The sequence below is a fragment of the Snodgrassella sp. M0351 genome (genome assembly GCF_016100575.1).
Taxonomy (GTDB): Bacteria; Pseudomonadota; Gammaproteobacteria; order Burkholderiales; family Neisseriaceae; genus Snodgrassella; species Snodgrassella alvi.
Map to the genome: position 1 here is coordinate 1 of NZ_JACFSG010000003.1, position 107,576 is coordinate 107,576.

Annotated in this window: 94 protein-coding genes, 8 tRNA genes, 1 other RNA gene, 1 pseudogene and 1 riboswitch; of the genes and pseudogenes, 50 read left to right on the forward strand and 54 right to left on the reverse strand. The window is 40.9% G+C overall.

The genetic code is table 11. From position 1 onward, the window contains the following. Positions 1-210 precede the first annotated feature (210 nt). A complete protein-coding gene (locus H3V01_RS09430; protein ID WP_198186642.1) occupies positions 211-648 on the reverse strand; it encodes a MerR family transcriptional regulator in 438 nt (145 codons plus the stop codon). A gap of 134 nt (positions 649-782) precedes the next feature. On the opposite strand from H3V01_RS09430, the gene lepA reads away from it, so the two are divergent. The 4 genes from lepA (at position 783) to modD (ending at position 7,743) form a co-directional block, all read left to right on the forward strand. Further along, positions 783-2,579, forward strand: coding sequence for a translation elongation factor 4 (lepA, locus tag H3V01_RS09435; RefSeq protein ID WP_198186643.1), 1,797 nt, complete (start codon positions 783-785; stop codon positions 2,577-2,579). Between the two features lie 662 nt (positions 2,580-3,241). After that, positions 3,242-5,074, forward strand: coding sequence for an ABC transporter ATP-binding protein (locus H3V01_RS09440; protein WP_198186644.1), 1,833 nt, complete (start codon positions 3,242-3,244; stop codon positions 5,072-5,074). Beyond that, the gene (locus H3V01_RS09445; RefSeq protein WP_198186645.1) at positions 5,067-6,800 is read left to right on the forward strand and encodes an ABC transporter ATP-binding protein; all 1,734 of its coding nucleotides are present in this window, start codon (positions 5,067-5,069) and stop codon (positions 6,798-6,800) included. The genes H3V01_RS09440 and H3V01_RS09445 overlap by 8 nt, the downstream gene beginning before the upstream one ends. A gap of 97 nt (positions 6,801-6,897) precedes the next feature. Beyond that, positions 6,898-7,743 carry a ModD protein gene (gene modD, locus H3V01_RS09450; protein WP_198186646.1) on the forward strand — a complete coding sequence of 282 codons (846 nt, stop codon included), beginning with the start codon at positions 6,898-6,900 and terminating at the stop codon, positions 7,741-7,743. Positions 7,744-7,878: 135 nt separating this feature from the next. On the opposite strand, the gene trpE is transcribed toward modD, so the two are convergent. Further along, positions 7,879-9,354 (reverse strand): anthranilate synthase component I, encoded by a 1,476-nt coding sequence (trpE, locus tag H3V01_RS09455; RefSeq protein WP_078474534.1) that lies wholly within the window; start codon positions 9,352-9,354, stop codon positions 7,879-7,881. Positions 9,355-9,664: 310 nt separating this feature from the next. Beyond that, positions 9,665-10,714: a recombinase RecA gene (gene recA, locus H3V01_RS09460; protein WP_025329915.1), complete on the reverse strand. Its 1,050-nt coding sequence runs from the start codon at positions 10,712-10,714 to the stop codon at positions 9,665-9,667. Between the two features lie 430 nt (positions 10,715-11,144). Between recA and H3V01_RS09465 the strand changes: the two are divergent. From H3V01_RS09465 to H3V01_RS09475, 3 genes and pseudogenes are all read left to right on the forward strand, one after another. Then, positions 11,145-12,381: pseudogene (locus tag H3V01_RS09465) on the forward strand (DEAD/DEAH box helicase); the annotation flags it as partial. A gap of 295 nt (positions 12,382-12,676) precedes the next feature. Beyond that, an RNA gene (ffs, locus tag H3V01_RS09470) (signal recognition particle sRNA small type) lies at positions 12,677-12,774 on the forward strand. A gap of 118 nt (positions 12,775-12,892) precedes the next feature. Next, entirely contained in the window at positions 12,893-13,621 is a 729-nt protein-coding gene (locus H3V01_RS09475) for an SIMPL domain-containing protein (RefSeq protein WP_198186648.1), read from the forward strand. Between the two features lie 105 nt (positions 13,622-13,726). On the opposite strand, the gene H3V01_RS09480 is transcribed toward H3V01_RS09475, so the two are convergent. Continuing rightward, positions 13,727-13,801 (reverse strand) — tRNA-Glu (locus H3V01_RS09480). A 7-nt stretch (positions 13,802-13,808) separates the two neighbouring features. Beyond that, positions 13,809-13,885: transfer RNA gene (locus tag H3V01_RS09485), tRNA-Arg, on the reverse strand. Between the two features lie 237 nt (positions 13,886-14,122). Here H3V01_RS09485 and H3V01_RS09490 point away from each other — a divergent pair. Next, positions 14,123-15,541: a 3'-5' exonuclease gene (locus tag H3V01_RS09490; RefSeq protein ID WP_198186649.1), complete on the forward strand. Its 1,419-nt coding sequence runs from the start codon at positions 14,123-14,125 to the stop codon at positions 15,539-15,541. Between the two features lie 68 nt (positions 15,542-15,609). On the opposite strand, the gene H3V01_RS09495 is transcribed toward H3V01_RS09490, so the two are convergent. The 3 genes from H3V01_RS09495 to thiL all read right to left on the reverse strand — a co-directional run bounded on the left by H3V01_RS09495 (position 15,610) and on the right by thiL (position 17,790). Next, positions 15,610-16,161, reverse strand: a complete 552-nt coding sequence (locus tag H3V01_RS09495) for a ZapG family protein (RefSeq protein ID WP_198186650.1) — start codon at positions 16,159-16,161, stop codon at positions 15,610-15,612. 131 nt (positions 16,162-16,292) lie between these two features. After that, entirely contained in the window at positions 16,293-16,844 is a 552-nt protein-coding gene (locus H3V01_RS09500) for a phosphatidylglycerophosphatase A family protein (protein WP_370570131.1), read from the reverse strand. Next, positions 16,828-17,790, reverse strand: a complete 963-nt coding sequence (gene thiL, locus H3V01_RS09505) for a thiamine-phosphate kinase (protein ID WP_198186651.1) — start codon at positions 17,788-17,790, stop codon at positions 16,828-16,830. The genes H3V01_RS09500 and thiL overlap by 17 nt, the downstream gene beginning before the upstream one ends. 199 nt (positions 17,791-17,989) lie before the next feature. Between thiL and H3V01_RS09510 the strand changes: the two genes are divergently transcribed. The 3 genes from H3V01_RS09510 to H3V01_RS11180 are packed head-to-tail and all read left to right on the forward strand — an operon-like array spanning position 17,990 to position 19,395. Then, positions 17,990-18,355, forward strand: coding sequence for a hypothetical protein (locus H3V01_RS09510; RefSeq protein WP_198186652.1), 366 nt, complete (start codon positions 17,990-17,992; stop codon positions 18,353-18,355). Then, positions 18,339-18,965, forward strand: a complete 627-nt coding sequence (locus H3V01_RS11175; protein WP_198186653.1) for a pyridoxal phosphate-dependent decarboxylase family protein — start codon at positions 18,339-18,341, stop codon at positions 18,963-18,965. The genes H3V01_RS09510 and H3V01_RS11175 overlap by 17 nt, the downstream gene beginning before the upstream one ends. Before the next feature lie 46 nt (positions 18,966-19,011). Beyond that, a complete protein-coding gene (locus H3V01_RS11180; RefSeq protein ID WP_198186654.1) occupies positions 19,012-19,395 on the forward strand; it encodes a pyridoxal-dependent decarboxylase in 384 nt (127 codons plus the stop codon). A 242-nt stretch (positions 19,396-19,637) separates the two neighbouring features. Here H3V01_RS11180 and H3V01_RS09525 read toward each other — a convergent pair whose 3' ends face one another. Further along, on the reverse strand, positions 19,638-20,537 hold the full coding sequence (locus H3V01_RS09525; protein ID WP_084547970.1) for a LysR family transcriptional regulator: 900 nt from the start codon (positions 20,535-20,537) through the stop codon (positions 19,638-19,640). Positions 20,538-20,559: 22 nt separating this feature from the next. Further along, positions 20,560-20,883 (reverse strand): iron donor protein CyaY, encoded by a 324-nt coding sequence (cyaY, locus tag H3V01_RS09530; protein WP_078474527.1) that lies wholly within the window; start codon positions 20,881-20,883, stop codon positions 20,560-20,562. 132 nt (positions 20,884-21,015) lie between these two features. Between cyaY and lptM the strand changes: the two genes are divergently transcribed. The 3 genes from lptM (at position 21,016) to H3V01_RS09545 (ending at position 23,855) form a co-directional block, all read left to right on the forward strand. After that, positions 21,016-21,186, forward strand: coding sequence for an LPS translocon maturation chaperone LptM (gene lptM / locus H3V01_RS09535; RefSeq protein WP_078474526.1), 171 nt, complete (start codon positions 21,016-21,018; stop codon positions 21,184-21,186). Then, positions 21,179-22,405, forward strand: a complete 1,227-nt coding sequence (gene lysA / locus H3V01_RS09540) for a diaminopimelate decarboxylase (RefSeq protein WP_198186655.1) — start codon at positions 21,179-21,181, stop codon at positions 22,403-22,405. The genes lptM and lysA overlap by 8 nt, the downstream gene beginning before the upstream one ends. Positions 22,406-22,667: 262 nt before the next feature. Next, positions 22,668-23,855, forward strand: a complete 1,188-nt coding sequence (locus H3V01_RS09545; RefSeq protein ID WP_198186656.1) for an aminotransferase-like domain-containing protein — start codon at positions 22,668-22,670, stop codon at positions 23,853-23,855. A 305-nt stretch (positions 23,856-24,160) separates the two neighbouring features. On the opposite strand, the gene rpsJ is transcribed toward H3V01_RS09545, so the two are convergent. From rpsJ to dprA, 10 genes are all read right to left on the reverse strand, one after another. Continuing rightward, positions 24,161-24,472 carry a 30S ribosomal protein S10 gene (gene rpsJ / locus H3V01_RS09550; RefSeq protein WP_025329903.1) on the reverse strand — a complete coding sequence of 104 codons (312 nt, stop codon included), beginning with the start codon at positions 24,470-24,472 and terminating at the stop codon, positions 24,161-24,163. Positions 24,473-24,489: 17 nt separating this feature from the next. Further along, a complete protein-coding gene (tuf, locus tag H3V01_RS09555) occupies positions 24,490-25,680 on the reverse strand; it encodes an elongation factor Tu (protein ID WP_025329891.1) in 1,191 nt (396 codons plus the stop codon). Positions 25,681-25,721: 41 nt separating this feature from the next. Continuing rightward, positions 25,722-25,796 (reverse strand) — tRNA-Thr (locus tag H3V01_RS09560). Positions 25,797-25,818: 22 nt separating this feature from the next. Beyond that, positions 25,819-25,892, reverse strand: a tRNA-Gly gene (locus H3V01_RS09565). Positions 25,893-25,930: 38 nt separating this feature from the next. Continuing rightward, a tRNA-Tyr gene (locus tag H3V01_RS09570) sits at positions 25,931-26,014 on the reverse strand. Between the two features lie 113 nt (positions 26,015-26,127). Beyond that, positions 26,128-26,382 (reverse strand): YfhL family 4Fe-4S dicluster ferredoxin, encoded by a 255-nt coding sequence (locus tag H3V01_RS09575; protein WP_198186657.1) that lies wholly within the window; start codon positions 26,380-26,382, stop codon positions 26,128-26,130. A gap of 91 nt (positions 26,383-26,473) precedes the next feature. Next, positions 26,474-27,046, reverse strand: coding sequence for a 16S rRNA (guanine(966)-N(2))-methyltransferase RsmD (gene rsmD / locus H3V01_RS09580; protein WP_198186658.1), 573 nt, complete (start codon positions 27,044-27,046; stop codon positions 26,474-26,476). Between the two features lie 78 nt (positions 27,047-27,124). Beyond that, on the reverse strand, positions 27,125-29,419 hold the full coding sequence (topA, locus tag H3V01_RS09585) for a type I DNA topoisomerase (protein ID WP_198186659.1): 2,295 nt from the start codon (positions 29,417-29,419) through the stop codon (positions 27,125-27,127). A 141-nt stretch (positions 29,420-29,560) separates the two neighbouring features. Continuing rightward, positions 29,561-30,019: a DUF494 family protein gene (locus H3V01_RS09590; RefSeq protein ID WP_025329887.1), complete on the reverse strand. Its 459-nt coding sequence runs from the start codon at positions 30,017-30,019 to the stop codon at positions 29,561-29,563. An 11-nt stretch (positions 30,020-30,030) separates the two neighbouring features. After that, positions 30,031-31,209: a DNA-processing protein DprA gene (dprA, locus tag H3V01_RS09595; protein ID WP_198186660.1), complete on the reverse strand. Its 1,179-nt coding sequence runs from the start codon at positions 31,207-31,209 to the stop codon at positions 30,031-30,033. Between the two features lie 388 nt (positions 31,210-31,597). Here dprA and H3V01_RS09600 point away from each other — a divergent pair, with 388 nt between their 5' ends. After that, positions 31,598-32,383, forward strand: coding sequence for a DUF2071 domain-containing protein (locus tag H3V01_RS09600; protein WP_198186661.1), 786 nt, complete (start codon positions 31,598-31,600; stop codon positions 32,381-32,383). A 104-nt stretch (positions 32,384-32,487) separates the two neighbouring features. Here H3V01_RS09600 and ruvC read toward each other — a convergent pair whose 3' ends face one another. The 4 genes from ruvC to H3V01_RS09620 form a co-directional block, all read right to left on the reverse strand. Then, positions 32,488-33,039, reverse strand: a complete 552-nt coding sequence (gene ruvC, locus H3V01_RS09605) for a crossover junction endodeoxyribonuclease RuvC (RefSeq protein WP_198186662.1) — start codon at positions 33,037-33,039, stop codon at positions 32,488-32,490. 130 nt (positions 33,040-33,169) lie between these two features. Beyond that, positions 33,170-33,871 (reverse strand): N-acetylmuramate alpha-1-phosphate uridylyltransferase MurU, encoded by a 702-nt coding sequence (gene murU, locus H3V01_RS09610; RefSeq protein WP_198186663.1) that lies wholly within the window; start codon positions 33,869-33,871, stop codon positions 33,170-33,172. Positions 33,872-34,002: 131 nt separating this feature from the next. After that, on the reverse strand, positions 34,003-35,232 hold the full coding sequence (locus H3V01_RS09615; protein ID WP_198186705.1) for a PilT/PilU family type 4a pilus ATPase: 1,230 nt from the start codon (positions 35,230-35,232) through the stop codon (positions 34,003-34,005). A gap of 401 nt (positions 35,233-35,633) precedes the next feature. Further along, on the reverse strand, positions 35,634-36,677 hold the full coding sequence (locus H3V01_RS09620; RefSeq protein ID WP_084552601.1) for a type IV pilus twitching motility protein PilT: 1,044 nt from the start codon (positions 36,675-36,677) through the stop codon (positions 35,634-35,636). Positions 36,678-36,836: 159 nt separating this feature from the next. On the opposite strand from H3V01_RS09620, the gene H3V01_RS09625 reads away from it, so the two are divergent. Then, a complete protein-coding gene (locus tag H3V01_RS09625) occupies positions 36,837-37,556 on the forward strand; it encodes a YggS family pyridoxal phosphate-dependent enzyme (RefSeq protein ID WP_198186664.1) in 720 nt (239 codons plus the stop codon). 76 nt (positions 37,557-37,632) lie between these two features. Here H3V01_RS09625 and pdxY read toward each other — a convergent pair whose 3' ends face one another. Continuing rightward, on the reverse strand, positions 37,633-38,499 hold the full coding sequence (gene pdxY / locus H3V01_RS09630; RefSeq protein WP_198186665.1) for a pyridoxal kinase PdxY: 867 nt from the start codon (positions 38,497-38,499) through the stop codon (positions 37,633-37,635). A 645-nt stretch (positions 38,500-39,144) separates the two neighbouring features. Next, positions 39,145-40,878 carry a vWA domain-containing protein gene (locus tag H3V01_RS09635; protein WP_198186666.1) on the reverse strand — a complete coding sequence of 578 codons (1,734 nt, stop codon included), beginning with the start codon at positions 40,876-40,878 and terminating at the stop codon, positions 39,145-39,147. 310 nt (positions 40,879-41,188) lie between these two features. On the opposite strand from H3V01_RS09635, the gene proC reads away from it, so the two are divergent. The 3 genes from proC (at position 41,189) to dksA (ending at position 43,914) form a co-directional block, all read left to right on the forward strand. After that, entirely contained in the window at positions 41,189-41,986 is a 798-nt protein-coding gene (gene proC, locus H3V01_RS09640; RefSeq protein ID WP_084552597.1) for a pyrroline-5-carboxylate reductase, read from the forward strand. Between the two features lie 785 nt (positions 41,987-42,771). After that, positions 42,772-43,335, forward strand: coding sequence for a YggT family protein (locus H3V01_RS09645; protein ID WP_084552596.1), 564 nt, complete (start codon positions 42,772-42,774; stop codon positions 43,333-43,335). A gap of 162 nt (positions 43,336-43,497) precedes the next feature. After that, a complete protein-coding gene (gene dksA / locus H3V01_RS09650; protein WP_025329875.1) occupies positions 43,498-43,914 on the forward strand; it encodes an RNA polymerase-binding protein DksA in 417 nt (138 codons plus the stop codon). A gap of 217 nt (positions 43,915-44,131) precedes the next feature. Here the strand turns inward: dksA and rnhB are convergent, their stop codons facing one another. From rnhB to H3V01_RS09675, 5 genes are all read right to left on the reverse strand, one after another. Continuing rightward, positions 44,132-44,737 carry a ribonuclease HII gene (gene rnhB, locus H3V01_RS09655; RefSeq protein WP_100125693.1) on the reverse strand — a complete coding sequence of 202 codons (606 nt, stop codon included), beginning with the start codon at positions 44,735-44,737 and terminating at the stop codon, positions 44,132-44,134. Next, positions 44,734-45,906, reverse strand: a complete 1,173-nt coding sequence (gene lpxB / locus H3V01_RS09660; protein ID WP_198186667.1) for a lipid-A-disaccharide synthase — start codon at positions 45,904-45,906, stop codon at positions 44,734-44,736. Before lpxB ends, rnhB begins: the two co-directional genes overlap by 4 nt. A 131-nt stretch (positions 45,907-46,037) precedes the next feature. After that, a tRNA-His gene (locus tag H3V01_RS09665) sits at positions 46,038-46,113 on the reverse strand. 19 nt (positions 46,114-46,132) lie between these two features. Further along, positions 46,133-46,209: transfer RNA gene (locus H3V01_RS09670), tRNA-Arg, on the reverse strand. 38 nt (positions 46,210-46,247) lie between these two features. Continuing rightward, positions 46,248-46,325, reverse strand: a tRNA-Pro gene (locus H3V01_RS09675). A 212-nt stretch (positions 46,326-46,537) separates the two neighbouring features. On the opposite strand from H3V01_RS09675, the gene folD reads away from it, so the two are divergent. The 17 genes from folD to murA all read left to right on the forward strand — a co-directional run bounded on the left by folD (position 46,538) and on the right by murA (position 63,549). Next, positions 46,538-47,401 carry a bifunctional methylenetetrahydrofolate dehydrogenase/methenyltetrahydrofolate cyclohydrolase FolD gene (gene folD / locus H3V01_RS09680; protein WP_198186668.1) on the forward strand — a complete coding sequence of 288 codons (864 nt, stop codon included), beginning with the start codon at positions 46,538-46,540 and terminating at the stop codon, positions 47,399-47,401. A 72-nt stretch (positions 47,402-47,473) separates the two neighbouring features. Next, complete coding sequence (locus H3V01_RS09685) at positions 47,474-48,169, forward strand: hypothetical protein (RefSeq protein ID WP_198186669.1); 696 nt, start codon at positions 47,474-47,476, stop codon at positions 48,167-48,169. A 123-nt stretch (positions 48,170-48,292) separates the two neighbouring features. After that, the gene (gene gap / locus H3V01_RS09690) at positions 48,293-49,321 is read left to right on the forward strand and encodes a type I glyceraldehyde-3-phosphate dehydrogenase (RefSeq protein ID WP_037392193.1); all 1,029 of its coding nucleotides are present in this window, start codon (positions 48,293-48,295) and stop codon (positions 49,319-49,321) included. A gap of 203 nt (positions 49,322-49,524) precedes the next feature. Beyond that, on the forward strand, positions 49,525-51,285 hold the full coding sequence (locus H3V01_RS09695; RefSeq protein WP_198186670.1) for a M61 family metallopeptidase: 1,761 nt from the start codon (positions 49,525-49,527) through the stop codon (positions 51,283-51,285). A 43-nt stretch (positions 51,286-51,328) separates the two neighbouring features. Beyond that, on the forward strand, positions 51,329-51,865 hold the full coding sequence (locus H3V01_RS09700) for a dual specificity protein phosphatase family protein (RefSeq protein WP_198186671.1): 537 nt from the start codon (positions 51,329-51,331) through the stop codon (positions 51,863-51,865). Positions 51,866-51,967: 102 nt separating this feature from the next. Continuing rightward, the gene (locus H3V01_RS09705; protein ID WP_198186672.1) at positions 51,968-52,942 is read left to right on the forward strand and encodes a hypothetical protein; all 975 of its coding nucleotides are present in this window, start codon (positions 51,968-51,970) and stop codon (positions 52,940-52,942) included. After that, on the forward strand, positions 52,939-54,636 hold the full coding sequence (gene recJ / locus H3V01_RS09710; RefSeq protein ID WP_198186673.1) for a single-stranded-DNA-specific exonuclease RecJ: 1,698 nt from the start codon (positions 52,939-52,941) through the stop codon (positions 54,634-54,636). Before H3V01_RS09705 ends, recJ begins: the two co-directional genes overlap by 4 nt. A gap of 201 nt (positions 54,637-54,837) precedes the next feature. Then, complete coding sequence (gene pilB / locus H3V01_RS09715) at positions 54,838-56,517, forward strand: type IV-A pilus assembly ATPase PilB (protein ID WP_198186674.1); 1,680 nt, start codon at positions 54,838-54,840, stop codon at positions 56,515-56,517. 48 nt (positions 56,518-56,565) lie between these two features. Then, the gene (locus H3V01_RS09720; RefSeq protein WP_198186675.1) at positions 56,566-57,798 is read left to right on the forward strand and encodes a type II secretion system F family protein; all 1,233 of its coding nucleotides are present in this window, start codon (positions 56,566-56,568) and stop codon (positions 57,796-57,798) included. A 6-nt stretch (positions 57,799-57,804) separates the two neighbouring features. Continuing rightward, the gene (locus tag H3V01_RS09725) at positions 57,805-58,656 is read left to right on the forward strand and encodes a prepilin peptidase (protein ID WP_198186676.1); all 852 of its coding nucleotides are present in this window, start codon (positions 57,805-57,807) and stop codon (positions 58,654-58,656) included. After that, the gene (gene coaE / locus H3V01_RS09730; RefSeq protein WP_198186677.1) at positions 58,653-59,267 is read left to right on the forward strand and encodes a dephospho-CoA kinase; all 615 of its coding nucleotides are present in this window, start codon (positions 58,653-58,655) and stop codon (positions 59,265-59,267) included. The genes H3V01_RS09725 and coaE overlap by 4 nt, the downstream gene beginning before the upstream one ends. Positions 59,268-59,272: 5 nt before the next feature. After that, positions 59,273-60,025 carry a cell division protein ZapD gene (gene zapD / locus H3V01_RS09735; RefSeq protein ID WP_084563563.1) on the forward strand — a complete coding sequence of 251 codons (753 nt, stop codon included), beginning with the start codon at positions 59,273-59,275 and terminating at the stop codon, positions 60,023-60,025. Continuing rightward, positions 60,025-60,222, forward strand: coding sequence for a DNA gyrase inhibitor YacG (gene yacG / locus H3V01_RS09740; RefSeq protein ID WP_198186678.1), 198 nt, complete (start codon positions 60,025-60,027; stop codon positions 60,220-60,222). Before zapD ends, yacG begins: the two co-directional genes overlap by 1 nt. 46 nt (positions 60,223-60,268) lie before the next feature. Continuing rightward, positions 60,269-61,189 (forward strand): ABC transporter ATP-binding protein, encoded by a 921-nt coding sequence (locus H3V01_RS09745; protein ID WP_198186679.1) that lies wholly within the window; start codon positions 60,269-60,271, stop codon positions 61,187-61,189. Continuing rightward, positions 61,186-61,947, forward strand: a complete 762-nt coding sequence (locus tag H3V01_RS09750; protein ID WP_198186680.1) for an ABC transporter permease — start codon at positions 61,186-61,188, stop codon at positions 61,945-61,947. Before H3V01_RS09745 ends, H3V01_RS09750 begins: the two co-directional genes overlap by 4 nt. A 54-nt stretch (positions 61,948-62,001) precedes the next feature. Beyond that, positions 62,002-62,250 (forward strand): BolA family protein, encoded by a 249-nt coding sequence (locus H3V01_RS09755; protein ID WP_025329856.1) that lies wholly within the window; start codon positions 62,002-62,004, stop codon positions 62,248-62,250. Between the two features lie 39 nt (positions 62,251-62,289). Further along, positions 62,290-63,549: a UDP-N-acetylglucosamine 1-carboxyvinyltransferase gene (gene murA / locus H3V01_RS09760; RefSeq protein ID WP_198186681.1), complete on the forward strand. Its 1,260-nt coding sequence runs from the start codon at positions 62,290-62,292 to the stop codon at positions 63,547-63,549. Positions 63,550-63,925: 376 nt separating this feature from the next. Here the strand turns inward: murA and H3V01_RS09765 are convergent, their stop codons facing one another. Genes H3V01_RS09765 through cysT form a run of 3 tightly spaced genes read right to left on the reverse strand, consistent with a single transcriptional unit; the run spans position 63,926 to position 66,747 of the window. Next, on the reverse strand, positions 63,926-65,008 hold the full coding sequence (locus tag H3V01_RS09765) for a sulfate/molybdate ABC transporter ATP-binding protein (RefSeq protein ID WP_198186682.1): 1,083 nt from the start codon (positions 65,006-65,008) through the stop codon (positions 63,926-63,928). Between the two features lie 30 nt (positions 65,009-65,038). Next, the gene (gene cysW, locus H3V01_RS09770) at positions 65,039-65,911 is read right to left on the reverse strand and encodes a sulfate ABC transporter permease subunit CysW (protein ID WP_025329852.1); all 873 of its coding nucleotides are present in this window, start codon (positions 65,909-65,911) and stop codon (positions 65,039-65,041) included. Then, the gene (gene cysT, locus H3V01_RS09775) at positions 65,911-66,747 is read right to left on the reverse strand and encodes a sulfate ABC transporter permease subunit CysT (RefSeq protein ID WP_025329851.1); all 837 of its coding nucleotides are present in this window, start codon (positions 66,745-66,747) and stop codon (positions 65,911-65,913) included. The genes cysW and cysT overlap by 1 nt, the downstream gene beginning before the upstream one ends. 366 nt (positions 66,748-67,113) lie before the next feature. On the opposite strand from cysT, the gene ppc reads away from it, so the two are divergent. Next, complete coding sequence (gene ppc, locus H3V01_RS09780; protein ID WP_198186683.1) at positions 67,114-69,816, forward strand: phosphoenolpyruvate carboxylase; 2,703 nt, start codon at positions 67,114-67,116, stop codon at positions 69,814-69,816. 263 nt (positions 69,817-70,079) lie between these two features. Continuing rightward, positions 70,080-70,628: a nucleotide exchange factor GrpE gene (grpE, locus tag H3V01_RS09785; RefSeq protein WP_198186684.1), complete on the forward strand. Its 549-nt coding sequence runs from the start codon at positions 70,080-70,082 to the stop codon at positions 70,626-70,628. A 101-nt stretch (positions 70,629-70,729) separates the two neighbouring features. Here grpE and H3V01_RS09790 read toward each other — a convergent pair whose 3' ends face one another. From H3V01_RS09790 to H3V01_RS09825, 8 genes are all read right to left on the reverse strand, one after another. After that, positions 70,730-71,485 (reverse strand): ATP-binding cassette domain-containing protein, encoded by a 756-nt coding sequence (locus H3V01_RS09790; RefSeq protein ID WP_037476109.1) that lies wholly within the window; start codon positions 71,483-71,485, stop codon positions 70,730-70,732. A 4-nt stretch (positions 71,486-71,489) separates the two neighbouring features. Then, entirely contained in the window at positions 71,490-72,134 is a 645-nt protein-coding gene (locus H3V01_RS09795; RefSeq protein ID WP_037393149.1) for an amino acid ABC transporter permease, read from the reverse strand. A gap of 78 nt (positions 72,135-72,212) precedes the next feature. After that, the gene (locus H3V01_RS09800) at positions 72,213-73,013 is read right to left on the reverse strand and encodes an amino acid ABC transporter substrate-binding protein (protein ID WP_025329846.1); all 801 of its coding nucleotides are present in this window, start codon (positions 73,011-73,013) and stop codon (positions 72,213-72,215) included. A gap of 205 nt (positions 73,014-73,218) precedes the next feature. Next, positions 73,219-73,989, reverse strand: coding sequence for an ABC transporter ATP-binding protein (locus H3V01_RS09805; protein WP_198186685.1), 771 nt, complete (start codon positions 73,987-73,989; stop codon positions 73,219-73,221). 9 nt (positions 73,990-73,998) lie between these two features. Then, positions 73,999-75,000: a FecCD family ABC transporter permease gene (locus H3V01_RS09810; RefSeq protein WP_198186686.1), complete on the reverse strand. Its 1,002-nt coding sequence runs from the start codon at positions 74,998-75,000 to the stop codon at positions 73,999-74,001. Positions 75,001-75,002: 2 nt separating this feature from the next. Continuing rightward, complete coding sequence (locus H3V01_RS09815; protein WP_198186687.1) at positions 75,003-75,791, reverse strand: heme/hemin ABC transporter substrate-binding protein; 789 nt, start codon at positions 75,789-75,791, stop codon at positions 75,003-75,005. 100 nt (positions 75,792-75,891) lie between these two features. After that, complete coding sequence (locus tag H3V01_RS09820) at positions 75,892-76,932, reverse strand: ChuX/HutX family heme-like substrate-binding protein (RefSeq protein WP_100115621.1); 1,041 nt, start codon at positions 76,930-76,932, stop codon at positions 75,892-75,894. Positions 76,933-77,009: 77 nt separating this feature from the next. After that, positions 77,010-79,238: a TonB-dependent hemoglobin/transferrin/lactoferrin family receptor gene (locus H3V01_RS09825; protein WP_198186688.1), complete on the reverse strand. Its 2,229-nt coding sequence runs from the start codon at positions 79,236-79,238 to the stop codon at positions 77,010-77,012. A 621-nt stretch (positions 79,239-79,859) separates the two neighbouring features. Between H3V01_RS09825 and H3V01_RS09830 the strand changes: the two genes are divergently transcribed. Both H3V01_RS09830 and H3V01_RS09835 read left to right on the forward strand, forming a co-directional pair. Continuing rightward, a complete protein-coding gene (locus H3V01_RS09830) occupies positions 79,860-80,165 on the forward strand; it encodes a hypothetical protein (RefSeq protein ID WP_198186689.1) in 306 nt (101 codons plus the stop codon). A gap of 498 nt (positions 80,166-80,663) precedes the next feature. Further along, positions 80,664-82,391 (forward strand): M48 family metalloprotease, encoded by a 1,728-nt coding sequence (locus tag H3V01_RS09835; RefSeq protein ID WP_198186690.1) that lies wholly within the window; start codon positions 80,664-80,666, stop codon positions 82,389-82,391. A 1,155-nt stretch (positions 82,392-83,546) separates the two neighbouring features. Here the strand turns inward: H3V01_RS09835 and H3V01_RS09840 are convergent. Then, the gene (locus H3V01_RS09840; RefSeq protein ID WP_198186691.1) at positions 83,547-85,772 is read right to left on the reverse strand and encodes a S8 family peptidase; all 2,226 of its coding nucleotides are present in this window, start codon (positions 85,770-85,772) and stop codon (positions 83,547-83,549) included. Continuing rightward, on the reverse strand, positions 85,772-86,830 hold the full coding sequence (locus H3V01_RS09845) for an ATP-binding protein (RefSeq protein WP_198186692.1): 1,059 nt from the start codon (positions 86,828-86,830) through the stop codon (positions 85,772-85,774). The genes H3V01_RS09840 and H3V01_RS09845 overlap by 1 nt, the downstream gene beginning before the upstream one ends. 341 nt (positions 86,831-87,171) lie before the next feature. Then, positions 87,172-87,261, forward strand: a riboswitch (TPP riboswitch). A gap of 57 nt (positions 87,262-87,318) precedes the next feature. On the opposite strand from H3V01_RS09845, the gene tenA reads away from it, so the two are divergent. After that, positions 87,319-87,981 (forward strand): thiaminase II, encoded by a 663-nt coding sequence (gene tenA / locus H3V01_RS09850; RefSeq protein WP_198186693.1) that lies wholly within the window; start codon positions 87,319-87,321, stop codon positions 87,979-87,981. Positions 87,982-88,236: 255 nt separating this feature from the next. On the opposite strand, the gene H3V01_RS09855 is transcribed toward tenA, so the two are convergent. The 6 genes from H3V01_RS09855 to H3V01_RS09880 form a co-directional block, all read right to left on the reverse strand. After that, the gene (locus tag H3V01_RS09855) at positions 88,237-88,464 is read right to left on the reverse strand and encodes a SlyX family protein (protein ID WP_037393173.1); all 228 of its coding nucleotides are present in this window, start codon (positions 88,462-88,464) and stop codon (positions 88,237-88,239) included. A 120-nt stretch (positions 88,465-88,584) separates the two neighbouring features. Continuing rightward, entirely contained in the window at positions 88,585-88,740 is a 156-nt protein-coding gene (gene rpmG, locus H3V01_RS09860; RefSeq protein ID WP_025329834.1) for a 50S ribosomal protein L33, read from the reverse strand. A 26-nt stretch (positions 88,741-88,766) separates the two neighbouring features. Continuing rightward, positions 88,767-89,000: a 50S ribosomal protein L28 gene (gene rpmB, locus H3V01_RS09865; protein WP_002216391.1), complete on the reverse strand. Its 234-nt coding sequence runs from the start codon at positions 88,998-89,000 to the stop codon at positions 88,767-88,769. A 255-nt stretch (positions 89,001-89,255) separates the two neighbouring features. Continuing rightward, positions 89,256-90,755 (reverse strand): efflux transporter outer membrane subunit, encoded by a 1,500-nt coding sequence (locus tag H3V01_RS09870; protein ID WP_096766069.1) that lies wholly within the window; start codon positions 90,753-90,755, stop codon positions 89,256-89,258. Further along, positions 90,752-93,964 (reverse strand): efflux RND transporter permease subunit, encoded by a 3,213-nt coding sequence (locus H3V01_RS09875; RefSeq protein ID WP_198186694.1) that lies wholly within the window; start codon positions 93,962-93,964, stop codon positions 90,752-90,754. The genes H3V01_RS09870 and H3V01_RS09875 overlap by 4 nt, the downstream gene beginning before the upstream one ends. Before the next feature lie 12 nt (positions 93,965-93,976). Continuing rightward, a complete protein-coding gene (locus H3V01_RS09880) occupies positions 93,977-95,212 on the reverse strand; it encodes an efflux RND transporter periplasmic adaptor subunit (RefSeq protein ID WP_198186695.1) in 1,236 nt (411 codons plus the stop codon). Between the two features lie 311 nt (positions 95,213-95,523). On the opposite strand from H3V01_RS09880, the gene H3V01_RS09885 reads away from it, so the two are divergent. Continuing rightward, complete coding sequence (locus H3V01_RS09885) at positions 95,524-96,153, forward strand: TetR family transcriptional regulator (RefSeq protein ID WP_025329830.1); 630 nt, start codon at positions 95,524-95,526, stop codon at positions 96,151-96,153. Between the two features lie 101 nt (positions 96,154-96,254). On the opposite strand, the gene H3V01_RS09890 is transcribed toward H3V01_RS09885, so the two are convergent. Continuing rightward, on the reverse strand, positions 96,255-96,707 hold the full coding sequence (locus H3V01_RS09890; RefSeq protein WP_025329829.1) for a universal stress protein: 453 nt from the start codon (positions 96,705-96,707) through the stop codon (positions 96,255-96,257). A gap of 177 nt (positions 96,708-96,884) precedes the next feature. Here H3V01_RS09890 and H3V01_RS09895 point away from each other — a divergent pair, with 177 nt between their 5' ends. From H3V01_RS09895 to H3V01_RS09905, 3 genes are read left to right on the forward strand one after another with little or no spacing between them, the layout of a single operon-like run. Then, the gene (locus H3V01_RS09895; RefSeq protein WP_037476084.1) at positions 96,885-97,316 is read left to right on the forward strand and encodes an acyl-CoA thioesterase; all 432 of its coding nucleotides are present in this window, start codon (positions 96,885-96,887) and stop codon (positions 97,314-97,316) included. Then, positions 97,317-98,219 carry a tyrosine-type recombinase/integrase gene (locus tag H3V01_RS09900; RefSeq protein WP_198186696.1) on the forward strand — a complete coding sequence of 301 codons (903 nt, stop codon included), beginning with the start codon at positions 97,317-97,319 and terminating at the stop codon, positions 98,217-98,219. Positions 98,220-98,242: 23 nt separating this feature from the next. Next, positions 98,243-98,881 carry a LysE family transporter gene (locus H3V01_RS09905; RefSeq protein WP_198186697.1) on the forward strand — a complete coding sequence of 213 codons (639 nt, stop codon included), beginning with the start codon at positions 98,243-98,245 and terminating at the stop codon, positions 98,879-98,881. Positions 98,882-98,961: 80 nt separating this feature from the next. Here the strand turns inward: H3V01_RS09905 and H3V01_RS09910 are convergent, their stop codons facing one another. Together H3V01_RS09910 and H3V01_RS09915 are read right to left on the reverse strand one after the other, a co-directional pair. Then, positions 98,962-99,351, reverse strand: coding sequence for an aminotransferase class I/II-fold pyridoxal phosphate-dependent enzyme (locus H3V01_RS09910; protein ID WP_370570132.1), 390 nt, complete (start codon positions 99,349-99,351; stop codon positions 98,962-98,964). 238 nt (positions 99,352-99,589) lie between these two features. Then, the gene (locus H3V01_RS09915) at positions 99,590-100,951 is read right to left on the reverse strand and encodes an MFS transporter (RefSeq protein ID WP_198186699.1); all 1,362 of its coding nucleotides are present in this window, start codon (positions 100,949-100,951) and stop codon (positions 99,590-99,592) included. Between the two features lie 304 nt (positions 100,952-101,255). Here H3V01_RS09915 and H3V01_RS09920 point away from each other — a divergent pair, with 304 nt between their 5' ends. The 5 genes from H3V01_RS09920 to H3V01_RS09940 all read left to right on the forward strand — a co-directional run bounded on the left by H3V01_RS09920 (position 101,256) and on the right by H3V01_RS09940 (position 105,898). After that, the gene (locus tag H3V01_RS09920) at positions 101,256-101,939 is read left to right on the forward strand and encodes a winged helix-turn-helix domain-containing protein (RefSeq protein ID WP_198186700.1); all 684 of its coding nucleotides are present in this window, start codon (positions 101,256-101,258) and stop codon (positions 101,937-101,939) included. Positions 101,940-102,127: 188 nt separating this feature from the next. Continuing rightward, positions 102,128-102,670: a hypothetical protein gene (locus H3V01_RS09925; RefSeq protein ID WP_198186701.1), complete on the forward strand. Its 543-nt coding sequence runs from the start codon at positions 102,128-102,130 to the stop codon at positions 102,668-102,670. A gap of 296 nt (positions 102,671-102,966) precedes the next feature. Continuing rightward, a complete protein-coding gene (locus tag H3V01_RS09930) occupies positions 102,967-103,707 on the forward strand; it encodes a carbonic anhydrase (RefSeq protein ID WP_084552700.1) in 741 nt (246 codons plus the stop codon). Between the two features lie 529 nt (positions 103,708-104,236). Next, on the forward strand, positions 104,237-104,830 hold the full coding sequence (locus tag H3V01_RS09935; protein WP_198186702.1) for a DJ-1/PfpI family protein: 594 nt from the start codon (positions 104,237-104,239) through the stop codon (positions 104,828-104,830). Between the two features lie 36 nt (positions 104,831-104,866). After that, positions 104,867-105,898: an AI-2E family transporter gene (locus H3V01_RS09940; protein WP_198186703.1), complete on the forward strand. Its 1,032-nt coding sequence runs from the start codon at positions 104,867-104,869 to the stop codon at positions 105,896-105,898. Between the two features lie 51 nt (positions 105,899-105,949). On the opposite strand, the gene H3V01_RS09945 is transcribed toward H3V01_RS09940, so the two are convergent. Further along, on the reverse strand, positions 105,950-107,149 hold the full coding sequence (locus tag H3V01_RS09945; RefSeq protein ID WP_198186704.1) for an MFS transporter: 1,200 nt from the start codon (positions 107,147-107,149) through the stop codon (positions 105,950-105,952). Between the last annotated feature and the right edge of the window lie 427 nt (positions 107,150-107,576).

Sequence of the window (107,576 nt, forward strand, 5' to 3'; positions counted from 1 at the left end):
AAGAAGGCGAACTATACGCCTCCACAAATCCCCTGTCAACTCCTGCCTGCATTTATTTTTAACTTTCTTCTCATTCAACTGTTTTATCTGTGTTTATTTTTGGTGCCTTTGACTCAGTCTTTGCGGTTTTATTTGACTCCACTATCTGCCGATTGGGATGTTGACTTGTTTATACCCTCTATTCCTTCTACTTGTGACTAGATGACTGTACTATTTATCCGGGTCTTTTTTGAGTTTAGCATTTTCATAGTATTCTTTTTTAAATCTCAACAATGCTATTTGCTTTTTTAATGTTTCCATGGTTTCGAGCAGTTTTTGCTCTTGCTGGCTAATTATATTCAGCCGCTGATCCAGCGTTTTGTCTCCTTGCAAACAGAGCTCTACATAGTGTTGAACATCTTTTATAGACATATTGGCATTGCGTAAACACTCGATTAATTTTGCCCATTGTAAATCTGCATCTGAAAAAAATCTTTTGTCATGCTGATCTCTCTGTAAGAATGGGAATAGATTAAGGGAATCGTAATAGCGCAGAGTATGTGCTGATAATCCAAGAATTTGGGCCGCTTCGGTTACAGAATATTTAGGTTTGAGGCTTAACTGTCCATTATTGGCTATTGATAAAATACAATCCTGTAAATCCACCATTTTTCACCTCTTTAGTTTTATAAATCAACAAAATATAACAGTTAGTAAAGACGGGATATTAAGCTTGACTTCGAGTTACTCTAATTATTACATTTAATGTCTATTAAATGAATAAAATCTGAAAGAATGGGAATATGAACCTAAATAATATTAGAAATTTTTGTATTATTGCTCATATTGATCATGGTAAATCTACGCTGGCTGACAGGTTAATTGAAATGACAAAAACGGTCAGCGAAAGAGAAATGAAAGAGCAATTATTAGATAATATGGAGCTTGAAAGAGAGCGCGGTATTACTATTAAGCTCCAGACTGTGCGTATGTACTATCAAGCCGAAGATCAAGCTGAGTATGAACTTAATTTGATTGATACGCCCGGTCATACTGACTTTGCCTATGAAGTTTCCCGCAGTTTAGCCGCTTGTGAAGGGGCATTATTGGTGGTTGATGCCACACAGGGAGTGCAGGCTCAGACTATTGCTAATTTAAAATTAGCGCAGGAACAGAATTTAACGATTATTCCGGTTATCAATAAAATTGATATGCCAAATGCTGATGTAGAACGTGTTACCAAAGAGCTCGAAGAGCTGGATGGGATTAATCTGGACAATATTATATTGGCTTCGGCAAGAACAGGGGCCGGAGTCGATAATATTCTGAATGCTATTGTTAAAGAAATACCGGCACCTAGTGGTGAGCAGGATCGTCCTCTTCAGGCTTTAATTTTTGATTCGCATTACGATATGTATCGTGGTGTAGTTCTGCATGTCCGTATCTTCAATGGTTCGGTGACTACTGGTCAGAAAATTAAAATGATCAAAAGTGAACTGGAGTTTGAAGCATTACAGATTGGTGTATTTTTGCCTGAAATGAGGTCTGTTGAAACGCTTGTTGCGGGCGAGGTAGGCTATATTTCTACTAATATAAAGGTGGTGTCCAATGTGAAAGTTGGTGATACATTAATTGATATTAATGCACCAGACACTCCGCCTGTACCCGGATATAAAGATGTTAAACCCATGGTATATGCAGGCTTGTTTCCTATTAAAAATGAGGAACAGGAAAAGCTGCGCGATGCGATAGAAAAACTGGCTCTGAATGATTCGGCCTTTGTTTATCAACAGGAAAATTCTCTGGCACTTGGCAGTGGCTTTCGATGTGGCTTTTTAGGCATTTTGCACATGGAAATTATTCAGGAAAGACTAGAACGGGAGCATGGTATTGAAATTATTTCTACGTTTCCTAGTGTTGAGTACCGGGTAACGCTTACGAATGGCCAGGTAATAACGGTAAATAATCCGACATTGTTACCGAGTTTTGAAAAAATAGCTTCCATTGAAGAACCTTTTATCGAGTCAGCCATTATTATTCCTGTGGAAAATATTGGCGAAATTATGAATCTGTGCCAGGAAAAGCGAGGTATATTCGTTGATATGACCTACCTCAATAACAAAATGGCGGAACTATTTTTTAAACTGCCGATTTCTGAAATTGCCTATACTTTTTTCAATTCATTAAAATCCATCACGCATGGTTATGCTTCAGTTGATTACCGCGACAGATGTTATATTGCATCTGATCTAGTGAAAATGGATATCTGGCTGAATGATGAAATAGTAGATGCATTTTCATTTATTTTACCGCGCAGCAGTAGTTTTGAACGCGGTAAGCAAATAGCTCTGAAAATGAAGCACGTGATTCCGCGCAAGTTATATCCCATGCCAGTTCAGTCTGTGGTTGAAAACAGAGTTATTGCGCGTGAGGATATTCCGCCCTTACGCAAAAGCGTAACCGGAAAAGGATATTCCGGCTCTCTATCCAAAAAGAGAAAAATTGCTAAAAATATAAAAGATAATAAAGTCAGACAACGTAAGTTTGGCGGTGTAGATATTCCTCAAGCTGCATTCCATGCGGTGCTGGATATTAGCTGATAAGTATTTATCTCTGTCAATTTAAAGCTAAGAGGGTATGCTTTTTCTATACCCTCTTAATTTTTCTACAGCTATTAAAATAATACTTTGAGTATTAACTGTTTTAGCTTACATTTTTTGTACCTGAATTTCATTTAGATAGATATCCTTTTCAGGTAAAGGTTATATACGACAAAATTATCAATGGTTATATACCAGATAGATATAGCTTATAAAATAAGAACATCACTGGCAATCTGTTATCTTTATTAGGAATTATTGACAACTAAAAACAAAATAAATTGTCATGAATTAATCAAATAGAGTTCATTGAATATCGTAGTACAACTTTTAATATATCCTCTCGTTCCAGTTAGAAATCTATTTTCTAACGAGATCAAAATAAATTCTCATAATGCAATAAAAAACTCTGCTCGATAATTTAACTGAGTTAATTATTTAATCAACTGTTCGTCATTAAGATAGTTTTAAGAAGTAGAGCAATCTTTTCCATTGTGGTCACGCATCAGCTCAAAATCATGGCCCAGTGCAAAATTTGTTGCACTAAAGGCCTACTATTTTATTAACACACTCCATAATATTGTTTTTTTTATAAAAAGAATTGTTATTTTATACATTATAAATGATAATGATTATTATTACTTTAATAAGGTACTCATTTAATGAAACCGTGTAATAACAGTCCTGCTTCTCGACTTTGGCAACTCACCTTTAAAAATAAAATTTTAATTATTTTATCTTGTTTATTTTCAGTTTTAAGTGTTGCTACTGCTTTTATCCCTTTTATTTCGGTTTATTATATTGTTTACGAAATAATAATGAGTTTAGCCGATAAGCACGTATTAAATAACGGCCTTATTATTCATTATGGTTGGCTGGCTTTTATTGCGGCTGCATTGTCGCTATTTTTTAATTTCCTTGCACTCTGCTTCTCGCATATTGCTGCGTTTAAAACGCTTTACTATTTGAAATATAATTTCGTTCGGTATTTATCATATTTACCATTAGGATTTTATACTGAACATTCGAGTGGAGAGTTACGAAAAATCGTTGATGATGATATTGAAAAGATAGAAATTTTTATTGCTCATCAACTCCCTGATATGGTTGGTTCGTTTGCGACTCCGATTATCATTTTAATTATTTTAGCTGTTTTTGACTGGCGTTTAGGGTTGGCAACGCTGGTACCCATTATTTTGGCTTATATTGTTTTGATAAGCGGCTACCGTCGTAAAGATATTAAAAACCATATGCAGGAGTTTCAAAATCGACTCATTGATATGAGTAATGCTTCAGTTGAATATATTCGTGGTATTGCTGTTGTAAAAGCTTTCAATCAAACTTTTTTCTCATTTAAACGCTTTTATGAGTCAATCAAAGCGTATCAAGTATTTTGCCTTAAGTTTACTGATTGTTTTAAATATCATATGGCATTTTTTCTACTGATATTAAATAACATCTATCTTTTTATTCTCCCGGTAATAATTTTCTTACTCGGTTCTGTAGATAATTATGCAAATTTTATCTTAGCTTCTATTTTTTATTTAATTTTCTCACTGGCATTACCAGCGCCTTTTTTAAAACTGATGTATGTTTCTCAAGGCCTTCAAAAAGCAGTTAAAAGCGTTGAAAATATGGATAGTGTTTTAAACGTAAAACCTTTAGCTGAACCCGAATCTGGTTTAGAAGTAAATCGTTATGATATTGGTTTTAATGATGTCACTTTTGCCTACAATAAGATTCAGGGTAGTGAGGCGTCAGAGAATAATGCGCTAAGTCACATTTCGTTTACGGCAAAACAAGGAACAACTACTGCTCTGGTTGGGCTTTCCGGCAGTGGTAAAAGTACAGTCTCATTGCTTATTCCCCGCTTCTTTGATCCTGATGAAGGTTCGATAACGATTGGTGGTGTAGATATTAAGCAAATGAAAAGTGAGTATTTATTGTCGTTAGTGAGTTTTGTGTTTCAGGATGTTTTTCTCTTTAAACAAACTATTTTAGATAATATTAAAATCGGCAAACCCGATGCCCGGTTAGATGAAGTTATTGCCGCCTCTAAAGCTGCACAATGTCACGAATTTATTGAAAAGCTGCCAGACAGCTATCAGTCGGTAATAGGTACTAAAGGACTGCATCTTTCAGGCGGTGAAATGCAACGTTTAGCAATCGCCCGCGCATTATTAAAAAACTCACCTATTTTAATTCTTGATGAAGCCACTTCTTTTGCTGATCCTGAAAATGAATACAAAATTCAGCTTGCCTTGAAAGTTTTGATGCAGGGTAAAACCGTTATTATGATTGCTCATCGTTTATCAACAATAAAAGATGCAAATCAAATTGTGGTATTAGATAAAGGTCGAATTGTTGAAAAAGGAACGCATGAGCAGCTAATTGATAAGCATCATACCTATTACAAAATGTGGCAATACTATAAGCAAACATTAAATTGGCAAATGTATCAGTCTGGTCAAGATGATGAGGTGGCATATGTTTAAAAAATTATTGATGTTGTCTGATGCAGAGAATAAAAATCTTAATCAAGCTATTATCGCCTGTATCATCTCTAATTTGACATTAATGTTACCGTTTGTCATTTTATTACAGATAATTATCCTGCTAATTAAGCCATTAACTGACCAAATTCCTGTAAATATAAATTACTTATGGATTATGGCGGGAGCAGGCGTAGTTTCAGCCTTATTATTCTTATTTTGTTATAAAAGAGAATATGAAAAAACTTATGCTAATGCTGTTAGTCAGGCAGCCAATACCCGAATTGAAGTTGCTGAAAAAATCCGCAAACTACCGCTTAGTTTTTTCAACCGAAAAGATCTTTCTGAACTTACGGCTAATATTATGGGTGATTGTGCCGTTATTGAGAACATGCTTAGCCATGTGATACCCCAATTAATCGGTTATTCAATCAGCAGCCTGATAACTTGTTGTTTATTGGCATTTTATGATTGGCGGATGGCTGGTGCTATTTTTTGTACTCTGCCGATTTCTATTATTATTGTTGTTATTGGTAAAAGACTTGAACAAAAATTTGGTGAAAAACATGTTCAGGCTAAATTAATTGTTTCCGACGAAATTCAGGAATATCTGGATGGTATTAAAATTATCAAAGGTTACGGAATAAGTGGTAAAAAATTCCAACGCCTGGATAAAGCCCTTAAAAAAATGATGTGGGCATCAATTAAGTTTGAAGGAATAGGAGGAATTATTGTCACTTTGTCTACCATGACACTACAAGTCGGTTTAGGCATAGTGGTTTTACTCGGTGTTTCACTGATGGTTTCTGGCAGCTTAAATCCAATTACTTTTATTGCCTTTGTTATTATCAGTTCACGAATTTATAGCCCTCTGATTTCTATTTTGACATTATTACCCGAGCTGTTTTATATGCTTGTTTCCATCGATAGAATGAGAAGTTTACAATCTGAGTCTATTATGGAAGGAAAAGAAGATGTGACTTTTGCTAATCATACTATCAATATTGATCATGTTAATTTTTCCTACAATCAAATAAACGTTATTAATAATTTAAGCTGCACTATTCCAGAAGGAAAAATGACAGCATTAGTTGGACCATCAGGTAGTGGTAAAAGTACTTTATTGCAATTGATTGCACGCTTTTGGGATGTAAATTCGGGGAGGATTACCATTGGTAATCTCGATATTAAGCAAATTGACCCTGAAACCTTGATGCATTCAATGGCTTTTGTTTTCCAACAGGTGGTATTGTTTGATGATACGATTATGAACAATATTCGCATCGGAAGGCATAATGCATCTGATGAAGAAGTCAAACTTGCCGCTAAAATAGCCAGATGTGATGAACTAATTGCCCGATTACCTGATGGCTGGAATACCTTAATAGGTGAAAACGGCAGTAAATTATCGGGCGGTGAAAGGCAACGAATCTCAATTGCCAGAGCATTATTAAAAAATGCTCCTATTATTTTGCTTGATGAGGCTACCGCCTCATTGGATCCTGAAAATGAGATTTATATTCAGGAGGCAATCGCCAGTCTGGTCAAAGACAGGACTGTAATCGTTATTGCTCATCGTTTAAAAACGATTATTGGTGCGGATAATATTATTGTTCTGGATAAAGGCTCAATTGCGGAACAAGGTAATTACCAAGACTTGATGAACAATAATGGTTTATTTACTAAGCTTTATAGTTTTCAAAAACAAGCATTATCTGTTAATTATTGATTAATTATTTTTCTCATAATTATCGGTATATGTTATAGCGACATAACTGATAAGAAACAGGCGCAGGTTGCAGTCATTCATTTAACGGGGAAATACCATGTTTTATTTATCTGATGCTGAGCTGGATAAACTATTACTCGATGATATCGCTTATGGTGATTTAACCACCCGTGCTTTAGGTTTTGGCCGGCAGGCTGGAAAAATGACATTCTGTCGCCAGAAAGCTGGCAGGGTTAGTGGTGTGGCCATTGCAGCCAGGCTGTTGCAGAAGCTTGGGCTGGAAGTAGTGATACAAGAACAAGATGGTACTGATGTTAATACTGAAACCGTGCTGTTAACCGCTTTTGGTCAAGCTGAAAATCTGCATCAGGGCTGGAAGGTGGCACAGAATGTACTGGAATGGTGCAGTGGTGTAGCACAATATATGGCGCAAATGCTGGCAAGCGCACATGAGATTAATCCGCTGGTACAAATTTCCTGCACGCGTAAGAGTATTCCCGGTACGAAATCTCTGGCTATTGCGGCTGTAATAGATGGCGGAGGAATATTACATCGTGCCGGCACAGCTGAGTCTGTTTTGCTGTTTGCCAATCACCGCCATTTTTATGCACAGCCGGATGATTGGGCTGCTATGGTAACGCGTTTAAAGTATGCTGCGCCGGAAAAGAAAATTATTGTCGAAGCAGATAATATCGAAGAGGCTTTCGCAGCACTGGCAGCACAGGCAGATATTGTACAGCTGGATAAATTTACGCCGGAAGAATTTGCAATGGTGTTAGCAAAACAGCAAATATTAGCGCCAATGAGTTTATTGTCTGCTGCCGGTGGCGTTACTTTATTAAATATAGCGGAATATGTTCGTGCGGGAGCGCAATTACTGGTTACCTCTGCGCCCTATTATGCCCCGCCGGCAGATATTAAAGTGAAATTGAAACCTGTTTAATGCTGATTTGTGTTTTAAATGATTAGCTGATGGTTTACTGCATAGTATTGGCGACGACATTAACTATGGTTGATGGAATAGTTATAAACAATAGTGCATCAACCATAGTTAATTGTAAGTAACTAATTATCTGCTTTACTTATCCAGACCCTGCTGCACCATATGCGCCGCTCTGATTACTGCTCTGGCTTTATTTTGAGTTTCCTGCCATTCCAGCTCTTCATCTGAATCAAAGACGATACCGCCACCACTTTGTACATATAGTGTATTGTTTCTGACAACACCAGTACGAATAGCGATACATAAATCCATATCTCCGGAAAAACTCAAATAACCGGCTGCTCCGCCATAAACACCGCGTTTGTTTGGCTCCAGTTCTTCGATGATTTCCAGAGCACGCACTTTTGGTGCGCCTGAAAGCGTACCAGCCGGAAAGGTGGAAGCCAGTACATCCAGATTCGATGTTCCATCCTGTAATTCACCTTCAACATTGGATACCAGATGCATTACATGAGAATAGCGTTCGATAATCATTTTATCGGTAACTTTTACCTGACCGATTTTACTAATGCGTCCGACATCATTGCGTCCAAGATCAATTAACATGACATGCTCGGCCACTTCTTTGGGATCATTTATCAGATCCTGTGCCAGTGCCTGATCTTCGTCTGGTGTTCTGCCCCGAGGACGCGTTCCGGCAATAGGACGTACGGTAACGCTGCTTTGTTCACGTCTTACCAGAATTTCCGGAGAAGACCCCACCACATAGAAGTCGTCAAAATGATAATAAAATAAATAAGGGGAAGGATTTAAAGTACGCAGAGCACGGTACAGACTCAATGGATTATCGTAAAAAGGCATGCTCAGACGCTGACTGGGGACAACCTGCATACAATCGCCATTGAGAATGTACTCTTTCACCCGTTTAACATAATTTTTATATTGCTCTTCGCCAGTTTCTTCCACTGGCTCAGTTAATTCACTGCCAAGTGACAATGGCAACTGCACACTCTGACGCAGCGCGGTGCGTAACTCTTCTAAACGTGCTCTGGCCTGCTGATAACCATCTTTTTTACTGGTATCGGCATAAACAATCAGATAAATTTTGCCTGATAAATTATCCACAACCGCCAGCTCTAAGGAAAGCAGCAGAAAAATATCGGGCACGCCAATCGGATTAGGTTTGTCTGCCTGCTTCAGCCGGTGGGCTATCTGTTCAAAGTGATAAATGGTTTCATATCCGAAATAACCTACCAATCCGCCTGTAAATCTTGGCAGGTCAGGAATATCAGGAGTTTTATATCTGTTCTGAAATGTTTTAATGAATTCCAGCGGGTTACCCTGATGCGTTTCTATTAGCTGATTTTTCTGGTATACCCTTGTGTTTTGTCCGGATATTTTAATATAGGTATCACAGGGCAAACCGATAAAAGAATATCGACCAAAACGCTCACCATTTACTACCGACTCCAGCAAATAGCTGAATGGTTTATTTGCCAGTTTCAGATAAAGTGACAATGGTGTATCCATATCTGCCAGCACTTCCTGTACTAATGGAATATGAGTATAGCCGGCAGTCATTTGTTGCTGATATTCAGCTAAAGTGATCATGATTTATGCTTGGTGTTGTTTAAAAGGTGTGGTTTCTGATTGGAAATTTTTACAAATAGTACTATTTTCCCTTTCAACATCATAACTTAAATCCGCTTTAAAAGCATTTATCAGATGCATATCTGAAGTAATGGAATGGTCTCTGACTCTGCAACTCATTTCCGTATTATCAATGGTATTGCTTATTCCATAAGCAATTACCTTCTTTTTAACTATATACTATCCAGAATTTTCCAGTCGATTTTTAACTCATATAAGCTAATAAAAAAGCTGCTTAGTGTAGCTAAGCAGCTTTTTAAAACAGACCCGTTTAGTCTTCGGCAGGCATTTCACCATCAGTATCATCCAACTGCCCTTCGGTATTCTGAGCAGTGATACCTACTTTATTGCGAATTTTAAGATTAATTTCGTCGGCTATTTCCTGATTATCTTTCAACCATTGACGTACATTGTCTTTACCCTGACCTATTTTGCTGCCATTGTAGCTGTACCATGCACCTGATTTTTCAACAATGCCTAGCTTAACGCCGATATCAATCAACTCACCTTCCCAGCTGATACCTTCGCCATACAAAATATCGAACTCAGCCTGTTTAAATGGCGGAGCTACTTTGTTTTTGATTACTTTAACGCGTGTTTCATTACCAATGACATCATCACCTTTTTTAATCTGGCCGATTTTACGGATATCCAGACGTACAGATGAGTAGAATTTCAGTGCATTACCACCAGTAGTGGTTTCAGGATTACCAAACATGACACCGATTTTCATACGAATCTGATTAATGAAAATAACCAGAGTATTGGTTTTTTTGATGTTACCAGTGAGTTTACGCAAAGCCTGACTCATCAGACGGGCCTGCAAGCCGACATGACTGTCACCCATTTCGCCCTCAATTTCAGCCTTGGGTACCAGAGCTGCAACCGAGTCAACAACAACCATGTCCACCCCGCCACTGCGAACCAGCATGTCACAAATTTCCAGAGCCTGTTCACCGGTGTCAGGTTGTGATACCAGTAATTCTTCAACTTTTACCCCAAGTTTACGGGCGTAAATCGGATCAAAGGCATTCTCGGCATCGATAAATGCACATACACCACCATCTTTCTGACACTGTGCTATGGCTTCCAGACACAGCGTTGTTTTACCGGAAGATTCCGGTCCGTAGATTTCTACGATACGACCACGTGGTAAACCACCTACACCCAGAGCCAGATCCAGTCCGAGTGAACCGGTAGAGATTACTTCGAGATTTTCATCGGTATGGCTGCCATCCATTTTCATGATGGAACCTTTACCAAAATTCTTTTCTATCTGCGCCAGTGCCGCAGCCAAAGCCTTGCTTTTTTCATCTGACATATTGATATGCTCGCTTGTACTGTATGATTAACTTAATAAAGTTAATTATCTCATAAGCCTATGATTAGATGTTTAGCAAAAGCTTATTTATGCTATCTATTTGAATTATACGATTTTGTTATTTGTTACTGAGTAGTGGAATGCCCGTCTGCAAAAGGTTATACAAAGCTGTAATGACTTCATTCAAATGCTAATTTACGAATTTTTATTTAATTTTAGCCAGATAGCAGTCAGGTTTATAACGGGTTGATAAAGATGATACACTATTGGTTTACATTAGTGACTATTTTGTCACAATAACCATAACATCAATGATTACCATCTGCCGTTATGGTGCTTTTCTAAAAATAATGATATTTGAACAGTCATCTATTCTATCCAATTCGTAACAGTTGTATGTATTTGCAGACAACAACTGGAGGTTGTCAAAATGAATGCTTTTGCCAGCCTGGGTTTATCTCAGGAAATTGTTTCTGCGCTAACAGAACAGGGTTATCACGAACCTACACCTATACAGTATGCGGCTATTCCGAAAGCACTGGCAGGTATGGATCTACTTGCTGCCGCACAAACAGGCACAGGAAAAACTGCAGCCTTTATGCTGCCAAGTCTGGAAAGACTGAAACGCTATGCTAATACCAGTACATCTCCGGCAATGCATCCTGTGCGTATGCTGGTACTGACACCAACTCGTGAGCTGGCTGACCAGATTGATCAGAATGTACAGGGTTATCTGAAAAATCTTTCTTTACGCCAGACTGTGCTGTTTGGCGGGATGAATATGGAGATTCAGAAACAGGATTTACGTCAGGGCTGCGAGATTGTTATTGCCACAGTAGGACGTTTGCTTGACCACGTACAACAAAAAAATATCCAGCTAAACAAAGTGGAAATTGTGGTTCTGGATGAAGCAGACCGAATGCTCGATATGGGCTTTATTGACGATATCCGCAAAATCATGCAAATGCTGCCATCACAGCGTCAGACTTTACTGTTTTCAGCAACTTTTGCACCTGCCATTCAGCGGCTCGCTCAGGATTTTATGCATAATCCGGAAAAAATTCAGGTAGCGGCACAAAATACCACTTCTGCCAATGTGGAACAGCATATTATTGCACTGGATAACGGACGCAAGCGTTCACTTCTGCAGCGGCTGATCTGTGATCTGAACATGAATCAGGTAATTGTATTCTGTAATACTAAGCAAAGTGTTGATCAGGTTAATCGCGAATTGAACCGCCGCGGAATAAGTGCACAAGCCATTCATGGCGATAAATCCCAGCAAACACGTCTGGAAACACTGGCACAATTCAAGGAAGGCGGTTTGCGTGTTCTGGTGGCTACGGATGTAGCGGCACGCGGTCTGGATATTGCTGAACTTCCGTTTGTCATCAATTATGAGCTACCTTTGAATGCCGAAGATTATGTACATCGTATCGGGCGTACCGGTCGTGCCGGCGCTGAAGGGGTAGCTATTTCCCTGATGGATGAGCAGGAACAAAAGGTATTTAATGCAATAAAAGAATTAACTCAGAATAACCTGCAAATTGAACGCATTGAAGGCTTTGAACCGCGCTGGTGGGAACAGGCACCCGCTGAAAATAAAGCGTCACAGACTTCTTCGGTTAAAGTTGAGAGTGATAAAGCGCGTCAGCGCGAACGAGCAGCTAAAGCCAATCAGGCTAATGCAAATAATCAGACAGGCAGAACTCAGGATAGTAATGACGTAAGTGTCAGCTGTCAGCAAATTCCGGGACGTGCGCGCCGTTTCAGCCGTCATAATCATCCGCAATGCGCTCTGCTTCAACCGGATTATGGTGTACGTAAAACCAAAATCAGCCTTTAATTTTTGCGATTAATTATTTGAAATAGCTATTGTTTTAATAATAGCTATTTTTGTTTGTATTAAAATTAAGAAAATAGTTGGGAATTAGTCCAACTACCGGTATAATACCGCGCTGTGGCGGGTCTCCCCGCATGGTTATTTAGGACAACGGGTCAGGTGCGGAAGCAAGCAGCCCATCTTAAAGCGACCAGTGCCGGGGGTTTGGCTCGCCACCCTTATTTCTAAATTCTCTGTATATTCCTCATCTTTTCCCATTATTATCAAATAATTATTGTATTTAATCTGTCACCTTGCTAATCTGCTTTAATTATATTGTGACAAAGGTTTGTACAATGAACCGCCGCTTTATTTCATATATCATCATAGTATTACTATCTGTATATTCAACAAGTAGCAGTCTGGCAGAAGAAATAAAATTAAATTATGGTGTAGTGGAGCTGAGTGCACAGGCGTCGCAAACCGTTACCCGGGATGAAATGGTGCTGGTATTGAAGATTCAGCAACAGGGAGCGGACAGACAACAGATCAGCAATAAAGTTACCAGTCAACTGAATCAGATTCTGGCTAATGCACACCGGCATGCTGATTTTAATACCACACAATTAACGCGTGCGGTTGAGCCAAGATTTGATTATCAAAAAGATAAACGCATCGATAATGGCTGGCAGGACAGTGCTCTGATACAGATTACAAGTACAAATTTAGCGGCTTTAAATCAGTTCGCTGCTACAGTACAGCGTCTGGCAATCATTGAAGCTATAAATTATCAGGTTGCGGATACAACACTGAAAAACTATGAAACAAAATTAATCCGACTGGCCATTGCCCGTTTTCAGGAGCGTGCAACACAAATTACTCATGAACTAGGCGGTCATGGATACAAAATAGTGAATATAAATTTAGGCAATAGCCAGCCTACCCAGAATTATGCAGCCTATGCTCAACCTATGATGCTAAGCCGTACAGCCGGCTCTGCTCCGGTTCAGGATATTGCAGCCGGTGAAACTTGCCTCACATTAAACATTAATGGAAAAATTCAGATAACCGGACTACCTGAATAAAAAACCAGTCACTCTTACTTAAATTAGTTTAATAAATTTATGAATTCTGAACAGAAATCTGGATAAAATAAAAGCCAGCTTAAAAAGCTGGCTTTTATTATTAACTGGCACGCCCACGGGGAATCGAACCCCGGTTACCGCCGTGAAAGGGCGATGTCCTAACCGCTAGACGATGGGCGCGGAAACTTGGTGCACCCGGAGCGATTCGAACGCCCGACCCTCTGGTTCGTAGCCAGATACTCTATCCAACTGAGCTACGGGTGCGAGAAAGATGTGCAGTATAGGTAACATCGGCATTACTGTCAAGACCAGTCATAATTAAAAAATAGCAATATTAAGCAATATACTGTTTTATCGACAGATAAATTCATATTTAAATTCTGGAGACCTGTATAGATAGTGTTTATATAAATTCATTAAACTTCTTAGTATAAAGGCATTATTCCATAACCTGCATTTTAGTATAAAATGACTATTTTTTAAGCGTTAATTATTTGCGTCATGAGTATTGTTACCAACGATGACGCCGCTGCATTTGCCGAGCTGGCAGCGGTTTTTTGTACGCTGCCTCTGCCTGTTGCCATAGTCGATCTTGAAACCACCGGTGGCCATTTCGCTAAGGATCGGATTACTGAAATCGCTATTTTACGTTTTCATCAGGGTTGTATCAGCCGACATCAATGGCTGGTTAATCCGCAGCAACCCATCAGCGATTTTATTACTAAGTTAACAGGTATCAGTAACGAAATGGTGCAGAATGCACCGAGCTTTACCGACATTGCAGGTGAGCTTCTACCTTTACTGCGCGGGCACCTTCTGGTCGCACATAATAGTCGCTTTGATTACACTTTTTTGCGTCATGCTTTTGCACGCAATAATATTAATTTTGCAGCACCAACACTTGATACAGTCCCCTTTTCACGCAAATTATACCCGCAGCATTTCAAACATAATCTGGATGCCATTATTGCGCGTTTCGAAATTGATCTGAACGCAGCCGACCGCCATCGTGCCATGGGTGACGTTCTTGCTTTAACTGAGTTTTTACAGCGCAGCTTGCGTGAGCATGATAATGCCCTTTGGCAGTCTCAGTGGCGGGCAATGATTAAACCGGGTTATTTCCCTGCATGGCTTAAACCTGAATTACGTCAGCAATTATATGCCCTGCCAGACAGCTCCGGGCTTCTGTTACAACATTCTCCGAATCAGCCTGAATCTTTAATGATAGTGGAACGGGCTTTTACCGATATATGTATACAATTTCAGCGCCAAAATACACAAAGCTACTGGAAAAATACTACAGAAATTAATTTTATTCCCGCAGTCAGCTCTTTGCATGCATTATGGCTATATGGTTACTATCAGTTACACCCACAAACACAGACACATTTATCCAAATCTTCCTCACCTGCTAACTGGTATACGGTTTCTTTTGTAGCCAATCAGCGCGGACAATTACAGGCAAGAATTATTCGACTACAGGAAGAAATATTGCGACATCCGCCTTACGGATTATTTGCTCATCCGCGTGCAGCAAAACGTGCATTATCTGACTGGGCACACCGCTATGATCTGTGCCCAGCGGTACTGGATATTCTGCCGCAAAGCATCAGCACTCATGAGCCTTGTCCGAAACAGGCTGCTCATTTATGTGATGGTCACTGCCGTAAAGAAACAGCTATGGCTGACCAAAATGACAAAGTTATGCAATATGCGCCATTGTTACCGGTTTGTGACTGGGGAAAATGGCATCAGATACGTGTTACTGAAACAGATGCCGTAACTGATACGAATGTGACGATTGAGGCTCAGGCAGGCTGTATCCGGCTGGATGATCAGCACTGGTATTTTCATCCTCTTTTACCTAAACTACTTAAACAGAGATTGAAAAAACCGGAAAATATCGAATTTATACGCTAATTAAAATAAAAATCAGGCTGTAGCAAAAATTTTGCTACAGCCTGATTTTTTAATGCATTAAACCCTAATCAGGATTTACTCTGTTGTAGATCAACTGATTTTTCTGTTGACCCACCGTCACGTGTAGTATTTTTGCTTTTAGGATGTGTCAGCTGCTCGTGGCTATGTATCACGTTAGGACCGATACGATCAGGTACCTGATCCGGCATGCCGTTAATTGGGATAACGGCCGCTTGCATCACATCAGTATAAGGCAAGGTCGAATCCGCATCTGTGTGCGGATTTTTATTTTCTGAACTGGTCATAAATGCCAAAGTGACACTTTTATTAGCACGTTTCTGTAGTAGTTCCTGCAAAGTATTTTTTTCCATCAATTGCTTTGCATCAATATTGAGTTGTTGCAATACTTTTTCATAGCAGCGATTTAACTCATCTACAGCACTGGCAGTATGAATAAAATGCTGGTCTACCTGCTGACGATAACTGTCAAAGCTGGCTTTAACTGACTGATATTGCTGATTCTGACTACTGCGCCGCAATAACAGCCACATCAGCCCCATACCAAGCACCAAACCGATTATGGCAGCAATTAATACATACAACCAAATCTGACCACTCATGCTGTTTTCCTTTTCCTGTTGAATATCATATCTGACATCAGCCCCATGCAGATTACTTTATCATTATGGTTAGCATAGCATAACGCATTCCAGATTATTATTGATTAAAGATTTAACTGTTTTATGCAATTTTATCTGAATATATTCAAGATTGAATCATAAGATGATATACAGTATCCGGCCAGTAATAACACCAGTAAACTAAAAATTGCTGCAATCAAATCATCCAGCATAATACCGAAACCGCCGTGTACCCGGGCGTCAAACCAACGAATAGGCCATGGTTTTACAGCATCGAAGAAACGGAAAATAACAAAAGCAGCCAGCCACCATATCCATCCTGCCGGAATACAAAATAAAATCAGCATCATAGCAGCAATTTCATCCCAGACTATGCCCCCATAATCCTGCCGTCGCAATGCTTGTTCAGTATAATCACAAATAAATATACCAACCAGAAACAGCAACAAAGCAAAAATGATATTCAGCCATAGAGGTAATCCCAGCATAAGCCATAATGCGGCCAATGGAATGGCTGGTAGCGTCCCGAATGTACCGGGTGCTTTCGGCGCTAATCCTGTACCAAAACCAAAACCCAGCCAGCATACCGGATGCCGGCACAACCAGCCCCAGGTAGGTGTTACCGGTGCTGTAGTCAAATCTTGTTCAGCCAAAATGGTCAAATCCTTGTTTAGATAAGCTGATAATATTGCCCGCATTATCTTTTAACTGCAATAGTCCTGATGCAGTAATAGCACCAATCCGTGTTACCGGTGTAACAGTAATCTGAGCTGCGGTTAAAATTGCTTCACGTTGTACAGGAGATGCAGTAAATACCAGTTCATAATCATCACCTCCGGCCAGCATCCATTGCCTTAATTGCTGCTCATCATCAGATATCTGCCGTAAAATCTGTAAGCCGGGAATAGCATCGACATTCAACTGTGCACCCACCTTACTCGCAGCCAGAATATGTCCGATATCCTGAGCCAGACCATCAGAAATATCCTGCGCAGCATGCGCAAGGGAGAGCAGCTGTCTTCCTAGTGCAACCCGCGGTTCCGGACGCAGACGTTTCTGTTCACACGTCTTATATACATCTGCGGGTAATTTTACTTTTCCCCAGTGCATATCCAATGCAGCGGCAGCCAGCCCCAACTGACCGGATACCCAGATATCATCACCGATTTTTGCGGCATCACGCCGCAAAGCCTGTCCTCTAGGTGTTTCACCAATAATATTAACATTAAATATCCAGTTACCTTTAGTGGTATCACCACCAATCAGTGTTACCCCAAAACGCGCAGCAAGAGCAAACAAAGCATCACAAAACGCTGTTAACCATTCCTTATTTAGCTCAGGCAGTGCCACACTAAGCAATGCCCAGCGCGGACTGGCTCCCATAGCAGCCATATCCGACAAATTAACAGCCAGTATTTTATGCGCCAGATCTCCCGGGGCAACATCCGGAAAAAAATGTGTTCCGCCTATCAGCATATCAGTACTGAAATGCAGATCATAGCCACTACGAGGTCTTATAATAGCGGCATCATCCCCAATACCCAGAATAAGTTGCTCATCCTGCTGCTGACGATATAAATATTGACGAATAAAATCAAATTCATTCACGATAGACAGACTTTAGAATACAAATCAGATTCAGATTTTAAGATGTCTGCCTGAATCTTTCCAGAAAAGTCTATTACCATAACCAGGCAGATTTATATTGCCTTATCTAAAGATATCATTGCTTAGATTTAAAATAAATTTCTCCAATAATTAAAAAGTTATACAATCAATTCAAGATAAATCCATACAATAAATATATATGAATAAAATATTAAACAACGATTTAACTGCCATCCATGAATTATTAGAAAATACTTTTCATCAATCTATCGACTTTCTAAACAACCTCGACAGTATGCCAACATGTTGCCAATTAACTCAGCAACAGCAAAATAGTTTGCCGCAACTAAATCTACCCGAACAAGGTAATGGCGGATTAGCGGCCTTAAATCAATTTAATACTCAGTTTAAAGAGTTTATTGTTGCTTCAGGAGGTCCCAGATATTGGGGGTATGTAACCGGAGGCAGTACACCGGCTGCAATAATAGGCGATATTCTGGGCCACTATTTACGATCAGAATACTCAGGCTATCAGCGGCGAGGGGAATGTGTCTGCACGTATTGAAATTCACACAACTGATTTATTACTGGATTTATTCAATCTGCCAAGGGAATTTACCGGCGGATTTGTCACCGGCACGACCATGGCAAATTTTTCTGCGCTGGCTGTGGCCAGACAATGGTATGGCACTCAGTTTAAACAGGATATTGCTGCTGATGGTTTAATAAATCTGTCACTGCCAGTTATATCGGCTACCCCTCATTCATCAGTATTAAAATCATTGGCTATGCTTGGTTTAGGCAGAAATAACTTAATTACCATTCCTACTCTTTCAAATCAGCGTGAAGCCATTAACGTAGCCGAATTAAAACTGTTTATTGAAGATCGTTTCAAACATCAGCCATTTATTCTGGTTTTAAATGCGGGTACAGCCAATACAGCTGATTTTGATGCTATTGCGGAAATTATGGAGTTGAAGCATAGCTATAACTGTTGGATACATATTGATGCCGCCTTTGGAGCATTTGCCGCCTGCTCTTCACACTATCCGCATTTACTCAATGGTTGGGAAATGGCTGACAGCATTGCCATAGATTGCCATAAATGGTTAAACGTACCTTATGAAAATGCCTGCTTTTTTATACGGAAAAGAGTATTTCAGCTTACAGTTTAACCAGTTTAAAAACAGCAGTGCTCCTTATCTGGAAAATTTTAACTTTATGAATATTTTGCCGGAAAATTCCAGAAGACTAAAAGCATTACCAGTATTGTTCAGCCTGTTAGCCTATGGCAGAGAAGGGTATCGGTATATTGTGGATAATTCTATTGAGCTGGCTCAAGAATTTGGTAACTATATACGTAAAAGCAGCCATTTTGAATTATTGGCTGAAGTACGTTTAAATATTGTCTGCTTTAAAGTTACTGCTGCATGCGATACCGCTGAATTTCTGCAAAGATTAAATAAAACCGGCCTTGTATTTATGACACCAACCACTTTTAATCATGAAAAAGGTATACGTGCAGCATTTGTAAACTGGCGTACTACCAGTGAAGATATTAAGTTAGTATGTTCATTAATTGAAAACATTATCAATAGTAAATAATCTATACAGAGATAAATATTTTTTCCTAGGACAAAAACCATACATAATTCGTTTTTAATCCCATTTAACCTATAAAAATGTTTATCTCTTTTAGAAGTTATACATATTATTGGTTAAGCGTTTATCAGTCTTCTATTTTTGTTTAAATACTTATTTTGAATAAAAATTCACTTATTATTTATTGCTTTGTAATTTTTTCGGCTAGCTATCTAATTTAAAGGGATACTTCGTTCTTAACTGCTTTAAGGCAACAGACCGCTTAACTCTCCCAGAAACCAGTTTACCCGTGGATCAGGCGTAGGGCGGGTAACAGCAAAATGATTTACTATATTAGTCGCCTGCTGTGCCAGTAATGGCACCAGTTCACCTGAACGAACATAAGGCTCAGCCATGTCTTGTGACAAAAAACCAAGATGGCTGCCTGCGAGAATAAACAACAATGTTGCCCGCTCTTTATCTGCAGTAGCCGTAGTTACTCCGGCAGAAAAGCCGGCATTAGCCGGAAAATCAGCATAGGTACGTTTTACCCAGTGATATTCTTCAGCAAGCTGATTTAACGTTAAATCCTTAACTTTTGCAGCCGGATGTTCTGCATGACAATAAACATGCTCACGCTGCTCGAAAACTATCTGATATTGCAAATTTTTCAGCAGGCTATAGTAATAGCCGATACCAAAATCCATCTGATTATTGGCAATAGCGGTTTCGATATCATGTGGCGCACAAATATCAATAGTCAGACGCAGCTCCGGATAATGCTGATAGGCACTGGCAATGACCTGATTAAAAATACGCTGAAAATCAGGTGGTAAATACTCAACTAAGCCAATTCGCAACTTACCGGAAAGCACAGAACGATGCCATTTAATATTCTGTACTTCCCGATGAAACTCAGATGTTGCCTGTAAAAGTAATGTACAAGCTTCATATAATTGATGTCCGGCTTTAGTCAGCCCGAAACCGGAACGACCGCGCCGGCATAATATCACGCCCAGACTTTCTTCCAGATGCGCCAAATGCATACTGATTGCCGATTGTGACATATTCAGCCGTTTCTGTGCAGCAGTCACACCCTGACATTCAACAATGGCCACAAATGCCTGTAAAGCCTTCAAATCATGTTTAATCAAGGTATGCAACATCACTATTTCCCCATATCAGAAATCAGCTCAAAACCGGAATAGATACGTCATCATCACAGGCGGCAGACAGCACCTGATTTAAAACCGCAAAAAATTCACTGCCATCCCGTGCTGAAAGCCATTGACCGTTCTTGCAGGCAAAATGATAACCGCCACTTTTTGCCGCTATCCATAATTCCTGAGTGGCAGCATGCCGGTTTACAATAATCTGCTCACCGCTTTCTGCTTCAATTGTGAGTACATTTCCGCCAGCTTCACAATCGAGATCCCAACCGCCCTCATCTATTTTTTCCTCAATATAGCCAAACAAATCATCACTATATTGCAAAAATTCACTTTCGGTCATCTTACTTACCATACCCCTGCATTTTATTACATTCACACTGTTATCTTGCCATATAATATGTTTAAATCCTAGTTTTATCCGTTCTGGCAGTACAGCTGTTCACTGCCAGCTTAACTACAATAGGTCAGATTAATGTTTCGTTTCTTCTTTTTAACTGTAATTGCAACCAGTTGTTTAGCGGCCTGTGGTTATAAGGGTGATCTTTATTTGCCAAAAGAGGGAGATAAAGCTAAATACGGACCTGTACAAACCGGACTGACTATTGATCCGATTGATCAGAAAAATTTACCTAAACATGACTAATTCCCTGAAATGTGAACAAGTACCCTACTCTGTACTGGCTGCACAGTATGGTACACCATTATATGTTTATAGCCAGAAAGCAATGACAGATGCTTTTAATCTTTATCAGCAGGCTTTTGCCGATTTAAAACCTTTAATATGTTACGCAGTCAAAGCCAATGGAAATTTATCTATTCTGCGCTATTTTGCCAGTCTGGGCTGCGGTTTTGATATCGTTTCAGGCGGGGAATTAGAACGGGTGTTACTGGCTGGCGGAGCTGCCGATAAGGTCATCTTTTCCGGCGTGGGCAAAAGCAGTACTGAAATTGAATTTGCCCTGAAAAACAATATTCGCTGTTTTAATGTTGAATCACTGGCTGAGCTGGAACGTATTAATAGTATTGCCCAGCGTCTGAATAAAATTGCTCCGGTATCATTGCGTATTAATCCTGATGTTGATGCTCATACCCATCCGTATATTTCTACTGGGTTAAAAGCCAATAAATTCGGAATTGCCAGTCAGGATGCATTAGCAGCATATCAGCTTGCTGCTACGTTACCTCACTTAAAAATTACAGGAATTGACTGCCATATCGGCTCACAACTAACTGATTTATCACCTTTAATCGAAGCATTACAACGATTATTGGTACTAGTAGACAAACTAGACGAACTGGGAATCCGGATAGAGCATATTGATTTGGGTGGTGGCATAGGTATTGTTTATCAAAACGAAAATGTGCCTGATCTGAATGCTTATGCAGCAGCAGTCAGCAAATTGTTATCCGGGCGTAACCTGCCATTAATACTGGAACCCGGGCGCAGTCTGATTGGTAATACCGGCGGTTTGCTCACTACAGTTGAATACATTAAACAAGGTGAAGAAAAGAACTTTGTGATTGTAGATGCGGCCATGAATGATCTGATGCGGCCTTCACTATATCACGCCTATCACAATATTATTAACGCTAGTCCGACAACAGCAGATAAATTTGTTGCTGATGTCGTCGGACCAATTTGCGAAACCGGAGATTTTCTGGCTAAAGATCGAACCATTGCAGCTAAAGCAGGTGATTTACTGTTAATACAAAGTGCGGGAGCATATGCTTCCAGTATGGCAAGCAACTATAACACTCGCTGTCGTGCCGCTGAGGTATTGGTTAATGGTACAGAACATCATCTGATTCGAGAGCGAGAAACAATTGACAGTCTGTTGGCCACCGAAACAGCATGCTTATGAATAATCCATACTTATTATAATAATGAAGTACAAGTATAGCGTCATCTGCCAGTATTTTTGCACAGACGCTATGCTAATTTTATGTTACTCGCTGAAAAAGCTTTTCAGATATTGAATATTCTCCGGCTGATATTACTACTTTATAAGTACGATAAAAAAATTCGTTGCATTATCCAAACTTAAATTAAAAAATAATTTTAAAATCAAATAAGATAAATATATTTTAACAATTAAGCAGATATCATCTAAAAAGGTCAGATTTATGTCCTGGAAATTTTCCCGACGTGCGCAAAATTTAAAAAGCTCAACCATCAGAGAAATCCTTAAAGTCACCGAACAGGCAGATGTTATTTCATTTGCTGGCGGCTTACCGGCACCAGATACATTTCCATTATCAGAAATCAAAGATGCAGCAAATGCCCTACTGGAGAACCAGGATATTTATGGTGCACTACAATATGGACCAAGTGAAGGCTATACACTTTTACGGCAATGGATAGCTAATTATTTATCAGAACGTGATCATGTATCTGTCAGTAGTGATGAAGTTCTGATAGTAACTGGTTCACAGCAGGCATTGGATTTAATCGGGAAAACACTAATTGATACTAACGATACAGTATTGGTAGAAACTCCGACTTATCTTGGGGCATTACAATCCTTTAATCAATACAATCCCGAATATGTAGCTATTGCCAGTGATAATGAAGGCTTAATTCCTGAAACTATTGATAATGAACTAGCAAGCTCTGCAAAATTTCTATATAGCATTCCAAACTTTCAAAACCCTACCGGACGTCGGTTACCATTACACCGGCGACAGGCTTTAGCCGCAAAAGCAAAACAGAATAATTTATTGCTGATTGAAGATGATCCTTATGGCGATTTGGATTATCAGGGTCAGCGTTTGCCTGCTTTATATACACTGGCACCAGAAAACACTGTTTATTTAGGTTCTTTTTCCAAAATTTTAGCGCCGGGACTCCGCTTAGGATATTTGGTTGCGAATAAGCAATTCATCAGTAAACTGCTTCCGCTAAAACAGGCTTCGGATTTACATACCCCTAGCCTGACTCAGTACATTGCTTATCAGGTTCTTAGTAAAAATAATTTTCTCAATCATCATATTCCGAAAATCCGCCAGCTCTATAATGCCCGCTGCCAGTATATGTTGCAATCATTAGCACAGTATATGCCTAAAGAAGTTAGCTGGAATCAACCTGAAGGAGGTATGTTTATCTGGGTTGAATTACCTGAATATATTAATGCTACTGAATTACTCAAAGAAACCATTGCTCAAAAAATAGTTTTTGCTCCCGGTGAAACTTTCTATGTACACGGTGAAAAAAATAATTGTTTAAGGCTGGCTTTTGTAACTGTTTCAGAAGAAAAAATCGATACAGGGATAAAAAAAATGGCAGATATAATTAAACATCACATTCAACAGTAACAATTGCTGTGAAATATTAGCAAACTGCATTAATCTGTTTTTCCCATCACAGCCAATACCCAGTATGGTATTGTTTTTTTAGGGCTTAAACTATTAACTAAATACTCTTCACACCAATTCAAGCTGGCTAATAAATTCCGCATTAATGGAAAAATCATTAACCGCAAAATATTTACCTCACCTGTCACAGCACAGATTTTGCCTAAAGTTCTGGATTGGTTATTCTAACCTGTTCAATTAGCCGAATTAAGAATAAATAAAAAACGGACTGGATAATATCCAGTCCGTTTTAGTAATTCAATTAATTATTGAACTTTAATTTCAACATCAACACCAGCTGGCAAGTCCAGTTTCATCAATGCATCAGTGGTTTTGTCAGTCCAGTCGATAATGTCCATCAGACGCAGATGAGTACGAATTTCCAACTGTTCACGTGAAGTTTTATTCACGTGAGGAGAACGCAGCAGATTAAAACGTTCGATTTTGGTTGGCAAAGGAATCGGACCTTTTACCACAGCGCCAGTACGTTTGGCAGTGTCTACGATTTCCTGTGCAGAACGATCAATTAGAGCGTAGTCATAAGCTTTCAGACGAATACGGATTTTCTGGTTTTTCATATCTATATTCTTCCTGATTAAGCGATAACTTTAGCAACCACACCGGCACCAACTGTTCGGCCACCTTCACGAATCGCAAAGCGTAAGCCTTCTTCCATCGCAATCGGATGAATCAGTTCTACGTCTATCGTTACATTCTCTCCCGGCATTACCATTTCCACACCTTCTGCCAGGCTTACTGCGCCAGTTACGTCTGTTGTACGGAAATAGAACTGCGGACGGTAGTTCGCAAAGAACGGTGTATGACGACCACCTTCTTCTTTGCTCAGTACGTATACTTCTGCTTTGAATTTGGTGTGCGGAGTGATGCTGCCCGGTTTTGCCAGTACCTGACCACGTTCTACTTCTTCACGTTTGGTACCACGCAGCAATACACCTACGTTATCACCTGCCTGACCCTGATCCAGCAATTTGCGGAACATTTCAACGCCAGTACATGTGGTTTTCTGGGTGTCTTTCAAACCAACGATTTCAATTTCGTCACCTACATTGATTACACCGCGTTCTACACGACCGGTAACCACAGTACCACGACCTGAAATTGAGAATACGTCTTCAATCGGCAACAGGAATGGTTTGTCTACTGCACGTTCCGGTGTAGGAATGTAGCTATCCAGCGCATCTGCCAAAGCCATAATTGAAGCTTCACCGATGTCTGACTGGTCACCTTCCAGCGCTTTCAGAGCTGAACCTTTAATCAAAGGAACATCATCACCCGGGAATTCGTAGCTTGACAACAGGTCACGAATTTCCATTTCTACCAGTTCCAGCAACTCTTCGTCGTCTACCATGTCACATTTGTTCATGTAAACGATAATGTAAGGTACACCTACCTGACGGGCTAACAGGATGTGCTCACGGGTTTGTGGCATCGGACCGTCAGCTGCAGAAACCACCAGAATCGCGCCGTCCATCTGGGCAGCACCGGTAATCATGTTTTTCACGTAGTCAGCGTGTCCCGGGCAGTCAACGTGTGCATAGTGACGTTCTGCGGTTTCGTATTCTACGTGTGATGTATTAATAGTAATACCACGGGCTTTTTCTTCCGGGGCATTGTCAATCTGATCATAAGCTTTGGCTGCACCACCAAATTTCTGGGACAGAATGGTACACATTGCAGCAGTCAAAGTGGTTTTACCATGGTCAACGTGACCAATGGTGCCAACGTTTACGTGCGGTTTGCTCCGCTCGAATTTTTCTTTAGCCATGGCTACTTCCTATCTAAAGATGATTAGGTTTATCAATTCTATGGTGCCCATGGACAGAATTGAACTGTCGGCCTCTCCCTTACCAAGGGAGTGCTCTACCCCTGAGCTACATGGGCGTACGGTAGGTATTTACTTATCTGGAGCGGGTGAAGGGAATCGAACCCTCACCGTAAGCTTGGAAGGCTTCTGCTCTACCATTGAGCTACACCCGCATACTCACTTAAAAAAATTACAAGTAAGACTGGAATTTTGGTGGAGGGAGAAGGATTCGAACCTTCGAAGCTTTCGCAACAGATTTACAGTCTGCCCCCTTTGGCCGCTCGGGAATCCCTCCAAAAGAGAACGGCATGATAATGTTCATTTGCCACTTCGTCAAGTCTATTCAGCATTTTTTTTTGCTTAAAATAGTAATCAACTGTTTCAAATACATTTCATGCTTGGAAAAATTTACTCTTTTTCCGCCATTAGCTGCTGATATTTTGCTTCCAGCTCTTCTTCGCTTTCCGGATGTTCTTCATCAATAATGATACAGTCTACCGGGCAAACCTGCTGACATTGCGGCTCATCATAATGGCCGACACACTGTGTACAGTGCTCAGGGGTAATTTCATAAATTTCATCACCCTGATAAATAGCGTTGTTCGGGCACTCAGGCTCACATACATCGCAGTTAATGCACTCATCTGTTATCAAGAGTGACATGTTTTTCCTTTATCGTTAAATTTAACTCTAAACCGTTGGGCGCGGATTATAGCACTATTTTGTTTTCTCTCCTGCAATCCGGTCTTTCTCTCTACTCAGTATTAATTTTATGATAAGTTAATAATTCAAAACGACTTATACCTGACTTTCCTTGTTTAAGTACCTCCCAGCCAGCTGGAAGTGCAGGTAATGTGTTACTTTCCATGTATACGCGCGCATTCGGAAGCAAATGTAATGAAAGAGCATCCAGCAATTCATGCCATTGCTGCCAGACATACGGCGGATCGAGAAATACTATGTTAAATTGCTGGTGATTATTTATGAGAAAACTGTGTGCTTCTGTACAGATAAGCTCTATCTGCCCAAAATTCAATTGTTGCACATTACTTTTTATTGCCGCAGCAACCTGACGATTTTTTTCTATCATAGTAACTTTGGCAGCATTTCGTGATGCAGCCTCCAGCCCCATTACCCCGCTACCGGCAAAAAGATCCAGAACTGCCATTCCGGTTAAATCCTGTCCCAGCCAGTTAAACAATCGTTCACGCACGCTATCTGCAGTCGGACGCAGTCCTTCGGCTGCCGGAAATGTTAATTTACGTCCGCGATGAGTACCGCCAATAATGCGTACCTGATTGCGATGCCGATGCTGTACTTTTGCCACGTATACTCACTCCGATAAAAAAAGACTTTCAGGCATTCTGAAAGTCTTGATACATTTAATTTCTTAAAGCAGCCTGATTTATTCTTTTGGTGCAGGCGGCTCAATCTGCTCCGTATAACTGCACTCTTTTTGCGGACACACTTTTTCAGTTCCGCGCCGCTTAGTTGTTTTGATGGTCATTATTGGCCAGCCACACTGCGGACAGCTTTCTTTAACCGGCGGATTCCAGACAGCATAATCACAGTCCGGATAAGTATTACAACTGTAAAATAATTTACCATAACGGCTTTTACGCTCAATCAGACTGCCTTTATGACATTTAGGGCACTCAATACCCGTGTCTTTTGGCTTTTCAAGCGGTTCAATATATTTACATTTAGGATAATTGGCACAACCAATAAATTTACCGTAACGTCCGCGTTTATATACTAGTTGTCCTTCACACTTCGGGCAAACTCGTCCTTCTACAACTGTCGGTTCTTCTGCTGCCTTTGCTGCTTCCTCGGCTGTTTCATTAACATTGCGGGTGTAGTCACATTCTGGATAACCGCTGCATGCAATAAAACGCCCGCGCTTACCAAATTTAATTTGTAATTGATGAGTACCGCATTTAGGACAGATTTCATCCAGATTTTCGGCAGTTAATTCTGCGCGGGGTATATCTTCCTTAGCTTTGATTTCTTTATCAAAGCCTTTCCAGAACTGCTGCATTACGGGTTTCCATTCCCGCTTACCGCCGGCAATGTCATCCAGCTGATTTTCCAGTCTGGCAGTAAAGTTATAATCCACATACTGACCGAAATGTTCAGTCAGAAATTTATTAACCACTTCACCGGTATCAGTGGGCATAAAACGTTTCTGTTCCAGAGTAACATATTCCCGCTCTTTTAGTGTGGAAATAATACTGGCATAGGTTGATGGGCGACCAATACCATACTCTTCCAGTGCTTTAACCAGACTGGCTTCAGAATAACGCGGTGGCGGCTGGGTAAAATGTTGCTCGCCAAAAATCCTGTCAACCGGCAAAATGTCACCCTCATGAAGTTCCGGCAATTTTTTGGCATTCTCATCTTCTTCGCTGTCGTCCACACCCTCTTCATAGACACTGAGGAAACCGGCAAAAGTTTGTACCTGACCGGTTACTCTGAAGATACCTTTACCCACAACAATATCAACACTGGTAGTATCAAAGCGTGCAGGTGCCATCTGACAGGCCACTGCCCGCTGCCATATCATCTGATACAGGCGAAACTGGTCGGCAGTCAGAAATGGTTTTACTGCTTCCGGCGTACGATACACTGAGGTAGGACGAATAGCCTCATGCGCTTCCTGTGCATTTTTAGATTTGGTTTTGTATATTTTGGGCGATGAAGGTAAAAATTCATTACCGATTTTGTTGTCAATATAATGACGTATTTCTGTTACAGCTTCATCTGAGAGACTAACCGAATCGGTACGCATATACGTAATCAGACCCACAGCTCCTTGTCCGACATCCACACCTTCATATAACTGCTGTGCGGTGCGCATGGTACGATCAGTTGTCATACTCAGCTTACGTACTGCTTCCTGCTGCATAGTCGAGGTGGTAAATGGAGCTGCAGGATTACGGCTGCGCTTTTTCTTTTCTACGTTAGATACATGTGCTGGTTGACCGGCCAAAGCTGAAACGATATCTTGCTGACGTTCTTCATCAGAAATGTCAAATTGTTCCAGCTTCTGCCCCTGCCAATGGGTTAGTTTAGCGGTAAATTTAGTACGTGCTTTATGGCTGTCAAGGTGTACAGTCCAGTATTCCTGTGCAGTAAACTCGCGGATTTCCTCTTCTCGTTCACAAATCATGCGTAATGCCGGGCTTTGTACTCTGCCAGCAGATAAACCACGACGAATTTTTTTCCACAATAAAGGTGACAGATTAAAACCTACCAGATAGTCCAGTGCCCGTCTTGTCTGCTGCGCATCTACCAGCGTTTGTGACAGTTCACGCGGATGGGCTACTGCATCCAGTACAGCTTTTTTGGTCACTTCATGAAACACTACCCGCTTTGGCTGCAAGTTTTTCAGACCACGTTTGGATTTCAGTATTTCCTGCAAATGCCATGAGATGGCTTCACCTTCCCTATCCGGGTCGGTAGCCAGATACAATGCATCAGCCTCTTTAGCTGCAGCCACAATTGCATCGAGATGTTTGGCATTACGACTTACTAACTGGTATTTCATAGCAAAGTCATTTTCTGGATCCACTGCACCGCTTTTGGGAACCAGATCACGCACGTGACCGTAGGAAGCGAGAATTTCAAAATCGCTACCTAAATATTTCTTCAGCGTTTTCGCTTTAGATGGAGATTCAACAATCAACAGGTTTTTTGCCATTAGTTCAGGCTCACATTCGTAATTTAAATATTTGTGATATGTTGTTAGTCTGGATTATTCTAATAAATACATTTGAACAATGCAAAAAGCTTTCAGACACGCTGACTGAAAGCTTTCATGCAACTGTATCGCTTCAGTAACTTACTGCATTACGGCTTCACCATTGAGCGCAGCCATTAATTCATCACCTATCAGAACCGGTAATTCTGAGCGGTGTGCCCATAACACCAGTAAAGCTAATACTTTAGCATGATCCACCGTAATATCTTCGTAAGGTAAGTTCATCAGGGCATTGAGTACAAATTCACGCTGCTCCGGATTAAGAGCACCATTTTGCTCCAGAAAATGTACTAATCCACGCACTTCAAGCGGAAGCGCATCGAGCTCTTCATTATTATAAATGCGTGATCCTGTGCTATTGCGTAACTTTTCTGCCGGAATTAATGGTTCAAAACGCAAATCATCCAGACAGGATAAAGCGTCGCCGATTTCTTCATCATTAAAACCGACTTCTTCCAACAATACGCCTAAGTCTTTACGTGGTGGAAATGCATCAACGTCTTGAAAGTGCTCAATCAAAAACGCTATTACATCAATCATTTGCTTTCCTCTCAAGATTTAATGCGTTGATAACAACCGCCTGGCAGCGTGGTAATCCAGCCACCAAGCTCCAATGTCACGAGATGAGCATACACATCTGTAGCAGCCATGCCAAGTGCTGTAACTAACATATCCGGATGCATTATGCCGTAACCCAGTCCATCCAGCACCTGCTGCTCCATCCGGTTAAGTATACAATCTGATGAATGAACTGATAATAAATCTTCTGAACTATCAGTATTTGTAGATGATTTACTTATATCATCAGTTTGCAGATGAGGACGATTGCTATATGATTGCAAATCTTTTTTTTGCAAGAGGCGTGGACATTCCTGCAAAATATCTTCCAGATTTTCTACTAATTTGGCACCCTGTTTGATTAATGCGTGACAGCCTTTACTTAAAGGGTTATCAATAGAACCCGGTATCGCCATAACTTCCCGCCCCATTTCGCCAGCCAATCTTGCAGTAATCAATGAGCCCGATTCAGTTGCGGCTTCAACTACCAGCGTACCCTGACTAAGTGCAGCAATCAAGCGGTTACGTCGCGGAAAATTTCCGGGCGAAGGACGAGTACCCAAGGGAAATTCAGAAATAATACAGCCATGAGCAGCAATTTGTGTGGCTAAATTTTTGTTGCGTGCCGGATATACTCTGTCAATACCTGTACCCCAAACTGCCACTGTTGTACCCATTGCCTGCAAAGCACCCTGATGTGCTGCTGTATCTGCGCCGCTAGCCATGCCTGAAATAATTGTTACACCTTTCCGTGCTAGTGCGGCTGCAAAATCATGAGTAATGCGCATAGCTTGTGGTGTGGCATGCCGACTGCCAACAATTGATAAAGCGGGTTGATGCAAACACTTGCTATCACCACGAACAAACAATAATGGAGGCGGTGTTAAACCCTTGGTTAGCATTGCCGGAAAATCATTATCTGCCAGTAGTAATAAACGTGCATCAGTATGCGCTCGCTCCCATTCTATAGCTGCTTCAGTTGCCTGTTTTGCTACATCACTATGCCAATACTTACTGACTTGCCGTTGACAAAAAGGCGATATTTCAGCAGCCGATGCACTAAGAGCATTTTGTGCGGAACCAAAATATTTAATTATGCGAAGAAAAGTTTCAGCCCCCACAAACGGAGTTAATGCCAATTCAATCCAAGCTAGGCGTTCTTGCGTATCCATATTATATTTTTAATATTTATTACATTTGATTATGACATTATTATTAAAAATAAACAATTTTTGTTTTTTATTATTAATTTATTCACATAATATTTAAATTAAATAATTTTACAATTATGACAAACATATTAAATAGATAATTCCCCGTTTACCATAAGCTAATTAATTAACTTTTAAAAATATAATTTTATCTAATATTCTTTATATATAAAAAATTAATTTATGATATGAAATTATTATTTTTTTATAATGTAAATATTTAAAATAAATTTAATAATTTATATTAATTTATGTTTACTTTTGTAAATTTAATATATATACTTAATTTAGGAAAATTTATGACTCCTAATACTGGTTAGATTTCCAGATAAGAATTAAAGGTATTGATATGCTAACGCCTCTTAAATTTAAAGATTTTCTGCATCCGCGTCCGACTCCATCAGGCATAGATGTAGACTGTAAATTAAAACATTTTGCTATTATTACTTACGCGATTGATGCAGAGAGATTTGCAGGATTATTTCCATCACGTTTTCAGCTGGATAGTGTCATAATTAATGGTGAGCAAAAAGGCTTGTTATCAGTAGTACCTTTTATGGATGTTGATTTCACTTCAGCCGTTTATCCGTTCCCTGTTTTTACCATGGGGCAAACCAACTATAGAATTTATATTATAGATACCACTACTGGTGAACGCTGTGTCTGGTTTTTGGGCACAACTCTGGATTCCTGGACGATTATGGTACCCCGGAATGTATGGAAATTACCCTGGCATCGGGGCAAAATAAGTTTCAATTGTCACTTTGACCCACTTTCCAAATGTTACCAGCACTATGAAATGCATACAGAGTCTGACTGGGCACCTGCACAGGTACAATTAAGCCAGCAGCCAGACCAACAATTTCATTTTCAGGGGTTTCCTGATAATGAAACTGCATTGGTATATCTGACTCATCCACTGGCCGGCTTCTACTACCGGCGTAATGGCAAATTGGGAACTTACCGTGTTTGGCATGATCGACTGGACGTAAAGCCGGCAAAACTTGAGTCAGCACAATTTGGCCTGTTAAGTAGAATGAATTTAGTTAATCAGGATGAACAGCAGCATCCCTACAGCGTTTTACTTCAGCCTATCAACGAATTTACCATCTATTTACCACCGACAGCGTTATAGGTTTTATCAACAAAAATTATAATTTACTAATTGTATTGTTCTGCACATAGAAAATAGAAATAAGTACTTTGACAAATAGCAGAATATCGTCTGGCAGACAGAATTCAACGAAAACGACCAGATTTGATGGTTAGCCCCTGTTGAATTCTTGAAGCCAGACTATAATTTCGTAAAGCATGAGTTAGTGCTACCGCTAAAGCATCCGCAGCATCAGCCTGAGGCGTACCCGACAACGACAGCATTTGCACCACCATATGCTGCACCTGCTCTTTAGCAGCTTTCCCCTTACCTACCACAGCCTGTTTGACCTGTAATGCAGTATATTCGAATACAGGCAGTTCTCCCAGGGTTAATGCTGCCAATACGGCTCCGCGAGCCTGTCCCAGCACCAGTGTTGCAGCAGGATTAACATTGACAAAAACCTGTTCTACAGCAGTTTGCGTTGGCTGATAGGTTGTAATCACCTCACGTAAATTTTGAACGATTATGCGGATACGCTCAGCTAATGTGGCACCTGAAGTCGTTTTAATACAACCGGAAGCCACATAAATATGCTGGCTACCGATGACATCAATCACTCCAAAGCCGGTAACTCGGCTGCCAGGATCAACGCCCAGAATTCGAATATGAGTTTGCTCTGTCGGCTGTTTTTGCATGCTTTACTACTTAATCACTGAAAAACAATTATTTATGCTGAAAGGTTGTGACACTATCTTATAAAACGGATATTCGCTCTGCCAGTTGAGTAAAATATGTTACCGTATATTAATCATACCTGTTAGTGATTCATGATATTTTTTCAACAAGCCATTGATTTGCTTGTTTCAATCGCTCTACTGTACCTACATCCAGCCAATAGCCGTCATAATACTCTCCGCTCACCAGCCCGGTTTGCATAGCTGTACGCAACAAAGGTGCCAGTTTAGCCCGGGTATATCTTGGTATCTCATTAAAAAGAGCAGGATGATAGACACCTACACCACTGAAAGTAAATGCCGGGTTTTCTGGCTGCCGTTCAACAACATCTCCTTGGTCCGTCAGACTAAAATCACCCTCCGGATGATGTACCGGATTATTAACCAGCCATAGATGTGCCAGCTTACCTGTTTGCTGTAACTTTTTACTAATCTTTAACGCCTGTGCAAAATCAATATCAGTTAAAACATCTCCGTTTATGACCAGAAAAGGGGCATGCCCCAATAAAGGTAAGGCCGTGGCAATCCCTCCGGCTGTTTCCAACCCACCCTCAGCTTCCGCAGAATAACGGATATTCACGCCATAAGTACGCCCTGAACCTAGAGTATCTTCGATTTGCTGTCCAAGCCAGGCATGATTAATAACAATATCAGTAAATCCGGCTGCCTTTAACCGCCGTAAATGATGGACAATTAAAGGTATACTACCAACATTCAGCAATGGTTTTGGACAAGTATCTGTCAGTGGACGCATACGCTCACCGCGTCCGGCAGCAAGAATCATGGCTTTCATGGTGATTGATTATTCCGTAGTAAATACAGTTAAAATTACAGGCTGATAGATCAAGCCGATAATATAACAGGCAAAGCATATAGCTTTGCCTGATTATTCGAAATCATAGCTGATTAATAAATTTAATCAGTTTAAATCAGATTCAATTCTGCCCCGGTATCAAAGATTGCCGCACCCTTTTCACCCTGTTCATACAGATTAATACGTAAACGTAAGTCATTGGGTGAATCAGACTGACGCAAGGCTTCGTCAAAATCAATAATACCATCAGCATACAACTGAAACAGACACTGATCAAAAGTTTGCATGCCATCATTACCCGCTTTAGCCATCAGTTCTTTTATCTGCATTAATTCGCCTTTGTAGATATAGTCCTGAACAGTAGCGGTATTAATAAGCAAGTCAATCACAGCACGACGGCCTTTTCCATCTTTTTTCGAAGCCAGGCGCTGGCCAATAATACATACCAGATTCAGTGCCAAATCCATCAATACTTGTTTATGCTGCTCTTCCGGGTAAAAGTTCAGAATACGTTCAATAGCCTGATTTGCACTGCTGGCATGCAGAGTAAAAAAGCATAAGTGGCCGGTTTGAGCCAGCTTTAATGCATACTCCATGCTTTCATCACTGCGCACCTCCCCCACACAGACTACATCAGGAGCCTCACGCAGTGCACTTTGCATAGCATTATCCCAGCTCAGCGTATCTACGCCTACCTCGCGATGAGTAATAATGCTTTTCTTAGGTTTATGAACATATTCAATCGGATCTTCAATAGTCAGAATATGGCCGGCAGAATTAGCATTGCGATAATCCAGCATAGCAGCCATAGTAGTGGATTTACCGCTACCGGTAGGACCGGCAAGAATAATCAGCCCGCGTTTTTTCATTACCAGCTCGTCTAGCACCGGTGGGAGAAAAAGGCTTTCAGTAGTTGGAATATCGGTGGTAATCCGGCGCAGTACCATGCCTACCCGACCTTGTTCATGATAGGCATTTACCCTGAAGCGCACGCCATTTTTAGCAATAATGGAATAGTTCAGATCCAGTTCTTGGATAAACCGCTGACGTTGCGCCATGGTCATGGTTGACATAGCAATTTTGGCAGTTTCATCAGCAGTTAAAGGCTTAGTAGGCGCCGGTGTGATCTTACCATCAATTTTCCATGATGGCGGGAATCCTGGACTGATAAAGATATCAGCAGCATTTAAACGCACAGCTTCCACAGCCATTTTTTCCAGTACCGGATGAAGGTGGATAGTTTCCCGTTCCAGAGTAAGGGAAGCATGAGAACTGGCAGAAGCTGCTGCACTAATATCTGGTGTATGTGAATCTGTCATTGTACTTGTAGGTTTTGTCATTGTATTGATTTCAGAAGTAACGGAAGTCTTTGCAGGAATACGTTCTGCAACCGGTACAGATACAGCTTTTTCAGTTTGTGATACCGCTGTAATAGCAGATTTTGTCATATTTCCGGCAGTTGCTGTTATAGCTTTTGTATTCGGCGCTGATATTTGGTTTGCTGTCGTTACCGTAACCTCTTTTGCAACAGCATTAGACTGCAAAACCGGTTGTTCTGTTGTCACTGTGGATGTATTGGCAGCTGTACCGGAAGCAGAAGTATCGGCAGCCCCGGTTGCTGCAGGATGTTGATAATGATTAACCATATCTGCAAGCAAATCAGATAAAGCGGACGACTCCTCAGCAGAACCTTTCAACGTACCCATATCAATACACTTTCCTATATAAAAACAACAAACAATTAGCCTACCATCTGATCCGGACTTACTGCTTTGGCACGTGCAACATCTATACTAATACGGTTTTCACGCACTAATTGCTGTAAACACTGATCGAGTGTCTGCATTCCGAATTTCTGACCAGTTTGTAAAGTAGAGTTGATCTGAGCAATTTTGTTTTCTCGAATCAGGTTACGTACTGCCGGATTACTGATCATAATTTCATGTGCTGCCACACGGCCGTTACCATCTTTGGTTTTAAGCAGAGTCTGAGAAATCACTGCCTGCAAACTTTCTGACAGCATAGAACGAACCATTTCTTTTTCGCCTGCAGGGAATACATCCACAATACGGTCAACGGTTTTAGCAGCACCTGTGGTATGCAAAGTACCAAACACCAAGTGACCTGTTTCGGCAGCAGTTAAGGCCAAACCAATCGTTTCAGGGTCACGCATTTCGCCTACCAGAATCACATCCGGATCTTCACGCAGTGCCGAACGCAGGGCATTGGCGAAACTATGAGTATGCTGATGCAGTTCACGCTGGTTTACCAACGATTTTTTACTTTGATGTACAAACTCAATCGGGTCTTCAATTGTTAGAATATGACCGGCATCATTATTATTGATGTAGTCGATCATTGCTGCCAGTGTAGTTGACTTACCGGAACCAGTAGGACCGGTTACCAGTACCAGCCCGCGCGGCAGTTCTGCAATTTTCTGAAAAATTGCCGGAGCCCTCAGTTCTTCAAGTGTAAGAACTTTACTCGGAATAGTACGCATAACGGCTGCAGGACCGCGTTCAGTATTAAAGGCATTCACACGGAACCGCGATACATTGGGCAATTCGAACGAAAAGTCAGTTTCTAGGTTTTGCTGATATTCCTTGCGCTGATAATCGTTCATGATAGAAGCAATCATTTTGCCTACTTCTTCTGCACTCAGTTCAGGCAGATTGATACGGCGGATATCACCATTAACGCGTATCATGGGAGGCAGACCAGCACTCAGATGCAAGTCGGAAGCTTTATTTTTAACGCCGAAGGCCAATAAATCGGTTATCTGCATATTTACTCCATTATGCTTGCCTGCATGATACAGGCACAAAATATGGTTCTTATTTTAATCAAGTTGTCGTATCTTTAAAATGAAAATATTTGTCACTATGTCAAAATTTTTACAAATATACTTAGATTTAATCAGAAAAATTGAAAAACACCATTAATTATGAAAAATACAGACATCTTAATTCAACACTGGCAACAGGTACTGGCAAACATAAATGATGTCTGTCGGCAAACTGCGGCACCACAGCCGGTACAGCTGATTGCTGTCAGTAAAACCTTTCCTGCCAATGATATCATTACTTTATATGAGGCTGGTCAGCGTGATTTTGGTGAAAACTATATTCAGGAATTCAGCGAAAAAACCAGTCAGCTCGCTGAGCTGGATGTTGTCTGGCACATGATAGGGCATATTCAGTCAAATAAAAGCCGAATTGTGGCAGAACGGGCACACTGGGTACACACTATTGATCGTGAAAAAATTGCCCGGCGGCTGCATGAGCAGCGTCCTGAATATTTACCGCCCCTCAATGTCTGTATTGAGGTGAATATTTCAGCAGAAAGCAATAAACATGGTATTAGCCCAAATAAAAGCGAATTACTGACACTGGCTAATATGATCAGCGAATTACCGCGTCTTAAACTGCGCGGACTTATGTGTGTAGCCAAGGCCGGTAGCACAGACACTGAATTACAACAACAGTTCCATCAGATGCAAAACCTGTTACAGTACTTGCACCAGGCCGGTTTTGCTGTTGATGTATTATCAATGGGTATGAGCGCGGATTTAAGTATTGCTATAGCTTGCGGAGCTACTCATGTACGGGTAGGCAGTGCAATTTTCGGGCAGCGCAACTACACTCAGACAGAAAATAATCCTTAGAAATAAAATTATGCCGGTAAGGATTTCTTACCGGCAGCACAAAAGCTATCATCATTATGATAAATATATAAATCAATCAGGCTATTTTCTCAGCCTGAAAGCGATGTGCAGGATGAGCAATTTCTTCCTGAGCAGCAACCACCTGCAACTCATACTGCCGGCGTTTCAGAGTTTCCAGCATAACGCCGTATACTGCAGCAGTAGTATGCTCAAATGACTCCAGCAAGGTCTTACCGGACAGATAGTCAGCCAGAAAAATACCACTGGTCATATCTCCCACACCTACCGGCTGCCGTTCACCAAAATCTACCAATGGCCGGTGAATATGCCATGCTTCCTCAGCAGTGACCAGCAGCATTTCAAAACGGTCTGTCTGATAGCCGGCACGGCTCAAATGTTTCACCAGAACCACTCGCGGACCTTTATTGCATAAAGCACGGCAGGCTGCAACTGCTTCCTCAACGTTATGAATACGTTGTTTGTTGTTCAATTCTTCCAGCTCAAACAGATTCGGCGCAATCATATTACTCAGCGGCAAAGCCACATCACACAAAAATTCAGCTACGCCACCTGCCACAATACAGCCTTTTTCCGGATGTCCCATTACCGGATCACAGAAATAAATGGCTTGCGGATTAGCCTGTTTCACTTTTCTGACAATATCAGTAATCGCATTGCCTTGTTCAGCTGAACCCATATAACCACTTAGTACAGCATCACAATTTTTTAATTCATCAATTGCAGCAATACCGTCTGCAATATCCAGTAAATGTGCAGCCGGCATTACCATACCTTTCCATTGCTTGTACTGAGTATGGTTAGAAAACTGTACTGTATTTAATGGCCAGACATTGACACCTAACCGACGGATAGGAAAAACAGTAGCACTGTTACCTGCATGACCAAATACCACGTGAGACTGAATTGAAAGTATATTTTTCATAATAATGCCATTTACAATCCGGTGAGTGTTTACCCAGCGGATTTCATAAAAACCTGATAATCAGCTAAACATGCTAAACGAAAGTGATTATACTTAGATTATATTGGTTCGGATAAATCATTACTTATATCTACATCCCAGCCCGGAATCTTGCTTTTCATACCTGTATACACACTAATTACGACATAATTTGTCCGGATTTATCTCAAGTATTGCAAAAACAATACGATATAAAATTTATTTACATAATACTCAGATATTCATCTAACAGCCAAACCTTGTATTTTATTTTTCTTAATATTTATTGGTTTTATACATTCAGAATACATACTGCATATCATGACCTGAATAATACAGATTCTGATTGCAGAATATAAACCAGACAAGAGTTGAATTGAATTAAACTAAAAACCATTATTTTTATTACTGAAATAAATTACAACCTTTAAATTACTTCAAGGGCATAAATGTTTGTATCTACCAAATCTGATAATTGTAGTGAGTAAATAAGACTAATTCATAAGCAATAAAAAACGAAAAAGCCAGCTTTAAAAAACTGGCTTTTTTGGTTATTAAACTATCCGGTTCAATAACTCTGTTTATTTTCTATTAGAAATAGAATTTAATATGCTACTGAATCATACCTTAGTTGTTTTTATCTTCCAAAGCAGCTGCCTTTCTGACTAATTTTACAAATTCAGCGCGGTAGCCCTGCTTGTCCTCACCTTTGGCATTATTTGCCCAGCTTGCTATCTGCTGATAAGATGTTTTAGACAGTTCAGGATTATTACGCAATTTTTGTCCGTATGCAGCCACAGCGGCCATAAACCGTGTTTCTACTCCGGCGCTAGCAAAAGAACTGGCCAGAGCTTTCTTTTCTATAGGCAGCGAAACTAATTCACTTTTTTGACCACGTGGTGCTTTCCAGCGTAATTTAAGAAAAGCAATTTCATTATTGTTTGCATTTATAGCTGGTGCTGATTTTTTGTTCTGATAACGTAAAGGATCAATACTTGGTTTACCACCGGCCAGCGTCAGTTCATATAAAACCGTCAGCTTTTTCCCCGCACCAATATCACCCGCATCAACTTTATCATTATTAAAATCTTCCTGCTTTAACTGCCGTTTTTCATAACCAATCTGGCGATACTCGAGTACCTGAGCCGGGTTAAATTCGATCTGGGCTTTGACATCTTTAGCTACCGTAACCAAAGTGGCACTCATCTCCTCCTGCAATACCTTTTGTGCTTCTTCGAGACTATCAATATAGCTGTAATTACCATTACCTGCATCGGCAATCTGAACCATCATTGCATCATTGAAATTATTAGTACCAAAACCAAGTGTAGATAACGTTATACCCTTTTCTTTTTCTCTGCTGACAAATGCTTTCAGCTCTTCTGTGCTATTAATACCAACATTAAAATCACCGTCAGTAGCCAGCAATATCCTGTTGATTCCACCGTTTACTTTGCCCCGCTCTGCCATCTTGTAAGCCAGTTGCAGCCCTTCTCCGCCAGCAGTACTGCCTCCGGCTTCAAATTTATCAATAGCAGCCAGAATTTTGGCTTTATTACTACCAGAGGTGGGTTCCAGTGCCACTCCGGCACTTCCGGCATAAGCAACAATAGAAACCTTATCTTGCGGACGCAGTTTATTTACCAGTAATTTTAATGACTCTTTAAGCAAATCCAGTCTGTCTTCACCATACATCGAACCGGATGTATCTACCAGAAAAACAAGATTCGACGGGGGTAATTGATTAAAATTGACATCATTTGCCTTAATATTAACTCTTAACAGAACCTTATCTGTGTTCCATGGACTGGGTGCAAGCTCATAACCGGCAGAAAAAGGAGAACCTGTTATTGACGTTAATTTCTCATTCGAAGTACTTGGAAAATAATTAATAAATTCTTCTACTCTCACTGCATCAGGATGCGGCATCCGGCCATGTGCAATAAACCGTCGGCTATTTGCATAACTGGCTGTATCCATATCCAGACTGAATGTACTAACAGGTTCAGTAACTACCTGTTTTACCGGGTTATCAGAATAATTTTTATATTGCGCAGTATCCGGCTGCTGAGTTTCAAATACAGCCCTTGAGCCTGGACTCTGATAGTCTGCCCCCCTGAATCCTATTCTGGAATTATATTCCACGTTGGACGAAGATGGTTTACTCTTAAGTGCCAGGTCGGCACCAGAATACGAAGTCTCATATCCCGCTGACATTTTTTCATAGTGACCATCTGATTGATTGCTGGTGCTATCCGTACTACTGGTGCTAGCCGTATTACAAGCACTCAATAGGCTGGTTAATAACACCAAGACTAAACCATAAGAAGCCTTACGACCTATTGCTTTTATTTTTAACATAAATATTCTTTATTTATCAGATAAAAATACATTATTAACATAACAGTCAAATTAACACCAGTAATTTTATTTGTTTCTTTTCAGCTTTAAAATCAATAAAATCAGTAGAATAAGATATTAATTAATTAATATTTAGCTGCTGAATCTGAAGATGCAATCCATATTGACTTTATCCATTACACATTGAACCTATAATTAAGCTAATATTGAATATAAAAGTCTTTACAAACCAATATTGTTTAAATTTATTCAATTAAGACAATATTATCGATTAAGTTAATTATTTTTAATAAAAACTGAGGAAAATCTTATGAACGTATATTTTCTTGGCGGTGGCAATATGGCAACAGCTATCGTAGCCGGTATGACTCAGCAAGGCGGTTATGAGATTGAAGTAATTGACCGTAATCAGAATAAACGACAATATCTAAGCGAACGATATCAGGTACGTACTAGTGCTAAATTAACTGAACTGGCAGCCACAGATATCCTGGTACTGGCAGTTAAACCGCAAGATATGCAGCAGGCTACTACCGGTATCCGGCTTAACGGTGCGCTTGTATTAAGCATAGCAGCAGGCTTAACAATAAGTACTTTAAGTCAATTTCTGGGTAATCACCAGCGTATTATCCGTATTATGCCCAATACCCCCTGCCAGATTGGTCAAGGAATCTCCGGTATGTATGCACCGACAGGCATAAGTAAAGCAGACAAAACCATAGCAGAAAATATCATGCGCACAACAGGCGAAGTAGTATGGCTGGAAGAAGAAAGTGGCATTAATCGTATCGCTGGTATTAGTGGCAGTGGTCCGGCCTATGTCTTCTATTTTCTTAATGCCCTGCAACAGGCTGCCATACAACAGGGTTTCAGCCCTGAAGAGGCTCACCGTTTAACACTTGATACATTCAAAGGTGCTGTAAATCTGGCAGAACAGTCTGGCACCGAATTTGCTCAACTACAAAAAAATGTAACATCTAAAGGTGGCACCACATTTGCTGCGACTTCAGTTTTTGACCAGCATCAGCTGACACAGGTTGTAATTGACGGTGTTGCTGCCAGTGTTGCGCGAGCAGAAGAAATGCAGCAACAACTTGCACCTTTTTAAAAGTTATTATTTTGATATAGAGTCACATTAATTAGATTATTTTGACCTAATTATAAAAAACTTCAGGCGTTTTTATGAAGTACATTAAAGAGTATATTTTTAACATATTCACTTATAATGTACTTCATTTATTGATATTTTATCTTGTTTATATTAAGTATTTAAAAATACTTCAATGTTAATCGACTAATCCAAATCTATATTTCTGGCTTTTACTTAACAATGATCTGTTTTACATATTTAATTTATTGGTTTTGATTAATTAGTAAAATTAAAATACTTTCTCTCTACGCAATTATTGGCACTGTATTAATCATCGATAAAAATACATCAAATATATTAATTAGCAAAACAAATGTACTCTTGTGAAGGGTACAAAATGAATAAAATAACAATACATGATTTGATTATTAAATATAGTTAAAGTAAACCAATATTTACTCGGTGTGCAGAGGAAAAATTTTAATAGCTGCTACAGATATACTTTAACAGTCAAAGCAAAATTCAAAACCAAGAAAAGCTGCTCATATCATAGCACTGCAATTCAGATTAGATTTTTAGACTATGAATTCTGCCCACAATCAATGGATTGTATTATTACAGCGGTAAACCCGACTTTAAATAAAAAAATCATATTTATCAAATATCATTATTTATCTCTTATATTGTATACAATATAATCTTAAGTCAGAATTTGTTTGTTCAAATTTTTCCATAATATAATCCGCCCGAATCTTTTTCTATAAAAAGAGAGTTCAATATCCGTCGGACATTAAAGGCAATATGTGATTAGTAAAACATTATTTTTATTAGCCAGTGCACTGAGTATTATATGCTGGGCCCGGCTTCTGTTACAGTGGGCTAAATTACCTTTTCTGCATCCTCTGGCTCAGTTTTGTGTACGCAGTACCAATTGGCTGGTACGCCCTCTGCGTAAAATTATACCGCCATTGTACCAATGGGATATTGCCTGCATTCTGGCTACTGTCATTATTTATTACCTGGCATGTACGCTAAATCTGTTTATCAGCCTTAGATGGGTATTACCGGATATTCGCACTATTGCAGCCAGTCTGGCTCTTTGCATTCTGTTTTCCCTGAAAGCACTGTGCTATGTATTATTCATCGGGCTGGTAATAAGAATGTTTTTAAGTCTGAGCAAACCTTATTCAATATTGCTATTTACCTTGCAACGTATCTATGCGCCGTTAACCCGTCCGTTTACCTTTATGCGTATTGGTAAATATGATTTTTCTGCGACAATTATTCTGCTTGTGCTCTGGCTTTGTCTCGAATGGTGGCTGCCGCAGGCAAGCAGTAAGATTTCATACTGGCTGATATTCGGATAATGTTGTCGAATGCAAAATTATTAATAAATTATAAAAACATGCTATTATGCCCGAACTTTTTTAACAGCCTGAAATCCAGTATCTGTTATTTTCAAATCCAGATTAAGCTGTCAGTTCCTGAGCTAATTGCTTAATCGAGCTATGCAAAAGAAAGACTGTACAATGGCCAAACTCACAGAACAAGACATCCAGGCCTGGAATGGCCCTGAAGAAGAATACATGAATGAAGAACACCAAGCTTTCTTCCGTGATTTGCTGTTAAAACTCCAGGATGAGCTGATTCATAATGCCAACAATACGGCCGGACATTTACAGGAGCAGGCTACTACGCCTGATCCTGCAGATCGCGCAACACTGGAAGAAGAATATGCATTAGAACTGCGCACCCGTGACCGTGAACGTAAGTTATTAAGTAAAATTCAGGCTTCATTGCGTCAACTAGACGAAGGCGATTATGGCTTTTGTCAGGATACCGGCGAACCTATCGGTCTGAAACGGCTACTCGCTCGCCCTACTGCAACTTTGTCGGTAGAAGCGCAGGAACGGCGTGAACGAATTAAAAAACAGTTTGTTGATTAATTTATCTGTTATGGATTAAAAACGCTTTCCTGCCGGAAAGCGTTTTTGCATTATTGCTACATATCATCATTGCGATAATGCATGTCTCACCGCTGATTTGCTTAAATATTAACTGCTGTTAATTATTTGAAATTAATTCAATAGAAATCATAAAATGTTGATATAACAGCGATGTACAGGTTAAGCATAAAAAGTACAATCCCGCGGTTGAATAGCCTCAGAGACAGTATTTTCCCTGCGCCAGCAAAGCTTTCACAGGTGCAAAATCCTGCCGATGCTGTGGCAGTACACCAAACTGCTGCAATGCAGCAAGATGTGCGGCTGTACCATAGCCTTTATGACGGGCAAAACCATACTGCGGATAACATTTATCCAGCTCATACATCTCTGCATCACGTGCCGTTTTGGCCAGAATAGAGGCGGCAGAAATAGCGGCTATTTTGAGATCGCCTTTAACTACTGCTTCTGCCGGCAACGTCATATCAGCAGGTATGCGATTGCCATCTATCCACACTTTAGCCGGCTGAATATGTAAACCGGCTACAGCACGAGCCATGGCACGCATAGTTGCAAACAGAATATTAAACTGGTGTATTTCTGCCACGTCTGCTGCAGCTACAGACCATGCAGTTGCCTGCTGCTTAATTAATATTGCCAGCTCATCACGCTTTTTCTCGGACAATTTTTTTGAATCAGTAAGACCGGGTAAATCATAATCTGCCGGTAAAATAACAGCTGCTGCATATACACTGCCAACTAACGGACCACGACCGGCTTCGTCTACACCGGCATGGCTGGGTAAAACCATCAGCTCTGTATTCATATTTGCCCCGTTGCATGCTGCAATACCGCCTTTGCAGACAGTTCATCAGTATTCAAACGCAGCTGCTGATGTAGTGCTGAAAAGTCTGCCTGCAAATCCTGTACTTCCTGTGGCGATTCGTACCAGTGAATCACAGCCTCTGCCAGTTTTTGTGGCGTTGCATTACTTTGCAGTAATTCAGGTACCACACCTCTGTCTAACAGAATATTAGGCAAACCAACATACGGCACTTTAATTTTATGTTTGACATATGCATAGGTTAAAGGTGAGATTTTATAGCTGATTACCATCGGGCATTGGCATAAAGCCACTTCGAGCGTGGCCGTACCGCTGGTAACCAGTGCAACATCGGCTGCCTGACAGGCCATTTCTGCATGTGCAGACATTAAACGTATCGGCAGTTTTTGCCACACCGGCTGAGCCAGAATATCCTGCATACGCTGCCGTGTTGCCGCCGTAGCCAGTGGTAGTAAAAACTGAGCCTGAGGATAACGCTGGTGAATAATTTCAGCAGCCTGTAAAAAAATCGGTGCCATGAAATCAATTTCACTGACCCGGCTGCCCGGCATTAAAACAAACACTGGAGCCTGTTCAGACAGTTTCAGCTGCTGTCTTTTCGCCTTTCTGTCAATAACCAGTGGCAAAGTCTGAGCAAGAGGATGCCCGACAAAACGTGCCCGTCCGCCTGCCTGCCGGTATAGTTCCGGTTCCATCGGAAACAGGCATAATACCTCGTCCACCTGTTTAACAATCTTTTTTACCCGTTTACGCCGCCATGCCCAGACAGACGGACTGACATAATGTACGGTAGCAATACCGGCCTGTTTTAAACTTTCGGCAACACCCAGATTGAAATCCGGTGCATCAATACCGACAAATACCTGTGGTCTGATTTGTTTCAGTGAACGAATCAGGCCGCGACGAATGGCCAAAATTTCCGGTAATTTTTTGACAACTTCAACAAAACCGCGTACTGCCAGTTTTTCCTGATCATAGAGACTTTGTATTCCGGCTGCCAGCATCCGCGGTCCGCCAATACCAACGAACTGTACCCACGGATATCGTGTACGAATCGCATTCATCAAATGGGCACCCAGTAAATCACCAGATGCTTCGCCGGCACACAAGGCTATGGTTAAAATGGGAAGTTCAGTTGCAGCTTTATTCATAGCAGGATAGCAGTTTTATAAGCAACTATTATAGTAAGACGTAATAGATAGCAAGTTTAGCAGGCGATAGTGTATTCCCGAAGGGTACCATAAAAATTAAAAGCCCAAGCAAACGGCTTGGGCTTTTATATTGGGGTGGCTGATGGGGCTCGAACCCACGACAACTGGAATCACAATCCAGGGCTCTACCAACTGAGCTACAGCCACCATAAAACTTTTCAAACTTTGGTGCGCCCGACAGGAATCGAACCTGTAACCCCCGGCTTAGAAGGCCGGTGCTCTATCCGGTTGAGCTACGGGCGCGTACTCTCAAATCTATCCGGACAAGGATTCGGTCGATATGGTCGGGGTGGTGGGATTCGAACTCACGACCCTCTGCTCCCAAAGCAGATGCGCTAACCAGACTGCGCTACACCCCGACGAGAGAGGCGAACTATACAGCCATGAAAAACTATCGTCAAGAGGTAAAGTAAATTTTTTTGCCATATTTTTGAAATATGGCTGATTTATATGAATGGCTATATACAAAAGCAGATGAAACCGCTTAAAAAAAATGCGACAATGCTATTCTTGTAAATATTAGCTGATAGTTACCTGGCATCAGCATAATCTTTTTCTCTGGAATTTTCTCATGACCGCTCAACTCATTGAAGGTAAAAAAATTTCTCAACAAATCCTGCAAGAATTAACCATTCGTGTACAGCAGCGTCTGGATAATCAGCTACGCCGCCCCTGTCTGGCTGTGGTTCTGGTTGGTGAAGATCCGGCCAGTACAGTATATGTACGCAATAAAAAGCGTGCCTGTGAAACCATTGGTTTTGAATCCCGCAGTTACGAGCTGCCTGTACATACCACAGAAGCCGAATTACTGGCCTTGATTGACGAAATGAATGCAGATAATGGTATAGACGGGATTCTGGTGCAATTACCACTGCCTGCACATATTGACAGTCAGCAGGTACTGGAACGGATTGTGCCTCATAAAGATGTAGATGGTTTTCATCCGTATAATGTTGGCCGGTTGGCGGTAAAAATGCCATTAATGCGTCCGTGTACACCTAAAGGGGTAATGACATTACTGGATGCCTATCAGGTACCAATCACCGGTAAAAAAGCTGTTGTAGTAGGTGCTTCAAATATTGTCGGCCGACCGCAGGCGTTAGAATTACTTCTGGCACGTGCGACAGTCACAATCTGTCATAGCGCCACCCGAAATCTGGCACAGGAAGTTGCTGCTGCTGATATTGTGGTTGTAGGCGTCGGCATTCCGAACTTTGTTAAAGGTGAATGGATTAAACCCGGGGCTGTAGTAATAGATGTGGGAATTAACCGTCTGGAAAACGGACAGTTATGCGGGGATGTAGAGTTTGATGCAGCCAGAGAACGTGCATCTATGATTACACCGGTACCGGGCGGAGTAGGCCCTATGACCATAGCTACCTTAATGGAAAACACATTGAAAGCAGCAGAAATTCACGATACAAAACAATCGTGACGTTATCGGCAAAGCTATATTGTGTATTGATTACACAATAATATCAGCCATCATACAAAACAACAAACATGTTTGCTTGGTAAAATAGACATATCAGTCTTCTGGTCTGTACTTGATTATGATGCGATAGAATGGCTGCCGGTTAAAACAGCTATCCTTATTTACAACCCTAATTGTGGTATTAACCTGATGTATCAATTTTTTCTGGACGCCTGTGCTGCTCTGCGCCTGCGCTTTTATCCCAAAACACATTATCGTTACAATCCATTAATCTTCGTTACCGTTTTACTTGCGCTTGGTCTGATGAATATGGCCAATATGTCACAGATTCTGGGACGGCAAACCGGTATAACTATCTTTGTCATTGTGTTAACAGTGGTGCGCTGGAGTGTTCTGAGCATGGCAATGGAGATCATTCTGGGCTATTACAATAAGCAGCCAGGACGCTGGTATGGTTATGTACTGGCCACTGAGGTGCTAATCCTGCCTACACTGGCCACACTATACTGGCCACAGGTATTAGCCGCTCCGGGGTCTTTATGGCTGCTATGGACATTGGTAGTACAGATCTTTGGATTTGTCCGCATCAGTCAACAAAATATATTTAAAGTATTTTTGGGATATATTATCTATTTCTTAATTACCTGTCTGGCCGGAGGCATACTGCTGTTGTTATTCAGCGCCATGGGCTGGGTGGATATTAACAGCATGTCAGATGCATTTCAGCAAATGCTGAAAGCACAGTCAGCTGGAACAGGTATGCGCTGATACAGATGTGGAAACAGACTGGTTCAGCTATAATACATAATGTTTTTGGTACGGTTTAAACCATTTCGCTCTGTACATCCCAAATTTGCCTGATTGGTTTTGTTGATTTAAAAAGGAATAAGCATGACGTTAAAAGTTGCCATTAATGGTTATGGCCGTATTGGCCGCCAGGTATTGCGTGCAATCTATGACTATAACTTGAGCAACCAGTTGGAAATTGTTGCGGTAAATGCCAGCGGTTCACTGGAAACCAGTGCACACCTGACAAAATTTGATACAGTTCATGGCCGTTTTGCCGCAGATGTTTCATCTGATAATGATGCTTTAATTATTAATGGCGACCGCATCCGTTTTTTTTCTACCCGTAACCCGGCAGAATTACCCTGGGGTGAACTGGGTATCGATCTGGTGCTGGAATGTACCGGTGCTTTTACTACCAAAGAAAAAGCCAGCATTCATTTACAAAGTGGTGCTAAAAAAGTTCTGATTTCCGCACCTGGCGGTGCCGATGTGGATGCTACCGTGGTATACGGAGTTAATCATCAGGTATTAACACCGGAAATGACAGTAATATCCAATGGTTCTTGCACAACCAACTGTCTGGCACCGGTGGCAAAAGCCATTAACGACGAACTGGGAATGGTAAAAGGCTTAATGACAACCATTCATTCATTTACCAATGATCAGGTACTGACTGATGTTCGCCATAAAGATTTACGCCGTGCCCGCAGTGCTGTTGAAAATCTGATTCCGACCAAAACCGGAGCAGCCAAGGCTGTAGGACTGGTATTACCGGAATTACAGGGTAAGTTTGATGGCTTTGCAGTACGTGTTCCCACAATTAATGTTTCACTGGTTGATTTAACGTTTGAAGCCGCCCGTAACACCAGTGTCGAAGAAGTTAATGCCATAGTTAAAGCAGCCAGTGAAGGTAGTATGAAACATATTCTGGGCTACAATACTCTGCCATTGGTTTCCACCGATTTTAATCATACAACTCAGGCTTCCATATTTGACAGTACATTAACTAAAGTTACCAATGGTAATATGGTAAAAGTACTGGCGTGGTACGACAATGAATGGGGCTTTAGCTGCCAGATGCTGAATACTGCACGTGCTATGTTTGGCATGGAAGTTACTCCACTCGCTTAACCCGTTTTACCAGCAGAAGTACAGGCTGTCTGAATCCGCTTATACAGGCTTCAGACAGCCTGAACCTATTGTGGCAAACAGAATCAGTACCTGTTTGCCATACAAACACCAGAACAAATTCAACCAAGTTAATATTAATCTTGGCAATTTTTCTCTGACAGACAACGCTGATATTTCTTTTCCGCTTCATTGAGGCACAAATTATGCTTAACTATCATTTGCAACCCCATTCTCTGACTCAGCATCTGTGGCAAGTACGCCTTAGTTTTACACAACTGGATAATCAGAATTTCAGTCTGAGTTTACCCAGCTGGGTACCCGGTAGTTATATGATTCGTGATTTTGCCCGTCATATTGTCACCTTATCAGCCAGTTGCAACAATACACCGGCATCAGCTGAACAGATAAATAAAAATACCTGGGCTTGCAACGGACAGGCAGGTAACTGGGAGATCACTTATCTGGTATATGCTTTCGATACTTCTGTGCGCGGCTCTTTTTTAAATACTGAACGAGGTTTCTTTGACGGTGCCTGTCTTTTTTTACGGCATAATCAGCGTGAACAGGAGAACTGCCAGTTAATCATTACCGGCCTGCCTGAAAACTGGGATATTGCCACTACCATGCCGCAAACATCACAGTCCCATGTTTATCAGGTAAATAATTACCGCTCTTTAATTGATTATCCGGTGGAAATGGGCTATTTGCTGCGTCTGCCATTTAGTGCAGGCGGCATTGAACATGAAATTGTTATCAGCGGCCATTTCTCATCTTTTGATCAGCAGCGTCTGGTAGATGATGTAAGCAAAATATGTGCCAGTGAAATTGCTATGTTTGCCGCACCGGCACCGTTTGAACGCTACAGCTTTTTACTTTTTGTCGGAAATGGCATTTATGGCGGACTGGAACATAAATCCTCCTCTGCCCTCATGGCCGACCGGCATGATCTGCCGCAAAAAGATGGAAAAAATACCGAGGCTTATATTACATTACTCGGTTTGTTCAGCCATGAATATTTTCATGCATGGAACGTAAAATCTATTATTCCTTCTGCATTTTTAAACAGCAAACTGGATGATGAAGTTTATACAAAGCTGTTGTGGGCTTTTGAAGGTATCACTTCCTATTATGATGACTGGTTTCTGGTACGCAGCGGTGTGATTACACCAGAACAGTATCTGCAATTACTGGCCAAAACCATTACCCGTGTACAACAGGGTGCCGGCCGTTTAAAGCAAAGTCTGGCAGATTCCAGCTTTACTGCATGGACAAAATATTACAAACAGAATGAAAACAGTGCCAACAGTATTGTCAGCTATTACCAGAAAGGCGCACTGGCAGCTCTGTGTCTGGATCACTATATCCGCCGGTATACCGGCCAGCAAAAAAATCTGGATGATATTATGCGTGCTCTGTATCAGGACTGGCGTCAGCGGGGTATGGGGCTAGCGGAAAATGAATGGCTGAAAATAGCCCAGCAAGCTACCGGAATAGACTTAACTCAGGTTTATCAGCAATACATTATGACCACAGCAGACTTGCCTTTGACAGAACAATTACAGCAGGCTGGTGTACAGCTCTACTGGGCTGCCTTGCCTCGCCAGCATGGTGGTGCATATATTGAGCATTATTCTGTTGCCGAACAGCCCGATGCAGATCTGGGTGCCCGTGTTCAGCCAGCCTCATTCGGTGTCAGCCTGCAACAAGTATTTAATCAAGGTAGTGCCGAGAATGCAGGTATGAGTGCCGGTGACCAGCTGATTGCTATTAATGATGAAATTATTACCGATTTTAATAAGCAATGGACACGTATTCATGTTGGTGAAACAGTACGGATACATTTCATCCGTGACGGTTTACTGCGACAGACTACTTTACTGGCACAGGCAGCATTAGCTGATACTGCGTTGCTGAGTATTGATAATGCATTGCTATTACAGCGTTGGTTACAGCCACAGCCTTAAATTCATCCGCATACTTTTACCGTTATCTTTCTCTGGTTTTAGAATGACAAGAATAGCAAACATTTTTTTATGGTGCTGCGTGTGTTTCATTATCAGCAGTTGTCAGTCTTATGCTAATTCTAATCAGTTACCCGGCAATTTTTATAAAGTATCTGATGATGTATACCGATCTGAACAACCCTCTTTAAAAGAGGCTGAACAGCTTAATAAAATAGGGATTAAAACAATAATTAACTTGCGTTCATGGCATAGTGATCAGGACAAAATTGCTAATACGGACATGTCTGAAATCCGGATTGATATGCGGGCTGAGAATATAACCGATGAAAAAATCATTCAAATTCTTAAAGCTATTAAAAACTCGCCTAAACCAGTATTAATTCATTGCTGGCATGGCAGTGATCGCACAGGAGTAGTTATTGCGATGTATCGGTTAATTTTTCAGAATTGGACTAAAAAACAGGCTATCAAAGAATTGATGAAGCCGGAATTGAATCATCATTACAAGATTTATCCAAACATACAAAGATATATCCAAGATGTTGATGTTGAAAAAATTCGTCAGGCTGTATTCGAATAACTCCGTGATGTAATGAATGAAAAATATAGTATCAAATTAACAATCTGATTTGATAAAAACTCAAAGTGATATTGATTTTTATACTGGGAATATTGTGTATTCATGTCTGCCGATTTAAGTATAACTCTCGTTCTGCCGGGTTTATTATGGCCTCATCAGGAAGCTGCGGTACCTGACTTACAGCTACCGGCACTGAATACCCTGCGGCAATGGAGCAAATATACATTACAAACCATAAACAGAAGTCAGTTATACCGGCAATATCTGTGGGAAGGTTCATGGGTTCAACAGGCTCAGCAGCAATTAAACCTAAACCCGGAATATTGCGGCTTTATTGTCACACCTATAAACCAGACAGCCGGCATGCATCAGCTTCAGTATCTTGACGGAAATGCTCTTGGTCTGAATCCAGAAGAGGCAAAATCTTTCTGTGAAGTATTGAGTACATGGTTACAGCCAGATGGCTGGCGGTTTTTTCCGGTCAGACCGGATTTATGGCTAGTTACCACGCCACAGGTACTTGATTTTACCCTGTCATCTTTACTTGATTTGTCAGGCTGCATAGACGGCACCGCCAAACCTTCGGGTAAAGATGCAACTCTGATTCTGCAACAGCAAACTGAGCTGCAAATGTTGCTGCATCAGCATCCACTTAATCAGGAACGCAGCACACGCGGTCTGCCCACGATTAACGGTTTATGGTTTGAAAAAGACCTTATTGGCACAGCAAAGCACGACACACTACTTTATACCAATAGTTCGTGGGCATTGCATGCGCATGAATTACCGCTAAATTACGCAGCATTAATGGATACTCTATCAGATTCAGGCCAGCAGGAAATTGTATTGTTTAATGATAGTTTATGCTTACCAGTAAATCAGGGTGATGTTTATACCTATGCACAAATAATGCATCAATGGGAACAAGACTGGTGGCAACCTTTGCTGTCAGGATTAAAAAACCGACATATCCGCCAGCTGAATATCCGATGTGAAACCGGATTGCTTCAGATTCGCAAGCCCAGATTTCGTTTGTTCCGGCCTAAAACCCAACCTTTTACCGGATTGAATTTATGAAGCCGGCACATATTATTACCCGTTCGGTAGATACTGATGCTCTGCAAACTCTGCTTGCTCAGGGTGTTGATCCTCTGCTGGCCAAACTGTATGCAACACGAGCAGTTAAAAACAAAAGTGAAACTGAATACAATTTGTCTGCGCTGTTACCGTTTCAGAATTTGAAAAATATTCAGGCCGCCAGTGAGCGACTGGCTCAGGCAATCGAACGGCAGGAAAAAATTCTGATTGTTGCCGATTATGATGCAGACGGAGCCACAGCATGTGCCTTAGGGATACGCGGATTACAGGCAATGGGAGCGCAAACCGATTTTTTCGTCCCCAACCGCTTTGAACATGGTTATGGCTTAACTGAACAGATTGCTGAGCTTGCAGCTCAGGCAGGTACGAACCTGCTGCTTACCGTGGATAATGGTATTGCCAGTGTAGCCGGCGTACAACGCGCACAACAGCTAGGCATGGACGTCCTGATTACTGACCACCATCTGCCGGGTGAACAACTGCCTGAATGTATTATTGTTAATCCTAATCAACCAGGTGATCAATTTCCCAGTAAAGCATTGGCTGGTGTGGGTGTGATGTTCTATGTACTAATGGCTTTGCGTTACCATCTGCGCCAGCAAAACCGGTTTAGTAAACATCCGGAACCCAATCTTGCTCAATGGCTTGATCTGGTGGCACTGGGCACCATCGCCGATGTGGTACCTCTTGATCAGAATAATCGCCTGCTGGTAACTCAGGGGCTCAGACGAATTAAAGCTGATAAAATGCAAGCAGGAATACGCGCCTTGTTTGCAGTGGCCAAACGCAACCCGCAACAGGCACATGCATTTGATCTGGGTTTTGCTATCGGACCCCGTCTGAATGCTGCCGGCAGACTGGATGATATGAGTCTGGGTATAGCCTGTCTGTTGAGCGATGATATGGAAAGTGCAACCGATCTGGCTGAACAACTGAATGATCTGAACCATGAACGTCGTCAGATTCAGCGCAGCATGCAGGATGAAGCTAATCTGCAACTGGCCGGCTTCAATACAGAAAACAGCTATAGCATCGTTGCTTATCATGATAACTGGCATCAGGGAGTAACCGGAATTTTAGCAGGCCGGTTACGCGAAACCTTTCATCGACCTAGTATTGTTTTTGCTCAGGCAGAAGATGGTACATTACGCGGCTCCGGCCGGTCTATTATCGGTTTACATCTGCGTGATGCACTGGATATGGTCAGTAAACGCCGGCCGGATATTATCCAGAAGTTTGGCGGACATGCTATGGCTGCAGGCTTAAGTATTTCCGAAATACATCTGGCAGCTTTCCAAAATGAATTTGAGGCAGTCTGCAGGCAACTCATCCGGCCGGCAGATTTAAACTATACGTACCAGACTGATGGTTCATTAGACAATCAATATCTGAACTTAGCCACAGCGCAGCAATTGGCGGCTCTGGTATGGGGCCAGAATTTTCCTGAACCCCGTTTTTGCGATGAATTTAAAGTAATCAGACAACAAATAGTGGGTACCGGCCATATTAAAGCAGTGTTACACAAGAACAACTGTGAATATGAAGTTATGTTTTTCCGCTGTACAGCCATCTTACCGGAACATATTCGCGTGGTTTACCGGCTAATTGCCAACCAGTGGCACCAGCAAATGGAATTACAGTTATATGCAGATTACTGGGAAATTTGTAATTAAACCGATATATAGGCTGTTTAAATACACAAATTCACTTATAATTAGCACAATTAAACATTAACATGAATTTACTCTGGTCTTTTATCTGATACAGGTTAGAAAAAAGTGCGCTGTATGCAGTAATATTTCAGCCAAACCTGAACAGGTACAGTATTTACTAGAATGTAAACTCAGAAGTTATGGAGACGGGAATTAATTTGTATGAGTCTTGGACTGATCAGGGTTTTATATAAGCACCAGATTATTGACGCAGAAAAAGCAGAAAAACTGCGTCAGGAACTGGAACAGAAACGTCCGGTTATACCGGCACTACTACAATCTGGAGCCATCAGTGCTGATAAACTGGCCAGCTTTCTGTCCGGTGTATTCGGTATTCCTTACCTGAATCTGGAGCCATATAATCAAAGTCTGGTACCGCTGGATTTAATTAATCTGAAAATTATGCAGCAATACATTTGCGTGCCGCTATTCAAGCGCGGTAATCGACTGTTTTTGGCTGTATCTGATCCTACATCAATTCAGCATTACCAGAAAATTGCCACAGATGCCGGCTGCGTACTGAATCTGGTTATAGTCCGCGATAGTCAGTTACGCCAATTACTGGAAAATCTTGGTCAGGAATCCACCAACCTTCTGGAAGATATGGATTCAATTGGTGACTCCAGTGCTGTAGAAAATAACGCCATGTCTGCAGATGACGAAGATGGCGAAAATGGACCAATTGCAAAATTTGTTTTTAAAATACTAGGTGATGCATTAAACAGCGGCGCATCAGATATCCATTTTGAATTTTATGAAGAAATGGCACGAGTACGCTTTCGCGTTGACGGACAGTTGCGTGAAGTGGTACGTATGCCACTGAATATTCGCGGCCAGATCGCTTCACGTATTAAAGTAATGGCCAAACTGGACATTTCAGAAAAACGTATTCCTCAGGACGGACGTATTCAGGTTCAGTTCCGTAAAGGTGCCAAGCCGATTGATTTCCGTGTCAGCACACTGCCCACTCTGTTCGGGGAAAAAATTGTAATGCGTATCCTGAATTCGGATGCGGCTACTCTGAATATTGAACAACTTGGTTTTGAGCCATTTCAGAAAGAATTACTGCTTGAGGCCATCCACCGGCCATACGGTATGGTGCTGGTTACCGGCCCTACTGGTTCCGGTAAAACCGTATCACTGTATACCTGCCTTAATATTCTTAATACCGACAGTGTTAACATTTCCACTGCTGAAGACCCTGCGGAAATTAACCTGCCTGGTATTAATCAGGTAAATGTTAATGATAAACAAGGACTGACATTTGCTGCTGCGTTAAAATCATTTCTGCGCCAGGATCCGGATATCATTATGGTGGGGGAAATCCGTGATTTGGAAACCGCAGATATTGCCATTAAAGCTGCACAAACCGGCCATATGGTATTTTCAACTTTGCATACCAATAATGCCCCGGCTACATTATCCCGTATGCTGAATATGGGCGTTGCTCCGTTTAATATTGCCAGCTCAGTAAATCTGATTATGGCACAGCGTCTGGTGCGGCGTTTATGTACCTGCAAGGCACCGGCAGAGCGTCCGCCTGAATTTGCACTGAAAAAAGCAGGTTTTTCAGATGAAGATCTCGCCAAAGAATGGACATTTTACCGGCCGGTCGGCTGTGAAAGGTGTAAGGGCAAAGGCTATAAAGGACGTGCCGGCGTATATGAAGTTATGCCGGTCAGTGATGAAATGCAACGTATTATCATGAATAATGGTAATGAAGTAGATATCAGCACTCAGGCGCTCAAGGAAGGTCTGGTCGATTTACGCCATGCCGGTTTACTGAAAGTGATGGAAGGCATTACGTCTCTGGACGAGATTCTTGCAAGCACTAATGATTAAAACTGATTGTTCGCCTATACAATTAAGTCAATACTGTGAGAGAACACTATGAATAAACCCGTAGCAGTATCCAAAACCAAATCTTCCGGTACCAGTTTCAGTTTTGAAGGCAAAAACCTTAAAACTGAACAGATTGTACGCGGAGAAGTTGTCGCAAAAGACGAGGCTGATGCACGCGCCAAGCTAACCCGGCGTCAAATTCGTGTAATACAGATTGCCAAGGTCAAAAAACAGCGCCAAAAGAAAATCAGTCAGGCAGATATTACCGTCTTTACCCGACAATTATCCACCATGATGAAATCTGGTCTGCCTATGATGCAGGCTTTCGATATTGCAGCCAAAGGGCATTCTAACCCGGCAATGACCCAGCTACTGTTGCAAATCCGCTCTGATGTTGAGCAAGGTACATCTCTGGCAGAGTCTTTTTCTAAACATCCGAAATATTTCGATCATTTTTACTGTAATCTGGTGCATGCGGGTGAAGCCGGTGGTGTACTAGAGGCTATTCTTGACAAGCTGTCGGTATATAAAGAAAAAACTCAGGGTATCAAGAAAAAAGTTAAAAGTGCCTTGACTTACCCAGCTGTGGTAGTAGTCGTAGCAATCGCACTGGTAATCGTCATGATGATGTTCGTATTACCTTCATTTGGTAAAGTTTACGAAAGTATGGGCGTACCACTACCTGGTTTGACTCAGTTCATGATGAATATTTCTGATTTCTTTGTACATTACGGCATATTTGTCATCATTGCACTGATAGGTGGTGTAATTGGCTTATTTAAATGGTATCAGAACTCAGATGATCTGAAAAAACGTTTTGATTATATGCTGTTAAAAATGCCTATTTTCGGCCAAATCGTTCGTAAAGCCACCATTGCACGCTGGTCTCGTACAACAGCAACTCTATTTGCAGCAGGCGTACCATTGGTAGAAGTTCTTGATTCAGTTGCCGGAGCCTCCGGTAATATTCGCTATGAAGAAGCTACTCAGGAAATCCGTGCTAAAGTTAATCAGGGTATTTCTCTTACCTCAGCTATGCAGGCAACTGAGTTATTTCCGAACATGGTGATGCAAATGGCTTCAATCGGTGAAGAATCAGGTTCTTTGGATGACATGCTCAATAAGGCCGCAGAATTCTATGAAGAAGATGTAGATACTGCCGTTGCACAGCTGTCTTCATTGATGGAACCGATTATTATGGTTGTACTCGGTGGTATTGTCGGGATAATTCTGGTTGCCATGTATTTACCGCTATTTAATATCGGTAATGCCGTAGGTTAATACCTGATGTTAACTGATACTCTGTTTTTTAGCGTCATTGCATTAATATCGGGATGTGCTGTTGGCAGTTTTCTGAATGTAGTGATCTATCGTTTACCCATTATGATGGAACGAAGCTGGCAGGCAGAAGCACGAATGGCATTGCAACTGCCTGCAGAACACACCAGTCGCTTTAATCTCTGTGTTCCGCATTCAGCCTGCCCGCACTGTCAACATAAAATCCGCTGGTGGCAGAATATACCTCTTGTCAGTTATATACTGCTCCGCGGACGCTGTGCTTCATGTTCAGCATCCATCAGCCCGCGCTATTTTTGTGTAGAATTATTAACCGGTATTGCATTTGCTGCAGTAGTCTGGCGTTATGATGTCACACCTGTTGCTGCGGGCGGTCTGATACTGACTGCAGCATTGATTGCACTGACCTTTATAGATGCCGAAACCCAGCTGTTACCTGACCAAATCACCCTACCTCTACTCTGGCTGGGTTTACTGTTTAACTGGTATTGTGAATTTGTTCCCTTAGCTTCTGCTGTCTGGGGTGCTGCATTAGGCTATCTGAGCTTGTGGTCACTTTTCTGGTTATTCAAACTACTAACCGGTAAAGATGGTATGGGTTATGGTGATTTTAAACTACTGGCTGCCCTTGGTGCGTGGATGGGTGCTTCTGCATTGCCTTTAATTGTATTTATGGCAGCAATTGTCGGTATTATTGCTTCACTTATTCTCAGAGTTGCCCGCAGCCAGCCTATGGCTTTTGGTCCGGCACTGGCCATTGCAGGCTGGATTGTGTGGATGATAAACAGTCAGATTAATCAGTTGATTCACTGGTGGCTGCGTCTTTCCGGGTTTAGTACATGACGTTCTGGATAGGTCTGTCCGGTGGCATAGGTAGTGGAAAATCTGCCGTAGCAAGCTGTTTTACTGCTCTGGGCATACCAGTACTGAATGCAGATGAAATCGCACACCAGCTTACTGCTCCTGGCGGTCTGGCGTTACCTGAAATCCGCAGACAGTGCGGGAATAATCTATTTCTTACTGACGGCAGTCTGGATCGGCCAAAACTGCGTAATTGGGTGTTTACCGATTCACAGAATCGTATTCTGCTGGAAAATATTCTCCATCCGTTAATTCTGCAAAGTCTTCAGCAAGCAAAACAGCAAATCGTTTTGAATCAGCATTATGGAATTATTGAAATTCCTTTACTGGCAGAAAAACCAGAATTTCAACAACTGGTACAACGTATACTCATTATCGAAGCACCGGTTAACATATGTATTCAAAGAGTTCGGCAACGCAGTAATCTGGACGAATCAACAATCCGTGCTATCATGGCGCAGCAAGCTGACAGTAATAGCCGGAAAGCCATTGCCGATGACATTATTATCAACGATGGCAACTGGCAGGAACTTAACCGGAAAGTTATCCAGCTGCATCATTTCTATCAAGCTCTAACACCAGCCAAGTTATGACAGATATTATCCATTTCGAACATCCTTTGTCTGAGCGCGTCCGTAATTTCCTGCGCATAGCACATCTGTTCAAACACTTCCATGAAGTAGTGATACGCAGTGAAATCTGGGCACATCATTGTGCATTATTCTCACTATTCGAAATCATGGAAGCAGCAGCACGTGCCGAATTGAAACTGGATATTCTGCAAGAACTGGAACGACAAAAAAGTCTGGCCAGACAACGTGGTGAAGAAGGTAAACATGTCTTGGTAGATATACAAACTGCAATTACAAATCTGCAAAGCGTTCAGCAAAAATTCGGACAGCATTTGCGCGAAAATGAATGGCTGATGGCAATTAAACAGCGAATGTTCGTACCCGGCGGTACCAGCCCGTATGATTTGCCTTCCTATTATTACTGGCAACAAAAAAAACCGGCAGAACGTGAATTACAGTTACGTCAGTGGATCCAAAGTCTGTTACCTACTTATGAAGCCATCAAACTGCTACTGGAAATTCTGCGTCAAAACAGTCTGTCTGTAGACTGTCTGGCAACAAGCGGAAGTTATCAGCACAACAGCCTTGGACAGAACATTCATCTACTGGGTATTAATGTTTCCCAAAATGCCACTGCACTGCCAGAAGTATCTGCTAATAAATATTTTACCCATATTCGCTTTTTACAGGCTTCACAACAACAGGCACGTGGCCAGGTTTTAAACACTGATATACCATTTACTCTGGTAATGTGCAGCTTTGATCCGGTAATCAAATAATGACTGAAAAAATCACCACTGTAATTTGCCCGATATGCGGGAAAAATGTTGACTGGACTCCGTCCAGTCGCTTTCGTCCGTTCTGTTCAAAGCGTTGCAAAATGATTGATCTGGGAGCATGGGCTAGTGAAAATTATAATCTGCCAGCCGATGAAGATCAGCCGCTAAGTGAAGAAATAACACCATCAAAGCATTGATAAACAGCGGCAAATATCACTTATAACCTCACAAATATTCAATTTTATGACTTCCCCTGCTCTTTGTATTAAACAAGCAGTAAAAACCTATGCTAATGGTTTTACTGCTTTAAAAGGTGTCAGCTTTAGTGTCCAGCCCGGTGAATTTTTTGGTTTACTCGGTCCTAACGGTGCCGGCAAAACTACTCTCATTTCCGCAATGGCCGGACTAAGCCGCCTGACTTCCGGACAAATCAGCATTTGTGGTCATGATGTACAACTGGAAGCAAACACTACCCGTAAACTTCTGGGTGTCGTTCCGCAGGAACTGGTTTTCGATCCTTTTTTTAACGTACGTGAAGCACTGAAGTTTCAGTCCGGCTATTTTGGTCTGCGCAATAACGATGACTGGATAGATGAAATTATCGCCGGTCTCGGACTGACAGATAAAGCCGACACGAACACACGTAATCTGTCTGGCGGGATGAAACGCCGCGTTATGGTTGCTCTGGCTTTAGTACACCGGCCGCCTGTTATCGTACTGGACGAACCCACAGCCGGAGTAGACGTAGAATTACGTCAGAATCTGTGGCAGTTTATTACTCGGCTGAATACAGACGGCCATACCATTATTCTTACCACGCACTATCTGGAAGAAGCACAATCATTATGCAATCGCATCGCCATGCTGAAACATGGCGAAATTGTCGCACTGGACAGCACACGCAACTTGCTGGATACCGAAACAGAATTACGGCTGGCATTAACTACAGACCAAACATTACCGGATAATTTACGTCATTATCTGATTAAAGAAGATGATAATAACCATTATCTGCTTAAACTCGCTGACTACAACCAGCTAACAGCCTTATTACAAATTCTGCAGACTCAGAGAATTAACGTTATCAATCTGAATATTCTGGAAAACGATCTGGAAAACGTCTTTCTGCGCCTGACCAGTGACCATGAGAAAGGCACAAAATGAATACAATTGGTTGCTACACCCTTTTTAAAAAAGAAGTATTGCGATTCTGGAAAGTAGGTTTTCAAACTTTATCTGCTCCTATCCTCACCGCACTATTGTATCAGCTGATATTTGCTCATGTAATGCAGGGGCGTCCTGATATATTACCGGGAGTCAGTTACAATGTATTTCTGATACCGGGCCTGGCTATGATGTCTATGCTGCAAAATGCTTTTGCCAACTCATCTTCAAGTCTGATTCAATCACGGATTACCGGTAATCTGATATTTATTCTGTTACCGCCATTGGGTACCATTGCTTTTTTTTGCGCTTATGTCGGTGCTTCCATCCTGCGCGGACTGATGGTAGGTATTGGAGTCATAGCAGTAACGGCTTTTTTCGGATTAACCATACCACATCATATCGGCTGGATCATAACATTCGCACTGCTCGGATGTGCCATTATGGGTATGTTTGGCTTACTTGCCGGCATTGTTGCAGAAAAATTTGATCAGCTGGCCGCTTTTCAGAACTTTCTTATCATGCCTTTAACATTTCTGTCCGGTGTATTCTATTCTATCAACAGTCTGCCTGAATTCTGGCGCTCACTCAGCCATTTCAATCCGGTTTTTTATATGATTGACGGCTTCCGTTTTGGTTTTTTCGGTCAGAGTGATGCCTCTCCCTGGCTTGCACTAACGGTAGTCGGCAGCTTTGCCGTCGTCCTGTGTATTCTTGTCTGCGGCATCCTGAAATCAGGCTGGAAATTACGCAATTAGACACAGCAAAACGCTATAATAGCCGCCTTATTAATAACTATTCCGGAGCACGTTATGTTAACACCAGAAGAAGTTAAAACCATGATTGCAAACCTTCTGCCTTGTGAATATCTTGAGGTTGAAGGCGATGGTCACCATTTCTTTGCCCGGATTGTATCCAGTGCCTTTAACGGAAAAAATCGTCTGGCACGCCATCGTATGATTAAAGACGGGCTGGCGCAGCAGATTGCCAGTAATGAATTACATGCATTATCCATTACCACTGCCGCCACTCCTGACGAATGGGCTGTCAAACAGCATTAATCCGGCAAACAGACACTATTGCCATAATTGAGAATCCATATGGAAAAATTAAAAATCCGTGCTAACGGCGCATTACACGGTGAAATTGTTATTTCCGGCGCTAAAAATGCCGCTTTACCTTTGTTATGTGCCTCCTTACTGACTCGTGATACCCTGCATCTGACCAATGTGCCCATGCTGCGTGATGTTAAAACCACCCAAAAACTGTTACAGGGCATGGGAGCACGTGTACTTACCGATAATATTCAGGAATTTGAAATAAACTGTAACAGTATCAATAATACCTGTGCACCATACGATCTGGTTAAAACCATGCGTGCATCTATTCTGGTACTGGGTCCCACACTGGCACACTTTGGTGAGGCTCAGGTCAGCCTACCCGGAGGCTGTGCCATCGGATCGAGACCGGTAGACCAGCACCTCAAAGGGCTTGAAGCCATGGGGGCAGAAATCAGTATTGAGCATGGTTATGTCAAAGCCCGGGCAAAACGTCTGCAAGGTGCACATATTGTTATGGATATGGTTACCGTAACCGGCACAGAAAATCTGTTAATGGCTGCAACACTGGCAAACGGAACGACTATTCTGGAAAATGCTGCCATGGAACCGGAAGTTACCGATCTTGCCGATTGCCTGGTTAAAATGGGTGCCAATATTCAGGGAATAGGTACACCGACTCTTACTATTACCGGTGTAGAAAAATTGCATGGATGCAGTCACCGTGTCGTTCCCGACCGCATAGAAGCCGGAACTTTTTTGTGTGCAGTGGCTATGACCGGCGGCAAAGTCATTCTTAAACATGCTGCACCTAAAACCATGCAAGCTGTTCTGGAAAAACTGAGTGAAGCCGGCGCAATTATTGAAGCCGGTGACGACTGGATCAGCATCGACATGCAACAGCGTCCTAAAGCTATCGATATCCGCACCCTGCCCTATCCGGCATTTCCTACCGATATGCAGGCACAGTTTATGGTAATGAATAGTATTGCCAGCGGTAACAGTAAAGTAGTGGAAACTATTTTTGAAAACCGTTTTATGCATGTCCCCGAACTCAATCGTATGGGTGCCCGGATATCAGCTGAAGGTAATACTGCAATTGTGGAAGGTGTGGAACAATTATCCGGTACAACTGTTATGGCTACCGATTTACGTGCTTCTGCCAGTCTGGTACTTGCCGGTCTGGTGGCCAGTGGTGAAACTACTGTTGAACGTATTTATCATCTTGATCGCGGCTATGAAAATATAGAACAGAAGCTAGGCGGAGTGGGCGCTATCATTGAACGCATCAGTGACCACTAACATCAATAAATTACAAGGGCTGTCTGTATATTTATTTAGATAGCCCTTTATATATCATCAACATGATAAAATAAATAATCAGCATATGATTATTTATAAAATATCCAAATATATCAAAATTGATAAGAAATAATTATCAACGGATTTGTTTATGCACTTTTTTGAATATCTTTTTTTGGGTAAATTACTCTTACTCTAAAATAATTTATTAAATAAATCAAAATCTTAAATTTTATTTACTGTGATTGAAAATATCTAAATTAATATTTTTTAAGAGAATTAAAAATATGCCGATAAAATCATAAAACTAACTCGTAAAATATTATTTTTCAAAATTAATTATTCATTTAAATGAATTGCATATTTACTCGTACGATCAAATCACGTAATCCACCATCTCCGGCAATCTGAACATAGTTAACCGCTGAGGTCTGAACCATACTGTCTGAGCCGGCTGTAATGACAGCGTACGAAACTCGGCCGGCGACAGCCATACCTGTATACGCTGATTATTATCCACCCGGCGCAACCATAACCTTATTTGTGCACCGATAGCATGTATTTCCTCTACGCATGCACTGGCAATTACATTATCCTGAATATGAGTTAATACCTGTATTTCCTGAGGCCGGATATAAACAGCTACATTCTGACGGGCTTTTTCTCCTGTGGTAATAGGTTCATGATAATGCCCCAGACACAATTGCCCGTGTTCAATACAGGCATCTTCAAATACATTAACCTCACCCAGAAACTCAGTAACAAATACATTTTCAGGATTATCATACAAAGATGAGGCAGCTCCGCTTTGCTCAACTTTTCCCTGATTCATCACCACTATCTGGTCGGCCATTTCCAGCGCCTCTTCCTGATCATGTGTAACCAGTACACTGGTAATCCCAAGCTGATGATGAATTTCCAGCAGCCACTGGCGTAATTCCTTGCGCACCTTAGCATCCAGTGCACCAAACGGCTCATCCAGCAGCAGCAGCTTTGGTCTGGTAGCCAGAGCACGTGCCAGAGCAATACGCTGGCGCTGACCTCCGGATAGTTGCTGCGGATATACTTTAGCCAGCCAGTCAAGCTGCACCAGTTGTAATAATTCATGCACCCGGGCAGCTATTTCTGCTTTATTCGGGCGAATGCGTTTAGGCAGTACCTGTAAACCAAAAGCCACATTATCAAATACGGTCATATGCCTGAATAAGGCATAGTGCTGAAACATAAATCCGACCCGGCGCTCACGCACATGCAGATTACTGACCTCATCATCAGCAAAAAACAGCTCACCTGAATCTGCGCGTTCCAGCCCGGCAATGATGCGTAACAAGGTGGTTTTTCCACAACCGGACGGACCAAGCAATGCCGTCAGTGAACCGGTTGGTACCTGCAGATTAATATTCTGCAAGGCATGATAATCACCATAATATTTATTTAATTGTTTAATACGAATACTCATAATCGCTACCCAGCACGGTACTTTACTTATTCAGTCGCTTACTGCAATCTGCTCGCGCCGTGCATCTTTGAACAAACGTGTCTGCCGCCAGTCGAGATATTTCTGTAATACCAGCGTGCATAAAGCCAGCAAGGCCAGTAAACTGGAAACAGCAAATGCCCCTACCATGTTGTATTCGTTATACATCATCTCTACCAGTAAAGGCATTGTATTGGTTTCACCGCGGATATGGCCTGAAACCATGCTGACAGCCCCGAATTCACCCATTGCACGGGCATTAGTCAGAATAATGCCGTAAACCAGAGCCCATTTCAGATTGGGTAATGTGACACGCCAGAACATTTGCCAGCCACTGGCACCCAGTATCAGTGCAGCCTGTTCTTCACTACTTCCCTGAGCCTGCATTAAAGGGATGAGCTCACGCGCCACAAAAGGGAAGGTAACAAACAGAGTCGCCAGCACCATACCCGGTACTGCAAAAATAATCTGTATTCCATGTGTTTCCATCCAGCCACCGAACCAGCTGTTACTACCGAAGAGTAAAACAAACATCAGACCCGCCACGACCGGTGAGACTGCAAATGGCAGATCCAGCAAGGTTGTCCATAACTGTTTACCACGAAATGAAAAATGGGTTAACAACCAGGCCATTGCCACACCCAGTATCACATTCACCGGCACAACAATAACAGTAATCAGCAAGGACAAACGAATAGCTGAGAGTGCCTCTTCATCAGTCAAAGCAGCCAGATACAATTGCCAACCCTTTGCCAGCGCAAAACTGAATACCGATAACAGCGGCAAAAGTAACAGCAAACCCAGACACAGCAGCGTTATGCTTATCAGCAAGTAGCGCAGCCAGCGCGGTTCGGTAAGCAACTCATTGGTTTTAACTGTGCTCATCAGTATCGTCCCTGCATACGCCGGCTCAGACGCCATTGCCATAAATTCAGCATAAACAAAATGGTAAAGGAAATTATTAGCATAAATAATGCGACTGCTGCCGCTGCAGGCAAATCAAACAATTCAAATTTACTGACAATAATCAGCGGCAGAATTTCTGATTTAAATGGCACATTACCGGCAATAAAAATTACGGAACCGTATTCTCCGGTAGCGCGTGCAAAAGCCATACCTGCCCCCATTACCAGTGCCGGTAAAACTTCCGGCAGCAGCACCCTGAATACAATGGTTAATCTGGAAGCACCCAGAATAGCCGCAGCTTCTTCATATTCTCCTGATAATTCTGCCAGCACCGGCTGTACTGCGCGTACGACGAATGGCAGGCTTACCAGCAACAATGCCAGCCAGATACCTGCCGGTGTAAATGCTATCTGCAAGCCAAATCGGGTTAATAACGCACCTATCCACCCTGTAGGTGCATATAAGGTAGCCAAAGCCACCCCTGTTACTGCAGTAGGTAAAGCAAACGGCAAATCCACCAATGCATTAACCAGATCCTTACCCCAGAAGTGGTAACGTACCAATACCCATGCCACCAAAGTTCCCAGCAGCACACTGGCCAGCATTGCCAGTAAAGACATTTTCAAAGTCAGCCATACCGCAGCAAGTGTCCTTGGTTCAGAAATGACTTGTATAAAACCATGCCAGCCCAGATCAGTAACAGTCCATACCAGCATCGTAAATGGCAACAGCACCAGTACTGACAGCGATAACACACTTATGCCGAGACTAAGCGAAAAACCGGGCAGTACAGATGGCTGTTTTAAAAACAGCATAACCTTCTCTCCCACAGACCTGGCAGGCACAAACAATACCGGTAGCTGTATCAGACACACCGGCACACATTGGAAGCATCCTGTTCGGGCTATGTTCCAAGCGCAAAATACCAACCACAACAAGAAAATGAATTAACAAGTCAAAAAAAACAGAATGTAAAAATAAATTCAATCATTCCGTTAAATCAGAATCAGCCAACAATATAAAAGGCTGTTTGGGTGATTGAGAAAGAATATATTTTTGTAACCTAAGAAGCTGAGGTTATAACTCTTATCAAATCAGTAGTATTGCCCGTACCATCACCACGTAATATCATGGACGCAGGTTATTCAACATAAACACAAGTCTGCAAAAGCGAGAACACAATGCCAACATCACTTCTGGACGAGCGTAAAGATGCGCCCCTGTCGGCAGATATCAAATTCCTGACTGAAGCACTATTTAACGTCCTGCAAAATGAAACCACAGCTACTGTACAAACTGTATTGCGCCAGCTCCTCAGTGGTAATCAGCCACAAACCATCATTCAACAGGTGGTGCCTACCCTGGATTTACAACAACAGCAAGATTTGATTCGTGCATGCAGCCTGTTTGCACAAGTACTGAATATTGCCGAAGATGCCCACCATGAACGGCGGCGACAGGCATATGAAAATGACAGACAGCATCCCGGACGCACCAGTTTTACTCATGTTATCAACCAAATTCAGCAACAGCAGATTAGTGCTGCGCAACTGGAACAGATTTTGCAGCAAACCAGTATCAGTGCAGTGCTAACCGCTCATCCGACTGAAGTACAGCGCCAGTGCATTCTGTGCTTTCAGCGTCATATCCGCACTATTCTCAGTGAATATGACCATTCTGATCATCACTATAATGAACAGCTAAAGCAACAGGCTGAAGCTATTCTGCTGGCTTTATGGCAGACTGATGAAACGCGCCATTTCAAAATCAGCGTAAGTGATGAAATTTATAATAGCGTTACTTATTTTCCATTGAGTTTTTTTAAAGCGGTACCAGCCCTTTACCGCAAACTGCAACAGCAGCTCACCAGCGCGTATCCGCAAATAACTCTTCCTGATGTACTCAGTATCGGTGGCTGGGTTGGCGGAGATCGTGACGGTAATCCGTATGTTAATGCAGATACTTTACAGGAAGCTTTCATCTTTCAGGGTGATACTTTGTTAAAGCATTATCATCAATGTCTGGATGAGCTGCACCAGCTGCTGCCGCTTTCTTCTCGCCGTGTTCAGATTGACAGCAGCGTGTATCATATGGCCGAGCAGTCACCGGATACCGCAACGGCTCATAGCGAAGAACCATACCGCCGTGCTCTTACCTATATACAGGCACGCCTGAATGCTACCTCCCGGCAACTGAATATTGCTCCACACAACCAGCATCATGGTCTGCCTCCATATAAACAACCAGAGGAACTTTTGCAGGAGCTTAATAATATAGCCAGTTCTTTACAACAAAATGGCAGTGCCCTGCTCACACAGGGCAAACTGGCTGACCTGATTCGTTCTGTTTCCCTGTTCGGTTTTCATCTGATGTCCATCGACTTGCGTCAGCATGCAGCCAAACATGCCGAAGTTGTAACCGAACTGTTTACACATGCCGGACTTGAAACGTTTGAGACATTAAGTGAAGCAGCCAAACAGCGCGTGCTGTTACGTGAATTAAGCACCCAGCGTCCGCTATACAGCCCTTATATTCAGTATAGTCCGCACACCATGCGTGAGCTGGCTATATTCCAGACTGCGGCGAATATTAAAAATAACTATGGTGAAACCGCTATCAATCAATGCATTATTTCTAACGCTGAAACCGTTAGCGATATATTGGTGGTAGCGTTATTGCTGAAAGAAACTGGTTTACTGAGCATCAGTAATGAGAAACCGACCAGCCGGATTAATATTGTTCCTCTGTTTGAGACCATTGATGCCTTGCATAATTGCATCAGTATTATGGATAAATTATTTAATCTGCCCTGGTATCGTGCTTTTTTGCGTAGTCGTGATAACCTGCAGGAAATTATGCTGGGCTACTCCGACAGTAATAAAGATGGTGGTTATGTAACCAGCCAGTGGTCACTTTATCAGGCTGAGTCGAGACTGGTACAACTGTTTGGTCAGCACCATATCCGTCTGCGACTGTTTCATGGCCGTGGTGGCAGTGTCGGTCGCGGTGGCGGACCTTCATTCGATGCAATCATGGCACAGCCGGCTGGCAGCGTAGCCGGACAAATACGCATTACTGAACAAGGAGAAGTTATTACCGCCAAATATGCTGATCCGACCAATGCAGAACGTAATCTTGAAGCACTCATTGCTGCTACGCTTGAAGCTACCGTTTTACCCATGCATAACAGTGAGCCTGACAGCGAACTGATGAATGCATTGTCTGCCAGCGCATTCACACATTACCGGCAATTAATTACCTTTCCGGGCTTTATTGATTATTTTCTGCAAACCAGCCCGATTCAGGAAATTGCGAGCCTGAATATTGGCAGCCGCCCTGCCAGCCGGAAAACACTGGCTAAAATTCAGGACTTACGCGCCATACCATGGGTATTCTCATGGACCCAGAACCGCCTGATGCTGCCGGCCTGGTATGGCTTCGGTAGTGCAGTAGCAGAACTGATTGAACAGGACAGTACCAATCTGCAACTCTTACAGCAGCAGGTTAATAACAGTCCGTTTTTTCAAACCATGCTTTCCAACATGGATCAGGTCATGGCCAAAGCCGATCTTACTATTGCTGAGGCTTATGTAGATCTTGCCAGTGATCAGCAAGCTGCCAGAACCATTTACACCATGCTTTCTGAAGAGTTTGAGCGCAGCCGGCAGGCTTTGCTTAATATTTTACAACGTCAGCATTACCTGAGTGATAACCGCACTCTGGCACGTTCTCTGGCCTTGCGTATTCCCTATTTGAATGCACTGAACTGGTTGCAGATACATCTGCTACAACAACTGCGTCAGCAGCCGGATAATAGTGAGATACTCCAGCTCATCCATCTGACAATTAATGGTATTGCACAAGGGTTGCGTAATACCGGCTAGATATCATCCTGTTTTGCGGACAGTATTTCCATTCTGTCCGCTCATCACCAGTACATATAACTTGAATTTTCCAATGAAATATTTACTTTTATATCCAAAATAAAACACTTGGATATTGATATATAAATATATTTAATTTTTAGAAAAATCAATGTATTAAAATTAATAAATAAAAGTAATTACAAATCTGTTACAGTCGCTTGAAATCGATATACAACGACCCAATTTAATCATATAACTTACCCTTTTGCAGAGGAAAAAATATGCAACCGGAAAACAATACCGAAAACGAAACACAGGTTAACGATAATACCGAAACCACAGAACCAATCGTTGCTCCTGAAGCTACCATAGAAGAGTTACAGGAACGTATTAGCGAACTTGAAGGACAACTCAAAGACGAACAGTTACGTTCACTCGCCAATGAACAAAATCTGCGCAGACGTCATCAGGATGAACTGGAAAGCGCACACAAATTTGCCGGACAGAAATTTGCCAGTGCTATGCTACCAGTTAAAGATTATCTGGAAATGGCTCTGCAAGATCAAAGCGGTAACTTTGATGCACTGAAAATGGGCGTACAAATGACGCTGACCGAATTACAAAAAGCTTTCGATCAGTCTCATATTAAAGAGATCGATCCTAAAGCCGGCGACAAACTTGATCCGCACCGTCATCAGGCCTTGCAAAGTGTAGAAAGTGAGCAAGAACCCAATACAGTAGTTTCGGTAATGAAAAAAGGTTATACCCTGTCCGACCGTGTATTACGCCCTGCTATGGTAACCGTAGCTAAAGCTGCTGATACAGAATAAACTGTATTTTCTAAAAGCCGTTAGACATACTGTTGTTCTGACGGCTTTGTATATATAACGATTTTATATTTATTCAATAAATTAACATCTATAAAATATTTTTACTTCAGCATTGAGCTCAAAAACGCCTGTGTTCGTGTATGCTGAGGATTAGCAAAAAAGCTGCTGGCTTCACCAGCCTCAACAATCACACCTTTATCCATAAACAGCACCTTATCAGCCACCTCACGCGCAAAGCCCATTTCATGAGTGACCACAACCATAGTCATTCTGTCTTCAGCCAGCTGCTGCATCGTTTTCAATACTTCGCCGGTTAATTCAGGATCAAGCGCTGAAGTAGGTTCATCAAACAGCATAATTTGCGGCTGCATAGCCAGTGCACGGGCAATAGCAACCCGCTGTTTTTGTCCGCCGGATAATTGAGACGGAAAATAATCCTGTTTATTAGCCAGACCAACCTTGCGCAACAACTCCTGTGCCAGCGGAACAATCTCATCACGCTTCATTTTTTTCACAGTTATTGGTGCTTCAATGATATTTTGTAATACGGTCATGTGCGGAAACAGGTTGAACTGCTGAAAAACCATACCCATCCGAGTACAGATTTTTTTTATCAGGCCTTCAGATACATAATGGGCACGATTGTGGATATTGTTCTGTACCAGAAAATCATTTTCAATGGCGATACTCCCCGCATCTATCTTTTCCAGATAATTCAGACAACGCAATAATGTAGATTTGCCTGAACCGGAAGAACCGATAATGGCAACTACTTCTGAGCGTGCTACCTGAATATCGACGCCTTTGAGTACTTCAGTATTACCAAAAGCCTTATAAATACCGCGGGCATCTATCATTAAATCAGTCGTCGTAGCGTGCATAGCGTTTCTCCATTTTCTGGAAGCCCCAGGTCAGAATCAGGGTCATAATCAGGTAGAATGCAGCCGCCACAAAAAACGGCATCAGATTAAATTCACGCTGTACCAGCTGATAAGTTACCCGCATCACATCCTGTAATGCCAGCACATATACCAACGATGTATCTTTAACCAGCGTAATCGTTTCATTGCTTAACGGCGGCAGAATTTTTTTCCACATTTGTGGTAAAACAATACGACGCATAGTTTGGCCGTAGCTCATCCCTAATGTCTTTGCTGCTTCATACTGTCCCTTACCTACCCCCTGAATACCGGCACGGAAAATCTCTGCAAAATAAGCAGCATAGTTAAGCACAAACGCTACTACCGCTGTAGTATATGCCGGCAGTAAAATATTAACTGCCGGTAAAGCAAAGTAAATAAAGAAAATCTGTAGCATCAAAGGTGTGCCGCGCATCACCCAGATATAAAAATTAACAATATAATCCAGCGCCCTGATTCCGGAAAGGCGCAATAATGCCAATACCAACCCTAACGGAATAGACAGTAATAGAGTAATGGCAAACAGGCTCAGAGTAATTTTTGCTCCTGTCCAGAGTTCAGGCAGCATATTTAACACATAATTCATGTGTATTCCTTAAAACAACAATAACGCTGCCTGAATAAATTCTATTCAGGCAGCGTTGATTCCAAAGTAAAACAACATTTATTTAATGATGTCTTTACCGAACCATTTTGTAGCAATTTTAGCAGATGTACCGTCTGCTTTCATACTATCCAGAGCCCCTTGAATTTTTTGCTCCAGAGCCTGATCATCTTTACGGAAAGCAACAGCATATTGTTCCGTACCAAAATTATCACCTAATACTTTATATTCATTAGGTTTTTTTGAAACATAATAGCGACCGACTACTTCATCTACAACCAGTGCATCTACACGTTTGGCGGACACATCCATTAATGCTGTCACATTATCTGCATATTTCTTCAATTCTTTGAATGATTTGGCTGTATTCTGATCAGCTTCTACTGCATCAACAGCACTACTGCCATCTTGAACCGCCACAATTTTACCATTCAGATCAGCTTTAGTATTAATTCCGCTATCGGGACGGACAACAATAATCTGATGATTGTCCATATACGGTTTGGATAATAATAATTGCTGCTGCCGCTGTGGAGTAATGGTTAATCCGTTCCACAGCATATCAACACGTTTACTGTTAAGTTCCGATTCTTTAGCACTCCAGTCAATTGGCTTAAGCTCAACATTCAGACCAGCACGCTTGGCTGCTTCACGAGCCATATCAATATCGAAACCAACCAACTCATTTTTTTCATTACGAAAGCCCATAGGCGGAAAGCTGTCATCTAGCCCCATTACTACCTTTTGACCTGTACTCTCACCGGAGCTGGAAGCAGTACCTGAGGCAGATTCACCACCACAGGCAGCTAACGCCACCGCAACCACAGAACCAAATAAAAAATTACGTATGGCGTTTTGCATATATAAAGTTCCTGATTTAAAGGTATTAGATAATTGTGTCATACACACTATACCGGAATTTATTAACACTTTCATCTGCCGGCAATCAGGTATTTACTGCAAATACCAGAACAAATAGCAGACAAATACTAAGTTATTATTGGTCATTTTATCTCTGATTCAGCATGAACCGTGCTGATACTAACCATGAAGATTCACTGCGATATTATGCGGCAGCCGAATACAACGCATGATGGTTCATACGAAAAAACAGTTTACCATCCTCTTCAATACGCCGGATGGGCCATTGATATACTTCACTCAGCAAAGCAGATTGCATAACATCCTGGGGTGTTCCTGAAGCAACTATCTGCCCTTCATTCATTAATACAATAAAATCAGAATGATTTGCTGCCATAGTTAAATCATGCAGTACCATAACAACAGAAAAATCAGCGTGATGCTCACGCAGATAATGCATCAGCTGGTGCTGATGACGAATATCCAGATGATTACATGGTTCATCAAGCAGTAGTAATGGCGCATTCTGAAGCAGCGCACGTACCACATTAGCACGCTGCTGTTCACCTCCGGATAAACTGCCTATGCGTTGCTGTGCCAGTGAGCATAAGTCGAAAACATCAAGTAACTGCTGGAGCTTTGCGGCGGGTGCTCGGGCTTTCTTAAACCAACCGCTCTGAGGAGAGCAGCCAAGCTGTACATACTCAACTACCGTAAGCGGCAAATTATATTGTCCGTGCTGTCCCACCCATGCAATCTGCCGGCGCTTTAAACTATTGTCAACCGGTTCTCCAAATAATTTGACACCGGCACCATGCAGGCCTAACAGTGCACGCAGTAAGGTTGACTTACCGGCACCATTCGGCCCGATAATACTGATATGCTGATTGGCCGGTAAATCAAGTTGTGGTACCGATAAAATACAACGGCCACGTGGTTGTACATGTACATTGCGAATGGTAAATAAATTTTCCATATCCAGATCCTAGCGACGCAATGGCTGTAAAAACAACCACAGGAAAAATGGTCCGCCAAGTAAAGAAATTACGATACCTACAGGTAAATCAACCGGATAACTCAGCCAGCGCGATACACTGTCTACCAGCAGTAAAAATATTGCCCCCAGCCAAGCAGATAACAGAATAATTTTACGCCGGCTACCACCACGATTACGGGCAACCACATTCGGTACCATCATACCCAGAAAACCAATAATACCGGCCATTGATACTGCTGCTCCGGTTAACAGAGCAGAGCCTATCACTGCCCATATCCGGGTACTCCCGACAGCAACACCCATACTAATGGCTGTTTCTTCTCCCAGCATCAGAATATCCAGTCGCCTGCCCACTGCCACCAGAACACACAACCCCAGCAGCATTACTACCAGCGCATACCATGGCGAAGTAAAACCGGACTCAGCCAGACTACCAGCCAGCCAGCTAGTTGCACTGCGTAAAACCATATCATCCGACATAAACAGAATCATGCTTACCAATGCACCACAAAAGGCACTGATAACAAAACCCATCACCAGTAGCCCCAATGTTCCTCCGCCTAGTAGACGATGTACCGTCAGAATCAGAACACATACCAGCAAAGCCCCCAGAAACGCAGCCATTGGTACTGTTACTGCACCCCAGCCACCTGCCAGAACGGCAATAACCCCCAATGCGGCACCACCAGAAGTACCTATCAGGCTCGGATCCGCCAGCGGATTATCAAATAATGCCTGCAATGCAGCACCGGAAGCGGCCAGTGCAGCACCCACTATCAGCGCGACCAGCACTCGCGGCAGCCGGATACCTAGTGTTATCTCATCCATGGATTGCGGCCATTGCCAGCCACCCATACCCAGTCCCAGACAAAACCAGCTCAATAGTAAACTGAATAATATAGCGGCGATAAACCAAACCAGTTTAGGCCAGAACGCACTTTCTACCCTATTGTGATCAGGCGTACCGGCCGTTTGCTGCACTTGCGTCATAATTATTGTGCCAGTTTATAAAGTTTAGGAATAACCTGCGGAGTATTCAGGCCATAACGAAAAATATCATTTGACGGCATAAAATAGATTTTCTTTTGTTTTGCGGCTGGTGAAGCAGCAATTTCCGGCCGTTTAATCAAGCCCTGCACACCGCCTGTCAGTTTTTGGTTGCGTTCGGCAATCAGAATGATATCCGGTTTCGCGGCCAGCCATGCCTCGCGTGACATCGGTTTCATACCTTCAATAGCAGCGGCTGCATTAATACCACCAGCCCTCCTGATGAGTTCATCCGCAGCAGTACCCCGGCCGGAAACATAACGACCATCATAGCTAATCAGATAGCGCTTACCGGTTTTCGGCATCTGTTTCACCTGACTGAGCCAGCGATCTGCCAATGCATTGGCTTCTTTACTCTTACCAATAAGCTGTCCGATCTGGCGAATACCGGCCGCATAGCCATTAATATCATCCTTTGGCGCAACATTCACCGCTTTAACACCTACCCGGTTCAAATTGGCGTAAATACTGGTTGGCTGAGCCATCCACGAACCCAGAACAAGAGTTGGTTTTCTGGCCGCAATCGGTTCCACACTCAGCCCGTGAAACAAGCCGATACTGGGCACATTCTTTAATGCCGGATTAGTAGAAGCCATCTCGCGCCCTACTACTTCTTTAGCATTGCCTAATTCCACCACAATATCTGCTACATCAGGCGTCAGCGTAACAATACGAGCAGCAAACGCAAATGGAAAAGCAGCGCACATAGCCGCTGCCAACAGTAATCTTTTCATAATCCACCCTTTAATTACTCATATTACAGTGGCAGATATCCATATTATCAGTAATTTATGATTTTACCATAACTACAGAATGCATATCTGCCTCGGTCACTTAGCCTGCTAACAAGCCGTCCATCAGCTGATGCCATGATTGCATTTCATCATTACCTTCTTCACGGCGACCAAAAATCTGCACCACAGTTTGACGATTTTTGTCGAAACCTTCTATGCAGGTCACATAACCTTCACTAATCGGACGACGTACCACCCAGGTTTCTACAATATCACTATCACGCAGATGTAAATCAAAGCCTTCTTCCGGTACTTTGGCATCCAGTACATTCAGATAACCATGTGAGCGTACTACATTGTGTAATTTACCGGTCTGAATCTGCACTAAGCCACGGTTACCGACAAATACCATAATTTCCAGATTATTCGCCTGAACATACTGCAGAACTTCTTCCCATACACTGCGATCGACCTGCTTAGTACAGCCTGCCGGTGCATGACGGTAAGACTGCTGGCGGTCAATTTTAAAGGTCTCCAGCAAACCGCCAAAATGATGTACATCTTTCAGCTCATTCCAGCGCTCCTGAAAAGCCTGCTCGCGCTCTGGTGACAATGGTTCCGGTATCGTTACATTAATTTCCGGAGCCGGCAGAAATTCCGGTTTGCCACTGGTTGCGAATTCATCAATCAGAGCCTGCCATGCGTCCAGTTTAGTTTCATCACGCATGAAAACTTTTTCAATACTCATGCCGTATTCGTCATAAAACTGAATCGAACGCATGGTTCTTTCACCAATCACCACAGTTGTAGCGATAGCATGATGCCAGTTATGCAGGAAAAAACGTAAATCCAGCCCGCCCACATTCAGCGCCAGCCCTGTACGCGCAGTCAGTGTTACATGTTCATAAATACCAACTTTTTCATGTACTGCGGCATCATTACGCACCACACTCAAAACTTCTCCCAGGGTTTCCAGCTTAAGTACCAGATCGCGAATCCGGCTGCCCAGATAAACAGAGTCCGGAGCATCTGCCATTAATGCGCCTTCACTCACACCCAAATCAGCTGCTGCCTGACGCGGAAAGTACATTCCTCCTTCGACAGTTGCCTTTTTATCCAGATATTGTTGCCATAAACTCATGTCTCGTTCCTTTACAAAGTTATTATTGATAGTGATTTAGCAAATAATTCAGCTAATTATTTTAATTTCAGATTTATTTAAAAGGTGTAGCGCAACCCTACATTAAATGTCCGTCCCGGAGCTGAATAGAAATCAGCATTGTCTCTGGTTAACTTAGTCGCATTGCCGTCGCTTTGCCCGGAAGTGCCCGACTGACTGTTTACATTCGGCATCATGTAAGCAATATCTGCCCAGTTCCAGTATTTCTTATTAAAAACATTATTCACACCGGCACGGAAACTCAGATGCTTAGTTGGTTTCCAATAGCCACCCAAATCAACCAGCGCGTAATTTCTGGATGGATTATAGTAACTTGTTCCTTTTGGAACATTTTGAATGTCGCTATCATCTTTTTTCGCCACATAGGTTAAATCAACATTAGCTCCCCACACTTCCTTATCATAGGCAAGACCAAGTTTCACTTTAACCGGCATCACTGAGTTAAGCGGTCTGTCTACGCCTTCCTGGCGAATCGAGCCACGCGAATAGGCTATTGAACCATTTACTTTCCAGTCTGGCGCGAACTTCCAGCGTGCATATGCTTCACCGCCGTAAATATGTGCCTTACTGAAATTCTGTGCCTGCAATACCAGCGTCTGTTTACTGCCCGGACGGCTCCATACAGCATCAGCCGGTAGCTTCACCACATCAGAAATATTTACATAATCAATAAAGTTTTTATAGTGATTATCAAATCCGGCTATACCGTATTCAAAAACATCATTTTTACCGCGTAAACCAAGCTCAAAATTATTTGCAGTTTCCGCTTTTAGATTCGGATTACCCCAGGAGCTGTAGTTTCCCGGATTCCATGAAGAAGCCAGCTGCTGAGATGATGGCGCATTAAAACCACGGGCATACTGAAAATACGGTACCAGCAATGGAGTAATCTGATACGAAATACCCAGACGAGGTGTTAATGCACTTTGATGTTTTTTGCGCAATTCACCGATTTCACCATTGATTCCGGTTATAAAGCCATTGGAATTAGGCTTCATATTATAGTAAGCAGCCGATAAACCTGGACTGACAACCAAATTGCCCCATTGCAGATCTGCATCTATATACGCACTGGCCCGAATAGTAGTGTTATCGGCATTAGGCTTCGATCTGGCATAATATCCTTGCCAGTCACTAGTTAATTCATGGTGCGCAAAACTCAGACCATAGCGCCATTCCTGACTCAGACTACCTGTATCAAAATGCGATGACCAGTCTGTTGTCAATCCCCATACTTTATCTTTATTGGTAAAGTTAAAAACGCAACGATTATTCCGGTCAGGAACCATACTGGTACAACCTTTGACATAGTCACGCTGGGTACTTGAATCTGTTTTAGTCTGTTGCCAGTAAATCTGAGTTTTACCTGATTGAATCAATCCCTCATCACTGTGATAATCATGTCCCAGTGAAAACCGTGTTTTCTTGTTGTCATCTATACCGCGTACATCAGTATAGGTATTATTTACCTGAGACAATGAATCAGTCCACTGATTCCGGCTCAAATATTCAGCAGTAAAATTCAGGGTATTTTTGTCATTAATATCAAATTCGTGCTTAGTAAGAAAATACCGGCTATTGTGATCAACAGGGTCTGATTTAGTACGCAAAGCCCCTTTGCCGCCAATATTACCCCGGTTATCCACTTCATCACCTTTACGGTAAGTACCCAGTACCATTCCGCGCCAGCGGTCACTTCTCATTGCACCGACACCTGTTACCGCTGTAGATTTATCCACACTGTTATACTGAGTATCAATATAACCACCCTGATCTTTATCCTGCAAAATCTCATCAGGGGTAAGTGTGTGCATAGCAACAACACCGCCCAAACCAAAACCACGGGCATTTTTACTGATATCAACACTACTGAGCGCGGAAACATCCATAAAATTACCACGACCGAAAATCGCATACTGTCCCGTATGCTTCATTTCATTTGCTTCAGGCAACTCAATTCCATCAATGGTCATACCAACCCGGTTACCACTTAAACCACGAATATTGACACTGTCATTACCTTGCCGGGTCCCCTGAGTATCCAGAACTTCCACACCAGGGATATCTTTTAATGCCGTTTTTAAATCCACAGCACCCTTTTTCTTAATAGTATCTGCCTCAATTTTAGTATCTTTAAACACACTCGGCGTAACACGTTTACCCTCAACATGAATTGTTGGCAATTGAGCTTCGCCTTCGGCATACACTACTGCAGGAAAGCCGATATAAGCTACAGCCAGCGCAATGATATTGGGTGAGCGGCGCATATTAAGTTAACCCCTTTTGACACAATTTAATATAAAGATGCCGCATTGTAATCAATAATGATTCTTTTATACAAGTGCAAATAGGAATTATTCTTATTAATTTTAAGTCATATTTTTCTAATACTGCTCAGCTGCTTTTTATAAAATTTTTATAAATGATCGTAAGCATAAATATGTTTTAAATCCGGACATATTGACCTTGCAAAAATATAATTTTTTATTAATATAAAAACATCACTTCCTCATAATTATTAAAAATTACTCTTGTATAAAATTATACAAACTTTGTTTCAGGTTATTTTATATTCTGAATTTATCTTTCAAAGTAATAAAAAATTTATTTTATCAATTATATTATCAGAATAAAATTTACTGATTTCTATATAATAAGTATCTCTAATCACCGCTTACTGTCGTTTTACCATTGCCTAATTCAGATTATTATTTTTTTAACATTCTAAATGTATCAATGAGAACCAGACAAATACAAAATACTTCCTGAAACCATCATCATAATTAAAATCACACATCCGGATTACAAAACACAGCAGCCTGCTACCAGAACTTAATCAGGCTATATTACAATTATTCCATTATTTATATTGATTATCACAGACAGCCATGCAACTTGACCGTACTCTTCAGTATCAGATCCTTACCGAACTTACCGATTGTTTTCCGAATCCCTCATCGCAGGAATTTTTTGACCAGTTAGTAACACAATATAGCCTTGATCATGTACTGGGCAATCTTATCTATCTGGACGGACACGGATTAATCCGGTTAAAAATCGATCAGGGATTTAATTATAAAGAAATTCTCTGGACACTAACCGAACCAACCGTAAAGGCATTTGATTTTCTGGCAGACGATGGTGGTTTAGCAGCTATTCTGCAAACCGGAACAAAAAAACCGGATAATAAATAGGCAAATACCTGACCTGGTCAGTAAATTTAATAAAAATGAGACATTAAAGTATATAAAATCATTTGTTTTTATGTATTTTAATGGTAGAAATGTATTTAGTTTGGTAAATTACAGATCCTGAATTATTGTTAACTGATTCATATTGCTTTTTTCTGTAAGATTACGAAAGAAAGTAATATAGCAGGTGATTATCTTGCATAAAAGTACAAATCTTCATATCTTTTCGCTCAAAGAGAAAATCTATCTTTTTTTTTCATCATTTTATTACCACTTATTAGCATTCGGCTAAGCATTTACTATTACCCCTCCTCATCACAAATCCAGAGCATCAATCAGGAAATCTTTCAGCTTTCATTACAACAGCAAGAGTTACTACAGCAGCCTGAAAGTTATGAGAATAACTGCAAGCGTCAACAAATAAAGCAAGAAATTAAAAAGCATAATTTCGCACTTACATATGCCAGACCACTCGCTACAGGCGGCATAGTTAGCGGTATCGTGTGTCTTTTTTCCGGAGTAGTTGCTTTATTCCTGATTCAGCATTTGGGTAGAAAAGCAGATAAATCTTTAAAACAATTGCGCATTAATTTTACTCGTGCGTCGCATATGATACAGGCAATTTTGCTGATATTGCCCATCAGTCTTATTCTGTCTTTTTTATTCGTTTTCATAATACTTACTGATGGTACAAGACCGGAGAAGGCAATCATCCCTCTGTTTGTTGTAGCAGGATTATGCTTTTTCTATTTACACAGATATAACAAACAGGATAATACAGGAACAGCCAGAGTAAGCGGTGTGCTGATCACGACTGAAACCAATCCGGAATTATGGAGATTAATTAGGGAAATTGTACAAAAGCTTGGGTTAAACGCTATGCCAAACCATATTGTACTTTGCATAGGAAATGGCTTCAGGGTAAGTAATAAAGCAGTTCGTCTGTATCCGGACAGAATAGTATTAACAGGAAATACTTTATATCTGGACAGTACTTATATTAATTATTTAACCTTAGCAGAATTATCCAGCATAATTGCGCAGAGATTAAGTCATATTGCCAGTAATGATTTAAATGTATCTGCAAATTTTAATCGTCAGATTGATAAGTTAACTGAAACAGCTAATTTTTTATACCAGAATTATTTATCCTATTCTTTATTCGAAAATTATTTATTCTACCCTCCGTATTTGCTAGCCAAATATTTTTATTGTTCGTTCAACAAAGCAATTCATTGGTGGTATCGTTCCACAGAAGCTATGGCGGATTTAAATGTTTTAAAAGTTACCCATAAAGAGCAATTTGCTTTAGCCTTAAGTAAAATGCATCTTTTGCAAACACGAATTAATCAGGCATTGGAAAATTATTACTATAAAACACATATAAACTTTCTGCCTTTAGATTATGTTACACACTATGTAGAACACTCAGAAACACCATCGCTTAGCAAACTTCTAAAAAAATCACCTTCTGTTTATGCCCGGCACCCGACTTTAGCTCAACGACTGTCTTACATTAAATATGGCGAATTAAACCGTTTGAGTGGTTTGCTCATCAACATTAGTCCAACCACGCTTCTGAAAGATTTATTTAGTAAAGAACTAAACATCCTGCAATCAGATTATCAAAATGATATACAGGAAACAGCAGAAACTAAATTAAATTATCTGAAACATATCAGTAGTCAACATCAGGAAACCATTACCTTAAAACAGGGCGGAATAATCAGATCGTCTCTGCGATCCCTGCTGGCTGGTCTGTTTATCTTAATAACATATGCTTGTATTACAACTGATAAAGCACATGATTCAGAGTGGCTGATAGGTGTCATTATCCTCTCAATGATCAGTGCTTTTTGCTTATTCAGATGCTACAAAATGTATAAAAGCATTGGTTCAGCACTACTTACCATGAGGCCACGCGGATTAATTCTTCCCTGCTTTGATAAAGCCATTCCATGGGAACAAATAAACTCTTTTGAGATAACTGGCAAAATGTACAAAAAGCTAAATCTTTATCTCAATCCAACATTCAAACCGGGAGAATTCAAACCATGTTACGCAAAAATAAAATATAACAAACGAAATAATCATATCCAGATAACTGCATATGAAATCAGAGGCAAAATAAAGTTACCGGATTGTGAGTCTTTAATATCAGACTACATAAGAGTTGCTCATGCCCGAATAGAGCTGCAGTTATTTGTACAAAACAAAAATAATCAATAAATTATGAGTAAATTCATTATTATTCCTATAATTCTGCTTCTTCAGATGGCCGGCTATATGTTTCTGTTTCATGAAAATAAACATGGACATGCTGATTTTCCTATTGAATGGATCATATTTAACATTTTGGGAATTTTTAACCTGATTGTATTGGTACTGTCTTATTTCCTTTTTTTTAATTCTGAAAATAAAATTTCTTTTTGGTGGATTCCCGTAACAATAGCTGTAATTACTGTTATCATACTGATTATTCAATATATAAGAATGGCTATGGGTGAATTCTAAATTTATTAGCACAAAACGGGACAGGGAAAAGAAAAAAATTTATTTTTTGCAATAATAGAAAAAAAAGGAGGTAATATAACCGATATAAAATCTTTTATTAATTATTCAATTTTAGTAGAGCTATAATATCAGAATATATAACAGTTGTCCATATGCGAATAGAGTTTCAGTTATTTAAGAAAGATAATCAGCTATATAAATTACAATCAATAGTAATCTGAAACATTTTACTGCTTACTAAGTAAATTTTCTTATAAGTATTTAAATATAAAAATTTCGCTCATTGTTGCAATTAAATTTCACCTAATAATCCATAAATTGCATGCTATACAACTAAAACATGCAGTTAGCTAACTACATTTTCTGATTTTAAGGTTTTAAATTATGTAATAAATATATATAAAAACAGAGATTTAAGAAATAATCTAACCAGAGCATTTACCATTGATAATTAAATACAGTCTCTACCATCCACCCGCTACCATAACAACAGAAAAACTTTCCGCTACAGGATTTTTATCAGCGAGATTTTTCAGGTTTAATTGCAGGCAGGCACGATACAAAGCAAAAATAGCCATTCCTAAATTATATTTCAGTATTACATCGTACAATGTGTAATGTGATACCTCATATTCGCCTATTGCATCAGCTGAAATTACTCAGGTATAACCTATAGCAGCGTCCGGCTTATGAAAAAATATATCTTTATTTCAATCCTGCATTCAGGATGAGAAAATTCAATTCATATAGTGCAAAAATAAAATTTAACAATCTACATAATCATATCCGGATAACTGTATATGTAATCAGAAGCAAAATAAAATTACAGGGTTATGGTCTTATAATATTATAGAGACTACATAGCAACTGCTAATCCCAGTGAATATCCTCATTCATAATCTGGTGAAGATCTACCCGAGCGTTAACATCAAGTTGATTAACAATCCAGCCATTTAAATGACAATTCCTGACAAATTCATCAATTCTATTTTGACCTTTCATTTCTTTTAAGGTAACTACCACACCAAAACGAATTCCCTCTCCATCTTTAGGATCTAGTCTATTAGATGTTTTAATTTCCATACCCCAGTTTTTATTTTTATATGAATTTTTTGGAATCCTTTTTTTTGTAATTGATTCAGCTATATATTTTACATTATCCCATTTTCGGAATTGTGTTCTTGCATCCTCCTCATGTAAATAATTTTTTTCATTTGTTTCTTGATTCTGCTTATCACCATTAATATTTTTAATAGTACCTTCATTATTAATTCGACCAAAATGCAAATTTAATTCAGTATTTGTATAGTCGACACCCTGATTTCTATTACATTTCGGAAAATAGCACATGGTTGCTCTGGCTAGATAAGGATATTTATCATGAATTAGAGGAATAGGAAATTCGAAATTGTAAGTATTCCATTTCTCACTGATATCTGTTACTACAAATTTTATTTCATCATCATGAGTAGTAACGATATCATTAATATGAATCGGTACAATACCATGTCCCAATTCAGCAATTTCTTCGGCTTTTGGCTGGTTCCATCCCTTAGCCGCATCAATAATCATTGCCTTAGCGATTTCTCTATTCAAACCTAAAATATCAATTAAATAAGATAATTTACGTGCTATCCACGGTGCTGCAAAAGATGTTCCGGCTACTTTAGCCTCTCCTGAAGGTTCATACACATGTATATATTCATCTTCACTTCCACCATAATAACTAACGTCAGGTTTAGCAAAAAATGATAAAACAATTCCTTTTCTGCTGTATTTTGGCGGTAACTTATTTTTAGTTACAGAATTTACAACCATACTATTGATGGAATCAGCAGGAGAACCTATTTTTTCAACTTTTTCATTAGGTTTATTTGTTCCGGCGATAACAAAAATTACGTCATTATCATATTGAATCTTATCTAATACTGCAGCCTCAGCGGAAATAAAATTATCATTTACTTCCTGATCACTGCCTAATGAAAAATTCCAGACCTTAATATCCTTATTATTTGCAATAATTTCTTTTATTTGTTTAATAATTGTAAAAGATGAAAATTTCGAACCTAATGCTACACCAAAATGGCGTACTTTAAAACGGCCACAACCATCCTCCAGCCATGGATTCAGTCTTGGCCCATCAACAATAATAGATGAAATCGCAGTGCCATGTTTATAATCATCTGATGCTTTGGAAATATTAACATCTACCATCTCATGATATTCAACCCAATCGTTAAAGTAGACACTTTGGTTAAACAGTGTATCAATTACTCCGATTGTTGGTTCTGCAATAGGCGAGGGCAAAAATATCTGTTTTTTTTCAATTTGCCAACTAAACTCTTCAGGAGATAAGCAAGATAAATCTGATGTAGCCATAGAAATCAGATACGGAGCATTTTTAGACAATGTTTTTATTTGGAAATCATTCAAATAAACAGTCAATCTGTCTAAAATTCGGCTGGATAAAACCTTAATTCCATATTTCTCCAGTAACTTTACTGTATCAGTTTTAGTATCATATAAAGTTACAATACTTTCTACTTCCTGCTCTGATATTTTTTCTATACTAAAGTCAGTAATATATGAGGCATCAGCTATTACTTGTTTAAATTTAGATTTTGATATATTAAATCCTTCATAAGGAATATTATCCATTAGTGTTTTATTGTCAAATTTATTTTTGTCGACTTGTCCATTTAAACAACTCTCTAAAACTTGAATAGAATTTTGTAATAATAAAATGCTTTTAGTTAAATCTCCAGTATCCAGATAATAAGTAATTATGTGTTTATTTTTTTTCTCATTAAACTTAGCTCCTACAACAGCAGAGTTGGAATCTGCTGCTTTAAATAAGCCAGCTATACGATTAGTTTTTGCAGCAATTTTATTGTAGTACACACTTATTAATACACCTGTAAATGGCCTACTTTCATTCTGCCAATATTCAAAAATTTGCTCTAGTTTTAATTTTAATGAATTTAAATGCTGTATAGTAACAGTTTTATTTCCATTCATATTAATTTGATGTCCGCCACCATTCCTTGATGCCTGAACGAATGCTTTTCCTTTTAACTCTAATACATTATTCGCCATTATCTATTCCCACTTTTATTTAATTTTCTTGCTACCGTACTTTTGGCTTTACCAGTAAGTTTTTCTATTTCCCTGACTGTGAAACCCTGACTGTGTAAAACCGTATCCTCTAATTCCTGTGCGTTCATTAAATTTTTATATAATCTGCGTAAGTAATCAAAGTTATTGCTTATATCACTAAAGGCTAAAGATGTTTTTATCATATTTTTAAGCTCTCCCGGATTAGGTAACTGATTTGCAGTCTTTAATATTTTTCTTACCAGACGAATATCTTTAGTGATATTTTTAAAACTTTTGGCATACGATGAAAAACACAACACTCCGATTTCAACCAAATCTTCTTGGTTATAACGATTAAAGTTAATTACAGCATCAAACCGTCTTGTCAGAGCCCTATCCATGTTTTTATATAAATTGGTGGTGGCAATAATAACAATCTCGTTATTCAAATCTGCCAGGCGGTCAAACTCTCTTAAAATGGTTGAAGTTGCCCGCCCCATTTCGCGCACATCGTTATTATTTATCCGGTCCAAAGCAATAACGTCTATTTCATCAAACAGAACAACTGTTTTTTCGGGATAAGGTATATTGTTTATTTCACTGAAAACTGTATTAATATTTTTATCTGTCTGCCCCAGCTTACTGTCGACAAGATTATCAAAGCTCACATAAAACAAACTACGATCAAGCAATCTGGCCACCTGCTTGGCAGCTTCAGTTTTCCCTGTTCCAGGACTACCCTCAAACAGAAATCGGTTAATACCAATATTATGCTTTACTGCATTAATTATCCCTATAATATCGCTGCTTAATTCAGCAGGCAGATTTAAGGATTCCAGATTTTTTACATCGATGCTTTTTAGATAGACGCTTTCAAAATTACTTGCCTGCGGCACATAAAGATTAGACGCCGCAATTAGTCCCATAATATATTCAGCCAACTGAGTATCGCCCAATCTGTCAAAATGATGGGCAACCTCTATTGCTTCATTTCTGAAAGCATTTTCATTTCGCTCAACATGATATCTAATCAAGTTTAAAATATTGCCTTTTTTCATCAGATATTAACTTTAATTTCATTTCTAGTATCCAATATATTATATCATTTAATGGGACACAATTTAATAAATTGGGACAAATTTACACATAATATAGAATTATCATTGATTATCGACTTACCAAAATAAATATCAACTATTTGAAATTTATATATTTTTTAAAATTCTTATCTATTATATTTTTAATCAAATTTTATATCTGTGGTTTATCCACATCATGATTAAGTATCCGAGCTTTAATGAGAATGAGAGTACAAATTATATAAATACAGTTTATAAAAAATTTTTAATTGAATATTTATTTAAATAATTGTATATAATTATTTTTTAACCTTTACCGGTTAATTTATCCGGGGTGCCGCTGGCTGAGATTACACCCGTAGAACCTGATGCGGTTAGTACCGCCGAAGGGAGTATAAAACACGCTTTTTTCGAATAATAAGTCTGTTTTGTTACTCCTTAATATATTATTTATTAAAGGAGCTTTTATGCCATCATTTCAATCACTCACAGAAGCCTGTCAGGATGAATGGAACCGCTATATTCAGCATGATTTTATCCGCCAGCTGGGTAAAGGAATATTAGATAAATCGTGTTTTCAGCATTATTTAAAACAGGATTATCTTTTTTTAATTCAGTTTGCGCGTGCATGGGGACTCGCGGTTTATAAAAGCCATGATGTATTTGAAATACGCAAAGCATTAGCAGGTCTCAAGGCTATTATGGATACTGAGCTGGAATTACATATACAGTATTGTAAGGAATGGGGCATAAGTGAACAAGAACTTAGTACTCTGCCCGAAGCCAAAGCAAATATTGCATATTCACGCTATATACTTGATGCCGGACAACAGGGGGAATTACTGGATTTACATGTTGCACTGGCACCATGCTTAATCGGATATGGAATTATTGCCTGCTGGCTTAAAGATCAGCCATGGTATCAAACAATTAATAACCCTTATCAAAGCTGGGTAGAAATGTACGCAAATGATGAATTTCAGATTGCCATGCAGGAAGAAATTGACTGGATTAATCAGCGTTTAGCCGATATTGATTCACAGCGCTTTCAGCAACTGAGCAAAATTTTTACTAAAGCGACGCAATTAGAAGCTGATTTCTGGCAAATGGGGCTGGATAAGAGTTACTAAATACTTTATATGCATAATTTTCCCACCAGGATAACTTATGGGAAAGCTTAATAATATTCATATTAAATATTATTATACTAAAGTGAATTTAAATATTAAACAACACTACCATTTGTATTATTGATTATTCTCTATAAAAAATTGTTTATTTAAAAACTCTGCTTCAACATTTATATTAATCAGATTTCCAATTAATTAAAACGCAGTACATCTGAAATTGAAATTTTCTGCTTTGTAATATTTCGGACAAATTAATCAATAATGGGGCGGAATTTCATTAGCCGGATTAAATGGTTCGTTACCATTTTCTATCTTGTCTGGCAGGCGCTGGTAAAGCAGACGCAGTTGTGCCTGCTGTAAATCCAGAGTTTGCTGAATTCGTGCTATGGTATCACTCAGGCTCTGAATAGTTTCCGCCTGTAGTGCACTTTCAATTTCCAGCTCTTCGATTCGGTGTTGTAATGCTTCCAGGATTTCAGGCATGTTGTTGTCCATTGTTTGATTATTTAATCTTTACCGGCAAAAATAATCTGGTTTTGATTATTTGTAATAAAAAAACCTGAGCAATAAACTGCTCAGGTTTTTCAAACCAGTAAGAAATAATTATTTCAGTTTGGTTTCTTTGTACAGTACATGTTTACGCACTACCGGATCAAATTTTTTGATTTCAAATTTACCAGACATGGTGCGTTTATTTTTGGTAGTGGTGTAGAAATGACCAGTACCAGCAGAAGATTCCAGTTTAATTTTGTCGCGCATTGCTCTATCCTTAAATCACAATATGATTAAGCTTCACCGCGAGCGCGCAGGTCGGCCAATACTACATCGATACCTACCTTGTCGATTGTACGCAAGGCGGCGTTAGAAACGCGCAGGCGTACCCAACGGTTTTCACTTTCAACCCAGAAACGACGTGATTGCAGATTAGGCAAGAAACGGCGTTTGGTTTTATTGTTGGCGTGTGACACGTTGTTGCCACTCATCGGGCGCTTACCGGTCACTTTACATACACGTGCCATGGTTAACTCCAAACTTCTAATAATTTTGTAAAACGCGATTTATACCATGAAAAGCGGAATCTATTCAAGGGTTAAATCATTTTGTATGACATGAACAGCTGAAAATGTTGCTGTTGAATCAGGCAAACTGTAGTAAGTACAGATCTGATACAGGCTGATTACCGGTTCAGGTTACTGCCTGTACTGCATTTTCAGTAAGCTGCTTATGTCGTCAGACGGATGGCAGAGTAATACTGCCATCCGGATTTCAGACAATTACCGCACCGTGGTTGTGGTAGTAGTTGTCGTGGTAACGCTAGTGTTTTCTGCAGGGGTGACCGTTTGCTGATTCAGGCCGCCACCCAGTGCTTTATAAAGATCGGCACGGTTTTCCAGCAGAGTCTGCTGTGTATTGAGTAATGCCTGCTGTGCTGCATAACTGTCACGTTCTGCGTCCAGCTGTTCCAGTGAGCTGGCTATACCGTGTTTATACCGTAACTGCGTGAGCTTGTAGCGATTAGTTTGTGCCTGTTCACCACGTGATTTAGCCTCATACTGCTTTTTAAGGGAATCACGTGCCACCAGTGCATCGGCCACATCACGGAAAGCAGCCTGTACAGTTTGCTCATACTGGGCTACAGCAATGTTTTTACGCGCTGTTGCCAGATCCAGATTACCTTTGTTTTGCCCCCATGTGAAAATCGGCAGGGTAATCTGTGGCGTAAAGCTCCATGTACGGTTCGGACCATTGAAGAGATGACCAATATCGTTGCTGCCAGAGCCAATACTGCCGGTCAGGCTGATGCGCGGGAAAAATGCTGCCCGTGCCGCACCGATGTTGGCATTAGCAGATTTAAGCGCAAACTCAGCTGCACGTACATCCGGCCGCTGATACAAGATGGTCGACGGCAAGCCGGCCGGCAGCTCCACATTCACGAACTGGCGGCTCAGTGGTGCTGCTGCCGGTAAATCGTCCGGCAATGGTTTACCCACCAGCAAAGTTAAGGCATTGTGAGCCTGTTCACGCGCCTGTTTAGCCGCAGCATAATCGGCACGGGCTGTTTCGATTTGTGCTTCTGCTACATCTACCTGTACCTGTGAAATCACACCGGATCTGAATTGCAGATCAGTCAGACGCTTGCTTTCTTCACGTGATTTTAATACACGGCTGGATAAGTCCATTTGTGCCTGAGCAATACGCTCAGCAAAGTAGGCTTTGGCCACGCTGGCAATCAGGCTGATCTGGGTAGAATCGCGCACCTGCTTTTGCTGGAAATACTGATTCAGAGCCGCATCAGACAGGCTTTTAACCCGTCCGAATAAATCCAGCTCAAATGCGGTCACACCTAAACCGACATTATATGATTCTGCAATATAGCTGGTTTGCTGGCCCGCAGCATCGCGCATAGCACTTAAGTCCTGCGCAACACGCGAACGTCCGCCATTACCTGTCGCACCTAATGCAGGCAGGCGGTCTGCACGCTGAATAGCATACTGAGCCCGAACCGCTTCCACGTTTAATGCGGCCACACGTAAATCACGGTTATTAATTAAAGCCAGATTGATAATCTGTTTCAAACGCTCATCAGCAAAGTAGTCCTGCCAGCCAAGATTGGCGGCAGCCACTGAACCGGCATACCGGTCATTGGCTGCTGCACCTGGAAAGGTTTCTGCCAGCTCTACTTTCGGCTGATGATAGCGGGGTGCCATCGAACAGGCAGACACTACTCCGGCAACTAATACAGCCAGCAGAGTAGGTTTCACTATGTGTTTCATGCTTTATCCTCTTTGTCTGTCTGATTGGCAGACTGCACACTGACACTGCCATCACTGTTTACTGTCATCGGCAGATTTTTGTCATTGTCAGGAGTACCGCCATTTTTGTCGTTCTTTTTCCTGCTGAACAGACTGCGTACAGTTGAATAGAATACAGGTACAAAGAACAGAGCCAGACAGGTACCCACTAACATTCCCCACAATACGCTGGTACCAATGGCTCGCTGACTCGCAGAAGAGGCACCACTGGCAAAGTACAGAGGCACTACACCCATAATGAACGCAATGGATGTCATCAGAATCGGACGGAAACGCAGGTGAGCGGCAGCCAGTGCAGCTTCAAGCGGACTTTTACCCTGCTCTTGCAACTCCTTGGCAAACTCCACAATCAGAATGGCGTTTTTAGCACTCAGACCAATTACGGTAATTAACCCCACCTGAAAATAAACGTCGTTCTCCATACCGCGCATCCATGTACCCAGCACGACACCAAGCAGACCCAGCGGTACTACCAGCATTACGGATAATGGAATTGTCCAGCTTTCGTATAGTGCGGCCAGACACAGGAATACAGCCAGCAGTGAGAACATATAGAGGATGGTAGACTGGTTACCCGCATCTTTTTCCTCTTTAGACAGACCTGTCCACTCATAGCCAAAACCATCCGGCAGCTTGCTGGCGATTCTTTCCATTTCATTCATGGCATCACCAGTACTGTATCCCGGAGCGGCATTACCAGTAATCGACATAGCGGTATAACCATTGTAGCGGACAGTTTGTGCCGGACCGGTAATCCAGCGTGTCTTCATGATGCCGGATAATGGTACAGGCTGTCCCTGTGCGTTATTAACAGTAAGCTTGCTCAGGTCTTCAGGTGTCATACGGGAAGCCACATCTGCCTGTACAATTACGCGCTGCATACGTCCTTTATTCGGGAAGTCGTTAACGTAGTTGGAACCCAGAGCAGTACTTAATACAGTTGAAATATCACCGAATGACACACCTTGTGCATTAGCAGCATCGCGGTCGATATCAATCTGCAATTGCGGTTCATCTTCCATGCCGTCCGGACGTACCTGTGTCAGCACTTTACTTTCACGCGCCATACCCAGCAGCTGATTACGCGCGGCCAGTAATGCCTCATGACCTTTACCGCCACGGTCTTGCAGCCGGAAGCTAAAGCCGGTACTGGTACCCAGTTCAGGAATGGATGGCGGTACCAGAGCAAAGATATAACCATCACGTACTGAACCCATCATAGCACCGGTAATGCGGTTAGCCAGTGAATTGGCACTGTGTTCTGCACCGCTACGTTCTGACCAGTCTTTCAGTACAAGGAAGCTCAGACCAACGTTCTGCCCCTGACCGGTCATACTGAAGCCCAGTACGGATACCATGTTTTTCACTTCAGGCTGATGAAGAGTGAATTCTTCCATCTTCTTGAAAGTATCCAGGGTACGATGCTGAGTCGCACCCGGTGGCAACTGAATCAAAGCAATGGAATAACCCTGATCTTCCTCAGGCAGGAATGAAGTCGGCAGACGTACCATTACTAACAACGCACAGGCTGTGATAGCAGCATAGATAATGAACATACGTACGCTGCGATGCAGTACATAAGCCACTTTGGATTCGTATTTTTTGGCACCGCTGGTAAATTTGCGGTTAAACCAGCCATAAAAACCCTTTTTCTCTGCTTCATGTTCGTTAACCGGTTTAAGCAAAGTAGCACACAAGGCTGGTGTCAGCGACAATGCCAGAAAAGCAGAGAAGAAAATGGCTACCGACATCACGATAGAGAACTGACGGTAAATATTACCAGTAGAACCGGAGAAGAACGCCATCGGGATAAATACGGTAATCAGTACCACTGTAATACCAACTACAGCGCCGGAAATCTGCCCCATAGCCTTTTCTGTAGCAGGCTTTGGCGGCAAATGTTCATCGGCCATGATACGTTCTACGTTTTCCACCACCACAATGGCATCATCGACCACAATACCGATTACCAGTACCATGGCAAACATGGTCAGTACGTTAATCGACAGACCGGCAAAGTACATGATGGTAAAAGCACCCAGCAAAGCAATCGGTACCACAATCGTCGGAATCAGGGTATAGCGAATGTTTTGCAGGAATACCAGCATAACAAGGAATACCAGTACAATTGCTTCTACCAGAGTATGTACCACTTTTTCAATGGAAATACTAACGAAGGTAGAGCTGTCATATGGTGCAGACCAGCTCATACCGGCAGGGAAATATTTTTGCAAATCGGCCAGCTTGGCCTTAACTGCATTGGCTGTAGCCAGTGCATTACCTTTAGTCGTCAGCTGAATACCTGCACCCACTACGTCTTTACCATTCAGACGGGCACCAGTAGAGTAATCCTGTTTACCCAGCTCTACACGGGCAACATCTTTCAGACGTACCAGTGAACCATCGGTATTGGCTTTAACAATAATATTTTCAAACTGTTCAACTGTTTTCAGCTGACCTGGGACAATGATAGTCGCTGTAGTCTGAATATTATCAGGTGAAGGCAAAGCACCCAGACTACCTGCAGAAATCTGCTGGTTCTGTGCAGCTACTGCGGCATTAACTGCTGCCGGTGTCAGATTAACACTGCGCAGCTTGTCTGAATCCAGCCAGACACGAATGGCGCGTTCAGAACTGAACACCATTACATTACCTACACCGTCAATACGCTGTAATTCCGGCTGAATGTTACGTACCACATAGTCTGCCATATCTGCCGGGGTCAGATTAGGACTATCACTGGTATACATGGTTACCATCAGGAAGTTACTCCGTGATTTAGCAATCTGTACACCAGTCTGTTTTACCATAGCCGGCAAACGCGGTTCTGCTCGTGAAAGCGCATTCTGCACATTCATCTGTGCAATATCATCATCGGTACCCGGGTAGAAGGTCAGGGTTAATGTACCCGTACCGTTGGATAACGATTTTGCTTCCATGTATTCCAGGTTTTCCAGACCGTTCATTTCACGTTCGATACGTGACAATACAGTATCTTCAATGGTCTGGGCATCAGCACCCGGATAGGAAATAGTCAGGCTGATGGAGGGTGGAGCTACTGTCGGATACTGGGCAACAGGCAGCTTGGTAATACACACTATACCGGCAATGATGATGAACAGCGCCACCACCCATGCAAAAATCGGTCGGTTAATAAAAAATCGTGACATATTACAGATTCCTTACTGAGCCTGAGAGGCAGATGCCGCAGAAGCTTGAGGTGCAGATGCAGATGCGGCCTTAGCCTGAGGTGCAGGTGTACCACCGGCAGGTGCAGGTTTCCATGGCTGAGTCTGTACTTTCTTCGCACCGGTTAATTGCACCAGTGCCAGACCATCTATTGCTACTTTATCACCAGTACGCAAACCTCCGCTGATTACCCAGTTTGTGCCCTTTTGCTGTACTACGGTTACATTGCGCACAGCCAGACTGCCATCAGCATTAACCACCGTAACCGTATCACCACTGGCACCACGGGTTACTGCCTGCTGCGGCAAGACGATGGCATTCTGAATTTCAGCCTGCGGAATCTCTACACGTACAAACTGTCCGGGCAGCAACATATCATCATCATTAGGAATTTCGGCACGTACTTTAACTTCACCGGTACCTTCATCTACAGTCATATCTGTAAACAGTAAACGACCTTTTTGCGGATATTCACTACCGTCATCAAGCTTGATGGCCACTTCGACGGCACCATTGATGGTTTTCATCTTGCCGGCAGCAATATCCTGACGGATCTTCATTGCCTGTGCGGCAGTCTGGGTCAGGTCAACATATAAAGTGTGTGTTTGCTGAATCAGCGCTAACTGAGTAACATCATTCTGGCCGACTAAAGCGCCTTCAGTTACCAGGGCCTTACCAATACGGCCTGAAATCGGAGCACGCACATAGGCATAGCCAACATTAATCTGTGCGCTTTTGATTGCGGCCTGTGCACTGTCAATCTGTGCATGCGCCAGACGCTGTTGTGCGATTGCCTGATCAAATTCCTGTTTACTGATTGCGTTAGCTGCAACCAGCGGACGATAACGGACAATATCGGCATCAGCCTTCGCCGCATTAGCCTGTGCGGTTGCCAGACTGGCACGAGCTGATTGCAAAGAAGCTACATAAGGCGCATTGTCGATCTGAAACAGTGGTTGACCTTCTTTAACATAAGTACCTTCCGTAAACAGACGTTTCAGCAAAATACCAGCTACACGGGCACGTACTTGTGACTCGCGAATCGGCTTCAGACGACCAGTCAGCTCGGTATCTACAGTCACCGTTTCCGGATGTACAGTCAGTACACTGACCATTGGTGCCTGTGGTGCTGGTGCATTGTCTTTCTTACCACATGCAGCTAATGCCAGCGCACTTGCCAGTACTATCGCACTGATGCGCCATTTATCTGCTTTTCGATTCGTTCCCATATTCACCTCAATATGTGCATATATACTTTAAAAAATTAAATAACTTTTTACTCTGTTGTGCTAAAAATATGACACAAATAGCGCTGGTGCCAACACTTAGGGCTGCCGAAATCTAAATATCAGGCAGTCAGCAATGCGACAACAGACGATTAAATAAGAATAGCTTTACGCTGCGCATTATACATGCAACAATGTATGTATACCAGATGCAATAATTTAATACTTAAGTTATTTTAATCAAAAAATCTTGTGCTAATCTGAATTAAATACAGATTTGCCTAATTTAATTTACAGATAAACGGAAATTTATTATGCGCAAGACCAAAGAAGAAGCCCTGCAAACCAAAGAGGCTCTCATGGCTGCTGCACTGGATATCTTTTACCGGCGCGGTGTCAGCCGTGCTTCACTGCAAGAAATTGCCAGCGCAGCCGGCGTGACTCGCGGTGCTTTATACTGGCATTTTAAAAATAAGGAAGACTTATTCGATGCGTTATTCCAACAGGTTTTCAGTAAACTGAGCAGTCAATTGCAGCATGACATTGACACCAGTTCTCCTGACGCATTGAATAATCTGATGCAGGCGCTGAAACACATGTTTCAGCGTATGGCTAGTGATAATAATTATCGTAAATTCTGTCATATCCTGCATTTGAATTGTGAGCACACCGCTGACAACCATGCGATTGTAGCTTTGTTGCAAAAATACCAAAATTTATGGTGGCAAAACCTGTGTGCTGTATTTCATATGTGCTGTCAGCAGCATATTTTGCCCGCAAATATCAATATCCAGCAGGCCGCCCTGTATTTTCAGGCCCTGTTTATGGGATTAACCAATTTATGGCTGACTGACCCGGATAATATAGATATTACCAGTATTGCCCCTAATTTTATTAATATTGCCCTCGAATCACTGCACCATAATCCGAATCTTCGCCAGTAAATCATCCATCCTGATTAGAATTGATACTTTACATAAATAAATAGCAGGCAATAATTGAGCTCATTGCCTGCCTGATTTCAATAGAAATAACAAATTGTTAATCAGTCATCATCACGTACACGTAATAACATCACTGGAATATCAGACTGGCGTAAAACACCTTCAGCCACAGAGCCCATTAATATATGCATAAAACCACTGAAGCCGTGAGTACCCATCACCAGCAAATCAACATTATGTTCCGTCGCTTCCTGAATCAGCATATCAGCCACTTTATCACCGGCACTTTCCAGCACTTCAATTTCATACTGCATACCGGACTCTTCAAGTAGTTTTTCTGCCTGCTCTAAACCTTTTTTACCTGCGGCATTAACTGCTTTGCGTACTTCTTCAGAGGGCAGTGCACCTACACCACCCCAGCTAAACTGCGCCAGATCCACTACATTGACTACCCGTAGAACCGCATTACATAATTTAGCCAGCATTATTGCTTCCTGCAAGGCTCGCATAGCAGCTGCACTTTCATCTACCGGTACCATAATTTTGTGATACATCGTTATTCTCCCTGCCCGATAAACCATAACTGCGTTTGTTAATAAACTGAAAAACAACAATACAACCTGAGAAATACTGGCAAAGCTTAGCACAAATTTGCCTGATACAAACACCAGCCGGCTACAGAATACCTCAAAAACTGCTACCATCTAGCCTGAATTCAGTAAGGAAAACCCATGAGCCGTATTCATATCGAACCACCCGAACACTGGCTGTTTCATACCACAATCAAGGTATATATCGGTGACATTAATTATGGTAATCATCTGGCCAATGATGCTGTATTACGTCTGTGCCATGAAGCACGGCTGCGCCTGCTGGCCTCGTTCGGCTTTAGTGAAATGGATATTGGGGGTACCGGTTTGATTATGCTTGATGCTGCTCTGCAATTTCAGGGACAAAGCTTTTATGGTGATGAATTAAACTTTGATTTGGGTATATCTGATCTGAGCAACACCGGTTTCAGTATTTTGTACCGTATAACCCGTGTCAGTGACGGTGCTGCTATTGCCATGGTAAAAACCGGTATGGCTTTTTTTAATTATGAACGCCAGCGTATCAGTCGCACACCAGAGGCTTTTCGTCATCTCCTTGCACAGAGTAATTAAATGCAGACTACTTCATCCCCCAACTGGATACTCTGGAATGAATTTTTTCAGCACTTACAGCAGCGTGGCCTGTCTGCTTTAACCTGCACCGCCTACGCTCGTGACCTGATTCAGCTCAGCCGGATTCTGCCCGATAATCTTACTGCTGAAAGCATTACACGGCTGCATCTGGTCGGTGCATTGAAAAAACTTAGCGGGATGGGTGATAAGCCTGCCTCTCTGGCCCGTAAACTCAGTACGTGGCGAGCCTATTTTAATTTCCTGCAACGCCATGGAAAAATTGAAACGAACCCAACTAACAACATTAAAGCTCCTAAAGCGGGGGCACGTCTGCCTAAAGCCGTCCCGGCGGAAAAACTAAATCACACATTTGACCAGCCGACAGCCGAAGATACTCTATCACTGCGCGATCAGGCTATTTTCGAATTACTGTATGGCAGTGGTTTACGCTTAAGCGAACTCGTGCAACTGGATTTGCATCACCTAATGCTGAATGAAAACTGGGTTCATGTTAGTGGTAAAGGGAATAAACAGCGTCAGGTTCCTTTGGGTCAGAAAAGTATTGATGCTTTACGGCGCTACCTGACCTGCCGTTATGCCATTGCGGGAGAAAATGCCGTTTTTACCAGTCAGCGCGGCACACGTCTGAGTGCGCGTCAAATTCAAAACCGTTTAAATGTCTGGTCAATTACTCATGGCAGCGACCGCCATTTATCACCGCATATGCTGCGGCATAGTTTTGCCAGCCATGTTTTACAAAATGCTCATGATATCCGCGCCGTACAGGAACTGCTTGGGCATAAATCCATCAGCACTACCCAGCAATACACTAAGCTGGATTTCAATCATCTGGCACAAATTTATGACAGTACTCATCCGCGTGCCAAACGTCGTAACAAATAGCCGTTTTAACTCTGAATCTGTTTATGCTTAATCAAACACAATCCATGATTGCCAGTATCGTTTTGCTTAATCTTCTGGGACAGCTATCTCCGGGGCCAGATATGCTGCTTATCAGCAAAACCGCACTGAATTACTCACGCTGGGCTGCATTTTGCGTAGCACTTGGCATTACTACAGGCGTGGCTTTCTGGTTATTACTGACTATTGAAGGTTATAGCGCCCTATTGCAGCAGCTGCCCTGGTTACAGAATATCCTGATGCTGGCTGGCGGTTCATACTTAATCTATTGCGGCTACCAGATGCTGCGTACAGTTATACCCCAGAATAATTCCATTACTGCACCAATACAGGAAAAATATTTTTTCTGGAAAGGTCTGATTACCAATTTGTCCAATCCGAAAATCATTTTTTATCTGGGCAGCGTTATGTCCATGGCTATGGCTAATGTACATAAACCCACATTAAAATATGAGATTATGCTTATTTTACTGGTACAGGTTTTACTGACCTTATGCTTAATGATATGGCTGTTTTCCTTACCCATAATTAAACGCAATTATTTGCATTGGAGTCTGGCCATCGACCGCATTGGCGGCTGTGCATTCATCTGCTTTGGCTGCTGGTTATATATTCAGATTATCACCAGCCTGCTTTATCATTAACTAATAAATAAAAAGGACAGATAAATCATCTGTCCTAATTTTTTACTACCATAATTTATTTTACTCAGCGCACAATAATTCTACTGGCTTAATCCATCATGATAAAATGCCGCCAGCAGTACCATAGTTACCCGATGTGTAATCACCAATTTCCGCACAAATTCATTTTCTGGCGCAGTGCTGACATCTCCGTAATTGAGTACCCTAAAATATATTCCCTGAGGCACATAAACCTCAAAACGTGAATAACGCAAACCAGCCAGCATAAAATCGCATTTTTGCTGAAAAAAGTAGCCTAACTTTTCATAATGTAAAGCATCTGCCAGATAAACAGCAATAGCATACAGTACAGGCGTATGGATACCAAATACATCAAACTGATGAATCTTGCGAAACTCTGTCATCAATACAGCAGCTGCTACACAATAGCCTATTTTCCAGCCAGTTGCATGTAACAACTTAGCAAACAACCGATAACCAAAGTTCGTTCACGTAATAACGGGTGATTTAACAATATCTGCGGGCGGGATAATACACAAAGGCATTATTACCAGTGCTCACCTCTGCCAACGCATTCTTATATAATCATTTATCCTGCTCAATTGAACGTAATTGATCGACTCCTTCGAGTACTTTTCCATATAATGATTTATCTTCAATAAGAATTTATTTGATTTGTTAGCCACATAAGTAAAAATGAGACTGTATTTATTTTTTTATTCTAAATAAAGAGACATATGAATAAACAAACATAATAGAGAGTACACTAAAAGTAATACCCCATAATTTTTGATAGGTAGAAATATTCTCTAAAGGCGAAATCTTTGCTTCTAATAACATTAAAGAACATGCTGACCCAATAATAATTCCTCCATTTTGAAAAAGCCTTAATAAGCCTCCAATCGTTGATTGTTTATCTTTTTTTTGATCCATCGCCATCTGAATTAATGAACCTTGAAACAGTCCGCCACCTAAACCATAGCACAAAGCAGCTATAACATAATTAAAAATTGAAATATTAAAACTCACAAAGAAAAGCAAGGCAAAAGCAAATAGCATAAGCGGTAAAGCATAAATTAGTATAATTTTATTACAACTTGAATTTATTACTTTTCTGCCAAACACACTTAAAATAACGCCAATGGGTGCGGCAGTACAGATTAATCCTATATAATTGATTGGATAACCAGCTTCTCTGATAAACATGAGAGGTGACGCTGAAAAAATGATGCCCGCTGTCAACCCAAATACCAAACTGCCAATTGAAACGTATCTAATTGACGAGATTAATAATAATTTGACAGAAAAAAAAGGATTGGAGCATTTTGACTCTATCCTCAAAAAAATAAAAAAAATGATTAAAGTAGAAATACCAATAAAATTTTTTTCAATCAATAACAGATTTAAACTATTAGAATAAATAAGAGAAACACAAGCCACTAACATCATAAAAAAAAGTATCATTCCTTTTAAATCAAAAGTCTCTCTTTTAAATGTGTTTACTGCTTTAGTTATTTTCAAACTAAAAAAACATCCCACAATACACAATGGAACATTAATTAGAAACAAAAATTGCCATCCCCATAATTTTAAAATAACACCCCCGAAAGAAGGCCCTAAAATTGGTCCTAAACTTATCGCCAACATTATGAAAGAATTTAACTTTATTTTCTGTTTACTTGATTGTAAACCAGCCAGCCCCAAGCAATTTGCCTGCAATAGCGCCGCACCAATTCCTTGCCCACATCTTGCTATAATAAGCTGATTTGCAGACCCAGAAAAACCAGCTATCAATGAGGTTAGACCAAAAAGCACGAAACCTGCTATTAACGCTATTTTTTGCCCCCAAAAGTCACCAAGCCAACCGCCAGGAACAAGAAAAATAATTAAAAATAATAAATATAAAGTAACAGATAATCCGATATATTCCAAAGAAACACCAAAGTCGATGGAAAACGTATTCAGTGCTAAGTTTATAATACCAGTATCTAGTGTTGATAAGAATAATCCTAAACAACATGTAATATAAATAGAATATATTGGTTTAGAACTATCTACTACTTTAGTCATTTATAGTCCCCGTCTTAATTTGATTAAACCATTAGCTAATTGCCTGCAGAAGAAAGTGATTTCACCCTCAACCAATCATCAAATTTGCAATAATGAAATATCCATTTTTCATATTGACTCAAATCTTTTCTTTCTTGTTTTTATTGGTGAAAATATCTGATTAGCTTATTTACTTTTTAGGAATAATGCTTAAAAAGAAATTTAAACAAATTAGCTAAAAAGCGTATATTAATTCGCTGTGCTTAATTGATTTCAAATTGAATAATAATAAAAAAATCATAGATTTTTATGGAGATTCTAAAAAGTGAATAAATTATATTGTAAGGATTTAATACGATTTTCAGATGCAATGTCTGATTTCAGTAGAGTTATAATTATCACTGAATTAATGAATGGCAGAGCTCTTTCAGCCTCATGGTTAGCAAATCGACTGAATCTGTCACCACAGGCTACGCGTTTTCATTTAAAAAAACTAGAAGATGTTGATCTTATCCATCATAGGGCGTGTGGTAAACACCATTACTATGAAATAAAAAATCAAGATACCGCAATGTTTATTGAATCAACTTTTAATATTATTCCCCCGAAAGAGTGTTTATTTTTATCCAATACTAACACTAAAGAAAAATTTAAAGAGGCAAGAACATGTTATAAACATCTAGCCGGTTCATGGTCTGTTGCACTTACGCAGTCATTTATTAATAATGAATTTATTGTTATACAAGATAATTTTTTTATAGTTACTGAACATGGTAAAAATTTTTTTAAAGGACATAAGCTATTACTCAACGCTTCTAATACAGCTAGTGTTGGAAAGCGCTGTATAGATTTTACTGAGCATAGGGATCATATTGGTGGTCCATTAGGGACTTTATTGCTTCAATCAATGCTACAACAAGAATGGTTTAAACAAAATGATAATAATCGTGAATTGACAATTACGCTAAAAGGTAGAAAAAACTTAAATGTATTATTAATTGATAAATAGAGATTTACAATAAAAATTAACTTTTTGATGATAAACTAATTATATATGTTTAGCATGATGTCAATTCTGGATTAACTGATTCTAAGCAATTTTAGCTCAAATAAGAGCTTAAGCAGATCATGCTTTAATTGAAAATGATTGCTATCATATCCAGATAAATCAACAATTAGAAGGGGACTTTAATTATTATGCAAAAAACATTATTTATATTTTTCTGCTTAATATTTTTTTCTTTCCACACGGCTTTAGCAGGACAAAATAATTTAATACTATTCGAGAAAAAAACAAAAATTATTTTTGACAAAGATATAATTATATTAGTCACTCCCAGTGAAAATACAATTAATAAGTTAAAAACTAGTATGGGTGATGATTTCTATGTTATGGCCGATGACGCTAATTATTACTCCTTCTTAGTTTTTAATTACCTTAAATCTATTAATAAACCATATTTAATAAAGAACGATGAAGCTATTTTTTATTTTCAAAAAAATGGCGTACTACACAAAATACAAAATAATAATTCCCATCTCCATTGGTGGGCATTGTTATATCAACATAACGAAGGAAAATACAAAATTGTAGCTTTAATTGATTTTGAAGATGAATATAAAAAATTCATATCAAATGGAGATACTTATTCAAAAGATGAATGGATTTTTAATAGTAAAGTTAGCGATATACAAAAATACTTTTTTAGGTTCTGCATCAGACTAATTTTACTAATCTAAAGAGTTCTACATATACTACGTTTATCCTTTAACAGTAAGTACTGTCGCAAACTTGATTTATATATTTTATTTGATAGCAAATTAATAGATGTTTTTTATATAACACCATCACAAATTGCAGTTCCTATTTATGGTAATTTAAAATTTAGATTCAACATGATTTAAACCAGAAATAGAATACCATATAAAAAATATTTAATATATTAAGAATATATCAGATTCTAACAACAAAAATACTACCCAACTTTACCAAATAAGACTAAACTAAAAAATAATAAACCCATATGAACCGCATCATGAGAAAAAATATTTTAGCTTTATGTCTTAGCCTTGGTCTGGCTACCTCAGCCATGGCGGAACAAACCCACTGGGGTTATCAAGGTGATAACGCACCGGAAAACTGGGGTAACCTGCCTGATGCACAAACTTGTGCATCAGGCAAAACTCAATCTCCGATTGATATTTTTGACAGCAAAAACAATAAGCAATTACCGGCACTGAAATTTAATTATCAACATGCCGATATTAAGCAAATTATTGATAATGGTCATTCACTTCAGTTTAACTTTGATGCAAACAGCACATTTAGCTACGAAAACAAAACATACAAACTGGTTCAGTTTCATGCTCATGAACCGGCTGAGCACACGATTAATGGTGTCCGCTATCCGCTGGAATTACATTTTGTTCATCAGGCTGCTGATCACAGTAATCTTGTCATTGCCGTATTTGTACAGGAAGGCAAAGAAAATTCCTACTTTGAAAAATTATCCATATTTAAACAACTTGCCAAAAATAGCAGTGAAAACACCGATATATTATTCAACCCTGAACACATTTATCCGAAAAATCACAGCTACTATCGCTATACCGGTTCACTGACCACTCCACCATGCAGTGAACCGGTAACGTGGATCTTATTCCGTCAGCCGATTACCCTGTCCAAGGATGAAATCGAAGAAATTTCTCATTATCTGCCGAAAAATAACAACCGGCCGGTTCAGCCACTCAATAACCGCATTATTGAAAACAATTAAGCCATAATTGCTCAATAAAAGGTCAGAAGAGCATCAGCAAAGTCTGACCTTTTATTAAACCTCACAGCCTAAATGTTTTTAATTCTGCATTTATAAAACCAAATTACATCAGCTAAATTTAAGCAATACTGGAAGAACCATTATCCATGTATGCTTAATGTTATTCTCAATTTTATAAGCTTCAAACTCTTCACCCGTCTTTTCTCAGTTCACCTCTGCCAGTCAGCTCATTTTCAATTTATTTCAGCATTACCAGTTATTCTGATTACAACATTTTTATATTTTTACAACTGAATTATCCACGGAGTTAGTTTGAATACTTCACAAGTTCATATCTAACTGAAAAATAATCTGAATTTTAATTATATTTAGATAAATTCATATCCTATATTTTTGGATTTGCCTAATTTTAGACTCCACTATCCAAGTACAAATAAGCATCTGAGAAGAGAAAAAATGATATGCTACTCATATTCAAAACAATATCCAGAAATTTATCTTTTCAACCCGTCTACACTAAGGAAAAATAATGCACATCTCTATTATTCTATATCCTGATTTCGAAACTCTTGATGTTTTCGGACCTGTAGAAATATTTGGAAAAGTTCCAGACTGGAAAATGCAGTTTTATTCCCGTGATGGTGGCTTAATAAGCAATCAAGATGGTGTACAGATTGCTACCGAAACTTTTAATACGATGCCGCAGTCCGAAATCGATACGCTTTTCATTCCTGGTGGAACAGGAGCCAGAACACTTATCCTCGAAGCTGACTATATCAACCAGCTAAAGCAATTGGCACAAAAAAGCCGGTATGTATTAACAGTATGTACGGGTAGTGCCCTACTGGCTAAATCAGGATTACTTGATGGAAAACGAGCAACATCCAATAAACTCTCTTTCGAATGGGTAAAAACCTCATCGTTACAAACTCAATGGATAGAAAAAGCCAGATGGGTTACAGATGGGAAATACTACACATCTTCAGGTATTAGTGCAGGTATGGATATGGCTTTAGCCTTTGTACAAGACAGGGCCGGAGAAACCGTTGCCCGACAAATCGCAACCAGAATCGAATATCGTTGGCAGCAAGACAGCCAGCAAGATGAATTCTGTCTGAAATAAAATTTTATTGTTATAAAAATTAACCCGGGAAAAATTATGCTTTTAGATGAGCAACAAAAAATAGGACTGTTTTTTGTAGTATTGTATTCTGTCTTTTTTATCATATTTATGGAAATACACTTAATGTCCGGTGTTATTTCCGGCTTACTCACCTATACCCTGACACAGAAGCTTGAAGATTTTCTGGCCAAAAAAATGCATCGCTGGGGCAATAAAGCCAAACTTTTTTCCGTATTATTACTTTCACTGCTCATCATGGCAATACTCATTAGCGGCTTTGGTTACCTGATTAGCTGGGTAATCAGCGTAGCCAAAGATCCGCAACAAACCCTTACTCATATTCAAAGCTTATTTAACAGCATTGCCAGCTCACTGCCCAAAGAACTAAATAAATATATTCCTGATAATCTGATTGAATTGCGAACCAATGCACTAAACTTTATCAAAGAACATGTTCTATATCTTCAGTCTGTAGTTAAGCAATTATTTCATTCATTGCTAATCATCATCATTGGTATGGTTATCGGTTTGATTGCCGGCTATCAGCAGAACAAACGCAATATCACTGAAACCCATTCCTCATCAACAATTTATATGCAGGCACTCAAAGAGGGGTTAAATCGTCTGGTACTGGTATTTCAATATGTTGCCTTCTCACAGGTAGTGATATCCTTTTTTAATACCATCCTGACTGCTATTTTCCTGCTTATCATATTACCTTTATTCGGTATTCATCTGCCTTTCAGCAAAAGCCTGATACTGGCTACTTTCGTTCTTGGACTGATCCCCATTATTGGCAACCTCATAGTCAATACTATTATGTGTCTGGTTGCATTTACTATTTCCTTCTGGATGGCGGTAATTGTCCTGTTATATCTAATTATCATCCATAAAATCGAATATATACTCAATGCCAAAATAATTGGTAACAAAATCCACGCCGGCATTTGCGAACTGCTGATTGCAATGGTATTGTCTGAAAGCTTATTTGGCGTAATCGGATTGATTTTTGCGCCTATCTTTTATGCTTTCCTGAAACTGTCTTTAAAACAACTCAAAATCATTTAATCTGATTTCGTATGTCAATAAAAAGGCCATGAACAATGGCCTTTGAGTATTTTAGCGTTTATACCGCTCCACATCCGGTAACAAAATTGTCAGTATTCCAAGTAATGGCAAAAAAGAACAAAATTTAAAAATAAGTTGTAAGCTGGTTTTATCGGCCACATATCCTAAAACTGCCGCTGCAATTCCACTCATCCCAAACATAAAACCAAAAAACAGACCGGCAATCATCCCGACGCGTCCGGGAATCAACTCCTGAGCATAAACCACAATTGCCGAAAAAGCAGAAGATATAATTAAACCAATCAAACAGCTTAACAGCGCCGTACCCCAGAGATTTGCATAAGGTAAGGCCAGGGTAAAAGGTGCAGCACCTAAAATAGAGAACCAAATAACATATTTCCGACCAATACGGTCACCTACCGGACCTCCGATAAACGTACCAATTGCCACACAGGCCAGAAATAAAAATAGAAATAACACTGCAGACTGTTTAGTTAGAGCAAATTTTTCAATTAGATAAAAGCTATAATAATTGCTCATACTGGCCATATAAAAAAATTTAGAAAAAATTAATACGGCAAGAATGAATAAGGCCAAAACAGTCTTACTTTTATCATAAGGTAAAATACAATTTGCTGCTGCCTTGTGTTTATTTGCAGCCAGATGACGTGTACACCATGCACTGATGCGGCACAAAAGCAAAATAGCAATTACACCAATAGCGATAAACCACAGAATATTAATTTGCCGGTTATATCTCAGCACGACCAAACTCACCAGTAGCGGCCCAAGTGATGAACCCAGATTACCACCTACCTGAAATGCTGACTGAGCCAGACCAAACCGACCAGCAGAAGCATTACGTGCAACACGAGATGCCTCAGGATGGAAAGTAGATGATCCTACTCCCAGAAATGCTGCGGCTAGTAATAATAGATAGAATTGACTGACCAAACCCAGCATGCACAAGCCAAACGTCGTTGAAACCATACCTAGTGGTAATAAATAAGGTTTCGGATGCTTATCTGTGTAATAACCGATTGCGGGCTGTAAAATTGAAGCTGTAAGCTGATATACCAGACTAATACAACCCACCTGAGCGAAACTTAACTGATATTTTTCTTCCAGTAAGGGATAAGTAGCTGTCAGCATCGACTGAATTAGGTCATTACACAGATGTGCGCCTGCTACCATTAAAATAACCGAAAGAAATAACTGATTAGATGAGAACTGACTATCTTGCTGATTCATTATTTTCAACCAAAGCGAATAAATAAATGATAATTTTGGTATGATATATTAATGAATAAGTGCTAATAATTGGCACATTTTTCTATCTAATCCAATCTGGGATCTGATAACAATTTAATTTGTTATACTGTCTGCCACAAGCATTGACTCAGAATTAAACAAAGCAATGTCTGCGAATTCCGCAGTCAGAGCACATCCGCTCACTGAACCTGTCCAACGCCGCCGCCATCGTCCTCTACGAAGCGCTGCGTCAGCAGGCCTTCCCCTCTCTGGCCTAGATACAGCAACAGCAGCCATCAGGCTGCTGCGGTATTGTTTTTCTTCTGTGGTACTTCTCTGTACTTAAAGTAAGAAACCCGGCTGACTAATCAACCGGGTTCTTCTATGGGGAGTCTGGCGGTGTCCTACTTTCACATGGGCAATCCAT

What these genes read in the sequence shown, in the direction of transcription:
- trpE (WP_078474534.1), bottom strand. Translation starts at nt 9,354, where the DNA reads ATGATCACTTTAGCTGAATATCAGCAACAAATGACTGCCGGCTATACT.
- H3V01_RS09900 (WP_198186696.1), top strand. Translation starts at nt 97,317, where the DNA reads ATGCAGACTACTTCATCCCCCAACTGGATACTCTGGAATGAATTTTTT.
- H3V01_RS09925 (WP_198186701.1), top strand. Translation starts at nt 102,128, where the DNA reads ATGCAAAAAACATTATTTATATTTTTCTGCTTAATATTTTTTTCTTTC.
- H3V01_RS09815 (WP_198186687.1), bottom strand. Translation starts at nt 75,791, where the DNA reads ATGAAAAGATTACTGTTGGCAGCGGCTATGTGCGCTGCTTTTCCATTT.
- H3V01_RS09525 (WP_084547970.1), bottom strand. Translation starts at nt 20,537, where the DNA reads ATGTTGCATACCTTGATTAAACATGATTTGAAGGCTTTACAGGCATTT.
- H3V01_RS09705 (WP_198186672.1), top strand. Translation starts at nt 51,968, where the DNA reads ATGTCTGCCGATTTAAGTATAACTCTCGTTCTGCCGGGTTTATTATGG.
- H3V01_RS09445 (WP_198186645.1), top strand. Translation starts at nt 5,067, where the DNA reads ATGTTTAAAAAATTATTGATGTTGTCTGATGCAGAGAATAAAAATCTT.
- H3V01_RS09870 (WP_096766069.1), bottom strand. Translation starts at nt 90,755, where the DNA reads ATGAAACACATAGTGAAACCTACTCTGCTGGCTGTATTAGTTGCCGGA.
- H3V01_RS09430 (WP_198186642.1), bottom strand. Translation starts at nt 648, where the DNA reads ATGGTGGATTTACAGGATTGTATTTTATCAATAGCCAATAATGGACAG.
- recJ (WP_198186673.1), top strand. Translation starts at nt 52,939, where the DNA reads ATGAAGCCGGCACATATTATTACCCGTTCGGTAGATACTGATGCTCTG.
- H3V01_RS09880 (WP_198186695.1), bottom strand. Translation starts at nt 95,212, where the DNA reads ATGGGAACGAATCGAAAAGCAGATAAATGGCGCATCAGTGCGATAGTA.
- dksA (WP_025329875.1), top strand. Translation starts at nt 43,498, where the DNA reads ATGGCCAAACTCACAGAACAAGACATCCAGGCCTGGAATGGCCCTGAA.
- H3V01_RS09750 (WP_198186680.1), top strand. Translation starts at nt 61,186, where the DNA reads ATGAATACAATTGGTTGCTACACCCTTTTTAAAAAAGAAGTATTGCGA.
- folD (WP_198186668.1), top strand. Translation starts at nt 46,538, where the DNA reads ATGACCGCTCAACTCATTGAAGGTAAAAAAATTTCTCAACAAATCCTG.
- H3V01_RS09825 (WP_198186688.1), bottom strand. Translation starts at nt 79,238, where the DNA reads ATGCGCCGCTCACCCAATATCATTGCGCTGGCTGTAGCTTATATCGGC.
- H3V01_RS09890 (WP_025329829.1), bottom strand. Translation starts at nt 96,707, where the DNA reads ATGTATCACAAAATTATGGTACCGGTAGATGAAAGTGCAGCTGCTATG.
- H3V01_RS09885 (WP_025329830.1), top strand. Translation starts at nt 95,524, where the DNA reads ATGCGCAAGACCAAAGAAGAAGCCCTGCAAACCAAAGAGGCTCTCATG.
- H3V01_RS09765 (WP_198186682.1), bottom strand. Translation starts at nt 65,008, where the DNA reads ATGAGTATTCGTATTAAACAATTAAATAAATATTATGGTGATTATCAT.
- H3V01_RS09895 (WP_037476084.1), top strand. Translation starts at nt 96,885, where the DNA reads ATGAGCCGTATTCATATCGAACCACCCGAACACTGGCTGTTTCATACC.
- H3V01_RS09745 (WP_198186679.1), top strand. Translation starts at nt 60,269, where the DNA reads ATGACTTCCCCTGCTCTTTGTATTAAACAAGCAGTAAAAACCTATGCT.
- H3V01_RS09930 (WP_084552700.1), top strand. Translation starts at nt 102,967, where the DNA reads ATGAGAAAAAATATTTTAGCTTTATGTCTTAGCCTTGGTCTGGCTACC.
- H3V01_RS09625 (WP_198186664.1), top strand. Translation starts at nt 36,837, where the DNA reads ATGAAAAATACAGACATCTTAATTCAACACTGGCAACAGGTACTGGCA.
- H3V01_RS09725 (WP_198186676.1), top strand. Translation starts at nt 57,805, where the DNA reads ATGTTAACTGATACTCTGTTTTTTAGCGTCATTGCATTAATATCGGGA.
- topA (WP_198186659.1), bottom strand. Translation starts at nt 29,419, where the DNA reads ATGGCAAAAAACCTGTTGATTGTTGAATCTCCATCTAAAGCGAAAACG.
- pilB (WP_198186674.1), top strand. Translation starts at nt 54,838, where the DNA reads ATGAGTCTTGGACTGATCAGGGTTTTATATAAGCACCAGATTATTGAC.
- ppc (WP_198186683.1), top strand. Translation starts at nt 67,114, where the DNA reads ATGCCAACATCACTTCTGGACGAGCGTAAAGATGCGCCCCTGTCGGCA.
- tenA (WP_198186693.1), top strand. Translation starts at nt 87,319, where the DNA reads ATGCCATCATTTCAATCACTCACAGAAGCCTGTCAGGATGAATGGAAC.
- H3V01_RS09830 (WP_198186689.1), top strand. Translation starts at nt 79,860, where the DNA reads ATGCAACTTGACCGTACTCTTCAGTATCAGATCCTTACCGAACTTACC.
- H3V01_RS09810 (WP_198186686.1), bottom strand. Translation starts at nt 75,000, where the DNA reads ATGACGCAAGTGCAGCAAACGGCCGGTACGCCTGATCACAATAGGGTA.
- recA (WP_025329915.1), bottom strand. Translation starts at nt 10,714, where the DNA reads ATGTCAGATGAAAAAAGCAAGGCTTTGGCTGCGGCACTGGCGCAGATA.
- H3V01_RS09755 (WP_025329856.1), top strand. Translation starts at nt 62,002, where the DNA reads ATGTTAACACCAGAAGAAGTTAAAACCATGATTGCAAACCTTCTGCCT.
- H3V01_RS09545 (WP_198186656.1), top strand. Translation starts at nt 22,668, where the DNA reads ATGTCCTGGAAATTTTCCCGACGTGCGCAAAATTTAAAAAGCTCAACC.
- H3V01_RS09720 (WP_198186675.1), top strand. Translation starts at nt 56,566, where the DNA reads ATGAATAAACCCGTAGCAGTATCCAAAACCAAATCTTCCGGTACCAGT.
- H3V01_RS09805 (WP_198186685.1), bottom strand. Translation starts at nt 73,989, where the DNA reads ATGGAAAATTTATTTACCATTCGCAATGTACATGTACAACCACGTGGC.
- rpsJ (WP_025329903.1), bottom strand. Translation starts at nt 24,472, where the DNA reads ATGAAAAACCAGAAAATCCGTATTCGTCTGAAAGCTTATGACTACGCT.
- H3V01_RS09905 (WP_198186697.1), top strand. Translation starts at nt 98,243, where the DNA reads ATGCTTAATCAAACACAATCCATGATTGCCAGTATCGTTTTGCTTAAT.
- murU (WP_198186663.1), bottom strand. Translation starts at nt 33,871, where the DNA reads ATGAAAGCCATGATTCTTGCTGCCGGACGCGGTGAGCGTATGCGTCCA.
- H3V01_RS09620 (WP_084552601.1), bottom strand. Translation starts at nt 36,677, where the DNA reads ATGCAGATAACCGATTTATTGGCCTTCGGCGTTAAAAATAAAGCTTCC.
- H3V01_RS09600 (WP_198186661.1), top strand. Translation starts at nt 31,598, where the DNA reads ATGCTAACGCCTCTTAAATTTAAAGATTTTCTGCATCCGCGTCCGACT.
- H3V01_RS09695 (WP_198186670.1), top strand. Translation starts at nt 49,525, where the DNA reads ATGCTTAACTATCATTTGCAACCCCATTCTCTGACTCAGCATCTGTGG.
- H3V01_RS09510 (WP_198186652.1), top strand. Translation starts at nt 17,990, where the DNA reads ATGAATAAAATATTAAACAACGATTTAACTGCCATCCATGAATTATTA.
- H3V01_RS09855 (WP_037393173.1), bottom strand. Translation starts at nt 88,464, where the DNA reads ATGCCTGAAATCCTGGAAGCATTACAACACCGAATCGAAGAGCTGGAA.
- proC (WP_084552597.1), top strand. Translation starts at nt 41,189, where the DNA reads ATGAACGTATATTTTCTTGGCGGTGGCAATATGGCAACAGCTATCGTA.
- cysT (WP_025329851.1), bottom strand. Translation starts at nt 66,747, where the DNA reads ATGCTGTTTTTAAAACAGCCATCTGTACTGCCCGGTTTTTCGCTTAGT.
- grpE (WP_198186684.1), top strand. Translation starts at nt 70,080, where the DNA reads ATGCAACCGGAAAACAATACCGAAAACGAAACACAGGTTAACGATAAT.
- H3V01_RS09800 (WP_025329846.1), bottom strand. Translation starts at nt 73,013, where the DNA reads ATGCAAAACGCCATACGTAATTTTTTATTTGGTTCTGTGGTTGCGGTG.
- rnhB (WP_100125693.1), bottom strand. Translation starts at nt 44,737, where the DNA reads ATGAATACAGAGCTGATGGTTTTACCCAGCCATGCCGGTGTAGACGAA.
- lpxB (WP_198186667.1), bottom strand. Translation starts at nt 45,906, where the DNA reads ATGAATAAAGCTGCAACTGAACTTCCCATTTTAACCATAGCCTTGTGT.
- H3V01_RS09700 (WP_198186671.1), top strand. Translation starts at nt 51,329, where the DNA reads ATGACAAGAATAGCAAACATTTTTTTATGGTGCTGCGTGTGTTTCATT.
- H3V01_RS09440 (WP_198186644.1), top strand. Translation starts at nt 3,242, where the DNA reads ATGAAACCGTGTAATAACAGTCCTGCTTCTCGACTTTGGCAACTCACC.
- H3V01_RS09945 (WP_198186704.1), bottom strand. Translation starts at nt 107,149, where the DNA reads ATGAATCAGCAAGATAGTCAGTTCTCATCTAATCAGTTATTTCTTTCG.
- H3V01_RS09840 (WP_198186691.1), bottom strand. Translation starts at nt 85,772, where the DNA reads ATGGCGAATAATGTATTAGAGTTAAAAGGAAAAGCATTCGTTCAGGCA.
- H3V01_RS09495 (WP_198186650.1), bottom strand. Translation starts at nt 16,161, where the DNA reads ATGAGTGGTCAGATTTGGTTGTATGTATTAATTGCTGCCATAATCGGT.
- H3V01_RS09575 (WP_198186657.1), bottom strand. Translation starts at nt 26,382, where the DNA reads ATGTCACTCTTGATAACAGATGAGTGCATTAACTGCGATGTATGTGAG.
- cysW (WP_025329852.1), bottom strand. Translation starts at nt 65,911, where the DNA reads ATGAGCACAGTTAAAACCAATGAGTTGCTTACCGAACCGCGCTGGCTG.
- gap (WP_037392193.1), top strand. Translation starts at nt 48,293, where the DNA reads ATGACGTTAAAAGTTGCCATTAATGGTTATGGCCGTATTGGCCGCCAG.
- lysA (WP_198186655.1), top strand. Translation starts at nt 21,179, where the DNA reads ATGACTAATTCCCTGAAATGTGAACAAGTACCCTACTCTGTACTGGCT.
- murA (WP_198186681.1), top strand. Translation starts at nt 62,290, where the DNA reads ATGGAAAAATTAAAAATCCGTGCTAACGGCGCATTACACGGTGAAATT.
- H3V01_RS09590 (WP_025329887.1), bottom strand. Translation starts at nt 30,019, where the DNA reads ATGATTGATGTAATAGCGTTTTTGATTGAGCACTTTCAAGACGTTGAT.
- H3V01_RS09875 (WP_198186694.1), bottom strand. Translation starts at nt 93,964, where the DNA reads ATGTCACGATTTTTTATTAACCGACCGATTTTTGCATGGGTGGTGGCG.
- H3V01_RS09475 (WP_198186648.1), top strand. Translation starts at nt 12,893, where the DNA reads ATGAACCGCCGCTTTATTTCATATATCATCATAGTATTACTATCTGTA.
- H3V01_RS09790 (WP_037476109.1), bottom strand. Translation starts at nt 71,485, where the DNA reads ATGATAGATGCCCGCGGTATTTATAAGGCTTTTGGTAATACTGAAGTA.
- lptM (WP_078474526.1), top strand. Translation starts at nt 21,016, where the DNA reads ATGTTTCGTTTCTTCTTTTTAACTGTAATTGCAACCAGTTGTTTAGCG.
- H3V01_RS09795 (WP_037393149.1), bottom strand. Translation starts at nt 72,134, where the DNA reads ATGAATTATGTGTTAAATATGCTGCCTGAACTCTGGACAGGAGCAAAA.
- modD (WP_198186646.1), top strand. Translation starts at nt 6,898, where the DNA reads ATGTTTTATTTATCTGATGCTGAGCTGGATAAACTATTACTCGATGAT.
- H3V01_RS09635 (WP_198186666.1), bottom strand. Translation starts at nt 40,878, where the DNA reads ATGTTAAAAATAAAAGCAATAGGTCGTAAGGCTTCTTATGGTTTAGTC.
- tuf (WP_025329891.1), bottom strand. Translation starts at nt 25,680, where the DNA reads ATGGCTAAAGAAAAATTCGAGCGGAGCAAACCGCACGTAAACGTTGGC.
- rpmB (WP_002216391.1), bottom strand. Translation starts at nt 89,000, where the DNA reads ATGGCACGTGTATGTAAAGTGACCGGTAAGCGCCCGATGAGTGGCAAC.
- lepA (WP_198186643.1), top strand. Translation starts at nt 783, where the DNA reads ATGAACCTAAATAATATTAGAAATTTTTGTATTATTGCTCATATTGAT.
- coaE (WP_198186677.1), top strand. Translation starts at nt 58,653, where the DNA reads ATGACGTTCTGGATAGGTCTGTCCGGTGGCATAGGTAGTGGAAAATCT.
- yacG (WP_198186678.1), top strand. Translation starts at nt 60,025, where the DNA reads ATGACTGAAAAAATCACCACTGTAATTTGCCCGATATGCGGGAAAAAT.
- H3V01_RS09820 (WP_100115621.1), bottom strand. Translation starts at nt 76,932, where the DNA reads ATGAGTTTATGGCAACAATATCTGGATAAAAAGGCAACTGTCGAAGGA.
- ruvC (WP_198186662.1), bottom strand. Translation starts at nt 33,039, where the DNA reads ATGCAAAAACAGCCGACAGAGCAAACTCATATTCGAATTCTGGGCGTT.
- H3V01_RS11180 (WP_198186654.1), top strand. Translation starts at nt 19,012, where the DNA reads ATGAATATTTTGCCGGAAAATTCCAGAAGACTAAAAGCATTACCAGTA.
- H3V01_RS09845 (WP_198186692.1), bottom strand. Translation starts at nt 86,830, where the DNA reads ATGAAAAAAGGCAATATTTTAAACTTGATTAGATATCATGTTGAGCGA.
- pdxY (WP_198186665.1), bottom strand. Translation starts at nt 38,499, where the DNA reads ATGAAAAATATACTTTCAATTCAGTCTCACGTGGTATTTGGTCATGCA.
- H3V01_RS09935 (WP_198186702.1), top strand. Translation starts at nt 104,237, where the DNA reads ATGCACATCTCTATTATTCTATATCCTGATTTCGAAACTCTTGATGTT.
- dprA (WP_198186660.1), bottom strand. Translation starts at nt 31,209, where the DNA reads ATGGATACGCAAGAACGCCTAGCTTGGATTGAATTGGCATTAACTCCG.
- H3V01_RS09490 (WP_198186649.1), top strand. Translation starts at nt 14,123, where the DNA reads ATGAGTATTGTTACCAACGATGACGCCGCTGCATTTGCCGAGCTGGCA.
- cyaY (WP_078474527.1), bottom strand. Translation starts at nt 20,883, where the DNA reads ATGACCGAAAGTGAATTTTTGCAATATAGTGATGATTTGTTTGGCTAT.
- rpmG (WP_025329834.1), bottom strand. Translation starts at nt 88,740, where the DNA reads ATGCGCGACAAAATTAAACTGGAATCTTCTGCTGGTACTGGTCATTTC.
- H3V01_RS09940 (WP_198186703.1), top strand. Translation starts at nt 104,867, where the DNA reads ATGCTTTTAGATGAGCAACAAAAAATAGGACTGTTTTTTGTAGTATTG.
- H3V01_RS09615 (WP_198186705.1), bottom strand. Translation starts at nt 35,232, where the DNA reads ATGACAAAACCTACAAGTACAATGACAGATTCACATACACCAGATATT.
- H3V01_RS09915 (WP_198186699.1), bottom strand. Translation starts at nt 100,951, where the DNA reads ATGACTAAAGTAGTAGATAGTTCTAAACCAATATATTCTATTTATATT.